The organism is Rathayibacter festucae DSM 15932 (genome assembly GCF_004011135.1).
Taxonomy (GTDB): domain Bacteria; phylum Actinomycetota; class Actinomycetes; order Actinomycetales; family Microbacteriaceae; genus Rathayibacter; species Rathayibacter festucae.
The window spans coordinates 1,805,840-1,920,364 of record NZ_CP028137.1 but is presented as its reverse complement, the minus strand read 5'-3'; the positions used below and the strand labels follow the sequence as shown (position 1 = coordinate 1,920,364).

The window sequence follows — 114,525 nt, the reverse complement described above, 5'->3', positions numbered from 1 at the left end:
GCGGCCCAGGCCGTGCGGGTGAGGGCGTTGAGCGAGGGCGCGCAGTCGATCAGGACGAGGTCGTAGTCGGCCTCGACGCTCGCGAGCGCCTCCTCGAGCTTCCAGATGTCGCGGATGCTGGGGTGCGGACCGTCGAAGTTGATCGCGGACGGGCTGCCGATCAGGACGTCGATCGTGCCCTGGCGCTCCTTCGTCCAGCCGGAGGGCGCGATCGCCGAGCGGACGATCTTCTCCTTGGGCGACGTGAGGACGTCGGCGATGTTGAGGTGACCGGCGACGTTGATGTCCATGCCGGTGGAGACGTCGGACTGCGGGTCGAGGTCGACGACCAGCGTTCGCAGGCCCTTCGAGAACGCCGCGGATGCAAGGCCGAGCGTCACGGTGGTCTTGCCGACGCCGCCCTTGAGGGAGCTCACGCTGAGTACATGCATGGCTGAGTACTTTACTTTCCTCCGGGTGGGAGAACCTAACCGTTCCCTGCACACGGTTCCACTCGGCACCTAGCAGGCGCGAGGACGGGAGCCGAGCCCCCGTGCACCGCCGGGCCCGTCGGTACACTGGCGGCAAGCGGAAGGAGGCTCGTTCGCATGGATGAGCGCAACGACGACCAGCCCGATCTCGACACCGGCCCGACTCCGCGGACGGCGCTCGACGCGGCGCGGGACTCCGAGCAGTACGCCCCGCGTGCGAGCGACACCGCTCCGACCCGCATCCCCGACGGCATCCGGCTGGAGTCCCCGGCTCCTGCGCGCCGTCGGTCGAGCGCTCCGGCACCCGTGGAGGACCCGACGATCGACGTCGGACGCCTCGGCATCCCGGACGCACCGGGCGCCGTCCGTCCCGTCTCGGCCGGCATCGCCTCGCGCGACGAGGTGTCGGTGCTCCCCGAGGACGCGGGCGAGCGGCCGCGCGGTCGCGGCGAGCAGCGTCCTGCCGCCCCCGTCCCGGAGATCGAGCACGAGCCCGACGCTGCTGTCGCTGCTGATCCGGCTCCCGGCGTCACCCGGCGCGACCGCCTCCGCGCCGAGTCCGGCACCGGCGGGTCGTCCTCCGCGCCCGAGTCCGCGTCGATGCTGACGCCCGACCGGCTCCTCGAGGTCAACCGCAAGACCCGGCCCGCGCCGACCGGCGGCTGGAACCGCTTCGTCTACGGCCTCACCTTCCACACCGTCAACCTCGGCGACTCCGCGAAGGTCCAGGCGTGGAAGGCGATGGACGAGCGGATCGGCCGCCAGTTCGAGGGCGGCACCCGCTTCGTCCCGGTGATGACCCGCAAGGGCGGCGTCGGCAAGACGACCGTCACGACCCTGCTCGGGATGGCTCTCGCCGACTCGCGCGAGGACCGCATCATCGCGGTCGACGCCAACCCCGACCGCGGCACCCTGGCCGAGCGCGTCCCCAAGCAGACCCGCTCGACCGTCCGCGACGTCGTCAACCGTGCCTCCGGTGTGACCGGGTTCACCGAGTTCTCGACGATGGTCTCGCGCGACGAGACCCGGCTCGACGTGCTCGCCTCGGACACCGACCCGCAGCTCTCCGAGGCCTTCGACGAGGACGACTACAACGTCGTCGCCGACCTCGTCGAGCGCTTCTACTCGATCATGCTCACCGACTGCGGCACCGGCATCGTGCACTCCGTGATGCGCGCGACGCTGCAGCGCGCGGACAGCGTCGTGATCGTCTCCGGCGGCAGCGTCGACGAGGCGCGCCTGGCCTCCGAGACCCTGACCTGGCTCGACGCCAACGGCTACGGCGATCTCGTCCGGAACGCCGTCGTCGCGCTGAACACCGCGACGCAGGGCACCAGCCTGGTGAAGCTCGAGGAGATCGAGTCGCACTTCCGCTCGCGCGTGCGCGACATCGTCCGCATCCCGTACGACCCGGTGCTCGCCGCCGGCTCGGTCGTCAAGTGGGAGCAGCTGCGTCCGGCGACCCAGGAGGCGGCGCGCCTGCTCGCCGCGCTCGTCGTCGAGGGCATCCCGGTCCGTCGTGCCTGACGCGGTTCTGCAGGGCGCCGTGGCGGTCGACTCCACGGAGACCCTCGCATTCGATCTGATCGTGCTCGGCGCCGGCTCCGGCAACTCGATCGTCGGCCCCGAGTGGGCCGGCTCCCGCGTCGCGATCCTCGACGACGGCGAGTGGTTCGGCGGCACCTGCCTCAACGCCGGCTGCATCCCGACCAAGATGTTCGTGCACGTCGCCGACATCGTGACCGACGTCGACCAGGGCGACCGGGTCGGCGTGCACAGCCGCGTCGCCCGACCCGAGTGGGCCGAGGTGCGCGACCGCGTGTTCGGTCGCACCGACGCCATCAGCGCCGGCGGCCTCGACTACCGGGCGAACCGCTCCGAGAACGTCACCGTGCTGCGCGAGAGCTTCGGCTTCGAGTCGCTCGGCGACGGCGACCGGCCGCACGTGCTGGTCAGCGCGAGCGGGGTCCGGATCAGCGCACCGCAGGTGGTCGTCGCCGCGGGCTCGCGTCCGCGTCCGCTCCTCGCGGCCTACGAGCCCGATCCGCGGATCCACGACTCCGACTCGATCATGCGGATCGACGAGCTCCCCGCACGGATGCTCGTCCTCGGCGGCGGTGCGGTGGCCGTCGAGTTCGCCCACATCTTCTCGGCCTTCGGCACCGCGGTGACGGTGGCCGTCCGCGGTGACCGTCTGCTCCGCTCGCTCGACGAGGGCATCGCCCGCGGCTTCACAGCGCTGGCACGCGAGCGCTGGGACGTCCGCACCGGCGTCTCCGCCGAGAGCGTCGAGGCGACTCCGACCGGACTCGTCACGACCTTCGACGACGGCTCCCGCGTCGAGACCGACACGATCCTCGTCGCCACCGGGCGCGACCCGAACAGCGACACCATCGCCGCGGCCTCCGTCGGGATCGACCTGCACCCGGACGGCCGTGTCGTCGTCGACGACGAGCAGCGGGTCCTCTCCGGCGGACGCGTCGTGCCCGGGCTCTTCGCCCTCGGCGACGTCTCCTCGGAGTGGCAGCTCAAGCACGTCGCCAACCACGAGGCGCGGCTCGTCGCGCACAACCTCCTGCACCCGGGCGAGATGCTCTCGAACACCCTCGCCCCCGTGCCCGGCGCGATCTTCGCGCACCCGCAGATCGCGCACTTCGGCCTCACCGAGAAGGAGGCGGGGGAGCGCGGCATCGACGTCGTCGCCGTCACCCAGGAGTTCGGCTCCACCGCCTACGGCTGGGCGATGGAGGACGACTCGAGCATCTGCACCCTCGTCGTCGGACTCGACGGCGAGCTGCTCGGCGCGCACCTGATGGGCCCGCAGGCGAGTATCCTCATTCAGCCGCTCGTCCAGGCCGCCAGCGCGGGGGTCGGGATCCGCGGTCTCGCCCGCAGCCAGTACTGGCCGCACCCCGCGGCGAGCGAAGTCGTCGAGAACGCCCTCCTCTCCGCCGAGGAGGCACTGAGGGAGCGCACCGCATGACCGAACGCCAGATCCGGATCTTCGGCGATCCCGTCCTGAAGACGGTGTCCGCCCCGATCGAGACCGTCGACGACGGGATCCGCGGTCTGGTCGAGGACCTCGTCGACAGCGTGCGCACCCCCGGCCGCGCCGGCGTCGCCGCCCCGCAGATCGGCGTCAACCTCCGCGCCTTCAGCTACAACGTCGACGGCGTCGTCGGCTACATCCTCAACCCCGAGATCGTCGAGCTCAGCGGCGAGCCGGAGCCCGTCGACGAGGGCTGCCTCTCCGTCCCCAACCTCTGGTACCCCGCGATCCGCTACCCGCACGCCAAGGTCCGCGGCACCGACCTCGACGGCAACGAGGTCGTCCTCGAGGGCGACGGCCTGATGGCCCAGGCCCTCCAGCACGAGTGCGACCACCTCGACGGCCGCCTCTACCTCGACCGCCTCTCCAAGGACGACCGCCGAGCCGCCATGAAGGAAGTCCGCGAGAGCTCCTGGTTCTGAGTTCGTTTCCGAGCCGGTCCCTGCCCGGCTCGGCGCGGTCGGCCTCCTGAGGTGGGCGCGTTCCGCAGAGCGTCGTGCGTCCGCCGACGGCGAAGCGCTGTAACGCGCTTCGCCGGATACGGCTCGGCCTTCGGCCGTCGGCCTTCGGCCGGCTTGCGCAGCATGCTGATCGAGTAGGCCGCGGAGCGGGCGTATCGAGATCCACGTGGTCAGGAGGGCGGGTCTCGGTACGCCCTGCGGGCTACTCGACCGGCGGAGGACCTGCGGTCTCCGCGGTCGGACGTCATGCTGGTCGAGTAGCCCGCGGAGCGGGCGTATCGAGATCCACCCGCGTCAGAACGAGAGTCTGCAGACCCGCCCTGCTGGCGACGGTGGGTCTCGATACGCCCCTGCGGGGCTACTCGACCATCCTGCTGATCGAGTAGGCCAGCGTGGGCCTGCCCATGCTGATCGAGTAGGCCGCGGAGCGGGCGTATCGAGATCCACCGTGGTGCAGACGTGGACCCGTCAGCGGAGGCTGATGCCCTCCGTGGCCGGGGCGGCGCTGTAGACGCTGCTGATGGTCGCGGCGAAGTCGTCGAGGATGACGTTCCGCTTGATGCTCATCTTCGGGGTGAGGTGGCCGCTCGCCTCGGTGAACTCGGTGGGCAGGATCACGAACTTGCGGATGGACTCGGCGCGCGAGACGCGGGCGTTCGCGGCGTCGACGGCGCGCTGCACCTCGGCGAGGACGGCCGGGTTCACGGCCGCCTGATCGAGCGAGAGCTTCGCGTCCTGGCCGTTGTTCGCGAGCCAGGTCGGCAGCATCTCGGAGTCGAGGGTCACCAGCGCCGCGATGAACGGGCGCTGGTCGCCGACGACGACGACCTGGCCGACGAGCGGGTTGGCGCGGATCGGGTCCTCGAGCGCGGCCGGCGCGACGTTCTTGCCGCCCGCGGTGACGATGATCTCCTTCTTGCGCCCGGTAACGCGGAGGTAGCCCTCCTCGTCGAGCGAGCCCAGGTCGCCGGTCTTGAACCACTCGCCGTCGAAGGCCTCGGCCGTCGCCTTCTCGTCGTTCCAGTAGCCGCCGAAGACGTCGATGCCGCGCACCTGGATCTCGCCGTCCGCGGCGATCCGGATGGAGCAGCCGGGCATCGCCGGGCCGACGGAGCCGATCTTGAACCGCTCGGTCCGGTTCACCGTCGCGGGCGCCGTCGTCTCGGTGAGCCCGTAGCCCTCGAGGATCTTGATGCCGAGGCTGTGGAAGAAGTGGCCCAGCCTGTCGCCGAGCGGCGCCGACCCGGACACGGCGAAGCGGACGTTGCCGCCCATCGCCGTGCGCAGCTTCGAGTAGACGAGCCGGTCGAAGAGCAGGAACTGCAGCTTCAGCGCGAGCGGCACCGAGCCGGCCTCGACGGCGATCGAGTGGGCGACGGCGACGTCGGCCGCGCGCCGGAAGATCTTGCCCTTGCCGCCGGCCTCGGCCTTCTGCTCGGCCGAGTTGTAGACCTTCTCGAACACCCGCGGCACGGCCAGCAGGAACGTCGGCTTGAAGGAGCCGAGGGAGGGGAGCAGCTGCTTCGTGTCGGCCTGGTGGCCGACCTTGACCCCGCCGTGGACGCAGAGGATCGCGATGAAGCGGGCGAACACGTGCGCGGTCGTGATGAAGAGGAGCGTCGAGGCGCCCGGCTGGTGGATCAGCTCCGTGAGCGCGACCGCGGAGTTGCGGCTGAGCTCGACGAAGTTGGAGTGCCGGATGATGCAGCCCTTGGGTCGGCCGGTCGAGCCGGAGGTGTAGATGATCGTCGCGATGTCGGCGCCGGTGGCGATCGAGCGGCGGCGCTCGATCTCGGCGTCCGGCACGTCGACCCCGCGCGCGGCCAGCTTGTCGAGGTCGCCCAGGCCGATCTGCCAGGCGAGCCGGACGTCCGGGAGATCCGGGCGGACCTCGTCGAAGCGGGCGAAGTGGTCCGCCGTCTCGACGATGACGGCCCGCGCTCCGGAGTCGAAGAGGTTCCACTGGACCTGGGCGGGGGAGGAGGTCTCGTAGACCGGCACGAGCACGCCGCCCGCGAACCACACGGCGAAGTCGATCAGCGTCCACTCGTAGCGGGTCTTGCAGATCAGGCCGACCTTGTCGCCGGGCTCGATGCCCGCCGCGACGAGTCCCTTCGCGAGCGCGGTCACCTGGTCGAGGAACTCGCGGGCGGTGACGTCGCGCCAGCCGCCGGACTCGGGGAGGGCGAAGAGCGCCCGGTCGGGCGTCTCCCGCACGCGGTCGAGCAGCAGCGCCGTCGTGTTGGCCTGCGGATCCGGCGCGACCACGAGGGGGGAATCGAACTGCTCCACGGCAACTCCTTCGGTACCTGAATGATTGTCGGGTCCAGCCTACCGGCGCATCCCGACTGTGTATCCACTCAGGATAACGATCCGCACGTCGGTTCTCGGCGGGTCACTACACTCGATGTGGCCGCCGCTCCAGGGCGGACCCGCGGCGCAGCGGCGTCGGAGGCTAGCGGAAGGCGGTTCGCGTGCACGCGATCGGTATCGACATCGGCGGCACGAAGATCGCGGGAGCGCTGGTCGACGAGTTCGGCGGCATCGTCCGCGAGGACCGCCAGCCGACGCCCGCCGGTCACCCCGAGCTCATCGTCGACGTCGTCGTGGAGATGGTGGCGCGCCTGCGCGAGGGCCTCCCCGCCGGCGACGTCTCCGCCGTCGGCGTCGCCGCGGCCGGCTTCATCGACGCCTCGCAGTCGATCGTCTACTACGCCCCCAACATCAACTGGCGCAACGAGCCCTTCCGCGAGAAGCTCTCGGCGCGGATCGATCTGCCGATCATCATCGAGAACGACGCCAACGCGGCCGGCTGGGCCGAGTTCCGCTACGGCGCCGGCCGACTGGTGAGCGACATGCTGATGCTCACGATCGGCACCGGCGTCGGCGGCGCGATCGTCATCAATGACCGGCTCCTGCGCGGCGGCTTCGGCGCGGCCGCCGAGATCGGCCACATGCGGGTCGTCCCCGGCGGCCTGCCCTGCGGCTGCGGTGCTCGCGGCTGCATCGAGCAGTACGGCTCCGGCCGCGCACTGCAGCGCTTCGCCGCCGAGCTCGCCGACGCCGGCGGGATCGGCCAGGGCATCGCCGACGCGCGTGCGAGGAACGGCGGCGAGCTCGACGGCGGCGTCATCGCCGAGCTGATCAGCGCCGGAGACCTGGGCGCCCTCGCGGCCCTCCGCCAGCTCGGCCACTGGCTCGGCGAGGCGGCGGCGAGCCTGAGCGCGGTCCTCGACCCGCAGATGTTCGTGATCGGCGGGGGAGTGGCGCAGGCCGGCGACCTCCTGCTCGACCCGATCCGCCAGGCCTACCTCGACAACCTGCCCGCCCGGGGGTACCACCCCGAGCCCGAGTTCCGCATCGCGGAGCTCGTCAACGACGCGGGGGTCGTCGGCGCCGCCGACCTCGCCCGCCTGCACGCGAGCTCGCTGTGACCCCGGTCGCGGACCGCTGAGGAGCGCCCCTTGTTCTACTGGTTCATGAAGCACATCGTCGCGGGGCCCCTGCTCAAGACGATCTTCCGGCCCTGGGTGGTCGGCGCCGACCGCGTCCCGGCCACCGGCGGCGTCATCCTGGCGAGCAACCACCTCTCCTTCATCGACTCGGTGTTCCTCCCGCTGGTGATCGAGCGCAACATGGTCTTCCTCGCCAAGAGCGACTACTTCACCGGGAAGGGCCTGAAGGGCTGGGCGACGAAGCTCTTCTTCACCGCCACCGGCATGCTGCCGATCGACCGCTCCGGCGGCAAGGCGTCCGAGGCCTCGCTGAACACGGGGCTCCGCGTCCTGGCCGGCGGTGAGGCGCTCGGCATCTATCCCGAGGGCACCCGCAGCCCCGACGGACGGATGTACCGCGGCCGCACCGGCGTCGCGCGGATGGTCCTCGAGGCGCGGGTGCCCGTCGTCCCGGTGGCGATGATCGACACCGCACGGATCATGCCGATCGGCAGCCGGCTCCCGAAGCTCGGGCGCATCGGCATCGTCTTCGGCGAGCCGCTCGACTTCAGCCGCTTCGAGGGCATGGAGGGCGACCGCTTCATCCTCCGCTCGATCACCGACGAGATCATGTACGAGCTGCTGGCACTGAGCGGCCAGGAGTACCTCGACGTCTACGCGACCTCGGTCAAGGAGAAGCGCGCGGCCCTGCTGCGCTGAACCCGACGCGCCGAGCCACCTGCTCTGCGCCGGGCAGGTGGGCCGACTGCGCGCACCTCCGGAGAACCCTCCGCCGAGCCGATAAGCTCGTCAACCGTCGCCGTCCGACCGGGCGGCGATCACTGCGCGCGCCGCGCGCCCGTCAGAACCAGGAACCCTCGTGGTCATCGATCCGAACGAACCGTACGTCCTCGCCGCCCCCTCCGTGGTCGCCGGCCTGGACTACTGGCGTGAGCTCGAGGTCAAGCAGCAGCCGAACTGGCCGGACGCCGCCGCGGTCGCCGCCGCGTCCGCCGAGGTCGCCGCGCTGCCGCCGCTCGTCTTCGCCGGCGAGGTCGACCAGCTGCGCGAGCGCCTGGGTGCCGCGGCCCGCGGCGAGGCCTTCCTGCTGCAAGGCGGCGACTGCGCCGAGACCTTCGCCGGAGCGACGGCCGACCAGATCCGCAACCGGGTGAAGACCGTGCTGCAGATGGCCGTCGTGCTCACCTACGGCGCGAGCATGCCCGTCATCAAGATGGGCCGCATGGCGGGCCAGTTCGCCAAGCCCCGCTCGAGCGACCTCGAGACCCGCGGCGACGTGACGCTGCCCGCCTACCGCGGCGACATCGTCAACGGCTACGACTTCACTCCGGAGTCGCGGACCGCCGACCCGCGCCGCATCGTGCAGGGCTACCACACGGCCGCCTCGACGCTGAACCTCATCCGCGCCTTCACCCAGGGCGGCTTCGCCGACCTTCGCCTCGTGCACTACTGGAACAAGGGCTTCACCGAGAACCCGCAGAACCAGCGCTACGAGCAGCTCGCCCGCGAGATCGACCGCGCGGTGAAGTTCATGGTGGCCTGCGGCGCGGACTTCGAGGGCATGAAGCGCACGGAGTTCTACACCGGCCACGAGGGCCTGCTGATGGACTACGAGCGCCCGATGACGCGGATCGACTCGCGCACCGGCACGCCGTACAACACCTCCAGCCACTTCATCTGGATCGGCGAGCGCACCCGCGAGCTCGACGGCGCGCACGTCGACTTCCTCTCGCGCGTCCGCAACCCGATCGGCGTCAAGCTCGGCCCGTCGACGACGCCCGAGACGATGCTCGAGCTGATCGACAAGCTCGACCCGGACCGCGAGCCCGGCCGCCTCACCTTCATCACGCGGATGGGTGCCGGCAGGATCCGCGACGCCCTGCCGCCGCTGCTCGAGGCGGTCAAGGCGAGCGACGCGCTGCCGCTGTGGGTCACCGACCCGATGCACGGCAACGGACTGACGACGCCCACCGGCTACAAGACCCGTCGCTTCGACGACGTGGTCGACGAGGTCAAGGGCTTCTTCGAGGCGCACCGCGCCGCGGGGACGCACCCGGGCGGCATCCACGTCGAGCTCACCGGCGACGACGTCACCGAGTGCCTCGGCGGCTCGGAGCACATCGACGAGGCGACCCTCGCGACGCGCTACGAGTCGGTCTGCGACCCGCGCCTCAACCACATGCAGTCCCTCGAGCTGGCCTTCCTCGTCGCCGAGGAGCTGCGCGAGCGCTGAGCCGGCTGCTGCCCGCCGGCGGGCCCTCTCTGCCGATCGAGGAGCCCGCTGGGCGGGCCCGTCCTGCTGATCGAGTAGCCCGCGAAGCGGGCGCCCTCATGCTGATCGAGTAGCCCGCGGAGCGGGCCTATCGAGATCCACCGTCGTCAGATGGGGGGGTCTCGATACGCCCCTGCGGGGCTACTCGACCAGCATGCACGCGTAACTGAATCGCGTGCCTGCGGCAGTCTTCGTCGATCGAGGAGCCCGCGGAGTGGGTGCCGCCATGCTGATCGAGTAGCCCGCGGAGCGGGCGTAACAGATCCACCGTCGTCAGACGGGTGGGTCTCGATACGCCCCTGCGGGGCTACTCGACCAGCATGCCGACGCAGCATGCCGACTCGGCATGCCGACGCAGCATGCCGACTCGGCATGCCGACGCAGCATGCCGACGCGGCGTGCTGACGCGGCGTGCTGACGCGGCGTGCCGCGCTCGGCCGCCGTGCTCCGCGGTCAGATCGTGATCGTGATCGAGAGCTGGACCGTGGTGCCTCGCTGCACGAGGGCGCCCTCCTTGTCGGACTGGTTGGTCACCTTCGTCACCTCGTCCGGCACCTGGTCGATCAGCGGGGTCGTCAGGCCGTAGCTCCACTTCAGATCGACGGCGCTGAGCGCGGCCTTGGCCTGGTCGCGGGACATGCCGACGACGTTGGGGACGGCGACCGGCTGCGGGCCCTTGGAGACGACGACGGAGACGGTGTCGCCGGTGGTCGCGGGCGCCTCCGGGTTGATCTGGGTGAGGACGACGCCGGCGGCGACCGTGTCGCTCCAGTCCTCGCGCTCGCGGTCGAGGGCGAGCCCGGCGTCCTTCGCCGCGGCGGTCGCCTCGTCGACGGTCAGGCCGACGACGTTGGGGATCGCCCCGAGGCTGACCGTCATCGCGATCGTGCTCGTCTCGGACATCGTCGCGGGCAGCTCGCCGCCGTCGGGCAGCGACGCCGAGACGACGACGCCCGCGGGGACGTCGGCGTCGAAGACCCGCGTCACCTCGCCCACGGTGAACGGCGCGGCCTGGATCGCGGCCGTCGCCTCCTCCTCGGAGACACCGGCCAGAGCGGGCACCTCGATCTGACGAGGGCCGCTGGAGACGACCAGCGTCACGACCTCGCCCTTGTGCAGCCCCTGGCCGCCGGGCGGGTCGGTGCTGAGCACCGTGCCGGCGGGCACGGTCAGGTCGTTCGCCTGCTGCGGTGACACCTCGAAGCCCTGGCTCACGAGCGCGGCCGTCGCCTCGTCCTGCGACCGGCTCACCACGTCCGGCACGTTCACGATCGCGCCCGGGCCCTCGCCGTACCACCACGCGGTGCCCCCGCCGATCAGCGCGAGCAGCAGCACGATCACCGTCAGCAGCACGCCGCGGCGGCGCCGGGTGCGGCGCTTCGTCGCGAGCCGGGCCACCGCGTCGTCGTCGTCGCGCTGCTCGAGCTCCGCCGGCGAGCCCTCGATCACCGAGGTGTGCCCGGTCACCGCCTCGTCGAACAGCAGCGCGGTGGCGGGCTCCGCCACCGGAAGGGGGTGACGGCCTGGGTGTCCGCGCCGCGGCGGTCGGTCGGCGTGATGCCCATCAGGCGCTCGGCCTCGAGCAGCTGTGCCAGCATCACGCCGGCGTCGCGCGGGCGCATGTCCGGGTCGCGCTCCGTCGCCCAGAGCACGAGCTCGTCGAGCGAGGTCGGCACCGAGGGCACCTTCGCGCTGGGGTAGGGGACCGAGTCGTTCGCGTGCTGGTAGGCGATCTGCATCGGCTGCTCGCCCGTGAAGGGCTGCTCGCCGGTGAGCATCTCGTAGATCATGATGCCGATGGCGTAGATGTCGCTGCGGGTGTCGGCGGTGCCGCGGGTGACCAGCTCGGGGGAGAGGTACGCGATCGTGCCGAGCAGCGCCTGACCCGACGCGGTGTTCGCGCTCGCCGCCCGGGCGAGGCCGAAGTCGCCGATCTTGATCCGGCCGTCGTCGGCGAGCAGCACGTTCTCGGGCTTGAGGTCGCGGTGCAGGATCCCGGCCCGGTGCGCGGCCGCGAGGCCGGACAGCACCGAGTGCATGATGTCGACGACCTGCTGGGCCGTCAGCCGCCCGCGCTCCTTGAGCAGGTCGCGCAGCGTGATGCCGGGCAGGTACTCCATCACCAGGTAGGCCATGTCGGAGTCCTGGCCCTGGTCGAAGACGCTGACCACGTTCGGGTGGGCCAGGCGGGCGGCGGAGCGCGCCTCCTGGACGAAGCGGTTCTTGAACGTCGCGTCGTCGGAGAGGTGCCCGTGCATCACCTTGATGGCGACCCGGCGCTCGAGGCGCTGGTCGTGCGCCAGGTAGACGGTGGCCATGCCGCCCCGCGCGATGCGGGAGCGCACCTCGTACCGGCCGTCGACGAGACGGCCGAGGAGAGGGTCGAGCTGGCTGGTGGTCACGCGACGAGTCTAGGCAAGACCCTCCGGACAACCGGCGTGCAACGCGGAGGCGGCTCGTGGCACTCTTGACGGGTGACCGACTCGTCCGCTGCCTCCGCCTCCCCGCCCACTCCCGAGATCGAGTGGCTGACCGTCCCCGACCTGGTCGAGGTCACCGGTCTCGGCGTCAGCCGGGTGCGCCGCCTCCTGGAGGAGCGCCACCTGCTCGGCACCCGCCGCGACGGCAAGCTCGTCGTCCCCTCCGTCTTCCTCCGCGACGGCGAGCCGCTCAGCGAGATCCGCGGCACCGCGATCCTGCTGTCGGACCAGGGCTTCTCGGACGACGAGGCGATCGACTGGCTGCTCTCGGACGAGGACAGCCTCGGCACCAGCCCGGTGCAGGCGCTGCTCGCCGGCCGCAAGGCCGAGGTGCGCCGCGTCGCCCAGGCGCTCGCCTGAGCCGAGCCGGCACCGGACCGAGCCGGTCCGGCTGATCCGCTCTACGCCGTCCGGGCGGTGACCCGGTCGGCGAGCTCGCGGAGCTCCGCGACGCCCTCCTCGCGCAGCGGCGCGTCCGGCAGCACGGCCAGCGCGGCCTCGACGTCGCGGGCGATGCGCTCCTCGAGCCGGTCGAGCGCCCCGGAGCCCGCCACGATCTCCTGAGCGCGGGCGATGTCGTCGGCGCTCGCGTCCGCACGGCCCACCACGGCGTCGAGCTCGTCGCGCTCGCCCGCCGAGGCGGCCGCGCGGGCGAGGCCGAGCAGCACGGTCCGCTTGCCCTCGCGGAGGTCGTCGCCGGCGGGCTTCCCGGTCACGGCCGGATCGCCGAAGACCCCCAGCACGTCGTCGCGCAGCTGGAAGGCGATGCCGAGCGGCAGGCCGAAGCGGCGCAGGGCGTCGATCTGGGCGTCGTCGCCGCCGCCGAGCGAGCCGCCGATGGTCAGCGGCGCCTCGATGCTGTACTTCGCGCTCTTGAAGACGACCACGCGCTCCGAGCGCTCGAGGTGCTCGTGCTCGGGGTGCCGCACCCAGGCGCTCTCCTCGAGGATGTCGAGGTACTGGCCCAGGGTCACCTCCGTGCGCATCAGGTTGAACTCCGCCCGGGCCCGCGCCGCGGCGGTGCGGTCCTCGAGCGCCCACTCGGCGTCCGCGAAGATCTCGTCGGACCAGACCAGCAGCAGATCGCCGAGGAGGATCGCCGAGGAGCGGCCGAACTCGTCCGCGTCGCCCGACCAGCCGCCGCCCGCGTGCAGCGACGCGAAGCGGCGGTGCGCCGAGGGGGCGCCCCGGCGGGTGTCGGAGTTGTCGATCACGTCGTCGTGGACCAGGGCCGCGGCGTGGAACAGCTCCAGGCTCGCGCCGACCCGGGCGATCGGATCCGAGGCGCTCCGGTGTGCGTCGCTCGGGACCGCGGAGACCGCCGTCCAGCCCGCCTCGCAGAAGCGCGCCCGGAAGCGCTTGCCCCCGCTGAGAAAGTCCCGCGAAAGGTCGCCGAGGGCGGAGACGTCCTCTCCGATGGAGCGCAGAATTGGCGTGCGCCCGGTGAGGAATTCATCGATTCGGAACTGGACGCGATCGACCAGACGAGTGCTGTGGTTCACCCGACCAGCCTATGCACCGATGGCGCCTGGCGCCTCGGCGGGCCGCGGTCTACACTGAAGCGCCACCAGCCCGGTCGAGCAGACCGCCCGCCCACCCTCGGTGCCGTCCCCGCCGGGTCGACGCCACACCCTGAAGGGGTCCCGATGCCGCTTTCGGAACACGAGCAACGGCTCCTCGACGAGATGGAGCGCAATCTCTATCAGAACGACGCCGACTTCGTCGCGGCGGTCAGCAAGGGCCGGGGCGGCACCAACTACCGCGCGCTCGTTCTCGGCATCCTCCTCGCCATCGTCGGCCTGGGAGTCCTCGTCGCCGGCGTGATCGTCCGTCAGCCCCTCGTGGGCGTCGCCGGCTTCGCGCTGATGCTGGCCGGCGTGGTCGTCGCGATGCGCCCCGCGCCCGGCGGCTCCACCACCTCCGGAATCCCCGAGGCGGGTCGGCCCTCGAAGCCGCGCTCCGCAAGCGGACGCCAGGGGTCCAACTTCATGGACCGTCTGAACGACCGGTGGGACAACCGCGGCGACGGCCGCTCCTAGCGCTCCACGGCGCGGGTCCTCCACCCCGCACCACCCACAGGGTCGATCCTCACGGATCGGCCCTTTTTTCGTGCCCGGACGCTCCCCGGGAGTGCGATTCCCCTCCACTGCGCTCCACCGCTGCGGATCCGCGGAACGACGCGGATCGACGGGGTGACTGCGGCGCGCCGCGGCGGTTCGGAGGGTTGTGGGTGGGGGGAAGTGGAGTACTGTGGGGCCCACACCAACCTTGGCCGGAGAGAAGTGGGGGCAGTCCGTTGTTCCTCGGCACTCATTCCCCCAAGCTCGACGAGAAGGGCCGCGTCATCCTTCCCGCCAAGTTCCGCGACGAGCTCTCCTCCGGAGTCGTCGTCACGCGCGGCCAGGAGCGGTGCCTCTACGTCTTCAGCCAGCGCGAGTTCGAGGCGATGCACGAGAAGATCCGCCAGGCGCCGGTCACCAGCAAGCAGGCCCGCGACTTCCTCCGCGTCTTCCTCTCCGGCGCCAGCGCCGAGACGCCGGACAAGCAGAACCGCATCACCCTCCCGGCGCCGCTGCGCGCCTACGCCGGTCTCGACCGCGACCTCACCGTCATCGGTGCGGGCAATCGCGCCGAGATCTGGGCCCAGGACGCCTGGGACAGCTACCTCACCGAGCAGGAGTCCGTGTTCTCCGACACCGAGGAGGAGGTGATCCCCGGACTGTTCTAGCTCCTGCCGCGCGACTCCCAGCCACTCGGCGCCCGGACGCACCTTCCCCGGTGTCCGGTCGTGAGCTGGATGGGGATCGGACGGCAGGAACAGGACGGCGGGACCGCCATGACAGAGAGCACCGAGAGCACCCCTGCACACCGCGCGGACGTGAGCGCGGACGACGCGACCAGCGCCGACGCCGCTCGCGCCGGCGTGCGCCCGACCGAGGAGCGGCACCTGCCCGTGCTCCTCGAGCGCTGCGTCGAGCTGCTCGCTCCGGCGCTCGCGCGCGACGGCGCCGTGCTCGTCGACGCGACGCTCGGCATGGGCGGCCACTCGCTCGCGCTGCTCGAGCGCTTCCCGCGCCTCCACCTCGTCGGCCTCGACCGCGACCGGGAGGCCCTCGAGCTGGCGGGTGCCCGGCTCGCCGCGCACTCCGCTCGGATCGACCTCGTGCACGCCGTCTACGACGAGCTGCCCGACGTCCTCGACGAGCTCGGCATCGACACGATCGACGGCGCCCTCTTCGACCTCGGCGTCTCCTCGCTGCAGCTCGACGAGACCGAGCGCGGCTTCTCCTACTCCAAGGACGCTCCGCTGGACATGCGGATGGACGCGTCGGCGCCGCTCACCGCGGCGAGCATCCTCGCGGACTACGACGAGATCGCGCTCCAGCGGATCTTCCACGAGTACGGCGAGGAGCGGCTCGCGGCGCGCTACGCCAAGAAGATCGTCGAGGCCCGCGCGTCGGCGCCGATCGTGCGCTCCGGCCGGCTCGTCGAGATCATCCAGGCGGCGACCCCGGTCGCGATCCAGCGCAACGGGCACCCGGCCAAGCGCGTCTTCCAGGCGCTGCGCATCGAGGTCAACCAGGAGCTCTCCGTGCTCGAGCGGGCGATCCCCGCCGCACTCGGCCGGATCGCCGTCGGCGGGCGCCTCGTCGTCGAGGCGTACCAGTCGCTCGAGGACCGCATCGTCAAGCGCGCCCTGCAGGCCGCCTCCTCCTCCACGGCGCCGGTCGGCCTGCCGATGGAGCTGCCCGAGCACCGACCCGAGTTCCGGCTCGTCATCCGCGGCGCCGAGCTCGCCTCGGACGACGAGAAGGCCGCCAACCCCCGAGCAACACCCGTGCGACTGCGCGCGGCCGAGAGGATCAGGAGCACCGCATGAGCGCGACCGCCGTCATCGACCCCGTCATCGACCGCAGCACCGCACGACCGGCGCAGCCCGCCGAGCCGGCCCAGCGACCCCGCATCGAGGCGGTCCCCGCTCCGGCGCGCCAGGCCCGGCCGAAGCTCGTCTACGGGATCGTCGCCGTCGCGGGGCTGTTCGCGATCATCGTGATCCAGCTCCTGGTCAGCGTCGGCCTCTCCGAGGGCGCGTACCAGATCGCCACGCTGCAGGGCGAGCAGAAGACGCTCACCCGCGGCAACGCGGAGAAGCAGGACGCGGTCGACACCCTCAGCTCGCCGCAGAACCTCGCGACCGCCGCGCAGGGCCTGGGCATGGTCGCGAACACCGCGCCCGTCTACCTCCGCCTCTCCGACGGTGCCGTGCTGGGCGATCCCGCCACCGCCGCCGCGAGCGAGGTCGGCACCGCCGCGACCGCCTCCGCCGTGCCGAACGCGCTGATCGCACCGCCGGCCGCCGCGGCCGCACCGGGCTCCGCCACGGCGGTCGCACCGCTGCAGGGCGAGCTGCCCGCCCCGATCACGCACTGACTCCGCCCGAGCACGCACTGAGCCGCTCCGACCACGCACCGAAGGGCCCCTAGCGCCGTGAGACACCACCGTTCGAGCAGGCGACGCACCGCCGTCACCTTCCTCGTCATCGCCGCCGTCGTCGGACTGTTCATCGGCAAGCTGGTCGACATCCAGGTCGTCCGCGCCAACGAGCTGACCGACGAGGCGGCGCAGAACCAGTCGAACAGCGTCATCACCTACGGCACGCGCGGCTCGATCGTCGACCGCTCCGGCACGGTGCTCGCCGACGCCACGACCCGGTACCGGCTGACGACCTCGCCGAAGAACGTCGCGGAGTTCCTGCGCGAGATGCCCGACGGCCAGGAGGTGATGGTCAGCGTCGAGCAGGCCGCCTCCGAGATCGGCGCCATCACCGGGCAGACGGTCCCGCAGATCGTCACGGCCGTGAGCGACGCGGTCGCGAAGGACCCGAAGGCGAACTACCTGATCCTCTCCGAGGGCCTCGACCTCGAGGCGTACCAGAAGCTCGTCGCCCTCGACATCCCGTGGACCTACTTCGAGACGCAGCAGGGCCGGACGTACCCGAACGGCGCGGTCGCCGGCAACCTGGTCGGCTACGTGGGCGGCGACGGCGCCGCGCAGGAGGGCATGGAGTACGCCGAGAACGCCTGCCTCGCCGGGGCCAACGGCTCCGAGAGCTACGAGCGCAGCGCCGACTACGTCCGCATCCCCGGCAGCACCGTGGCGGAGACCCCCGCGGTCGACGGCGGGACGCTCGAGCTCACGATCGACGCCGACCTGCAGTACTACTCCCAGCAGGTGCTCGCGCAGCGGGTCGCCGAGGTCGGCGGCAGCTACGGCATCGTCGTGGTGCAGGAGGTCAAGACCGGCAAACTCCTGACCGTCGCCGAGACGCCGACCGTCGACCCCAACAACGTCGCCGCCAGCGCGCCCGACGACCGCAGCTCGCGGGCGTTCCGCGCTCCGTTCGAGCCTGGATCGACCTTCAAGCCGATGACCGCGGCGATGCTGATCGATCAGGGCCTCGCGAGCCCGACGAGCCAGGTCGTCGTCCCCGACACCTTCGAGAAGGACGGCGCCTCCTTCAGCGACGACTTCGCGCACACGCCCACGAACTACACGCTGACCGGGATCCTCAAGGACTCCTCGAACGTCGGCATCGCGATGATGGGCTCCAAGCTCTCCGCCTCGCAGCGCTACGACTACCTGACGAAGTTCGGCCTCGGCGCCTCGACCGCCGTGGGCTTCCCCGGCGAGTCCGGCGGCCTCCTCGCCGACTCCGACGACTGGGACAACCAGACCAACTACACGACCATGTTCGGCCAGGGCGTCTCGGCGACCGCGGTCCAGGTGGCGAGCATCTACCAGACCCTCGGCAACGGCGGGGTGCGCCTGCCCGCGCAGCTGGTCGAGGGCTGCACCACGCCCGACGGCTCCGTGATCGACGTGCCCGACAGCACCGGGACCCCGGTGGTCTCCGCCGGTGCCGCGAAGGACGTCGTGGACATGCTGCAGACCCACTACAACGAGGGCTGGCTGGCGAACGACATCCACGTCGACGGCTACAACATCGCCACCAAGACCGGCACGGCGCAGCAGCCGGACGGAAACGGCGGCTACTCGAAGAGCTACACCGTCTCGCTGGCCGGCCTCGCCCCCGCGGAGGACCCGGAGTACGTCGTGACGGTCACCATCGCCGATCCGGTTAAGATGAACACGTCCCAGGCGACGGCCCCCGTGTTCCAGCAGGTCATGACCCAGGTGCTCAAGACCAACCGGGTGGAGCCGTCCACGGTCCCGCCGGTCGAGTACCCCACCACGTGGTGACCGCCCTCCCCGGGACCAGACGCAGCAGACCAGAGACAGCACCGGCGCGAGAGACAGCACGGGCACGAGAGACAGCACCAGCAGGAGAGAGAGGGCGGGCATTGCACGACACTCGCCCGCAGTCCTCCCTCCGGCCCGAGCACCCGGCACCGCGCGCGCTCGCGCAGCTCGTCGCCGAGTTCTCGCTCGGGCCCGTCCGCGGGATCGACGGCGTCGAGGTCAGCGGGGTCACCCTCGACTCGCGCTGCGTCCAGCCGGGCGACCTCTACGTCGGCGTCGCCGGCCGAGCCGCGCACGGCGCCGCCTTCGCGACCGGTGCCGCCGCCGCGGGAGCGGTCGCGGTGCTGACCGATCCCGAGGGCGCCGAGCTGGCCGCCGGCAGCGGCCTCCCCGTGCTCGTCACGCCCGACCCCCGCGCCGCCCTCGGCGACGTCGCGGCCTGGATCCACCGCACCCGCGAGGACGCGCCGACGCTGTTCGGCGTGACCGGGACCAACGGCAAGACGAGCGTGGTCTACCTGCTCGACGCGCTGCTGCGCCGTCTCGGCGTCGTCTCCGGTCTCAGCTCGACCGCCGAGCGCCGCATCGGCGACGTGGCGGTCGTCAGCTCGCTGACCACTCCGGAGGCGAGCGAGCTGCACGCGCTGCTCGCCCGGATGCGCGAGTCCGCGGTGCGCGCGGTCTCCATCGAGGTCTCCGCGCAGGCGCTCACCCGCCACCGGATCGACGGCCTCGTCTTCGACGTCGTCGGCTTCACCAACCTGACGCACGACCACCTCGACGACTACACCGACATGGCGCACTACTTCGAGGCGAAGGCCGATCTGTTCGGTCCGGACCGGGCGCGCCGCGGCGTGGTGACCGTCGACAGCAGCTGGGGCCGCGAGCTCGTCGAGCGCAGCCGCATCCCCGTGACGACGCTCGCCAGCTCGCCCGACGTCGGAGTCGCTCCGAGCACGCCGGCCGACTGGTCGATGACCGTCGTCGAGGGCACCGCCGACGGCACGACCTTCCGCCTCGAAGGGCCCGAGAACCGCTCGGTCGTCGTGAGCATCCCGCTGATCGGCTGGTACATGGCGGCCAACGCGGCACTCGCGATCGTCATGCTCGTCGAGTCCGGCTTCGACCTCGAGGCGATCGCGCACACCCTCGAGGAGGGCGTGCTCGACGTCTACATCCCGGGGCGGGCCGAGCGCGTCTCCGGCGACCGCGGCCCCCGCGTCTACGTCGACTACGGCCACACCCCGGACGCGTTCTCGAACGCGCTCGAGGCGCTGCGGGCGCTGACGCCCGGCCGGCTGATCATGGTCTTCGGCGCCGACGGCGACCGCGACACCACGAAGCGCGCCGACATGGGGCGCATCGCCGCCGAGCTGTCCGACGTCGTGATCGTGACCGACTTCCATCCGCGCTGGGAGGACCCGGCGGCGATCCGCGCCGTCCTCCTCGCCGCGGCGACCGAGGCCGCGCCCGGCCGGGAGATCCACGAGATCCCCGACCCGCGGGCCGCCGTGCGGGCGGCCGTCGCCCTCGCGGACGAGGGCGATGCGATCCTCTACGCCGGACCCGGCCACGAGGACTATCAGGAGATTGCAGGAGTGCACATGCCGTATTCGGCCAGAGACGACGTCCGGCAGGCCCTGCGCGAGGCGGGCTGGCTCTAGATGATCGCCCTGACCCTCACCGAGATCGCCGCGGCCGTCTCCGGCCGGCTGCACCTCGCCGGCTCCTCCGCGAACGCGAGCACCGTCGTCGACGGCGCGACCGAGACCGATTCCCGCGAGATCGCGCCCGGCGGCATCTTCGTCGCCAAGCGCGGCGAGCACACCGACGGCCACCTCTTCGCTCCCGTCGCCGTCGAGCGCGGCGCCGCCCTGCTGATCGTCGAGCGGCCGCTCGACCTCGACGTGCCGCAGGTGCTCGTCGACGACTCCGTCGAGGCGCTGGGCGCCCTGGCGACCGAGGTCGTCCGCCGCGTGCGCGCGCTCGGGAACCTCACCGTCCTCGCGGTCACCGGCTCCAACGGCAAGACGACCACCAAGAACCTCCTCCGCACGATCCTCGAGCGCGAGGGCGAGACCGTCGCCCCGCAGGGCTCGTTCAACAACGAGGTCGGCGCGCCGATCACGATGCTGAAGGTGTCGCCCTCGACGCGCTTCCTGGTGGCCGAGATGGGCGCGAGCGCGGTCGGCGAGATCCGCCGCCTCGTCCGGATGGCGAAGCCCGACGTCGGGATCGTCCTCGCGGTGGGCCTCGCTCACGCCGGCGAGTTCGGCGGCATCGAGCGCACCCTCGAGGCGAAGACCGAGATGGTCGCCGACCTGACGGCCGACGACGTCGCGGTGCTCAACGCCGACGACGGCCGCGTCGCCTCGATGCAGGCGAGGACCGCCGCCCGGGTGCTGTGGTTCGGCCACGGCGAGCAGGCCGACGTCCGCGCCGTGGACATCGAGCCGACGGCCGAGGGCACGCGCTTCACGGTCGAGATCAGCGCAGGGGAGGGCCGCGAGGCCGCCCGCGCCGAGCTCTTCCTCCGCGTCCTCGGCGAGCACCACGTGATGAACGCGCTGGCGGCCACCGCGGCCGCGCTCTCCGTCGGCGTCCCGCTCGACGTGATCGTCGCCGCGCTCGGCACCGTCACGCTCGCCGAGCGCTGGCGCATGCAGGTGCTCGGCGGTGCCGACGTCACGGTCGTCAACGACGCGTACAACGCCAGCCCCGACTCCACCGCCGCCGCCCTGCGGACCCTCGCCCAGATCGCGAAGCCGGAGGGGCGCACCGTCGCGGTCCTCGGCGAGATGAGCGAGCTGGGGGAGTGGGCCGACGAGGAGCACGACCGCGTGGGCCTGCTCGCCGTCCGGCTCAACATCGCGCAGATCGTGGTGGTCGGCGCGAAGGCGCGACGGATCCACGTCGCCGCCGAGCGCGAGGGCTCCTGGAGCGGCGAGTCCGTCTTCGTCGAGACCGCCGACGAGGCCTACGACCTGCTCGACGGCTATCTTCGGAGCGGCGACACCGTCCTGGTGAAGTCGTCCAACTCCGCCGGGCTGCGATTCCTGGGCGACCGACTGGGAGAGCGCCACCGATGAGAGCACTCCTTCTGGCCGGAGCCTTCTCCGGCGCCTTCACGCTGCTGCTGACGCCCCTGTTCATCCGGCTGTTCCACCGCCTGCAGTGGGGCCAGTTCATCCGCGAGGACGGACCGAAGTCGCACCACGTCAAGCACGGCACGGCGACGATGGGCGGCATCGTCATCATCATCGCCACCGTGGCGGGCTACTTCCTCGGCTCGCTCTTCGGCAACCGGGCGCTCGCGCCGTCGGCGCTGCTGGTGCTGTTCATGATGGTCGGGCTCGGCTTCGTCGGCTTCATCGACGACTTCCTGAAGACCCGCAACCAGCGCAGCCTCGGGCTCGGCGGCTGGGCCAAGATCGCCGGGCAGATCATCGTCGCGGCGGCCTTCGCGGTCATCGCGATCATGGTGCGCGACTCCAACGGACTGACGCCGGCCTCGACGTCGATCTCGTTCATCCGCGACCTGCCCTTCGACTTCGCCGCGCTCGGCTGGATCGGCATCGGGCTGTTCGTGCTCTGGATCTGCGTGATCGTGACCAGCACGTCCAACGGCGTCAACGTCGCGGACGGCCTCGACGGCCTCGCGACCGGCTCGTCGATCCTCGCGATCGGCTCCTACGTCATCATCGGCTTCTGGCAGTCCAACCAGTGGTGCTTCGACGCGCAGCTCAACCCCGAGGTGGCCGACAAGTGCTACCAGGTGAGCGATCCGTTCGACCTCGCGATCATCGCCGCGGCGATCTCCGGCGCGCTCGTGGGCTTCCTCTGGTGGAACACCTCGCCCGCGCAGATCTTCATGGGCGACACCGGCTCGCTGGGCCTCGGCGGCGCCCTCGCGGCTCTCGCGATCCTCACCCGCACCGAGCTGCTCGTCATCCTGATCGGCGGACTGTTCGTCATCGTCACCGGCTCGGTGATCGTGCAGCGGATCTACTTCAAGCTCACCCGGGGCAAGCGCATCTTCCTGATGAGCCCGCTCCATCACCACTTCGAGCTCAAGGGCTGGGCCGAGATCACGGTGGTGGTCCGCTTCTGGATCATCGCCGGAATCTTCGTCGCGGCCGGCGTCGGGCTCTTCTACCTCGAATGGCTCTCCCTGGCATGACCGATCCCGCCTCGTCCGCCCGCCCCGAGTCGCTGACCAGCTGGCACGCCGACTGGCGCGGTCTCCGCGTCGCCGTGCTCGGCCTCGGGGTCACCGGCTTCTCCGTCGCCGACACGCTGACCGAGCTGGGCGCCGAGGTGCTCGTCCTGGCCGACCGCGCCGACGAGGAGCGCGAGCGCCTGCTCGAGGTGATCGGGGCGCGCCTGCATCGGGCCGAGCGGCTCGACCGCGTCCCGGAGGAGCTGGCGTCGTTCGACCCCGAGCTCGTCGTCGTCTCGCCCGGCTTCGCGCCGACGCATCCGATCGTCGCGTGGGCGGGGGAGTCGGGCATCGCACTCTGGGGCGACGTCGAGCTCGCCTGGCGTGTGCGCGACAAGGTCGTCCGCGCCGACGGCAGCCCGGCCGACTGGGTGCTGGTCACCGGCACGAACGGCAAGACGACGACCGTGCAGCTCACCGCGACGATGCTCGTCGCCGGCGGGCTGCGCGCGGCCCCCTGCGGCAACATCGGCATCCCGGTGCTCGACGCGGTCCGTGACCCGCAGGGCTTCGACGTGCTGGTCGTCGAGCTCTCCAGCTACCAGCTGCACTACCTCGGTCGGATCGAGCCGCTCGCGAGCACCTGCCTGAACATCGCCGACGACCACCTCGACTGGCACGGCACCTTCGAGGCCTATCGCGCCGCGAAGGCGAAGGTCTACGCGAACACCCGGGTCGCCTGCGTCTACAACCGCGCCGACGCCGCCACCGAGCAGATGGTGGTCGACGCCGAGGTGATCGAGGGCGCGCGCGCGATCGGCTTCGGCCTCGGGGTCCCCGGGCCGAGCGACTTCGGCGTCGTCGACGGCATCCTCTGCGACCGCGCCTTCCTCGAGGACCGCGCGACGAGCGCGATCGAGATCGCGACCGTCGACGAGCTCGCCGCCCGCGGACTCGCCGCCCCGCACATCGTGCAGAACGTGCTGGCGGCCGCCGCGCTCTCGCGGGCCTGCGGCATCGAGCCCGCCGCCGTCCGCCGCGCCCTCGCGACCTTCGAGCTCGACGCGCACCGCATCCAGGTGGTCGCGGAGAGCTCCGGCGTGGTCTGGGTGAACGACTCCAAGGCCACCAATCCGCACGCCGCCGACGCCTCGCTCCGGGCCTACCCGTCCGTCGTCTGGCTCGTCGGCGGGCTGCTGAAGGGCGTCGACATCGACGCTCTCGTGGGCGCCCACGTCGGCCGCCTGCGCGGCGCCGTGGTCATCGGCGCGGACCGCGCGGAGGTCCTCGAGGCATTCCGGCGACACGCGCCCGCCCTCCCCGTGACCGAGGTGGTCCCGGATGACACTGGGGCGGTGATGCAGGCGGCCGTCGAGGCCGCCGCGGTGCTCGCCCGCACGGGTGACGTCGTCCTGCTCGCACCTGCTGCGGCGTCGATGGACCAGTTCCGCGACTACGCGGAGCGGGGCCGCTTCTTCGCGGCCGCCGTGGCGACGTATCTGGGAGGGGGAGCCGATGACCGCTCCGACGACGAACCGCAGCCCGGGCCGCTCGCGCACTGACCGCTCGCGCGCCGAGGCGACCGAGGGCGAACAGCACAGGGAGCGCGGCGGACTGCGCACCGCGCGGATCGTGCTCGCCCGCGTCCTCGCCTCGGGATCGCCGAACTTCTTCCTGCTCTTCGGCACGACGCTCTTCCTCGTGCTCTTCGGGCTGACGATGGTGCTCTCCTCCTCGTCGGTCACCTCCTACGTCCGGAGCGACGACTCCTTCGGCGGCTTCTTCCGCCAGGGCGGCTTCGCGCTGCTCGGCGTGCCGCTGATGCTCGTGGTGTCGCGCGTGCCGATCCGCTTCTGGAAGAAGGCCACACCGCTCCTGCTCGGGGCCGGCTGCGTCCTGCAGCTGCTCGTGCTGTTCTCGCCGCTCGGCTGGGAGGTCGGCGGCAACCGCAACTGGCTGCGGATCGGCGGCTTCACCATGCAGCCGTCCGAGATCATCAAGCTCGCGCTCGCGCTCTGGCTCGGCCTGCTGCTCGCCCGCCGCTACCGCGGCCCGAAGGACTGGAAGGACGCGCTGATGCCCGTCCTGATCGTCGCGGGCGGCTCGATCGGCCTCGTCCTCGGCGGCGGCGACCTCGGCACCGTCCTGATCCTCGCCGGCATCGTCCTGGCCGCGCTCTTCTACGCGAACGTGCAGATGAAGGTGCTGATCCCGATCGTGCTCGTCGGCGCGGTCGGCGCCGTGCTCTTCGCCGTCTCGAGCGAGAACCGGCTGACCCGGATCATGTCCTTCCTCGGCGACTGCTCGGGCTCGGAGCAGTACGAGACCTCCTGCTGGCAGCCCGTGCACGGCACCTGGGCGATGGCCTCCGGCGGCATCTTCGGCGTCGGCCTCGGCAACTCCAAGGCCAAGTGGTCCTGGCTGCCCGCGGCCGACAACGACTACATCTTCGCGATCATCGGCGAGGAGCTCGGCCTGATCGGGGCGATCGTCGTCCTCGCGCTCTTCGTCGTCCTCGCGATCGCGTTCTTCCGCATCATCCACGCGTCCACCGACCCGTTCGTCCGCATCACCACGGGCGCGGTCATGGTCTGGCTGATCGGCCAGGCGTTCGTCAACATCGGGGTGGTGCTCGGGGTGCTCCCGGTGCTCGGAGTGCCGCTGCCGCTGATCTCCTCCGGAGGCACCGCCCTGCTCAGCTCGCTCCTCGCCATCGGCGTCGTGCTCTCCTTCGCACGCCACCAGACCTCGCCGAGCGACGGCGCCGCCGCGCGCGCCGCCAAGAAGGCCGCCGCCCGATGACCCGCTTCCTGCTCGCCGGCGGCGGCACCGCCGGCCACGTCAATCCGCTGCTCGCGACCGCGGACGAGATCCGCGCGCGGAACGCGGACGACGAGGTCCTCGTCCTCGGAACGGCCGAGGGACTCGAGGCCCGACTGGTCCCGCTCCGCGGCTACGAGCTGTCGGTGATCCCGCGCCTGCCGTTCCCGCGCCGCCCGAACGGCGCCGCCCTGCGCTTCCCGTCGGCCTTCCGCGCGACGATCGACGGCATCGTCCGCACCCTCCGCGAGCGCCGGATCGACGCGGTCGTCGGCTTCGGCGGCTACGCGGCCGCACCCGCCTACCTCGCCGCCCGGCGCGCCGGGATCCCGTTCGTGGTGCACGAGGCCAACGCCCGGCCGGGGCTCGCCAATCGGCTCGGCGCCCGCTTCACGCCGTACGTCGGCGTCGCCTTCGAGGGGACGCCGCTGCGGAACGCCCAGGTCGTCGGCATGCCGCTGCGCCGCGAGATCGCGCAGCTGGACCGCGCGGCCGTGCGCGACGAGGCGATGGCCGCCTTCGGTCTCGATCCCGCGCGCCGCACCCTTCTCGTCACCGGCGGCTCGCTCGGCGCCCGGCGGATCAACGCGACCGTGCACGCGAGTGCCGCCGCGCTCGTCGCGACCGGGTTCCAGGTGCTGCACATCACCGGCGACCGCGCCGAGATCACCGACCCCGGCGTCCCCGGCTACCACCTCCTCGCCTACTGCGACCGGATGGACCTCGCTCTCGCCGCCGCGGACGTCGCGGTCTCCCGCGCGGGAGCGGCCACCGTGAGCGAGCTCAGCGCGCTCGGCCTGCCCGCGGTGTACGTGCCCTACCCGGTCGGCAACGGCGAGCAGCGCTTCAACGCCCGCGGTGTCGTCGACGCGGGCGGCGCGCTCCTCGTCGAGGACGCGGCGTTCACCCCGGCGTGGGTCGCGAGTGACCTGGTGCCGCTCCTGCACGACGCTCCGCGCCTCGCCGAGACGGGCCGCCGTGCCGCGTCCGTCGGCGTGCGCGACGGCTCCGGCCGGCTGGTCGACCTCATCGGGTCCGGTCTCCGTCCGCACTGATCGCTCCGCGGTTAAACTGATCCCTTCGCCCGGCCTGCGGCACCCCGCACGCCGAGCCGACCACCCGAAAGCGAGAGCCCCGTGATCAAGCCCGACCTCGGCATCACCGTCCCCGACGAGCTCGGCTCGGTCCACTTCATCGGCATCGGCGGCTCGGGGATGAGCGGGATCGCGCGGCTGTTCCACCGCGCCGGTCACCGCGTCACCGGCTCCGACGTGCGCGAGTCGCACCCGATCGAGCAGCTCCGCGAGCTCGGCATCCCGGTCGCCATCGGGCACGACGCGGCGCACCTCGGCGACGCCGAGGCCGTCGTCGTGACGTCGGCCCTGTGGCCGGACAACCCCGAGTACCTGCTGGCCAAGGAGCGCGGCCTGCCCGTCCTGCACCGCTCGCAGGCGCTCGCCTGGCTCGTCCGCGGCAAGCGCCTGGTCGCCGTCGCCGGCGCACACGGGAAGACCACCTCGACCGGCATGATCGTCACCGGTCTGCTCGGCCTCGACGCCGACCCCAGCTTCGTCAACGGCGGCATCATCGAGGGCCTCGGCACCTCCTCCGCGGCCGGCTCCGGCGAGGTCTTCGTCGTCGAGGCGGACGAGTCGGACGGCAGCTTCCTGCTCTACGACACCGCGGTGTCGCTCGTCACCAACGTCGACCCCGACCACCTCGACCACTACGGCTCGCTCGAGGCGTTCGAGGAGGCGTTCGTCACCTTCACCTCGAGCGCGCGGGAGCTGGTGGTCATCTCCTCCGACGACGCCGGCGCCGTCAGCGTCACCCGCCGCATCGACGGACCGAAGGTCCTGACCTTCGGCGAGGCGGAGGGCTCGGACGTCCGCGTCGTCGACCTCGAGCTGGTCGGCCCGGTCGGCTTCACCGTCGAGTACGAGGGCCGCCGCTACACGACGCGGCTGCGCATCCCGGGCCGCCACAACGCGATCAACGCGGCCGGCGCCTTCGCCGTGCTCGTCGGTCTCGGCTTCGAACCGGCTCGGGCCCTCGCCGCGATCTCCGGGTTCGGCGGCACCGAGCGCCGCTTCGAGCTGCACGGCGCCGTGCGCGGCGTGAGCGTCTACGACGACTACGCGCACCACCCCACCGAGGTCGCCGCCGCCCTGTCGGCCGCGAGGACCGTCGTCGGCTCCGGCCGGATCATCGCCGTGCACCAGCCGCACCTCTACAGCCGCACCCGGCTCTTCGCCCGCGAGTTCGCCGAGGCGCTGGAGACCTACGCCGACGAGACGATCGTCCTCGACGTCTACGGCGCGCGCGAGGACCCCGAGCCCGGCGTCACCGGCGCGCTGGTGAGCGAGAAGTTCGGCGACCCCTCGCACGTCTCGTTCCTCGCCGACTGGCAGGAGGCGTCCCGCCGCACCGCGGAGATCGCGCGCGAGGGCGACTTCGTGATCACCCTCGGCTGCGGCGACGTCTACCGGATCATCCCGCAGCTGCTCGAGTCGCTCGGCGCGAGCGAGGTCGCGCCGGTCGCGCGATGAAGCGGCCGGACGGCGTGCGGCCGCCGAGCGGAGTGCGCTCAGCACCCGCTCGTCCGGCGGGCCCTCCGCCGGCGCAGTCGCGTCCGTCCAGTGACGACGAGCACCCCACCGAGCCGATCCGGCTGACGACGCCGGCGTCGCTGCGGGTGCCGTCCGCTCCCCGGAGTGCGGCGGGGAAGCTGCAGGCCGAGCGGCTGAAGGCGGAGAAGGCGGCGGAGGCCGGGAGATCGGCGAAGGCGGCGATCGCCGCGCCCACGAAGTTCGCACCCACGGAGTCCGCACCCACGAAGTCCGCTTCCGCGGAGGCGAAGCCGGAGAAGGCGGGACCCGCGAAGGCGGAGCCCACCACGGCCGAGTCGGAGAGGACTCCGCCCGACACGGCGGCCGAGTCGCGGAGGACGCCGCTGTCCCGGCTCCGGGGTCTCCCACTGCCCGGCTCGGAGGGCCGCGCGCTCGCGAAGGCGGCTCGGGAGCGCCGGCGCTTCGAGCGCGGCGAGGTCCGCCGCTTCACCAAGCGCGCGCGCCGCCGCCGCACCATCGCGCTGGTCACGGCCGGCTCGCTGGTCCTCCTCGCGCTGGTCGTCGCCGCGGCGGCCTACTCGCCGCTGATGGCTGTGAAGACGATCGAGATCACCGGCACCCAGCGCGTCAGCGCCCAGGACATCCAGGACTCGCTCGCCGACCAGGTCGGGGTGCCGCTCACGCTGGTGGACCGCGCCGCCGTCGGGCGGGTGCTCGGCAGCTACCCCCTGGTGCGCAGCTACTCCGTGCAGACGCGACCGCCGAGCACGCTGATCGTCAGCGTCGTCGAGCGGACCCCGGTCGGCGTGATCGCCGACGGTGCCGAGTTCGACCTCGTCGACCCGGCGGGCGTGGTGATCGAGACGGCGCCCGCCGCGCAGGAGGGCTACCCGCTGCTCAGCACGCCGACCGGCTCCGCCTCGGGAGCGGCGTTCCGCGCGACCGCACGGGTGCTGCTCACCCTGCCTGAGTCGCTCGAGAGCCAGGTCGCCTCGGCGGCCGCGACCACGGGGGACGACGTCTCCCTGACCCTCGCGGACGGCGCCGTCGTCTTCTGGGGCGGGTCGGACGACTCCGCGCTCAAGGCCGTCGTCCTGGAGAAGCTGATGGCGGCGACGGATCCCGCGGCGGTCGCCTCCTACGACGTCTCCTCGCCCGAGGCCGCCGTCGTCGCCCGGCGGTGAGCGGCGCGCCGGACGGATCCGCACGGCTCTTTTCCGATTGCGGGCGTGTCTGTCGCAGCGCGGCGCGCACTCCGCCTACCGTCGAGCCCACACCCCAAATGCATACTCAGCATAACTTTAAGCCTCAACTACAGGTTTAAGGTTCAGCCCGGAGGCCGGACACGTGACTTCAAACCAGAACTACCTCGCCGTGATCAAGGTCGTCGGCATCGGCGGTGGCGGCGTCAACGCCGTCAACCGCATGATCGAGCTCGGCCTCCGCGGCGTCGAGTTCATCGCGATCAACACCGACGCGCAGGCGCTGCTGCTCAGCGACGCGGACGTCAAGCTCGACGTCGGCCGCGAGCTGACCCGCGGACTCGGCGCCGGCGCCGACCCCGAGGTCGGCCGCCGCGCCGCCGAGGATCACGCGGAGGAGATCGAGGAGGTGCTCGCGGGCGCCGACATGGTCTTCGTCACCGCGGGCGAGGGCGGCGGCACCGGCACCGGCGGCGCGCCCGTCGTGGCGCGCATCGCGAAGTCGATCGGCGCGCTCACCATCGGTGTCGTCACGAAGCCCTTCGGCTTCGAGGGCCGCCGCCGCCAGACCCAGGCCGAGGCGGGTGTCGCGACCCTGAAGAACGAGGTCGACACCCTCATCGTCGTCCCGAACGACCGCCTGCTCGAGATCAGCGACCGCGGCATCTCGATGCTCGAGGCGTTCGCCACGGCCGACCAGGTGCTGCTCGCCGGTGTCCAGGGCATCACCGACCTGATCACCACCCCGGGCCTGATCAACCTCGACTTCGCCGACGTCAAGTCGGTCATGCAGGGCGCCGGCTCCGCGCTGATGGGCATCGGCTCGTCGCGCGGGGCGGACAGGGCGATCAAGGCGGCCGAGCTCGCCGTCGCGTCCCCGCTGCTCGAGGCGAGCATCGACGGCGCGCACGGCGTGCTGCTCTCCATCCAGGGCGGATCGAACCTCGGCATCTTCGAGATCAACGACGCGGCGCGCCTGGTCCAGGAGGCCGTGCACCCCGAGGCGAACATCATCTTCGGCGCCGTGATCGACGACACCCTCGGCGACGAGGTGCGCGTCACCGTGATCGCGGCCGGCTTCGACGGCGGTGAGCCCGGCGCGACCGGTCCCGCGGCCGTCGCCGCGCCGCGCCCGCAGCAGAGCCTGCCCGCGGAGGCGTCGTCCGAGCCCGCCTCGGCCCCCGCCGCCGCTCCGTCGGCCGGGTCGATCTGGTCGAGCACCCCCGTCGCCGCGCCGGCTCCCGTCGCCGACCCGTCGTTCGACGACGACGAGAGCGACCTCGACATCCCCGACTTCCTCAAGTAGTCGCCGCCGTGGTGGATCGCGAGCTGGCCGAGCGCTGGGCCTCGGTGACCGAGCAGGTCGCCGACGCCGCCCGCTCGGCCGGTCGCGACCCGTCGGAGCTGACCACGATCGTGGTCACCAAGTACCACCCCGTCTCCCTCCTGCGCGACCTCCTCGAGCTCGGCGTCGCCGACTTCGGTGAGAACCGCCACCAGGAGGCGCAGGAGAAGGCGGCCGAGCTCGCCGGCACGCCCGCGCGCTGGCACTACATCGGCCAGCTGCAGAGCAAGAAGGCGCGGCAGGTGAAGCGCTACGCGAGCTCGATCCACTCGGTAGACCGGCTCGCCCTGGTGCCGCTGCTCGACGCCGGCCCGCCCGAGCCCGGGCGGGCTCCGCTCGACGTGTTCCTGCAGGTGAACCTGACCGACGACCCCGACCGCGGGGGAGCGGCACCCGACGAGGTCGAGCCGCTCGCGGAGGCCCTCGCGGCCGCCCCGGGGCTGGCCCTGCGCGGCGTGATGGCCGTCGCTCCGCTGGGCGAGGATCCCCGGTCGGCCTTCGCGCGGCTGCGCGCGATCTCAGAGCGCGTGCGGTCGATCGACCCCGGAGCGACCGACATCTCCGCCGGCATGTCGAACGACTTCGCCGAGGCGATCGCCGAGGGTGCGACACACCTGCGAATCGGGTCGGCAATCACCGGCAATCGGCCCGCCCGCCCGTAGCCTCGTCGTGACCCAGCTGTGGGTGCGACGACAACACGGAGGACACTGATGGCCAACCCGCTGAAGAAGACGATGGTGTACCTCGGACTCGCCGACGAAGAGGTCGAGTACGAGCGTGCCGAGACCGTCGAGGCGGCCCCCGCGACAGCGCACCGCGCCCCGGTCTCCCCGGTCCAGCCGGTCCCGCCGGTCCCGCCGGTCGAGCCGACCCCGCAGCAGCCCCGCGCGACGGTCACCCCGCTCCGCAAGCCCACCCCCCAGACCCCGAAGGCGACGGCACACGCTGAGATGAACGAGATCCTCACCGTCCACCCCAAGCAGTACCGCGACGCTCAGGTGATCGCGGAGAACTTCCGCGACGGCATCCCCGTCATCATCAACCTCTCGCAGATGAGCGACGCCGACGCGCGCCGCCTGATCGACTTCGCCAGCGGCCTCTCGCAGGGCCTCTACGGCCGCATCGAGCGCGTCACGAGCAAGGTGTTCCTCCTCTCCCCGTCGCACATCACGGTCGCGGGCGATTCGGCCTCCGCCGAGAGCGACGCCGACGCGTCGTTCTTCGCGAAGTCCTGATCCCGGGAGCCCTGTCGTTCGGTGAGCTCCGTCATCTCGCTCTTCGCGAGCGTCCTCTACTTCGCGCTCCTGCTGTACTTCTTCGCCATGTGGGCGCGGTTCGTCCTGGATCTCGTCCGGGTGATCCGCCGCGAATGGCGCCCCCGCGGCGTGGGACTCGTGGCGGCCGAGACCGTCTACACGGTCACGGATCCGCCGATCTCCTTCTTCCGCCGCGTGATCAAGCCGGTCTCGATCGGCCCGATCGCCCTCGACTTCGGCTGGAGCCTCACCATGCTCTGCGTCATCGTGGGCATGTACATCGCCACCTGGCTCCAGCGCGTCTGAGGCCCGGCGGTGCACGGGTCGCCCGCGTCCCCTGTATCGTTGGCGTCGATCGGACGTGCTCCGCTGTGCCCGCACTGCGCCGCGCGCTCCCAGTTGCTAGCTTTAGTCGTTGCTAGCTCCAGCCGAACGTTCTTGAACGTGTACCTACTTGAAATCGAAGGTGGAAAGCCATGGCGCTCACTCCCGAAGATGTTGTCAACAAGCGGTTCCAGCCGACGAAGTTCCGCGAGGGATACGACCAGGACGAGGTCGACGACTTCCTCGACGAGGTCGTCGTGGAGCTCCGCCGCCTGAACCAGGAGAACGAGGAGCTGCGCCAGCGCCTCTCCTCCGGTGACTCGCGGCCGATGGACGCCCCCGTCGCGTCCACGCCGGCCCCCGCTCCCGTGGTCGACGAGACCCCGGCTCCCGAGCCGGAGCCCGAGCCCGAGCCGGAGCCCACCCCGGCTCCCGCCCAGGCCGCTCCCGCCGCCTCGCAGTCGGCTCCGGTCGACGAGGCCGAGAGCTCCAGCGGACTCCTGCAGCTCGCGCGCCGTCTCCACGAGGAGCACGTCCGCGAGGGTGCCGACAAGCGCGACGCTCTCGTCGCCGAGGGCCGTGCCACCGCCGCGCGCATCGTCGCCGAGGCCGAGGCCAAGCAGCGTGCCCAGGTCGCGAAGCTCGAGGAGGAGCGCGCGACGGTCGAGCACCGCATCGACGAGCTCCGCACCTTCGAGCGCGAGTACCGCCAGAAGCTGAAGAGCTACATCGAGGGCCAGCTCCGCGACCTCGACACCCAGCCGGTGTCGGCCGAGTCGTCCTCGTTCCCCGGCTTTGGGGCGTAGCACCACCGCAGCGAACGTCAGGCCGAGGGTGCTCGTCACCCTCGGCCTCGTTGCGCTCGCGGTGTTCGCGATCGACCAGACCGCGAAGCACCTCGTCAGCACCGGGCTCACGCTCGGTGAGGACGTGCACGTCCTCGGCGACGTGCTGATCCTGCACTACGTGAAGAACCCCGGAGCCGCGTTCTCGCTCGCGAGCGGCTCCACCTGGATCTTCTCGATCATCGCCGCGTGCGTGGTCGTCGCCGTGATCTGGTTCTCCCGGCGCATCCGCTCGACGGCGTGGGCGCTGTTCTTCGGGCTGCTGCTCGGCGGCACGCTCGGCAACCTGTTCGACCGGCTCTTCCGCGAGCCGTCGTTCGGTCTCGGCCACGTGGTCGACTTCCTCTACACGCCGTGGCTGCTGCCGGCGATCTACAACGTCGCCGACATCGCGATCTGCACGGCGATGGGGCTCTTCGTGATCCTCAGCCTGCGCGGCGTGAACCTCGACGGGACGCGCACCTCGCGCAAGGCCGAGCAGGCCGCCGCGGAGGACGGTGCGGACACCGACAGCACCGCGGCGATCGACTCCGAGCCGCGCGGCGGCGCCTGATGGTGCAGTCCCGCGCGCTGCCCGTCCCCGACGGGCTGGCCGGCCTCCGCGCCGACGCGGCCGTCGGCAAGCTGCTCGGCTTCTCGCGCACCTTCGCCGCCGAGGTCATCGACGCCGGCGGCGTCACCGCCGACGGCCGGGTCCTCGACAAGAGCGACCGCGTCGCCGCGGGTGCCTGGCTGAGCGTCGAGTGGAGTCCCCGCGAGGAGCCGCGCATCGTCCCGATCGCGGTCCCCGACCTGGGGATTGTCCACGACGACGATGACATCGTGGTGATCGACAAGCCCGTCGGGGTCGCGGCGCACCCGGCCGTCGGCTGGGAGGGCCCGACCGTGCTCGGCGCCCTCGCCGCGGCCGGCTTCACGATCTCGACCTCCGGCGCCGCTGAGCGGGCGGGCATCGTGCACCGGCTCGACGCCGGCACGAGCGGCCTGATGGTCGTCGCGAAGTCCGAGCGCGCGTACACCCACCTCAAGCGCGCCTTCCACGACCGGCTGGTCGAGAAGATCTACCACGCCGTCGTGCAGGGGCACCCCGATCCGCTGACCGGCACGATCGACGCGCCGCTCGGGCGTCACCCCTCCTCGGACTGGAAGTTCGCGATCCGCGCCGACGGCAAGCCCTCGGTCACGCACTACGAGACGATCGAGGCGTTCCCCTTCGCCTCGCTCCTCGAGATCCGGCTCGAGACCGGACGGACGCACCAGATCCGGGTGCACATGGCGGCCCAGCGCCACCCCTGCGTGGGCGACGCGATGTACGGCGCCGACCCCACGCTCTCCAAGCGCCTCGGCCTCACCCGGCAGTGGCTGGACGCCGTGCGGCTGGCCTTCACCCACCCGGGCACGGGGGAGTGGGTGCAGTTCGAGGCGACCTACCCGGACGACCTCGCGCACGCGCTGGACGTCCTCCGCGGGGAGTGACGCGGGTAGACTTTCGGTCTCCCTGCCCGCAGTCCGTCGGAGGCGCATCCTTTGCCGAGTAACGATTCCTTCGTCCACCTGCACGTGCACAGCGAGTACTCGATGCTCGACGGTGCCGCCCGGGTCAAGCCGCTGATCGACGCGGCGGTGGAGGAGGGCATGCCGGCGATCGCCGTCACCGACCATGGCAACGTGTTCGGCGCCTTCGACTTCTGGCGCACCGCGACCGCGGCGGGGATCAAGCCGATCATCGGCACCGAGGCGTACATCACCCCCGGCACGCACCGCTCGGACAAGACCCGGATCCGCTGGGGAGATGGCGGCGGCGACGACGTCTCCGGCTCGGGCGCCTACACGCACATGACGCTGCTGAGCTCGACGACGACCGGCATGCACAACCTCTTCCGGCTGTCCTCGCGCGCCTCGATCGAGGGCTACTACTTCAAGCCCCGGATGGACCGCGAGATCCTCGCCGAGCACTCCGAGGGCCTCATCGCGACCACCGGCTGCCCGAGCGGCGAGGTGCAGACGCGCCTGCGCCTCGGGCAGTACAAGGAGGCGCGCCAGGCGGCCGCCGACTACCGCGACATCTTCGGCAAGGAGAACTACTTCGCCGAGATCATGGACCACGGCCTCGAGATCGAGCGCCGCGTCATCGGCGACGTCATCCGGCTGGCGAAGGACCTCGATCTGCCGCTGGTGGCCACGAACGACCTGCACTACACCCACGCGCACGACGCCACCTCGCACGCGGCGCTGCTTTGCGTGCAGTCGGGCACCACGCTCGACGACCCCAAGCGCTTCAAGTTCGACGCGGACGAGTTCTACCTCAAGTCCCCGCGCGAGATGCGCCAGGTCTTCCGCGACCACCCCGAGGCCTGCGACAACACCCTGCTGATCGCCGAGCGCTGCGACGTGCAGTTCGACACCTCCGCGAACTACATGCCGCGCTTCCCCGTCCCCGAGGGCGAGACCGAGGACACCTGGTTCGTGAAGGAGGTCGAGGCCGGCCTGAACGAGCGCTACCCGGACGGGATCTCCCAGGAGGTGCGCGATCGCGCCGACTACGAGACCCGCGTCATCCTGCAGATGGGCTTCCCCGGCTACTTCCTCGTCGTCGCCGACTTCATCAACTGGTCCAAGCGCAACGGCATCCGCGTCGGCCCGGGCCGCGGCTCCGGAGCCGGCTCGATGGCCGCTTACGCGATGAAGATCACCGACCTCGACCCGCTGAAGCACGGCCTGATCTTCGAGCGCTTCCTCAACCCCGACCGCGTCTCGATGCCCGACTTCGACGTCGACTTCGACGACCGTCGCCGCGGCGAGGTCATCCGCTACGTCACCGACAAGTACGGCGACGAGCGCGTCGCGCAGATCGTCACCTACGGCACCATCAAGGCGAAGCAGGCGCTCAAGGACGCCTCGCGCGTGCTCGGCTTCCCGTTCGGGATGGGCGAGAAGCTCACCAAGGCGATGCCGCCCGCGATCATGGGCAAGGACATCCCGCTGACCGGGATCAACGACCCCGAGCACCCGCGCTACAAGGAGGCGCTCGACGTCCGCAACGTCATCGCCGAGGACCCGCAGGCCAAGCTCGTCTTCGAGACGGCCCTGGGCCTGGAGAATCTCAAGCGGCAGTGGGGCGTGCACGCGGCCGGTGTGATCATGTCGAGCGACCCGCTCAAGGACATCATCCCGATCATGAAGCGGGAGCAGGACGGCCAGATCGTCACGCAGTTCGACTACCCCGCGTGCGAGTCGCTCGGCCTGATCAAGATGGACTTCCTGGGGCTGCGGAACCTCACGATCATCGACGACGCCCTCGACAACATCCGCGCCAACCGCGGTCAGGACCTCGTCCTCGAGGACCTCGCGCTCGACGACCCGGCAGCCTACGAGCTGCTGGCCCGCGGCGACACGCTCGGCGTCTTCCAGCTCGACGGCGGGCCGATGCGCGGGCTCCTGCGCCTGATGAAGCCCGACAACTTCGAGGACATCTCCGCGGTCCTCGCGCTCTACCGGCCGGGCCCGATGGGTGCCGACTCGCACACCAACTACGCGCTGCGGAAGAACGGCGTCCAGGAGATCACCCCGATCCACCCGGAGCTCGAGGAGCCGCTCGCCGAGGTGCTCGGCGGCACCTACGGGCTGATCGTCTACCAGGAGCAGGTGATGTCGATCGCGCAGAAGCTCGCGGGCTTCACGCTGGCGCAGGCCGACCTGCTCCGCCGCGCGATGGGCAAGAAGAAGAAGTCCGAGCTGGACAAGCAGTTCGAGGGCTTCTCCGGCGGCATGGCCGACAACGGCTACTCGATGGCCGCGGTGAAGACCCTCTGGGACATCCTGCTGCCCTTCTCCGACTACGCGTTCAACAAGGCGCACTCGGCCGCGTACGGCGTCATCTCCTACTGGACCGCCTACCTCAAGGCGCACTTCCCCGCGGAGTACATGGCCGCGCTGCTCACCAGCGTCGGCGACTCCAAGGACAAGATGGCCGCCTACCTCAACGAGTGCCGGCGGATGGGCATCAAGGTGCTGCCGCCGGACGTCAACGAGTCGATCGGCTTCTTCACCGCCGTGGGGCCCGACATCCGCTTCGGCCTCGGTGCCGTCCGCAACGTCGGGACCAACGTCGTCGAGGGCATCCGGGTCGCCCGGGAGGAGAAGGGGCGCTTCGAGTCGTTCCACGACTTCCTCCGCAAGGTGCCGCTCCCGGTCGCGAACAAGCGCACCATCGAGTCGCTGATCAAGGCGGGCGCGTTCGACTCGCTCGGCTCGACGCGGCGCGCGCTCGTCGAGGTGCACGAGGACGCGGTCGAGGCCGCCGTCGGCGAGAAGCGCAACGAGGCCAACGGCCAGGTCGGCTTCGACTTCGACAGCCTCTGGGACGAGCCGCAGGCCGCGATCCAGGTGCCGACCCGGCCGGAGTGGGCCAAGCGAGACAAGCTCGCCTTCGAGCGCGACATGCTCGGCCTCTACGTCTCCGACCACCCGCTCGCCGGGCTCGAGACGGAGCTGGCCAAGCACTACAGCACGACGATCGCCGACCTCCTGGTCTCGGAGTCGATCGGGGACGGCGAGACGGTGGTCGTCGCCGGACTCGTCACGAGCGTGCAGCACCGGATGGCGAAGGCCTCCGGCAACCAGTACGGGATGATCCAGGTCGAGGACTTCGGCGGCGAGATCACCTGCATGTTCATGGGCAAGGCGTACCAGGAGTTCGCTCCGGCGCTGACGAACGACTCCATCGTCGTCGTGCGCGGCCGCGTCAGCATGCGCGACGACGGGATGAACCTGCACGCGTTCAGCCTCTTCGCCCCCGAGATGAGCCAGGACGGCGACTCCGGCTCGCTGACCGTCTCGATGCCGGAGTCGCGCGCGACGACCGACACCGTCTCGCAGCTCAGCGACGTGCTCATCCGCCACTCCGGCCGCACCGAGGTCCGCCTCAAGCTGATCAAGGGCGACACGGCCCGCGTCTTCGAGGTCCCGTTCCCGGTCCGGATCACCCCGGACCTGTTCGGCGAGCTGAAGTCGCTGCTCGGTCCGAACTGCCTGTACTAGGCCGCGCCGCACATGCTGGTCGAGCAGCCGCGGAGCGGCGTATCGAGACCCGGTGACCGGCGTGCGGGCGGTGGTGGATGTCGATACGCCCGCTGCGCGGGCTACTCGATCAGCATGAGCGCCATGCTGGTCGAGTAGCCGCGCAGCGGCGTATCGAGACCCGGCGTCGGCGGCGCGGGAGGCGCCCGCGGGGGAGTGGCGCGGGCGCGGCCGGTAGGCTGGGGCGGCCATGATTCAGACTCTCGATCTGCGGGGGCGGCGTCCGTCCGCCGCCGAGCTCCTCGCCCTCGTTCCGCGCAATCCGGGCACCTCCGCCGCCGTCGGGCCCGTCGTCGCCGAGCTGATCGCCGACGTCCGCGCGCGCGGCGCCGAGGCGCTGCTCGAGCAGGCGGAGCGCCTCGACGGCGTCCGCCCGCCGCACCTGCGCGTGCCCGCCGAGGAGATCGCCGCGGCGGTCCGCGACCTCGACCCCGCGATCCGCGCGGCCCTCGAGGAGGCGATCGTCCGCGTCCGCAAGGCCAGCGCCGCGCAGATCCCGCCGGCCCGCACCACGGTGCTCGACGACGGCGCCACGGTCACCCAGCGCTGGCAGCCCGTCGGTCGCGCCGGCCTCTACGTCCCCGGCGGCAAGGCCGTCTACCCCTCCAGCGTGATCATGAACGCCGTGCCCGCCCAGGCCGCCGGCGTCAGCTCCGTCGCGATCGCCTCGCCGCCGCAGAAGGCGTTCGGCGGCTCCGTGCACCCGACGATCCTCGCCGCCGCCGGCCTCCTCGGCGTCGACGAGGTGTACGCGATGGGCGGCGCGGGAGCGGTCGCCGCCCTCGCCTACGGCGTCGACTCCCTCGGCCTCGACCCGGTCAGCATCATCACGGGCCCCGGCAACGTCTGGGTCACCACCGCCAAGCGCCAGGTGCTCGGCCAGGTCGGCATCGACTCCGAGGCCGGACCCACCGAGATCCTCGTCATCGCCGACTCCAGCGCCGACCCGCGCCTGATCGCCGCCGATCTGGTCAGCCAGGCCGAGCACGACGAGGCCGCCTCCGCCGTGCTCGTCACCGACGACCCGGCCCTCGCCGAGGCCGTCGGCCGCGAGATCGTCGAGCAGGCCGCGCGCACCCACCACTCCGAGCGCGTCGGCATCGCGCTCTCCGGTCCGCAGTCGGCCCTCGTGATCGTCGACGACCTCGAGATCGCCTGCGCCTTCAGCGACGCCTACGGCCCCGAGCACCTCGAGCTGCACACCGTCGACCCCGAGGCGACCGCCGAGCGGATCCACGACGCCGGCGCCGTCTTCCTCGGCCCGACCACCCCGGTCAGCCTCGGCGACTACCTGGCCGGCTCCAATCACGTGCTGCCGACCCTCGGGCAGGCGCGCTTCTCCTCCGGGCTCGGCGCGCACACCTTCCTCCGCCCGCAGCAGCTCGTCTCCTACGACCGCGCCGCCCTGCAGCGGGTCGCCCCGCACATCCGCGCGCTGAGCGACGCCGAGGCGCTCCCCGCGCACGGCGACGCCGTCGACGCCCGCTTCGCCTGACCTCGAGAGGCACCCGATGTTCTGCCCCTTCTGCCGGCACCCCGACTCCCGCGTGATCGACTCGCGCACCAGCGACGACGGCCTCTCCATCCGCCGCCGCCGCCAGTGCCCGTCCTGCGGCCGCCGCTTCTCCACCACCGAGACGGCGAGCCTCGTCGTGATCAAGCGCAGCGGAGTCGTGGAGCCGTTCAGCCGCGAGAAGATCGTCAGCGGCGTCCGGAAGGCCTGCCAGGGCCGCCCCGTGACGGACACCGACCTCGCCGTGCTCGCCCAGCGGGTCGAGGAGAACCTCCGCTCCACCGGCGCCTCGCAGATCGACGCGAACGACATCGGGCTCGCCATCCTCGTCCCCCTCCGCGAGCTGGACGAGGTCGCCTACCTGCGCTTCGCGAGCGTCTACCAGGCGTTCGACTCCCTCGACGACTTCGAGTCGGCGATCGCCCTGCTGCGCGCCGAGCGCCCCGCCGCCCTGCACACCGCCGACGAGCTGTGAGGGCCGCCGTGTACCCGCTGCTGTTCTCCACCGTGCTCAAGCGCCTCGATCCCGAGCGGGCGCACCACCTCGCCTTCCCGGTGATCCAGGCGCTCGGCCCGGTCGCCCCGCTCGTCCGTCGGCTCACCGTGCCGCGCGCCGACCTCTCGGTCGAGGCGCTCGGCCTCCGCTTCCGGACGCCGTTCGGCGTGGCCGCCGGCTTCGACAAGGACGCGACCGCCGTGCTCGGTCTCGGCGCGCTCGGCTTCGGCCACGTCGAGGTGGGCACGCTGACCGCCCGCGCCCAGCCCGGCAACGACCGCCCGCGGCTCTTCCGGCTGATCGCCGACCGCGCGCTGATCAACCGGATGGGCTTCAACAACCACGGCGCCCGCGCGGCGGCCGGTCGCCTCGCCCGCCTGCGCAGTGCTCGAGGCCGCCCCGTGATCGGCGTCAACATCGGCAAGAGCCGGGTGGTCGACGTCGACGACGCGGTCGAGGACTACCTGGTCAGCGCCCGGATGCTCGCGCCGCTCGCCGACTACCTGGTCGTCAACGTCAGCTCGCCGAACACCCCGGGTCTGCGCGGCCTGCAGGAGATCGACAAGCTCGAGCCGCTGCTCGCCGCGGTCGCCGAGGCGGCGGACACGACGCCGCTGCTGGTCAAGATCGCGCCGGACCTCTCGGACGAGGAAGTCGTCCGCGTCGCCGAGCTCGCGGTGCGCCTCGGCCTCGCCGGTGTCATCGCCACGAACACCACCCTGTCCCGCGAGGGACTGCGCACCGACCGCTCCGTCGTCGAGCGCGCGGGAGCGGGCGGGCTCTCCGGCGCTCCGCTCGCCGCGCGCGCACTCGAGGTGCTGCGGGTCATCCGGGGCGTCGTCCCCGCGGAGTTCTGTGTGATCTCCGTCGGGGGAGTGGACACCGCGGAGGACGTGCAGGAGCGGCTCGACGTCGGCGCGACGCTGGTGCAGGGCTACTCGGCGTTCGTCTTCCGCGGCCCGCTCTGGGGCCGCCAGATCAACCGCGGGCTCGCCAGGCTGCGCGCCGCGTAGTCCGGCGCCGCTGGGTCCGGCCTCCGGCGGCCCGGTTCGTGCCGCCGGGTCAGGCCGGGAACGCTCCGCGCTTGACCTGCGGCTTGGGCAGGCGCATCACGCGCAGCTGCAGGGCGCGCATCGCGGCGTACCACGGGATGCCCTTCTCGACCTTGTCGGCGCCGCCGAAGCGCTCGGCGAGCTTCTTCTTCAGGCGGCGGCCCAGCAGGATGCAGTCGAGGACGGCGAGCAGGAAGAACGCCCACAGGATGATCAGCGTGAGCGAGGCGAGCTCGGGCTGCGGGAAGAAGCTGATCAGCAGCACGACGACCATCACCGGGATGAGGAACTCGCCGAAGCTGAAGCGCGCGTCGACGTAGTCGCGGACGTACTTGCGCTGCGGGCCCTTGTCGCGCACCGGCAGGTAGCGCTGGTCGCCGGCGGCCATGCCGACGCGGGCCTGCTCGCGCAGCTCCGCGGTCTTCACGCGGGCGTCCCGCGCGGCCTGCTTGCGGTCGGTCACGACCAGCGGACGCTTGCGGGCGAGCTCCTGCTCGCGGCGCGTCGGGGTCGGCCGGCCCTTCCCGATGGCCGTCACGTCGGCGTCGTCGGGGGTGTCGGGTGCGATCGGGTGCTTGGCCACAGGGGAACGTCCTTGGAATCGAGGGTCTCTTAAGATTACCTCCATGGCTCACGACGCTCCGACTCCGTCCTCCACCCTGTCCGCCGCCGAGGAGGAGGTGCTCGCCGCCGTGCGCGACGACCTGCCCCGCTCGCTCGGCGAGCTGGGCCGGCTCGTCCGGATCCCCTCCGTCTCCTGGGACGGATTCGACCCCACCCGCGTCGCCGCCAGCGCCGAGGCGATCGCCGAGCTCGCCCGGGAGACGGGTGTCTTCGACGAGGTCTCGATCCGCAGCTCCACCATCGGCGACTCCGACCTCCTCGGTCAGCCCGCCGTCCTCGCGACGCGGGCCGCCCGCAACGGCGCACCCACCGTCCTGCTCTACGCCCACCACGACGTCCAGCCGCAGGGGGCGGAGGAGGCGTGGGAGACGCCGCCGTTCGAGCCGACCGTGCGCGGCGACCGCCTCTACGGCCGCGGTGCTGCGGACGACAAGGCGGGCGTGGTCTCGCACCTCGCCGCGGTCCGGGCCCTGCGCCGGGTGGCGGGCGACGACCACGACCTCGGCCTCGTGCTCTTCATCGAGGGCGAGGAGGAGTTCGGCTCCCGCTCGTTCCCGACCTTCCTCCGCGAGCACCACGACGCGCTGCGGGCCGACGTGATCGTCGTCGCCGACAGCGACAACTGGGACATCGACACCCCCTCGCTCACCGTGGGCCTGCGCGGCAACGTCACGCTGACCCTCACCGTCCGCACCCTCGACCACGCCTCGCACTCGGGCATGCTCGGCGGCGCGGTGCCCGACGCGATGCTCGCGACGATCCGCCTCCTCGACACGCTCTGGAACGAGGACGGCTCGGTCGCGGTCGCCGGGCTCACCGAGCACGACGGCGTGGTGCCGGAGACCACCGAGGAGGACCTGCGCCGCGACTCCGGCCTGCTCGACGGCGTCTCGCCGATCGGCTCCGGACCGCTCCTCTCCCGGATCTGGTCGAAGCCGTCGATCACGGTCACCGGCATCGACGCACCCAGCGTGGTGGACGCCTCCAACACCCTCAGCCCGTCCGTGCGGGTCAAGATCAGCGCCCGCATCGCTCCCGGCCAGGAGGCGCAGGAGGGCTTCACCGCCCTCGAGCGGCACCTGCGGGCGCACGCCCCGTTCGGCGCCCACCTCGAGATCGCCGACGTCGACACGGGGGAGCCCTTCCTGGTCGACACCTCGGGCTGGGCCGTCGGCCTGGTCGAGCAGGCGATGGCCGACGCCTGGGGCCGCGCGCCGCTGGAGACCAGCGTCGGCGGCAGCATCCCCTTCATCGCGGACCTCGTGCGCGAGTTCCCGGACGCGCAGATCCTGGTCACCGGTGTCGAGGACCCGGACTCGCGCGCGCACAGCCCGAACGAGTCCCTCCACCTCGGCGTCTTCCAGCGCGCGGCGCAGACGGAGGCGCTGTTCCTGCTGCGCGCCGCCGAGCACCGGGCCTGAGCGATTCGGAATAGCCCGGCCCGCGCCCGGGTTGCCACCGTAGAATCGTCGGCAGCACGCCGTCCGATCCCGCCAGCTCTGTTCCCGCTCGGCTCCGTTCCGACCGATCCCACCGAGGAGTGACATGTCCGACACGACACTGACCGCCAGCACCACCACCGCGGCGCACGGCGTCTCGATGACCCCCGTCGCCGCCGCGAAGGTGAAGAGCCTCCTCGAGCAGGAGGGCCGCGACGACCTGCGCCTGCGCGTCGCCGTCCAGCCCGGCGGCTGCTCCGGCCTGATCTACCAGCTCTACTTCGACGAGCGCACGCTCGACGGCGACGCGGCGGTCGAGTTCGAGGGCGTCGGCCTCGTCGTCGACAAGATGAGCGTCCCCTACCTCGACGGCGCCTCGATCGACTTCGAGGACACCATCCAGAAGCAGGGCTTCACCATCGACAACCCCAACGCCGGCGGCAGCTGCGCCTGCGGCGACAGCTTCCACTGATCGACCGCGGCGACACGCCGCACGGCCCGCTCGAACGGCGCCCGACTCCCCGCTCCGGCGGGCGGCCGGGCGCCGTTCGCCGTTGCAGCACCACTTCGGCGAGAGGTCAAGAGCGGGTGCCGGTGCACTCCCTGCCGACGACGGCGGGTAGGCTAGGGCCGGTCTAATACAGTTTCGTGTGAACTGGTCCCCAGTCTTCCGAAAGGTCACCGGTGCGCTTCAATCGCCGTCTCCGCCGATGGGTCGCAGTACCCGTCGCAGGAGCTCTCGCCCTCGTCCTCGCGGGCTGCACGCAGGAGCAGCTGCAGGGCTGGCTCCCCACTGAACCCGGCACGACGAACCACGTCGATCGGGTCATCGGACTCTGGGTCACCTCCTGGATCGTCCTGCTCGCCGTGGGTGTCATCACCTGGGGCCTGACGATCTGGGCGGTCGTCGTCTACCGCCGCCGGAAGGGCCAGACCGGCCTCCCGGTGCAGCTGCGCTACAACATGCCGATCGAGATCTTCTACACGATCGTGCCGCTGATCCTCGTGATCGGATTCTTCGCCTTCACCGCGCGCGACCAGGCCGCCATCGAGCAGGCCTACGACGACCCGGACGAGACCATCCAGGTGTACGGCAAGCAGTGGGCGTGGGACTTCAACTACGTCGACGAGGACGTCTACTCCGCGGGCATCCAAGGCCAGTACGAGGACAGCGCCGACGGCGCCGGCTCGCTGGTCGAGTCCGAGGTCCCGACGCTCTACCTGCCGGTGAACCAGAAGATCAAGATCCAGCTCGACGCCCGCGACGTCATCCACTCCTTCTGGGTCGTCGACTTCCTCTACAAGAAGGACATGATCCCCGGCAAGACGAACTACATGTACGTCACGCCGCTCAAGGAGGGGACCTACGCCGGCAAGTGCGCCGAGCTCTGCGGCGAGTACCACTCCGCGATGCTCTTCAACGTGAAGGTCGTCTCGCAGGGCGAGTACGACGACTACATCCAGTCGCTGCGCGACGCGGGCCAGACCGGCCAGCTCGGCGCCGAGTACGACCGCAACAGCAACCTGCCCGGCACCGGCGCGCCGGCCCGCACCGAGAACGAGGAGTAGAGGGAGCATGAGCACCGCCACAGCACCCGCCCCGTCCCGCTCATTCGGCACACCGCCGGTCGAGCGCAAGGCGAACGTCCTCGTTCGCTGGATGACGTCCACCGATCACAAGGTCATCGGGTACATGTACCTGATCACCTCGTTCATCTACTTCTGCATCGCGGGCGTGATGGCCCTGGTCATCCGCGCCCAGCTCTTCGAGCCCGGCCTTGCCGTGGTCGAGACCCGCGAGCAGTACAACCAGCTCTTCACCATGCACGGCACGATCATGCTGCTGATGTTCGCGACGCCGCTCTTCGCGGGCTTCGCCAACGTCCTCATGCCGCTGCAGATCGGCGCTCCGGACGTCGCGTTCCCGCGACTCAACGCGTTCGCCTACTGGCTCTACAGCTTCGGCTCGCTGATCGCGGTCGCCGGCTTCATCACCCCGCAGGGCGCCGCGTCCTTCGGCTGGTTCGCCTACGCGCCACTCTCGAGCACGACGTTCTCGCCAGGGCTCGGCGGTAATCTCTGGGTCTTCGGCCTGGCGCTGTCCGGCTTCGGCACGATCCTCGGTGCGGTGAACTTCATCACCACGATCATCACGATGCGCGCCCCCGGCATGACGATGTTCCGCATGCCGATCTTCACCTGGAACATCCTGGTGACGTCGATCCTCGTGCTGCTGGCCTTCCCGGTCCTCGCCGCCGCGATGTTCGCCCTCGGCGCCGACCGCGTGTTCGACGCGCACATCTACGATGCGGCCAACGGCGGCGTGCTGCTCTGGCAGCACCTGTTCTGGTTCTTCGGCCACCCCGAGGTGTACATCATCGCGCTGCCGTTCTTCGGCATCGTCTCCGAGGTCTTCCCGGTCTTCAGCCGGAAGCCGATCTTCGGCTACAAGACGCTGATCTACGCGACCATCGCGATCGCCGCCCTGTCCGTGACCGTGTGGGCGCACCACATGTACGTCACCGGCTCGGTCCTGCTGCCGTTCTTCTCGCTGATGACGATGCTCATCGCGGTCCCGACCGGCGTGAAGATCTTCAACTGGATCGGCACCATGTGGCGCGGATCGGTGACGTTCGAGACCCCGATGATCTGGGCGATCGGCTTCCTGATCACCTTCACCTTCGGTGGCCTGACCGGCGTCATCCTCGCGTCGCCGCCGCTGGACTTCCACGTGTCCGACTCGTACTTCGTCGTGGCGCACTTCCACTACGTGGTGTTCGGCACTGTCGTGTTCGCGATGTTCTCGGGCTTCTACTTCTGGTGGCCCAAGTGGACCGGCAAGATGCTGAACGAGACCCTGGGCAAGTGGCACTTCTGGCTGCTGTTCATCGGCTTCCACACCACCTTCCTCATCCAGCACTGGCTCGGAGTCGTGGGCATGCCCCGCCGCTACGCGAGCTACCTGCCCGAGGACGGCTTCACCTGGATGAACCAGCTGTCGACGATCGGCGCGATGATCCTCGCGGTCTCGCTCATCCCGTTCTTCCTCAACGTGTACATCACGGCCCGCAAGGCGCCGAAGGTCACCGTGAACGACCCGTGGGGCTTCTCGCGCTCGCTCGAGTGGGCGACCTCCTGCCCGCCGCCCCGGCACAACTTCACCTCCATCCCGCGCATCCGCAGCGAGGCTCCGGCCTTCGACCTCAACCACCCCGAGGCCGGCATCCCCGTCGGCATCGGTCCGGCGAAGGACGCTCCGGACGCCCCCACGTACGACAAGTCCGAAGGCACGGTGAAGTAGGGCCATGCGCGCCAACGTCAATCTGTTCTGGCTGCTCGCCGGGTTCTTCCTCCTCGCGGACGTCACCTACATCCTCTGGTCGCTGATCGACACCGGCCAGGTCGAGTGGGTCGGCACCGTGGGCATCGCGCTCTCGTCGGTGCTGGGCGGCTTCATCGCCTTCTACGTCGGCCGGGTGCACAAGGCCCAGGGCGCGGAGCTGCCCGAGGACCGCCTCGACGCCGACATCGACGACGGCGACCCCGAGCTGGGCTTCTTCAGCCCGTGGAGCTGGTGGCCGCTGATCCTGGGCGGCTCCGCCGCGCTGGCCTTCCTCGGCCTCGCGGTCGGCTTCTGGATCACCTACATCGCGGTCGGCCTCTTCCTGGTCGCCATCGCCGGCTGGGTGTACGAGTACTACCGCGGGTACTTCGCCCGCTAGGCGGACTGCACGGCTCCGAGGGCCGGGTGCAGGAGGTTTCGACCTCCGGCACCCGGCCCTTTCGCGTGGGGCGAGTGAGCCCGCAGGGCTGGCGCGGGCGTCTGGGATCTGACTCGGAGCGTCCGACTACTGCGAACGGGCGTGAAACTGGCTCTGATGGGCCTCCTGAGGCCGCTCCGAGTCCAGTCGCGCTATCGCGGGGCCGCGAGCGGACCCGTCACGGGCCTCAGCCGACTGCCTGCGTCCGTTCCGGGGAGTCTGGAAGGGCGCGGAGCACGCGTCATGCTGGTCGAGTAGCCCCGCGGGGGCGTATCGAGACCTGGCTTCCTCAGCAGGGCGGGTCTGCAGGCTTGTGCTCTGAGCGTGGTGGATCTCGATACGCCCGCTTCGCGGGCTACTCGATCAGCATCATCGACTCCACGCGACAAGGGCGTTCGACAGAGGCACGCCGACGCGGTGGTCCAGTAGCCCCGCAGCGGCGGATCGAGACCCGTCTCTTTCCGCAGTGCGGGTCTGCGGACTGCGTCTTCTGGCGTGGGTTGATCTCGATACACGACCTGCGGTCGCTACTCGATCAGCATGAGGGCGGCTGTGCTGTCCATGCTGGTCGAGTAGCCCCAGAGGGGCGTATCGAGACCCGGCGTCCTCAGGAGGGCGGGTCTGCAGAGTCGTGTTCTGATGGTGGTGGATCTCGATACGCCCGCTGTGCGGGCTACTCGATCGGCACGAGCGTGGCGGTGCTGTTCTTGCTGGTCGAGTAGCCCCGCAGAGGCGTATCGAGATCCGGGGTCCTCAGCAGGGCGGGTCTGCAGACTCGCGTTCTGACGGTGGTGGATCTCGATACGCCCGCCGCAAGGGCTACTCGATCAGCATGAGGGCGGCCGTGTTGTCCATGCTGGTCGAGTAGCCCCGTAGGGGTGTATCGAGACCCGGGGTCCTCAGCAGGTCGGGCCTGCAGAGTCGTGTTCTGACGGTGGTGGATCTCGATACGCCCGCTGTGTGGGCTACTCGATCAGCATGAGGGCGGCCGTGCTGCCCATGCTGGTCGAGTAGCCCCAGAGGGGCGTATCGAGACCCGGCGGCCTCAGGAGGGCGGGTCTGCAGACTCGTGTTCTGACGGTGGTGGATCTCGATACGCCCGCTGCACGGGCTACTCGATCAGCAGGAGGGGGCGGACTCTGCTGTCCGGGGGTGCCGCTCGATGAGTGGCGTTCTGCGCTCTGTGAGGGATGGTCGAACAGGGGACGACGAAGGGCCCGGACGCTGTGCGTCCGGGCCCTTCGGGGAGGAGTCAGTGCTCGCTGTGCGAGCTCTCGAGCTCCTTCTGGGTGACGGGGGTGATCCGGTCCTCGAAGAACCAGCGGGAGAGGCCGGCGCGCACGCGCTCCGGGGCGGTGATGCGGCCGCGGGAGTCCGGGCGGATCATGAGGGGCTCGTACTCCTCCTGGCCGACCAGCTTCCAGCGCTCGTACGCGTCGAGCTGCTGGTGCACCTCGATGAACTCGCCGCCGGGGAGGCGGACGATGCGGCCGGACTCGAAGCCGTGCAGAGCGATCTCGCGGTCCTTCTTCTGCAGGGCGAGGCAGATGCGCTTCGTGACGAAGTACGCGATGACCGGACCAGCGAAGAGGAGGAACTGCAGGGCGTGGATGACGCCCTCCATCGTGAGGTGGAAGTGCGTCGCGATGATGTCGGAGGACGCCGCAGCCCAGAGGACGGCGTAGAACGTGACTCCGGCGGCACCGATCGCGGTGCGGGTGGCGGCGTTGCGCGGGCGGTCGAGCAGGTGGTGCTCGCGCTTGTCACCGGTGATCCAGGCCTCGAGGAACGGGTAGAGCAGGACGACGACGATGAACAGACCGACCACGGAGAGCGGCAGGAGGATGTTGAACGAGATCGTGCCCAGGCCCGGGATCGCCCACTCGAGTCCCGGCGGGACCAGACGCAGGGCACCGTCGGCGAAGCCGATGTACCAGTCGGGCTGGGTGCCGGCGGAGACGGGGGAGGGGTCGTACGGGCCGTAGTTCCAGATCGGATTGATCGTGAACAGCGAGGCGATGAGGACGACGACACCGAAGACGATGAAGAAGAATCCACCGGCCTTGGCCGCGTAGACCGGGAGCACCGGGTAGCCGACGACGTTCTGCTCGGTCTTGCCCGCACCGGGGAACTGGGTGTGCTTGTGGACGACCACGAACACGAGGTGCAGGGCGATGAACGCGAGCACCAGCGCCGGCAGCAGCAGGATGTGCAGCGTGTAGAGGCGGCCGACGATGTCGGTGCCGGGGAACTCGCCGCCGAAGAGGAGGAACGAGACCCAGGTGCCGACGATCGGGATGCCCTTGACCATGCCGTCGATGATGCGGAGGCCGTTGCCCGAGAGCAGGTCGTCCGGGAGGGAGTAGCCGGTGAAGCCCTCGGCCATCGCGAGGATGAAGAGGACGAAGCCGATGACCCAGTTGATCTCGCGCGGCTTGCGGAACGCACCGGTGAAGAAGATGCGGAGCATGTGCAGGCCGATCGAGGCCACGAACAGCAGGGCCGCCCAGTGGTGGATCTGGCGCATCAGCAGGCCGCCGCGGATGTCGAACGAGATGTCGAGCGACGAGGCCATCGCCGCGGACATCTCGATGCCCTTGAGCGGCAGGTAGCTGCCCTCGTAGTGCGTCTCGACCATGGAGGCCTGATAGAAGAAGGTGAGGAAGGTGCCCGAGAGCAGGATGATCACGAAGCTGTAGAGCGCGACCTCGCCGAGGAGGAACGACCAGTGGTCCGGGAAGATCTTGCGGCCGAACTCCTTGACGACCGCCGAGATGCTCGTGCGCTCGTCGATGTAGTTGGAGGCCTTGCCGACGTATCCCTTCTGCAGCTTGCCGCTGCCGAGGATGACGCCGTCGCCGGGCTCCGCGGGCGATGCCGCGGGGCGGGAAGGTGTGGTGGTGGACATGTGTGTCATCGCTCCCAGAAGGATGGTCCGACCGGCTCCGTGAAGTCGCTGCGAGCGACCAGGTATCCGTCGGCGTCGATGGTGATGGGGAGCTGCGGAAGCGGGCGCTTCGCAGGACCGAAGATGACCTCGGCCTCGCGCTTGATGTCGAACTGCGACTGGTGGCACGGGCACAGGAGGTGGTGGGTCTGCTGCTCGTACAGCGCCACGGGGCAGCCGACGTGCGTGCAGATCTTGGAGTAGGCGACGATGCCGTCGTAGTTCCAGGTCTCGCGACCCTCGCTGACGGTCAGGTCCTCGGGCTTCAGGCGCATCAGGAGGACGGCGGCCTTGGCCTTCTCCTCCAGCTTGCCCTCGACCTCGTCGAGTCCCTCGGGGATGACGTGGAAGGCGGAGCCCAGCGTGACGTCCGATGCGAGGATCGGCGCTCCGGAGGGGTCCAGGGTGAGCCGCGTGCCCTCGCGCCACATCGTGGTCTTGAGGAGGGCGACGGGGTTCTGGTCCTGCGGTCCGAGGCCTCGGAACAGGATCACGGCGGGCAGGGGGAAGACGATCAGCGAGCCGATGAGGCTGTTGCGGATCAGCGAGCGCCGGCCGAAGCCGGACTCCTTGTCGGACTGGTCGAAGATCTCGAGCGCGCGGGCACGGGTGTCCTCCGCGCTGCGGACGGGGTGGCGGATGTCGATGCCCTCGTGGTCGGACATCAGCTGCTTGCCCCAGTGGACGGCGGCGATGCCGATGCCCAGGAGCGCCAGCGACATGCCGAGGCCGATGAACAGCGTGTTCAGCCGGACCGACTCGATGCTCTCCGTGATCGGGAACGCCATGTAGGCGGCCACCGCGAAGATCGAGCCCGCGAAGGAGAGGTAGAAGAGCGTGTAGACCGTGCGCTCGGCCCGCTTCGCGACCTTGGGGTCGACGTCGGTCATCCGGGGGCGGTGCGGCGGGAGGCCCGGGTCCTGGACGCGGCCCCGCGTCACGACCGCGGTGCCGGCCGGAGCACTCCCGTGCCCGGTGGCCGACGAGGTGGCGAGGTCGGTGCCACCCTCATCGTGCTCTGCCATGGTTCTCCTTTTCACGCCGTGTCGACGCCGCTCGGCGTCGTGGGGGTCGAGCGCCCGCCAGGGCGCCGGTGTCTGCTAGTTGGATCGTGCGGTGATCCACACCGTCAGGGCGACGATGGAACCGAGTCCGAAGATCCAGAGGAAGAGGCCTTCGGCGACGGGGCCGAGGGAGCCCAGGGCGAATCCGCCCGGGGAGGGGTTGGCCTCGATGTACTTGAGGTAGGAGATGATGTCGCGCTTGTCTTCCGGCGAGATGTTGAGGTCGTTGAAGACCGGCATGTTCTGCGGGCCGGTGACCATCGCCTCGTAGATGTGCGCCTCGGTGACGCCGCCCAGCGGGGGAGCGAACTTGCCCTCGGTCAGCGCGCCGCCGGCGCCGGCGACGTTGTGGCACATCGCGCAGTTGATCCGGAAGAGCTCGGCGCCGTTGGCCGAGTCGCCCTGGGCGTCGAGGACCTCGCCGGTGGGGATGGCGGGGCCGGGCGCCAGCGAGGCGACGTAGGCCGCCAGCTCGGCGACCTGGTCGTCGGTGAACTGCACCGGCTTCTCGAGGGCCTGCGGGCCGTGCATCTGCATCGGCATGCGGCCGGTGCCGACCTGGAAGTCGACCGAGGCGGCGCCGACGCCGATCAGCGACGGGGCGTTGTCGGTGCCCGCGGCGTCGAGGCCGTGGCAGGTGGCGCAGTTGGCGGCGAAGAGCTTCGAGCCCTCGTCGATCGTCTGCTGGCTGATGGCCGAGGTCTCCGCGGAGGCGGAGGTCGCGACGCCGACGGCCGCGTAGGTGCCGCCGGTGAGGCCGAGGCCGATCGCGATCAGGGCCAGCGTGGCCAGCGGGTGACGGCGACCCTTCTTGGCGCGGCTCTTCGTCTTCGGGGAGGCCATCGAGGCAACCTTCCTGCGGGGTTCGGGAGTGTGGTGGGGCATGGAGGCGGCTGGCCTCACTTCAGGAAGTAGATGACGACGAAGAGGCCGACCCAGACGACGTCGACGAAGTGCCAGTAGTAGGACACGACGATCGCGCTGGTCGCCTCCTTGTGGCCGAAGTTCTTGACGGCGAAGGCACGGCCGATGACGAGCAGGAAGGCGATGAGCCCGCCGGTCACGTGCAGGGCGTGGAAGCCGGTGGTGAGGTAGAACGCGGAGCCGTAGGCGTTGCTCGAGAGCGTGACGCCCTCCGAGACGAGGGTCGCGTACTCGAGGACCTGGCCGCAGACGAAGACCGCGCCGAGGGCGTAGGTGAGGAAGAACCACTCGACCATGCCCCACTTGAACGGGCTGAGCCCGGTGGACCGGGGCTGCAGGCGCTCGGCGGCGAAGACGCCGAACTGGCAGGTGAACGACGAGGCGACCAGGATCACCGTGTTGACGCTCGCGTAGGGGACGTTCAGGATGCTGGTCTCGGCCGACCACAGCTCCGGTGAGGTGCTGCGGAGGGTGAAGTAGATCGCGAACAGGCCCGCGAAGAACATGACCTCGCTGCCCAGCCAGACGATCGTTCCGACCGCGACCGGGTTGGGTCGGTTCACTGCGGGCACGGTGGCCGTGGGGGAGAGAGAGGTGCTCGTCACACAGACCATTATGGACGATCGCAAGGGGGGGAACTCGCACTTCCCGTGGGGCCTTCGTAGTCGCATAATCTGAGAGCCATGTCGGAAACCCTGTCCTGGCCGCTCATTCTCGGCTCCCTCCTCGACTCCTCCGATCTCTCGGTGTCGGAGGCGACCTGGGCCATGGAGCGGGTGATGCAGGGCGAGGCCACGCCGGCGCAGCTCGCGGGTCTGCTGATCGCGCTGCGCGCCAAGGGCGAGACGGTCGACGAGATCGTCGGCTTCCGCGACGCGATCCTCGAGCACGCGGTGCCGCTGGACGTGGATCCGATGGCCCTCGACATCGTCGGGACCGGCGGGGACCGCTTCGGCACGGTCAACATCTCCTCCACCGCGTCGATCATCGCGGCGGCCGCGGGCACGCCGGTCGTCAAGCACGGGAACCGGGCGGCGTCCTCGTCGTCGGGCTCCTCGGACGTGCTCGCGGCGCTCGGCGTCGATCTGACGCTCTCGGCCGACCGGGTGGCCGAGGTGTTCCGCCGGACGGGGATCGCCTTCGTCTTCGCCGCGATGTTCCACCCCGGCTTCCGCCACGCGGGGCCCGTGCGGGCCGAGCTCGGCGTGCCGACCGTCTTCAACTTCCTCGGGCCGCTCTGCAACCCGGCGCGGCCGGAGGCGTCCGCGGTCGGGGTCGCGCACCTGGACCGGGTCCCGCTCTTCGTCGGGGTGTTCCAGACCCGCGGCGCGACCGCGCTGGTCTTCCGCGGCGACGACGGGCTCGACGAGCTGACGACCACGGGGCACAGCCACATCTGGGAGGTCTCGCGCGGCTCGGTCGTCGAGCACGACCTCGACCCGCGCGACCTCGGCCTGCGCCGCGCGAGCATCGACCAGCTCCGCGGGCGCGACGCCGCCTACAACGCGCAGGTCGTCCGCTCGGTCCTGGCCGGCGAGGAGGGGCCGGTGCGGGACATCGTGCTGCTGAACGCGGCGGCGGGACTGATCGCGTTCGATCTGGCGCGCGACCCGGGGCTGATCCGGACGGCGATCCTCGACCGCCTCCGTTCGGCGCTCGACCGCGCCGCGCAGGCGGTCGACTCGGGTGCCGCGACGGCGAAGCTGGACCAGTGGGTCGAGGAGACCCGGCGCGGCGCCTGAGCCGCGCGGCCGGGCCTGCGCGAGCCGGGACGGCGGGCGTAACGTGGAGCCGCTGTCCGCGACGGAGCGGAGCGCCCTGGAGGAGACCTCGATGAAGAAGCTCATCAACGACCCGAAGAACGTCGTCGCGGAGTCCGTGGCCGGATTCGGCCTCGCGCACGCCGACCTGGTGCGGGTCGAGCCCGATCCGCTGTTCGTGGTTCGCGTCGACGCTCCGCGGCAGGGGAAGGTGGGCATCGTCAGCGGCGGCGGCAGCGGGCACGAGCCCCTGCACGCCGGCTTCGTCGGCGTCGGCATGCTCGACGCCGCGGTGCCCGGGCCGGTGTTCACCTCGCCCACTCCCGATCCGATCGTCGCCGCCACGAAGGCGGTCGACGGCGGTGCGGGCGTCCTGCACATCGTGAAGAACTACACCGGCGACGTGCTCAACTTCGAGACGGCGGCCGACCTGGCCCTCGCCGACGACGTGGAGGTCCGCTCGGTGATCGTGGACGACGACGTGGCCGTCAAGGACTCCCTCTACACGGCGGGGCGCCGCGGCGTGGCCGGGACCGTGATGGTGGAGAAGATCGCCGGAGCGGCGGCCGAGCGCGGCGACTCGCTGGACGAGGTGGCGGCGATCGCCGAGACGGTCGTCGCGAACGTCCGCTCGATGGGCGTCGCGCTGCGGCCCTGCACGGTGCCGCACGCGGGGGAGCCGAGCTTCGAGCTGGCCGAGGACGAGATCGAGATCGGCATCGGCATCCACGGCGAGCCCGGCCGCGAGCGGATCCCGCTCGAGCCGGCCGACCGGATCGTCGACCGCCTGCTCGCGCCGATCCTCGAGGACCTGCCCTTCTCCTCCGGCGACGACGTGCTCCTCTTCGTGAACGGACTGGGCGGCACCCCGCAGGTCGAGCTCTACCTCGTCTACCGGCGTGCCGCGGAGGTGCTGGCCGAGAAGGGCGTGACGGTGCGGCGCAGCCTGGTCGGCAGCTACGTCACCTCGCTGGAGATGCAGGGGGTCTCGATCACGCTGCTGAAGCTGGACGACGCGCTGACGGAGCTCTGGGACGCACCGGTGCAGACCGCGGCGCTGCGCTGGGGACGCTGAGCGGCCCCGAGCAGAGGGCAGGCGCCCGGCCCGGACAGCGGCGCGCACACGACGACACGACCGCACGACGACACGACGGTCGCAGAGGCGACACAGGAAAGAGGACGGATCGATGCAGGACGGACAGGGAGCACTGGGGCTCGACGCGGCATGGGCTGTGGCGTGGATCCGGGCCGCGGCGCAGGCGGTCTCGGAGCACCGGGTGGAGCTGATCACGCTCGACCGCGCGATCGGCGACGGCGACCACGGCGAGAACATGGACCGCGGCTTCCAGGCCGTTGTCGCGAAGCTCGACGCGGCTGCCGAGCTCGCGACTCCGGCCGAGGTGCTCAAGCTGGTGGCGACCACGCTGATCTCGACGGTAGGCGGAGCCTCCGGGCCGCTGTTCGGCACCGCGTTCCTCAAGGCGTCCGGCGCGGTCACCGGGCAGGAGTCGCTCGACGGTGCCGCGATCGCCGCACTGCTCGCGGCGGCGCGCGACGGGATCGTGCTGCGCGGCAAGGCCGAGGTCGGCGACAAGACGATGGTGGACGCCTGGACGCCGGCGGTCGAGGCCGCGCAGGCCGCCTCGGCCGACGGCTCCCCGGCGGCCGCCGTGCTCGCCGCGGCGGCGGACGCGGCACAGGGCGGAGCGGAGTCGACCGACCCGCTCGTCGCACGGAAGGGCCGAGCGAGCTACCTGGGCGAGCGAGCCGTCGGGCACCGCGATCCGGGCAGCGTGTCGAGCGTCCTGCTGCTGCGCGCCGCGGCCGAGGCGGCGGCGTGAGCGTCGGGCTCGTCCTCGTCTCGCACAGCGCGCGACTGGCCGAGGGACTCGTGGAGCTGGCGGCGCAGATGGCGCCCGACGTCGCGCTGGTCGCCGCGGGCGGCACGGACGACGGCGGGATCGGGACGAGCTTCGAGCGGATCACCGCGGCGCTGGCCGAGGCCGACTCCGGCGAGGGCGCCGTGGTGCTCTGCGACCTCGGCTCGGCGATCATGACCGCGGAGACCGCGGTGGAGTTCCTGGACGACGAGGCGCGGGAGCGGGTGCGGATCGCGGACGCGCCGCTCGTGGAGGGCGCCGTGGCGGCGGCCGTGGCGGCGGGCACCGGTGCCGCGCTGGCGGACGTGCTCGCGGCGGCGGAGTCGGCGCGGGGCGCACTCCTCGCCGAGTCGCCCGCGGCGCCCGCCGAGTCGGCGAGCGTGCGGCGGACGGTGCGGCTGATCAACCCGAACGGGCTGCACGCCCGGCCGGCGGCCGACTTCGTCACCCTCGCCACCCGCTTCGACGCGCGGATCGACGTGAACGGCAAGGACGCGACGAGCCTGCTCGGCGTGATGTCGCTCGGGCTCGACCGCGGCGACGAGGTCGCGATCTCGGCGACCGGCGCCGAGGCGGAGGAGGCCGTGGGGCGGCTGGCCGACCTGGTCGAGTCGGGGTTCGGCGAGGTCTAGCCGCCCGAAACTCAGGGAGTCGCGGAAGGCGCCTCCTACCCTGGAGGCATGCCTCTGCGCGGAACCCGACCCCCGTCCGTCCTGCTCCGGCGCGTCCTCGCCGTGCCGCGCGCCGTGCGCCGGGCCGATGCCCGCGCCGCCCGGAAGCTCAACGCGCGCCGTGCGGTGCCGCTCGTGGACGGAGCGCTGGTCGGGCTCTCGCGCGCCGCTGACCACGGGGTGCTCTGGTTCGGGCTCGGGGCGCTGCTGCTCCTGGCCGGCCGGCCCCGCGAGGCGGCGCGCGGCGCGGCGTCGCTGGCTGTGGCGAGTGCCGCGGCGAACCTCGTCGGCAAGCAGCTCTTCGGCGGCGTCCGGCCGCTCGTGGTGGACGTGCCGGTGGGGCGGCGGCTCGCCCGCGTGCCCACCTCGCCGAGCTTCCCCTCCGGCCACGCGGCGAGTGCCACCGCCTTCGCCGCCGGGGTCGCGCTCGAGAACCCGCGGGTGGGACTGGCCGTCGCGCCGCTCGCCGCCGCCGTGGCCTTCTCGCGCCTGCACGTCGGGGTGCACTGGCTCTCCGACGTGGTCGGCGGAGCGGCGATCGGCGCGGCCGTCGCGGGCCTCGGGAAGGTGCTGGTGCCGGCGCGCCCGCGGCACGTCCCCGTCTCGGAGCGGACGAGCCGGCCGCCGGTCGACGTGCGTCCGCTCGGCGACGGAGCCGGGCTGCTGGTGGTGCTCAACCCGAGCGCCGGACGCGACTCGCACCGGCCGGATCCGGAGCCGCTGATCCTGCAGCGCTTCCCCGCGGCGCGGGTGCACCGGCTGAGCGAGGGCGAGGATCTGGGCGACGTGGTGCGTGCGGCGCGCACCGGCGACGCTCCGCCCGAGGTGCTGGGCGTCTACGGCGGCGACGGGACGATGGCGGTCGGCGCGGGGCTCGCGCGGGCCGAGGGGATGACGCTCCTGGTGCTGCCGGGCGGGACGATGAACCACTTCGCCAAGGCGCTGGGCCTGGTGACGATCCAGGACGCGCTCGACGCGGCGGCGCACGGCGAGCGCCGCGACGTCGACGTGGCCGAGGTGACGGCCGGGGACGCCGAGCCGGTCACGGTGCTGAACACCGTCTCGATCGGGCTGTACCCGGAGTTCGTGGCCGCGCGGGAGAAGCGCGAGAAGGTGATCGGCAAGCCGCTCGCCGCGGTCCTCGCCGCCTTCGAGGTGGTGCGCTCGACCGACCCGTTCGAGCTGCGGCGCGACGGGCGGACGGAGCTGGTCTGGTCGTACTTCGTCGGAGTGAACCGGGAGCACCCGCGCACCGCGACGCCGCTCGCCCGCCGGCGCCTGGACGACGGGCAGCTCGACATCCGCGTGCTGCACTCGGGACGGACGCCCCGGACCCGCGGCGCGGTGTCGCTGGCGCTCGGGCGGGGCGCGACGCCGGTGGTCGGGCGGGTGCCCGGCTGGCGCGCGCCGGTGGTCGAGTCGGCCAGCACTTCGGGCGTCGTGGTGGGAGCGCGGCGACCGGCCGGCGTGGACCCGGAGTGGGCGCACGACGGCGAGAGCGAGGTGTTCGACGGCGAGCCGGAGGGCTTCCACGAGGCGAGGGTCCGGATCGTGCCGCTGGCGCTGCGGGTCTACTCGGCGGCCGACGACCGCGGGCGCGGCGGGGGCGGGGCCGGGAAGTAAAGCCCCCGGCGGATGTCCGCTGATCCGCCTGCGCGCCGGGGAGCGCGTGCCACCCTGGGGAGGGAGCCGGCCGGGCTCTCCTGCAGCCGGCCGCTCCGCCGATTGAAGGAGTACGCCGTGCGACGCATCCACTACGCCGAGGGGAGCGTCCTCACCGGGGACGACATCGCGGACGCGGTGCTCGAGTACGCCCGGATGCTCGCCTCGACGGCGACCGCGGCCACGGTGGAGATCCCCGTCCGGCGCGGTGGTGGCGTGCTGACGGCCCGGCTGCTGCTCGGACCGTCGAGCCAGATGCTCGTCGAGGACGAGCCCGAGGACGCCGCGGAGATCGTCGACGAGGCGCTGGTCGCGGAGCTGGGCGACCGCGCCCGCCGGCTCGGCCGGCCCGTGCCGATGGCGACCGACGACGACCTGGCGATGCCGCTGGACGTCCTCGACTACTGAGCCGAGTCCTGCGCGTCCGGGCGCTGGGCCGCCGGTCGGTCCGTCGCGGACAGGGTCCGCTCGAGATCGTCGAGCGCGGACACCTGCCCGGCGGTGATCTCCTCGCGGGCGCGCTCGAGCGGCAGCCACTCCGCGCGCTCGATCTCCGGGTAGGCGCGGACCACTCCGGAGCCGCGCGGCCACTCGAGCTCGAAGGTGTTGCTGGCGACGAACGCGACCTCGTCGGCGGACTCCGCGGCGAAGACGGTGACGGTCTTCCCGGAGCGCTGGCGGTAGGCGCCGAGGAGCGCGTAATCGAGGTCCGGGGCGGCGACGCCGATCTCCTCCTCGAACTCGCGCCGAGCGGCGTCGAGCGGCTTCTCCTCGGGCGTGTGCAGGCCCTTGGGGATCGACCAGGCCCGCGGGCGGCGCGTCCACAGCGGGCCGCCCATCCGGCCGAGGAACACCTCGCGCTCGCCGCCGCGCAGCCGGTGCAGGAGGATGCCCGCGCTGGTGGGGCCGGTCATCGCCGCGATCCGCTCATCCGCCCATCCTGCCGCGTCGCCGGGCTGCCGTGGAAGGATCGAGAGGCCCACCCGCGATCCGCCCGGAGTGACCCCCATGAGCAGCACCGAGACCAGCAGCACACAGACCGTCGGCACGCAGACCGTCGGCACCGAGACCCGCGGTGCCGAGACCGACGGCAGTGCGCTCGTCCTCCGGAGGCTGCGCGAGGAGCTCGGCGACGCGGTGACGACCGAGGGGCTGGACTTCGAGTCCGCGCACACCGACAAGTCGGGGTGGACCGCCGGCGGGCGCGCGCTCGCGCTGGTCCGCGCGCGCTCGGTTGCCGACGTGCAGGCGACGCTCCGGCTCGCCACTGAGCACCGGGTGCCGGTCGTTCCGCGCGGCGCGGGGACGGGACTCGCCGCGGGGGCCGTCGGGCGCGACGGCGCGATCGTGCTCTCGACGGCGGCCATGGACCGCATCCTGGAGATCTCGCTCGAGGACGAGCTCGCGGTGGTCGAGCCGGGCGTGCTCAATCAGGCGCTGTCGGACGCGGTCGCCGCCGACGGGCTGATCTTCTCGCCCGACCCGGCGAGCAAGGCGATCTCGAGCATCGGCGGCAACATCGCCACCAACGCGGGCGGGCTGCTCTGCGCGAAGTACGGGGTCACCCGCGAGGCGGTGCTCGGGCTCGCCGTCGTGCTGGCAGACGGGCGCCTGGTGCGGACCGGGCGGCGCAGCGTCAAGGGCGTCGCCGGCTACGACCTCACGGCGCTGCTGACCGGCTCGGAGGGGACGCTCGGGGTGATCGTCGAGGCGACGGTGAAGCTGCGGCCGATCCCCGCGGGCCGCGTCGTGACCGTCGGCGCGTACTTCCCGAGCGTCGTCGCCGCGGCGGCCGCCTCCGCCGCCATCACTGCCGCCCGCCTCCGACCGGCGGTGATGGAGCTGATGGACGAGGGGGCGCTCGCCGCGATCGGCCGCTACACGGGCGCGCAGCTCGACCGCGGCGCCGCCTACCTGCTCGTGCAGACGGACGGCGGGGGAGCGGAGGAGGAGGCGCACCGGATCCTCGCGATCGTGGCCGAGGCCGGCGGGGACGCCGAGTCGACGGACGACCCAGTGGCGGGCGAGGCGCTGCTCGCGGTGCGGCGGGCGTTCCATCCCGCGCTCGAGGCCGAGGGCGAGGTGCTGATCGAGGACGTGTGCGTGCCGCGCTCGGCGCTGCCCGCGATGTTCGCCGCCATCCGCGGGATCGAGGAGCGCACCGGGTTGAGCATCCCGACCGTGGCCCACGCGGGCGACGGCAACCTGCACCCGAACTTCGTCGTGCCTGCCGGGTCCGACGGGGTCGGCGAGGAGGTCTGGGCGGCGGCGGGCGAGCTGTTCCGCACGGCGCTGGCGCTCGGCGGCACCCTCACCGGGGAGCACGGGGTGGGGCTGCTGAAGCGCCGCTGGCTCGCGGAGGAGCTCGGCGAGGACTCCATGGTGCTGCAGCGCGGGATCAAGGCGGTGTTCGATCCGCTGGGGATCATGAACCCGGGGGCGGTGTACTGAGGGCTCCCGCCCGGGGTCAGAGGAGCTCCTCGGCGAGCAGCCAGGCCGTGAGCACGATCGTGGCGGCCGACATCAGCCAGTAGAGGATCGTCTCGCGCCAGGAGCCGGCCGAGCCGAGGACGGGGATCGCGGCGTAGCCGCCGGACGTCCAGAGCCGCCGCAGCACGGGCGTGCGGCGCACCCAGCGCGGGGAGCGGATCCGCAGCGGCCAGAGCCAGTTGATCCCCTCGGTGGTGAGGGCGTCACCGGCGACGTGCACGAGGTAGCCGAGGGTCGCGGCGACCTGCAGCCAGGCCCAGGTGCCGTCGGCGAGGGTGACCAGGAGCACGGTCACGACGAGCGCGCCGGCCCAGGCGATCGGCCAGGAGGGCGCAGCCCTGACCGCCTTCGCGGCGAAGGCGATCGCCGGCAGGGTGAGCACGGCGGCCAGCGAGACCGGGCCGACGAGCGGCACGGGGAAGCGCAGGGCGACAAGGAGCGGGATCAGGTACCAGACGACGGCGACCGCGAGCAGTGAGTGCATCCCGTGCCGGTGGCCGCCGCTGATGCGGCCGGCGGTCGCGGTGAGGAGGGACGCGCCGGGTGCCGAGCGCGAGATCGTCGCCCGGGCGTGGTCGGCGTCCGGGACGAGCGCCCAGCCGGCGGCGACGCCGAGGCCGACCAGCCGCAGGTCCAGAGGCAGGCCAGCGAGACCGAGCGGTGCGGCGAGGGCCGGGACGGTCGTGACGACGGACCAGGCGAGCGCGCCGGAGACGGCGTGGGAGCGACCCATCACGAGAGTGCCTCCGATGCGGGCGAGTGCTCGGTCTCCGGCCGACACAGCTGGGGCCTCACGCGGCGGATGCCGCGAGCGCCGCCGATCACAGGGTGAAGCCGATGGGACCCAGGTCGCCGCTCTCACGCCGGAAGTCGCGCAGCATCTCGGCAGTGCCTGCGATGCCGATGTCGGAGAAGAGGCAGCGCTCGAAGACGCTGTTCTCGAAGACCGTGACCCCGACGATCGACGTGCCGGGCGGACGTTCGTAGAGCATCGATTCCCGCTGCTCTCCGTACTCCCAGAACGGATTGAAGAGCGCGGTCCGGCCGAGGAAGGTGACGACGGCCGGCCCGAGGAACCGAACGTCCGTCGCGTGGACGTTGCGAAGAACACTCGCGCCGTGCGCGAACTCCGTCAGATGGAGCGTCCCGCCGACGATGGTCGTCCTGTCCTCGTCGAGGAAGACGCGGCTGTCCGCCGCAAGTGCGTGCACCTCCAACCACTCCGCGACCTGCTCGACGCTGAGCAGGCTCACCGCGGCCCCGAGGACCAGCACCTCCCTCGCGATCACTTCCATCGGCTTCAGCGGCGCACCGTTGAGCTCGAGCAGCAGTGTCGCCGCGACGAACGCCGTCCGCTTGTTGCCGTCAGCGAAGTACTGCGTGCTCGCGATTCCGTGCAGGAGCGAGGCGGCCTTGAGCCAGAGCGTCGGGAGGAGATCGAGCCCGCCGAAGGTGGACGACGCACGTCCGACGGCGGCGTCGACTCCGGCCGGGTCGTCGCACCTGGCCTGGCTGCCCTTGATCGCCGCATTGATCGCGACGACCTGCTCGCTGGTGAGGTAGACGGTCACTCGCCGGCGAGACGCTCGAGGAGCTCGCTCTCTCGTGCGATGATCCGGGCGGCCAGTGCTGCAGCGACCTCGTCGGGCACGACAGTCTTGCCGTCCGCTTCGACGGTCGGAAGGTCCCGCAGGACCAGGGGCTGCTTCACTTCTTCCGCCGCACGCATGAGCGACAGTCTAGATCGGCGCTCCGCGACGGTGGTGGGACGGCGCGTCCTGGGTCACACAGTGTCTCCGGCACGGCAGCAGCATCGCGATCGACGTCGCCGGAGATGCGAGAACCCCCGGCGGACCGGGGGTTCTGGTGGTGGGCGATACCGGACTCGAACCGATGACCTCTTCCGTGTGAAGGAAGCGCGCTACCAACTGCGCCAATCGCCCTGACGGCCGTCTTGTGGACGACCCGAGAAACGATCGTAGCGGATCCGCGGCGCTCCGCTGCACCGGGAACGGCGCGCCACGCCCGGGTGAACAGCGGGTTGCGGGCCGGTTTCGCGCGGAACGACGCGGGTCCGGCGTCGCGGCGCGCGAATCGGGGCGCCGTCGATTTGGAAGTTCGCGCGGCGTTCGGATACAGTCTTCTAGGTCGAGCCGGGCAGCGAAAGCGCCGGGGAGACAGGCAAGACCAGCAATCGGCAGCAAGACAGCAATCCAACACATCATGCGGATGTGGCGCAGTGGTAGCGCATCACCTTGCCAAGGTGAGGGTCGCGAGTTCGAATCTCGTCATCCGCTCGAAGAACCGGCCCCCGGGTCGGTGTTTCACCTGGTCGGCCCGTGGAGATCACTCTCCGAGGGGCCGCCGACACCGAATCCCGTACACGGTGGATTGGCCGAGAGGCGAGGCAGCGGCCTGCAAAGCCGTATACACGGGTTCGAATCCCGTATCCACCTCGATCGTTCACCGAGCGAGGCGCTTCTTAGGGAGCAGCGGGCGATTGGCGCAGCGGTAGCGCGCTTCCCTGACACGGAAGAGGTCACTGGTTCGATCCCAGTATCGCCCACCACGACGACACCCCCGGCCCCGGCCGGGGGTTCGTGCGTTAACGGACCGGATCGGTCTAGCCTCGCAGGGTGTCAGCCTCGATCGCCGTCGGCCACGGCACCGTCCTCCGCCTGATCGTCCGCGAAGACGGTCCCGCGCTCGCCGAGGCGTACCGCCGCAACCGGCGCCGCCTCGCGCCGTGGGAGCCGCTGCGGTCGGCGCGGTTCTTCGAGTCCGGCGGGCAGACCGACGCGATCACCGACGCGCTGCACGGGCACCGGTCCGGGGCGCTGCTCCCGCTGGTGCTCGAGCGCGGCGACCAGCTCGTCGGGCGGGTGACGCTCTCGAACGTGGTGCGCGGCGCCTTCGACAGCGCGGACCTCGGCTACTGGGTCGACGGCGAGCTCGAGGGCCGCGGGGTGATGACCCGCGCGGTCGGCGCGACCCTCGGCCTCGCCCGCGACGAGCTGCGGCTGCACCGGGTGCAGGCGGGCACGCTGCTGCACAATGTCGGCTCGCAGACGGTGCTCGAGCGCAACGGCTTCGAGCGGATCGGAGTGGCCCGGCGCTACCTGCGGATCGCGGGGGAGTGGCAGGACCACCTGCTCTTCCAGGTGCTGCTCGAGGACGCCGCGACGACGCCGCTGCTGCCGCCGCAGCCGTCGCCGATGCGGCTCGTCTAGGGTAAGCGCGCCGACGCTCGCTCGGCGCGGGCAGCCGGAGGGACGACGGACGATGAGGCGCACGATCGGCGGACGCGGGTTCGACTTCGAGCGGGAGGTCGCGGTGATGGCGGTCGTGAACCGCACACCCGACTCCTTCTACGACAAGGGCTCCACCTTCGCGCTCGACCGGGCCGTCGAGGCCGCGGTGCGGGCCGCCGAGCAGGGCGCCGACTGGGTCGACATCGGCGGAGTGCCGTTCGGCCGCGGGCCCGCCGTCTCGCTCCAGGAGGAGCTGGACCGGGTGGTGCCGGTGGTCGCGGCCATCCACGGGCGCAGCGACGTGGTGATCTCCGTCGACACGACCCGCGCCGAGGTGGCCCGGGCGAGCATCGCCGAGGGCGCCTCCGTCGTCAACGACACCAGCGGGCTGCACGATCCGGGGATGCTCGCGGTGCTCGCGGGCTCCTCCGCCCAGCTCGTCGTGACCCACAGTGTCGGTGCGCCGCGCAGCGAGCCGGCGGCGCCGCAGTACGAGGACGTCGTGGCGGAGGTGATCGAGCACCTGCGCGTCCGGGTGGAGCGCGCGCGGGCGGCGGGGATCCCCGACGACCGGCTGATCGTCGATCCCGGGCACGACCTCAATAAGAACACGCTGCACACGCTGGAGCTGACGCGACGGCTGGGGGAGCTGTCGGTCCTCGGGCTGCCGGTGCTCGCGGCGGTGTCGAACAAGGACTTCATCGGCGAGACCCTCGACCGGCCGCAGGGCGAGCGGCTCGAGGGATCGCTGGCCGCGGCGGTGATCTGCATCCTGAACGGCGCGCGGATCGTGCGGATGCACGACGTGCGGCAGGCGGTGGACGCGGTGCGGCTGACCGAGGCGGTGCTCGGCTGGCGGCAGCCGGCGTATCTGCGGCACAACGTCGCGGCCGACGAGACGGCGGACCGCGCGTGAGCGCGGCGATCGACCGGCTCCGGCCGGCGCCCGCCCAGGACCTCGACGACGAGCAGCTGCTCGCGGCCTACGCGGACGGCGCCGGTGACGCGTGGCTGCGGGTGAACTTCGTCTCGAGCATCGACGGCGCGGTGACCCGCGAGGGCGTCTCCGGGGCGCTGGGCGGCGAGGCGGATCTGCGGGTCTTCGACCTGCTGCGGCGCCTGGCCGACGTGGTGCTGGTCGCGGCCGGCACGGTGCGGACCGAGGGCTACGGGCCGATGGTGCTCGGCGACGAGGCCGCGGCGGCGCGGACGGCGGCGGGGCTGCCTCCGCACCCGGTGCTCGCGATCGTGTCGGGGTCGCTGGACCTCGATCCCGGGTCGCGGATCTTCACGGAGGCGCCGGTGCGGCCGATCGTGGTGACGACCGGGACGTCGCCGGAGCGGCGGCGCGCGGAGCTGGCCGAGGTCGCGGACGTGCTGGTCTGCGGCGAGGACGCGCTGGATGCGGGACGGATGCGCGCGGCGCTCGTCGAGCGCGGGCTCGGCCGGATCCACTGCGAGGGCGGTCCGGGCCTCCTCGGCACACTGCTGGCCGCGGACGCCGTCGACGAGCTGTGCCTGACGATCAGCCCGTCGCTCGAGTCGGGCGACGCCGGCCGCATCGCCCGCGGCGCTGCGACTCCGCGGGAGGTGCGCCTGGCTCACGTGCTCGCTGCTGGCGACACCCTCCTCCTCCGCTACCTGCGCTGACGGTCCGCGAGATGCCACTTGTGCACGCGACACGCCGAGGATTGCGTGCACAAGTGGCATCTCGCGGGAGGGTGGAGGGATGAGCGGGCCGGATCTGAGCAGGCAGACGTCGATGGCGGGGGTGCGGGTGCCCGAGGTGGCGATCGCGCTCAACGGGGGAGTCGCGCCGGAGCTGGTGTGGCGGAACCAGCTGGACGGGCTGACCTTCCGGGTGCGGGACGGGTACCTCAAGTGGAATTTGCGGGCGCGCGGTGTCGACCTCGGGCGGGAGGCGGCGCGGCTCGAGTGGCTCGCCGGACGGCATCCGGTGCCGCGGATCCTCGAGCGCGGCGAGGACGCCGAGGCGCAGTGGCTGCTGACGGCGCCGATCGACGGCGCGAGCGCTGTCGCTCCGGAGTGGATCGCGCGGCCGGAGGAGGCGGTGCGGGCGATCGCGGCGGCACTGCGGGCGGTGCACGCACTGTCGGTGGCCGAGGTGCCCGCGGCGCTGCGCGGCGACTCGTGGTTCGATCGGCGCCCCGCGGCGCTCGGCGCGGCTCCGGCGCTGGACGAGCCCGTCGTCGTGCACGGGGACGCCTGCGCGCCGAACACCCTGATCGGTGTCGACGGCCGCTGGTGCGCCTCCGTCGACGTCGGCGATCTCGGCGTGGGCGACCGCTGGGCGGATCTCGCGGTCGCGGTGGTCAGCCTCGGCTGGAACTACGGCGAGGGCTGGGGGCCGCTGCTGCTCCGCGAGTACGGGATCGAGTCGGACGAGGAGCGGGCGCAGTACTACCGGGAGCTGTGGGGGCTCGAGTCCTGAACCGAGTGCGACTCGGGAGCTCGGCCGTGCTGATCGAGCAGCCCGCGGAGCGGGCGGATCGAGATCCGCCGGCGTCGGAGGATGAGTCTGCAGACTTGCCCCGCTGACGGTGGTGGGTCTCGATACGCCCCTGCGGGGCTACTCGACCAGCATGAGCTCCAGACGTCCCTGCGGGGCTACTCGACCAGCATGAGCTCCAGACGTACCTGCGGGGCTACTCGACCAGCATGAGCGGGACACGACGCCTGCTGCGGCTGCGCGACCAGCGAGGCTGCAGGCGGTCAGTCCTTCTCGGAGTCCTTGGCGGCCGCCTTCTCGGAGTCCTTCGCGGCCTCGTCGTCCTGCGAGGGGCCCTTCTGGCCGCGGTTCTCGCTGGAGAGGCGCAGCCAGCGGCCGTCGCGGACGTCCTTCTCGTGGACGGCGGCCTTCTTGTCGCTCGCGGCGGTGTCGCGCGGAGGCAGCTTGATGGTCTCCTCCGCCTCGATGCCGGCCTGGAGCTCGCGGCCGCGCTCGAGCTCGGCGTCGAACTCGGCGCCGAAGAGCAGGGCGATGTTGGTGATCCAGATCCAGAGCAGGAAGACGATCACGCCACCGAGCGAGCCGTAGGTCTTGTTGTAGTTGGAGAAGTTGGCGACGTAGAACGCGAAGCCGACCGAGGCGAGCAGCCAGATAGCGAGGGCGAGGATCGAGCCGACGCTGATCCAGCGGAACTTCGGCTGGCGGATGTTCGGCGCCCAGTAGTAGAGGATCGCGATGGTCAGCACCGCGATGATCACCAGCACCGGCCACTTGGCGATGTTCCAGACCGACAGCGCGGCGGGGCCGAGACCGACGACGTCGCCGACGGCGGTGGCGACCGGGCCGCTCAGCACCAGGATGAGCGCGGCGACGACGATGAGGATCACGGTGACAACCGTGACGCCGAGCATGGTCGGGCGCAGCTTCCAGAACGGGCGGCCCTCGTCGATCTCGTAGACGCGGTTCATCGCGCGGCCGAAGGCGCCGACGTAGCCGGAGGCGGACCAGAGCGCACCGACGAGACCGGTGACGAAGGCGACGCCGGCGGCCGGCGAGTTGACCAGCGACTGGATCGGATCGCGCAGCAGGTCGACGACCTCGGCGGAGGCGAGGTTGCCGACCAGGTCGAGCACGGTCTGCGTGGTCGCCTGCGCCTGGCCGAAGAGGCCGAGGACGGAGACGATGGCGAGCAGCGCCGGGAACAGCGCCAGCACGGCGTAGTAGGTGAGGGCGGCGGCGAGGTCGGTGCACTGGTCGGCGCCGAACTCGCGTCCGGTCTTCTTCAGGACGTAGAACCAGGAGCGCTTGGTGATGTCGGTGACGTCGTCGGGCTTGCGCGCGTCGTCGGGCTCGGGCGCGGTCTTCTCGCGGGTCGTGCTCTTCTCGGCCATGCCGCCACGCTATTGCCCCGCGCGGGAGAACGGTGGCCCCTTGACGCCGCGCCGTCCGATCCGGGAGGGGAGCGCTCTCAGACAGCGCCCTCGACCGGGTGCCGGCGAACCGTGCTCCCGCGACGGCGCCTCAGACGGTGCGGCCCTGACGGCTCGCGGCGACGATCCCGAAGGCGAGGAAGGAGCAGGTGGCGGTGAGCACGATCAGCAGCGGGGCGTCCCAGCCGCCGCTGGCGTCGTGTGCGAGGCCGACCACGGTCGGGGCGGTGGCCGCGACGGCATAGCCGAGGCCCTGCACGGTGGCGGAGAGCCGGGAGGCGTGCCGGTCGGAGCGGGAGAGGCGCACGAGCAGGACGAACACGACGGTGATGCCGCCGCCCTGCGCCGCGCCGCCGAGCAGGCACCACAGCGCCCAGAGCTGCGGGGCGAGCAGCAGGCCGAGCGGGACGGTGCACCAGAGCAGGCCGATCAGGACGATGCTGCCGAGCGGCCGGAGCCGGCGCACTACCAGCGGGACGCCGATCGCGCCGATGATCGCGGCGATCTGGAAGACGGAGGAGCTCGCTCCGGCCGCCTCGATCGAGAAGCCGTTGCGGTCGACCAGGAGCGAGGGCAGCCAGGCGGTGACGCCGTAGTAGGAGAAGGCCTGGCTGGCGAAGCAGACCGCGAGCGCGAGCACGGTGGCGCTGCGCCAGATCCGGGGCGCCGGCTCCTGCGGTCCGCGCGCGGCCGGCGGGCGCGGGGCGGGGCGGAGGGCCCGGGCGGGTCCGCGGGCGAGCAGCCAGCCGGCGACGGCCAGGACGTTGAGCACCAGCCAGGCGAGCAGTGCGCCGCGCCAGCCGAGGACGAGGGCGAGCGGCGCGGTGCCGAGCGAGGTGATGGTCGAGCCGATGTTGAGCGCGGCGGTGTAGACGCCGGTCGTGAGGTCGACGCGCTCGGGTGCGACGTCGCGGCGGATGACGACGGGGACCACGACGTTGCCGATGGTGATGAAGACGCCGATGAGGATCGTGCCGGCGACCACGGAGACCACGTCGCCGGCCGAGCGCAGGATGGTGCCGAGGGCGACGCCGAGCACGGTGACGGTCACCGCGGCGTCCGGCCCGACCCGGCGGATCACGAGCAGGGCCAGCGGCGTGGCCAGGGCGAAGCAGAGCACCGGGATGCTGGTGAGGACGCCCGCCTGGCCGGAGGAGAGCGCGAGGTCGCCGCGGATCGCGTCGATGACGGGAGCCACGGCCACGATCGGGCCGCGGAGGACCAGCGCGACCAGGGCGACGGCGACGACGAAGAGCCAGGGGGCGCTCCGCCGCGTCACGCCGGTCAGCTGGAGAGCCCGGCGGCGCGTGCCAGGAAGGACAGCACTCCGAAGACGACGCCGATGACACCGGTGATCAGGCCCGCGGTGGCGAAGCCGCGGCCGCCCAGCTGCGCGGAGGCGGCCCGGCCGCGGACGCCGAAGACGATCGCGAGGATCGACGGGACGAGCAGCGGATTGATCAGGATGCTGGCGATGCCGAGGACGAGGCTCGCGATCGCGAGGGAGTTGCGGCGTGCGGGGGCGGCGCCGTAGCCGGCGGCCGGGCCGTAGCCGGGGGCCGGTCCGGAGCCCGGGGCGACCGGGTACTGCGGGGCGGCCCCGTAGCCGGGAGCGGCTCCGTACCCGGGCGCGGCTCCGTAGCCGGGGGTGGCGGGCTGCTCGGGTTCGGGCGTCCCGTAGGCGGGAGCGGGCGGCACGGCGGGGCGCGAGCGATCCGTCCAGGCCGCTCCGTCCCAGTAGAGCTCGGCGCCGAGGTCTGCGGGGTGCGGGTACCAGCCGGGCGCGGGAAGAGGGGCGGAGTCGTCGGGCATGCGCTGATTCTAGGACGGCGGCGCGGAGCAGTGCGGCCGGGCGGCGGGACCGGGAGCGCCGTCCCGCCGGGTCGCCGCCGGGTGCGGGACCGCGGCGCAGGGCAGGATGGACCCGTCGAGCGGGCTCGCCGCGCGGTCGCCGGAGGAGGAGCCATGGGCTGGAGCATCGTCGAGGTCGAGTGGGCGGACCCCCGGGCCGAGAGCCTGCGGTCGGCGCAGCGGGTCGAGCTGGACGAGCGCTACGGCTCGGACGACCACGAGCCGGGGACGCCGCCGTCCGCCGACGACGTCCCCGTGTTCCTCGTCGCCGTCGACGAGGGCGGCGCGGCCGTGGCCTGCGGCGGGCTGCGCCCGCTGCCGGACTCGGTGCTCGGGCCGGACGTCGTCGAGGTGAAGCGGATGTTCGTCGATCGGTCCGCCCGCGGCTCCGGAGTCGCCGCGGCCGTGCTCGCCGCGCTGGAGGAGAAGGCCCGCGAGCGCGGGGCGGTGCGGCTGGTGCTCGAGACGGGGACGCTGCAGCCGGACGCGATCCGCTTCTACACGCGGCAGGGCTACGCGCCGATCCCGCTGTTCGGCTCCTACCTCGGCTCGGAGCACTCGGTCTGCTTCGGGCGCTCGCTGCGGCCGGCGCGCATCGAGGCGTCGGCGGACGTCGATCCGCGCGCCGAGGTCGGCGACGGGACGCTGGTCTGGCACCTGGCCCAGGTGCGCGAGCAGGCCCGGGTGGGCCGTGACTGCGTGATCGGCCGGGGCGCGTACCTCGGCCCGGGCGTCGTGGTGGGCGACCGCTGCAAGATCCAGAACCACGCGCTCGTCTACGAGCCGGCCGTGCTCGGCGACGGGGTGTTCGTCGGCCCCGCCGTGGTGTTCACGAACGACCTGCGGCCCCGCGCCGTCACTCCGGACGGGGCGCTGAAGTCGGCGGACGACTGGCACGCCGTCGGGGTCGTGGTGGAGGAGGGCGCGGCGATCGGCGCCCGGGCCGTCTGCGTCGCTCCGGTGCGGATCGGTGCCTGGGCGATGGTCGCGGCCGGCGCCGTGGTGGCCGCCGACGTGCCGCCCTTCGCCCTCGTGGTCGGTGTGCCCGCCCGGCGGGTCGGCTGGGTCGGGCGGGCCGGTGCGCGACTCGAGGCGGCCGGCGACGGTGCGGACGGCGCTCTCTGGCGCTGCCCGGAGACCGGCGAGGAGTACGTCGAGCGCGACGGCGTGCTGAGCCGGGTCTGAGGCCCGGGCCTGCCCGGCACCGGGCCCGTCCCGCACCGCGTCCGGCGCCGCGGCTCGCTCAGCTGCGGTGCGGGGTGAGCCCGCTCCGCTCGGGGACGGGGTCGCGGTGCCGGACCAGGGCGGGCGGGGTGCCGTGCCCGGAGTGCGGGGCGGCGCGGAAGGCGGGCGGGGCGTCGTGCGCGGAGGTCACCGCGCTCGGCGCGGCGATCGGGAGGCGCGGAGACGGTGCCGCCGCCGTCGAGGTGCCGGCCGGTGCGCCCCGTCGTCCGGCGCGCCGGCCGTCGACGGCGCGGGCGATCGAGATCGCGCCGAAGAGCAGCACCACGCCGCCGACGGCGACCATGATCACCGCGCGGAGCCGGTCCGAGATCTGCTCGACGGCCTTGCCGGGCGTCTGCACCTCGAGCGCGGTGAAGAGGTAGCGGTCGTCCGCGCCGTTGATCGTCTGCATGCTGCGCAGCGTGTCGACGAGCCGGTCGCCGAGCGCCGTCGTCGTGGCGAGCGAGCCGTCGGCCGTCGGGGCGTCGGCGGTCACGCTCAGCAGCAGCCCCTGGCCGGCCCAGGCCGAGCGCTCGACCGCGAACTGGGTGCTGAGACCCTGCGCGGCGAGCGCGTCCGCGGTGTCGTCGCTGTTCATCACGGTGACGAGCACCTGGGCGGCCAGCGAGTTGTCCGAGGAGCGCAGGTACGGGTTGTCGGAGTTCAGCGCGGCGAGGGCCGGGTCGGCCTCCAGCTCCGCGGTGGAGGGCAGCTTCGGATTGACCAGCGCGTAGGTCGCGGTCGAGGCGTAGGTGCGCGGTGAGAGCACGAGGACGTACGCCATCGCGGCGACGGTGAGCACGAGGACGACGCCGGCGAGGAGCCGGTGGCGCCAGAGGGTGCGGAGAACGGAGACGGGGTCCATCAGGACAGCCTTTCTGGGACGTGATCGATCGCGCCGTGGGCGGGGACGGAGGCGTCCGTGCTCAGGGCGGAGGGGAGTCCGAGCTCGGCGCGGACCAGGAGCCAGCAGCTCCCGGACAGGCCGAGCACGAACGGGTACAGCAGGGCGAACACCGGGAAGCCCAGTGAGTCGAAGGTGGCGGAGGCGACCGCGGCGACCGTCGCGGAGGCGGCGACGCTCCCGGTCAGGGCGCGCAGGCGCGGATCCCGGGCGAACTGGGCGGCGATCAGCCCGAAGAGGGCCGGGACGCCGAAGTAGGCGAGCACCGCGACGGCGCCGAGGAGGCCGAGCGTGATGGCGGCGCCGAGGTACTGGTTGTCGAGGATGAGCAGGGCGCTGTCCGGGAGGTAGGTGCCCGGGCCGGTGCCGAGCAGCGGCTGGTGCGCGACGAGGGCCGCCACGCGCGGGTAGTTGTCGAGGCGGTTGGTGATCGAGGAGTCGCTGGTGCCCGCGCCGATCGAGCCGGTGAGAGTGCCGAGCAGGCCCGGCGTGGTGACGAAGAACGCCGCGACGGCGACGGGCGCGATCACGTAGCCCCACCTCCGGGCGTAGGCGGGGAGGAAGACCGCGCAGACCACCGCGCCCACCACCAGGGAGAGCACCCCCGACCGCGAGACCGTCAGCGCCAGGGCGACGACCAGCAGCACGCAGGAGGCGGCGCGGAGGAACCGCGGAGACGTCCGGTCGTACAGCAGCCGCCAGACGGCGAGCGGCAGGAGCATCGCCGAGACGACCGCGAGCTCGATCGGGTGGAAGGTGGTGCCCGCCACCCGGGTGAGCCCGTCCCTGTCCTGGAACGGCGTGCTGCCGCCGTTGTCGACGAAGCCGACCATGACGCTCCGGATCCACTCGACCGGGTCGACGTGGGCGGTGAACTGGATGATCGCCACGATCGCGCAGAGCGACGCCGCGTTCACGAGCGAGCCGAGCAGCACCCGGGCGTCCTCGAGGGTGCGCACGCTCTGGGTGGTGACCAGGGCGATCCCGGCGGAGGCGAGCAACAGTAGCAGCCAGCGGTCGGCGCTGAGCTGCCCCTCGCCGGTGCGCGGGATGGTGTCGTTCACGGCGTAGCGGACGTAGGACGCGATGCTCACGAGCAGCAGCAGGGTGAGCGCGGCCCGCCCCGGGTGGCGCATCGGGATCGGGTCGTGCAGCCCCAGCAGGGCCGACGCCGCCCACGCGCCGGTGAGCAGCAGCGCGAGGACCATCGCGACCGAGCCGGACGCGCCCAGGGGAGCGAGCACCTGATCCGCGGGGAAGAGGAACAGCGCGTAGGCGACCAGGCGCAGCAGCGTCGGGGGCCCGGTCCGCTCGATCATCACGGCCACGGGTCAGGCCCCCGACTGCGCGGAGGAGGCCCGGCGGGTGGTCTCGTCGCGGGTCCAGCCCGCCGCCTGACGCTCCGGCAGCCGGCTGGCGAGGGCGAAGCAGAGGTAGACGGCGGCGTCGGCGAGCTCGAGCGGACCCCGGGCGGCCCGCAGCACCTGAATGGCCGTGCGGGACGAGCGGCGCTCGCCGCCGGGGGTCGCCGCCGCCAGCTGCGCGCTGCCGCGCTGGGTGCGGCGCAGGACGCCGAGCAGGCTGGTCGCGCTCCGGGGCACCTGCACCACGGCGGGGGCGGTGGCGACGACGGCGCGCTCGGCGACGGAGAACCGGCCGTCGACGAACTCGTCGTCGGCGATCAGCGCGGGGAAGGTCCCGATCCGCTCGTGTCCCGGGCCGCTGACGGCGTAGCCGCCGGCCCCCCAGAGCGCGGTGTGCAGCGAGGCCGTGCGCGAGCGGGCGCGGTAGTAGGCGCGGACCAAGGGGTCGGCTCCGGTCGCGTCGTAGACCGCCGTCGGCCGGGCGGCGAGCAGCCCGCCGCGGGTGACGGCGTCGAAGACGTTCCAGACCGCGTCCGCCGTGACACCGACGTCCGCGTCGAGGTACAGGCGCGGCCAGGTGGCGGCCACCGCGTCGCCCGCGTTCAGGGCCGCGGTCTTGGACGCCTCGGCGATCTCGACCACGGTGACGCCGGCGAAGCTGCGCGCGATCTCGGCGGTGGCGTCGGTGCAGGCGTTGCAGACGACGATCACCTCGAGGGCGCCGCTCGCCGCGGCGGCGGCAAGCGGCGCCAGGGTGCGGGCGATCACCGCCTCCTCGTCGTGCGCGGGGACGACGACCGAGCCGCTCGGGTGCGGTGCGGCGAGCGGGCGGGCGAGCGCGCCGGAGGGGAGCGAGGCGAGCCGGGCGCCGACCGCGAGCGCGAGGGCCGCGTGCCGGTGCTCGCGGCCTCGGGCGCCGGGGAGGGCGCTGCGGGCCGACTCCGCCGCCAGCACGACGAGACGGAAGGTGCTCGAGTACAGCGCGCCGTGGAACTTCTGCACGTAGCGCACCCGGTTCACGGCGAGCAGCGCGGCGAGGGCGGTGGAGGAGCCGGAGCCGCCGCCGTCGTGCACGACCTGCGCGGCGGGCTCGAACCAGGCCTCGGCGCCGAGGTCGCGGGCGCGGCGGAAGTAGTCCGTCTCCTCGGAGTAGAGGAAGAACCGCTCGTCCCAGTCGCCGAGGCGGGCGGCGACCAGCGCGTCGATCAGCATCGCGGCGCCGGTGGCCCAGTCGATCCGGTGGGCATGCCGGTAGCTCTCCGGGTCGCTGTCGGTCTCGCTGGAGAACGCGGGGCGGTCGAGGACCTTGTCGCCGAGCAGTGCGTCGCCGAGGGCGCGCAGCCGGGTCGGCTCGCGGCGGAGCGAGCGCGACGGGGCGCCCGCGGCGTCGAGCAGGAGCGGCACGACGATGCCCGCGGAGGAGGAGTCCATCCGCGCCAGCAGCGTCGAGACGGCGCCGGGCAGCACGACCAGATCGGGGTTCAGCACGAGCAGCGCACCCGCGTCGCCCGCGTGCCGCCGGGCGATGTTGATCGCGGCGGCGTAGCCGACGTTGGCCCCCGCATCGACGGCGACGACGTCGGAGTGCGCCGCCGCGAGGGCGAGCGAGCCGTCGTCGGAGGCGTTGTCGACGACGACCACGCGGATCCGGACGCCGGTCGCGGCCTCCGCGCGCAGGCTCGTCAGCAGGCGCTCCATCGTCGCGGCCGAGCGGTAGCTGACGACGAGGGCGGCGACGTCGGCGCGCTCGCCGGCTCCGACGAAGCGGGCGCTCCCGCCGGGCAGGACCACGGGCAGCACGGGGGACGGAGCGGCGGGCTGCGCGGCCCTGCCGAGCACGGGGCCGCGCTGCGGGGTGGTCGAGCTGTGCCGGCGCAGGCTCGCGTAGGCGAGCGGGCCCTCGACGAGGTAGCGGCGCGCGAGGCGGCGCGGCTCGAGGGCGAGGCGCCAGAGCCACTCCACGCCGCGGTCGGCGACCCACTGCGGCGCCCGGCGGACGGAGCCGCCGAGGAAGTCGACGGCCGCGCCGAAGGCCAGCAGCACGTGCGCGCCGGTGCGCGGGCCGTGCTCGTCGATCCAGAGCTCCTGGCGGGGCTTGCCGAGTCCGACGATGAGGAGGTCGACCCGCGCGCCGCGGATCGACTCGACCAGCGCGGCGTTGGCGGCGGGGTCGGCGAGCTCGGCCCGGGACGGCGACCAGAGCCCGGCCATCACCAGGTCGGGCCGCTCCTCGGACAGGCGGGCGCGCAGCCGGGACTGCGCGGCCTCGGAGCCGCCGAGCACGCCGACGCGCACGCCGTCGGTCGCGGCGCGGTCCAGCAGCGGACCGATCAGGTCGCTGCCGGCCAGGCGCGGCCAGGAGACGCCGGTGAGGCGCTCGGCCTGCTTGGCGATCGGGCTGCCGTCGATGAGGGAGAGCCACTCGACCGGGCGGGCCGGGACGTCCAGCGGCGCGTCGGTCCACTCGGTCTCGCCCTCGGCCACGGGGACCAGGACGAGGGTCGGCGCCTCGGCGACCGGCAGGGCGCGGCGCTCGAGCACGTGCTGCCAGCGTCCGCCGTGACCGAAGTGGTTGACGTGGTCGACGTTCACGGAGAGGACGCCCAGCGGCGCGTCGTGCAGGGCGGCGGCGCGGTCCGCGATGGTGCGGACCGCCTCCTCGTGCCGGGCGAGATCGACGGGGCTGCCGCCGAGGACGACCCGGCGGTGGGTTTCGAGGGTCATGGGTCAGCTCTCCGATCGAGCGGGGGCGAGTGAGGGGACGAGTGCGGGGCCCGGGACCGGGGCCGCGGTGCGTGCCGGGCCGGTGAGGGTCGTCCGGGCGAGCTCGTCGAGGACGACGCGCTCGACGACCTCCTGGGCGACGCCCCAGCCGTGCCGGACGCCGGCGGCGACCTCGCGGCCGGGCCGGGCGGCGTCGACCGCGCGGCCGAGCGCCTCCGCGATGCCCGCCGGAGTCGGGCGGGCCCAGCTCGCGCCGGGGTGCGGCAGGTCCGCGCGGGCGTCGACGGCGTCGTTCACCACGGCGACGGCGCCGCAGGCGAGCAGCTCCTCCGCCACCAGCGAGATGTTGGTGAAGGAGAGGGCGATGCCGGCCGAGCAGCGGTTGTAGAGGGCGGCGAGCTCGCTCGGCGCGAGGGTGCCGTGCTCGATCACCGGCACGTCCCACGCTCCGGGCGCCGTGCCGTAGACGTGGATCGGCACCTCGGGGTGCTCGGCGTGGAAGAGCGCGAGCGCCCGCCGGCCGAGCAGGTAGCCGCGCCGGTCGGCGGCGGGCTTGGCGTAGAACACCACGCCGGAGCGCTCGCCGTCGGGGTTGTCCAGCGTGTAGGTGGTGGTGTCGCAGCCGAACGGCGCGAGATCGCTCGCGACGCCGAGCGCGTCGAGGTGCGAGCGCACCATCTCGCCGAGGGCGATGGTGCGGAAGCCGAACCGGTAGCTGTCCTCCGCCAGGGCCGCGAGTGTCCCGCGCGGGTGGAAGAACGGCTCGTAGTCCTGCACGAAGTACAGCCGGGCCATCGGCGCCGTCCCGCGAGTGGCGAGCACGTGGGCGGTCTCCCAGGAGGTCGCCACGGCCGCATCGACGCCGGTGACGCCGTCTTCGGCGCTGCGGATGTCCACGTCGAGCCACGGCCAGCCGGCGCGGATGATCGCGGCGCGGGTCTCGAAGTCGGCCCCGTGCCGGTCGTAGAGGAAGAGGGTGCAGCGGTGGCCGCGCTCGACCATGCCCTGCACCATCCGGAACAGGGTGGTGTGGCCGCCGGAGCCGCGGTCGGGCGGGGTGCAGATCCAGCCGATCGACGCGGGGCCCTCGGCGCGGACCGGGGCGCCGGGCAGGTGGAGGAGACCGGAGTCGGCGATGTCGCCGGGGAGCAGCGGCATGTCGAGCTCGCGGACGCCGACGCGGTCGCCGAGCGAGCGGACGGCGCGCTGCAGCAGATCGCGGCCGCCGGTGCTCCGCAGGCGCCGGACGAGCTCGCGGGGGACGTGGGAGGCGCGCATCAGAAGCTCCCCTCGCGGTGCCAGCGGCGCCAGGACCGGTCGGTGCGCAGGCGCCGCAGCACCCGCTCCAGCAGGAAGCGCGGGGAGAAGCGGTCGCTCGGCGCGCTCAGCAGCCGCGACTGCAGGCGCTCCCACTCGGGCAGCCGGGCCGCGTCGCCGTAGACCTGGTGCGCGAAGCCGAGGTGCTCCTCGAGGTCCGCCGCGGTGGCGCCGCCGCTGTCGAAGCGCTGCGCGCCCTTGACGAGGGCGTCGCGGGCGAGGGCCCGCCGGGCGAGGTGCTCGAGCTCGTCGCGCCGCTCGAGCGGTCCGCCGGGATCGGCGAAGAAGGTCTCGAAGGCGAGCAGGCGCTCGCGCAGGTCGTGCAGCGGCGTCACGGTGTCCGAGCGGCTGCCCGCGTGCTCGCGGTGCCAGGCCTGGTCGACGCCCTGGATGTAGGCGACGTCGGACGCGGCCGAGAGGCGCAGCCAGAGCTCCATGTCGTAGGTGTGCGGCAGCGGCCGGGGCCAGCCGACGCGGTCGAGGACCGAGCGGCGCACGAGCACCTCGGGCGAGGTGATCACGTTGAGCCCGGTGCGGCAGCGCTCGTGCAGCCAGTCGCCGCCGGACCAGAGCAGCCACGACGTCGGAGTCGTCCGCGCGGTCGGCAGCACCGAGCCGTCCGGGAAGTGCACGGGGTGGCCGTAGACCAGCCCGACCGACGGGTGCGCGCGGGCGACGGCGACCGCGCGGGCCAGGGCGCCCGGGGCGATCACGTCGTCGGCGTCGAGGTACCAGGAGAACTCGCCGGTCGCCACGGCCAGCGCGGCGAGCACGCTGCCGACGGGGCCGAGGTTCCGCGGGTTCGCCAGCACCAGGACGCGGTCGTCGCCGGCCGCGATCGAGCGGGCCACCGCGAGCGAGTCGTCGGTGGAGCGGTCGTCGACGATCACCAGCTGCACGCGGACGCCCGTCTGGCCGAGGGCGCTCGCCGCGGCGGCGGGGAGGAACTGCGCGTAGTCGTGCAGCGGGATGAGGACCGAGACGGTGGCGTCGGAGGTGTCGATCTCCTCGACCGGCACCGTGCGACCGCGCCGGGTCCCCGCGGCGACGGCGGTCGTCACGACAGCACCCCCGCCGGGCTCGGGGCCGCGGAGGTGGTGCTCCGCAGCGCGGCGATCAGCGACTCCGCCACGTACTCCTGCTGCGCCGCGGTGATGCCGGGGAACAGCGGCAGCGTCAGCAGCTGCCCGGCGAACGCCTCGGCGCGCGGCAGCGAGCGCGGGCGGCCGGAGGCGGGGAGGAACGGGGCCAGCAGGTGCACCGGGGTCGGGTAGTGCACGCCGGTCGCGACGCCCGCCTCCGCGAGCGCCGCGCGCAGGCGCTCCCGCTCCGGGGTGCGCACGACGTAGAGGTGGTGCACGTGCTCGTTGCCCGGCGCGGTGCGGGGGAGGACCAGCCCATCGACGCCGTCCAGGAGCTCGGCGTAGCGCGCGGCGGCGTCGCGGCGCTGCTGGTTCCACTCATCCAGGTGCGCGAGCTTCGCGCTCAGCACGACCGCCTGCAGCGAGTCTAGCCGGGAGTTCGTGCCGACGACGTCGTGCCGGTAGGCGCTGAGGCCGCCGTGGTTGCCGAGCCGGCGCACGGCCGCGGCGAGCTCGTCGTCGTCGGTCATCACTCCGCCCGCGTCGCCGTAGGCGCCGAGGTTCTTGCCCGGGTAGAAGCTGGTGCCGGCGATGGCGCCGAGCGAGCCCGCGCGAGCGCCGAAGCGCCGGGCGCCCTGGGCCTGCGCCGCGTCCTCGACGATCCGCACCTCCTCGCCGAGAGCGGCGGAGAGCCGCTCCACCGGGGCGCACTGCCCGTAGAGGTGCACGGCCATCACCGCGCGGGTGCGGGGAGTGACGGCCTCCGCGGCCGAGTCGACGTCGATCAGGTAGTCGTCGTCGCAGTCGACGAACACCGGCCGGGCGCCGGCACGGACGACGGCCTCGGCGGTCGCCACGAAGGTGTTCGCGGGGACGAGCACCTCGTCGCCGGGCGCGAGGTCGAGCGCGAGGAGGGCGAGCTCGAGCGCGTCCGTCCCGTTGCCGACCCCGATGGTGTGCCGCACGTCGCAGTACGCGGCGAACTCCTCCTCGAAGCGGGACACGTCCGGACCGCGGACGAACGACGAGTCCGCGAGCACGCGGTCGAAGCCCTCCCGGATCACGTCGGCGACGACGAGGTGCTGGAGGTGCAGATCGGCGAGCGGGACGATCGGCTCGGTGGTCATGACGGGTTCCTTCGGTCGGAGGTGAGCTCGCGGACCCGGCGCAGCAGCCAGGTCCGCAGGAGGAGGAGGTAGAGGACGCCGCCGGTCGCGCCGCCCCCGAGGAGGGCGAGCCAGTCGGCGTCGAGGCCGACGGCGGCGAGTCCGATCGGGACGAGCAGCGCGGCACCGGCCGCGGCCGCCGCGGCGAGCGCCGGCGGCACCAGGGAGCGGCCGACGGCGCGCAGGTCGACGTCGATCGAGCGCAGCAGCCAGGCGAAGACGGGACCGACCACGAGCGCGGCCACCCCGATCTGCGCCCAGGCCGCACCGACGAAGCCGCCGCCCAGCACCGCCGGGACGAGCGCGAGCGTGAGCGCCGCGAACCAGACGCCCTGCACGATCGCGACGCGACCGGAGCCGCCCTTCGCGAGCGCCGCCGAGCTGAAGAGATCGGCGACCACCCGCAGCGCGCCGACGACGCCGAGCAGCCCCAGCGCCGCCGCGGCGGGAGCCCAGCGCTCGCCGTAGACGACGTGCACGAGCGGGGCGGCCAGGGCGGCGAGCAGCGCGCCGAGCGGAGCGGCGAGCGCCCAGGTCAGCCCGGTCGCCGCGGCGACGGGCAGGGGACGGCCGTCCTCGTGCGCTCGGGAGAACGCGGGCAGAGCGACGGAGCGGACCACCTGGCCCACCGCGGTCATCGGCCAGGTCGAGATGTTGAACGCGAGGACGTAGTAGCCCAGCGCCACCGGATCGATCAGCCCGGCGATCACCACCTTGTCGGTGCCGAGCACGCCCCAGGAGATCAGGTTGGCGATCGCCACCGGCAGGCCGAAGCGCAGCGCGGAGGGGGCGATCGAGCGGTCCCAGCCCAGGCGCGGCCGCTCGCGGGCGGCGACGAAGAGCAGCACCATCGTGCAGGTCTGCGCCACGACGCGGGCGACGGCGAGCGCCAGCACCCCGGTCCCGGCGGCGAGCAGCGCGAGGGTGATCGCGGTGGAGACGACGAAGTCGACGGCGGCGATCAGGAAGAGCGGCCGCTGGGCGAAGCGGCGCTGCAGCGCGGCGTAGGGGACCACTCCGGCCCCGGCCAGCGGCAGGGTGATCGCGAGGACCGCCAGCACGCCGGCCGTCTCGGGCGAGCCCGTCGCCGCGGCGATCGTCGGCGCCGAGGCCGCCATCGCCGCGCCGAGAGTCCCGCCGAGGACCAGGCCGAGCACGGCCACGGTCGGCGCGCGCCGCTCGGGCTCGCTCGAGCGGATCAGATCGGTGCTGAGTCCGAAGTCGGACAGCGCCATCAGCACCGACTGCACGGTGAGCGCGAGCGCGTAGACGCCGAACGCCTCGGGAGCGAGCAGCCGGGCCAGCACGACGCCCAGGGCCAGGCTGCCGAGCCGGAGCGCGATCGTGCTGAGCGCGCTCCAGCCCAGGGCCGACGCGATGCGGCTCCGGCCCGCGGAGACCGGAGGGGACTCGACGGCGGTCACGAGAGCGGCCTCCGCGCGCGCTCGCCGGCGCGGACGAAGCGCCGCCACTCGGCCGTGTCGACGACCGCCGGCCAGCACTCGGCGGCGATCGAGGCGAAGCGGGCGCCCTCGGCCTGATCCTCGGGGCGCGCCGAGGCACGGCTGCGCAGCGCCCGCCCCATCGCCTCGTGGGCGAGGGCGCGGCCGGCGTTCGCGCGGCGGTCCCCGCCCTGCGCCCGGCGGCCGGACGAGTCGTGCCCGGCGCTGGCGAAGAAGTGCTCGATCGTGCCCCGGCGCTCGCGCAGCTCCGCCAGCGGGTCGCTGCTCGGCTGCGGGTGGCAGCGGGTCTGGACGACGCCGCTGATCCGGCCGATCCCGCCGAGCGCCGCGAGCCGCAGCCCGTAGTCGAGATCGGCGGTGCGGGGGAGGTCCTCGGCGTAGCCGCCGAGAGCGTCGGCGATCGAGCGGCGGACCAGCACGGCGTGGTCGACCAGGAGGTCGGAGCCCTGGCGGCTCGTGCGCTCGATCCAGTCGGCCCCGCTCCACAGCGTCCACTCCACGCGCCCGATGGCCGCGGTCGCGGGCCGGACCGAGATCTCGGCGTCGCCGTGCACGGCGCCCACCCACGGGTGCGCGGCCAGCAGGGCCGCCGCCCGCTCGAGCGCCCCGGCGGTGAGCGCGTCGGTGCTCGGCAGCACCAGCACGGACTCGCCGCGGACGAGCGCGAGCCCGGCGTTCCGGGCGGCGATCGTGCCGAGGCCGGCGGGCACCTCGAGCACGCGCACGCGCTCGTCCTCGACGACCGGATCCGCGTCCGTCACGACGACGACGTCCAGCCGGACGCCGCGCTGCGCGAGGACGCTCGCCAGCGCGGCGGTCGGCGACGCGCCGTCGACGGCCGCGATCACGACCGAGACGAGCGGCGCCGGGCCGGAGAGGGGGAGCACCGGCGACCGGTGCCCGCGGACGGCGCTCATGCGGACGCTCCTTCGAGAGTGCTGTCCGCACGCCGGACGGCGTCGGGCTCGATCCGCGGAGCCGCGGGCACGCCCAGCCAGGTCTCGCCGGCCGGCTGATCGCGCAGCAGCACCGCGCCCATGCCGAGCGTCGCCCGGCGGCCGATCCGCGAGCGCTCGCGGACGGAGGCGCCCATGCCCAGGTACGCCTCCTCGCCCACCCGCACTCCGCCGCCGAGGGTGACCCCGGCGCAGAGCGTGGCGAACGAGCCGATCCGGTCGCCGTGGGTGAGGGTCACGTTCGGCATCGCCACCACGTGCCGGCCGATCGCCACATCGGCGGTCAGCACGACGCCGGCGAGCAGGATGCTCCCCGCGCCGATCCGGCAGTCGTCCGGCACGTGGATGGCCGGGTGCACGATCCGCGCGTAGCGGTGGTCGTGCACGCCGAGCGCGCGGAGGCGGTCGACGATGCGCGCCCGGCCGCTGCCGTGGCCGACGCAGACGGCGATCTCGGCGCGGGGGTGCTCGGCGATCGCGTCGAGGCCGCCGATCACGGGGACTCCCGAGATCTCGGTGCCCCAGCGCGCGGCGCCGTCGTCGACCACGCCGATCACGCGGTGGCTGCCGCTCACGGAGAGGAGGGCGAGGGTCTCCCGCGCCAGTCCGCTCGCGCCGACCAGGATCAGCTCACGCACGGAGGACCGCCGTCTCGTGCTCGCGGGCCAGGCGCGACGGGGCCAGAACGGCCTCGATCACCCGGTCCTGGTCCTGCTCGGTGAGGGCGTGGAAGAGCGGCAGGATCAGCGTCCGGTCGGTCAGTCGCTCGGTGACGGGCAGTCGGTCCGCGTTCGGGTGGGCGCGGTACGGCGGCTGGCGGTGGGCCGCCATGATGCCGCGGCGGGCGGAGACGTCGCGGGAGGCGAGCTCGGCCATCAGGCCGTCGCGCTCGAGCGGGTAGTCGTCGCCGACCTCGATCCAGAACGACTGGAAGTTGCTCGTGCCGTGCTCCGGGTCGGTCACCGTGCGCAGACCCGGGACGTCGGCGAAGGCCGCCGCGTAGCGGGCCGCGAGCGCCCGGCGGCGCTCGATCAGCGCCGGCAGCCGGCCGAGCTGCACGAGGCCGAGGGCGGCCTGCAGATCGGTCATCCGGAAGTTGAAGCCGACCTCGTCGTAGTGCTCCGCCGCGGCGAGCACGCTGCCGTGCCGGTCCGCCGCGGAGACGGACATCGAGTGCTCGCGCAGGCGGCGGGCGCGGGCCGCGAGGTCCGCGTCGTCCGTCGTGAGCATCCCGCCCTCACCCGTGGTGAGCAGCTTGCGCGGGTGGAACGACCAGGCCGTCAGCGCCGCGCCGGCCCCGACGGAGCGGCCGCGGTAGCGCGAGCCCGCGCCGCAGGCGGCGTCCTCGAGGACGAGGACACCGAGCGGGTCGCAGAGCGCGCGGATCGGCTCGAGGTCGACGGGTACCCCGCCCTGGTCGACCGCGATCACCGCGCGGGTGGCCGGGGTCAGCGCCGCGGCGATCGTCTCCGCGGTGACGTTGCCCGTGACCGGGTCGACGTCGGCGAAGACCGGCCGGCCGCCGGCGTGCACGACCGCGTTGGCGGTCGCGATGAAGGAGAAGGAGGGGACCACGACGTCGTCCCCGGCGCTCACGCCGCCGACCACGAGCCCGAGGTGCAGGGCCGTGGTGCAGCTGGACAGCGCGACCGCGTGGCCGACGCCCATCGCCTCGGCGAAAGCCGCCTCGAAGCGCGCGACCCGGGGGCCCTGCGCGATCCAGCCGGAGGCGATCACCTCGGCGAGCGCGTCGCTCTCCTCGGTGCCCAGCCAGGGGCGCATCACGTCGATGCGCCCGGTGCTCGCCGCGCCGGTGCTCGCCGCGCTCATCGGGTCGCTCCGCTCAGGACGGCGGCGTCCAGCCGCTCGGCGCGCCACCACTCGACCAGCGAGCGCAGACCGCTCTCCAGGTCGTACGCGGTGACGAAGCCCAGCTCGTCGCGCGCCGCCCGGGTGTCGGCCAGGCGGCGGGTGACGCCGTTGACCGAGCGCGCCGGTGCGAAGACGACGTCGAGGTCGGACTCCATGACGTGCAGCAGCGTGCGGGCGAGCTCCAGCAGGCTGGTCTCGACCCCCGTGCCGATGTTGAACGCGCCGTCGCGGCCCGCCGTCGCCGCGACCACGTTGGCCCGCGCGACGTCGTCCACGTGCACGAAGTCCATCGTCTGCGCGCCGTCTCCCATGATCAGCGGCGGGACGCCCGCCTCGATCCGCTCCATCCAGCGCACGAGCACCTCGGTGTAGAGGCCGTGCACGTCCATCCGCGGTCCGTAGACGTTGAAGTAGCGCAGCGCCGTCGAGCGCAGGCCGTTCATCGCGCCGAAGCTGGTGAGCATGCCCTCCGAGAAGGCCTTCGCCGCGCCGTAGATCGTGTCGTTGGCGTACGGGTTGTTGCTCTCGGGAGTGGGGAACTGCGTCGCGAGTCCGTAGACCGAGGCGCTGGACGCGGCCACCACCCGGCCGACGCCGTGCGCCGCCGCCGCCTCGAAGACGGAGAAGGAGCCCTGGGCGAGGACGTCGAAGGCCAGGCGCGGGTCCTCCGCGCACTGGGTGATCCGGATCGCCGCCTGGTGGAAGACGACGTCCTTGCCGCGGACGACCGAGTCGACCGTCGCGCGGTCGCGGATGTCGCCCTCGATCAGCCGGACCCGGCCGTCCGCGAGCGCGTGCTCGAGGTTCTGCCGGCGCCCGCGGACGAGGTTGTCGAGGACGTCGACCCGGCTGACGCCGGTGTCGAGGAGGCGGTCGACGATCGTCGAGCCGATGGTGCCGGCACCGCCGGTCACCAGGACCTCGGCGCCCTCGAGCGAGACGGGGGAGGGGGTCAGCTCAGCCACGACGCCTCCTCCAGGCGGACCGCCGGAGCGGTGGTGCGGCTGACCTGGCCGGCGTCGAGCAGCCGGTCGCTGACCTGCTCCAGGACGCTGAGGACGCGCAGGGCGGCGCGGCCGTCGGTGCGGGGCGCGCGGCGCTCCGAGATCGAGGTCGCGAACTCCGTGACCATGTCGGCGAGCGGCTCGCGCTCGGGCAGGGCCGGCGACCAGGTGTCGCCGAGGCGGTAGGAGATCGCCGCGTCGTGGCGGGAGGTCCCGCCGCGGAGCGAGGTGCCGAGGTCGACGCCGCGGTCGAAGACGCTGAGGCGCTGCTGCGGGTTCACGTCGTCCCAGACCAGCGTGCGCTTCGAGCCGCCGATCACCATCCGGCGGATCTTGGTCGGGCTGAGCCAGTTCACGTGCACGTTGGCGATGGCGCCCTGGCCGAGCGGGACGGTCAGGTAGCCGACGCAGGCGCGGCCGGAGCCGAGCGGGTCGGAGCCCTGGGCGGCGACGTTCCCGGGGCGCAGGCCCCCGGGGATGATGAAGTCGAGGATCGACAGGTCGTGCGGGGCGAGGTCCCAGAACACGTCGACGTCGGGCTGGATCAGACCGAGGTTGATCCGCACCGCGTCGACGAAGAGCACGTCGCCGAGCGAGCCTGCGGCGATCAGCTCCTTCATCTTCAGCACGGCCGGCGTGTAGCAGTACGTGTGGTCGGCCATCAGCACGACACCGGCGCGCTCGGCGGCGTTCACCATGTCGATCCCGAGCACACTCGAGTCGGCGAGCGGCTTCTCCACCAGCACGTGCAGCCCCGCGGCGATCGCCGCCATGGCGATCGCGTGGTGGGTGCGCGCCGGCGTGGCGATCGCGATCGCGTCGAGCCCGGGCAGGTCGAGGACGTCCGAGAGGGAGCGCAGCACCGGCACGGAGCCGTTGGCGCGGGAGACGGCCTCCGCGCGGACCGGGTCGAGGTCGCAGATCGCGACCAGGTCCCAGTCGGCGCTGGCGGAGAAGTTCCGAGCGAGGTTCGGGCCCCAGTAGCCGGCGCCGACGAGCGCGACGCGGAGCCTCCGGGAGGGGATGGTGGTGGTCATGGCGGGTTCCTTCGGGTGAGGAGGGCGGCATGCGGGCACGCCGAGGGGACCGGGCGCTCCCACCAGGGAGAAGGAGCGCGCGGACGAGGGGGACGGCGCGTCAGGGCGCACCGGGGGAGGGGACGGCGGGGAGAGCGCCGGAGGAGGAGAGAGAGGAGAGGAGAGGAGAGGAGCGGCGGCGCGTCAGTACGCGCCGACCGGGCGCAGCATCACGCGCAGGGTCCGCCAGAGGATGAGCAGGTCGCCGGCCAGCGACCAGTTCTCGACGTAGTAGAGGTCGAGTCGGATCCCGTCCTCCCAGTCGAGCTCGGAGCGGCCGCCGGTCTGCCAGAGCCCGGTGATGCCGGGCTTGATGTAGAGGCGGCGGTTCACGACGTCGTCGTAGCGCTCCACCTCGCTCAGCAGCGGCGGGCGCGGGCCGACCAGGCTCATGCTGCCGCGCAGCACGTTCCAGAACTGGGGCAGCTCGTCGAGCGAGTACCGCCGCAGCACGCGGCCGAGCGGGGTCACGCGCGGATCGTCGCGCAGCTTGAACAGCAGGCCGGAGCCCTCGTTCGCCGCGCTCAGCTCCGCCAGCCGCGACTCCGCGTCGATGCTCATCGAGCGGAACTTCAGCATGGTGAAGAGGTGCCCGGCGCGGCCGACCCGCTGCTGCCGGAAGAGCGCGGGCCCGGTGCTGTCGCGGCGGATCATCACCGCGAGCACGGCCAGCAGCGGCGAGAGCACCAGCAGCGCGAGGGCCGAGACGCTCACGTCGAGCACGCGCTTGAGCGCGTGGCGCGGACCGGAGTAGCGCGGCGGCTCGACCCGCATCAGCGGGAGACCGTCCACCGGGCGCCAGTGGATGCGCGGTCCGGCGACACTGCTGAGCCCCGGTGCGAGCACCAGCTCGACCGCGAACGGCTCGAGCGCCCAGCAGAGCCGGCGGAGGTAGGCGTCACCGCCGTCCACCTGACCGGCCACGACGACCGCGTCGGCGCGCTGCTCGACGACCGCCTGGGCGATCGTGTCGATCGCTCCGACGACCGGGATCGAGCGGCCCCGCACGGTGATCGAGCGCCGCGGGTCGGCGAGGAGCGTGCGCTCACCGCCGGTCGAGAGCGCGACGCCGACGACGTCGTACTCGACGCGGCCGCGCCGGCGGTCGATCTGCGTGACGATGTGCGTCACGTCACCGGCGCTGCCGACGACGATCACCCGGGACAGGGCACGACCGGCCCGTCGCTCCCGGGCCAGGTGGCCGCGGCTGAGGGCGTGCGCCGCCAGCATCCCGCCGAGCCCGACGGGCAGGGCGATCAGCACGTGCACCCGCGGCAGGTCGACGTGGGTGAGGACCGAGGCGACGGAGGCGAGGCCGAACGTCGCGACCGTCGCCGAGAACAGACGGCGGAACTCGTCCGCTCCCGCTCCGATGCGGTGCGCGAGACGCCGCTGGGCGAGGAGGACGGAGCAGACCCAGAGGGCGCCGAGGACGCCGGCGACCACGAGGTCGGCCGAGCGCGCCTCGGCGGATCGCGCCTCGGCGGTCGAGCGCAGGCCGGCGGCCAGCGACACGGCCCCGAGCACGACCAAGACGTCCGCGGCCAGGACCCTCCGCGAGAAACGGCGTCGCCAGCTCGAGGCCTCCGCCGGCGGTGCCGGAACGAGGACGAGGGCGCGCGGATCGCGCTGAGGAGTCGGGGCCGCGGTGGAGACGGCGGTCACCGCGGTCTCCTGCTCTCACCGCCGCTCGTATGCCGGGTCGCCGGGGGGAGGCGACGGGGTCTCGAGGAGGGAGGGAGCCGTGTGGGCGCGCTGAAAGCACGCACCAGTGGTGCATACAAAGGATCAACCTGCATTTCGGGTTTACAGGGAAGGGGGGTACTGCAGGGCGGGCTCGGAGGACGTCGCGGTTTCGGGGCCGCGATGCATCGTCGCCACGTCGGCACCGCTGTGACCGTCGTGCTCCCAGGATGAGCAGATCGGTCGAGGCGGGGCCTCGCGTCGGGGCGGCGCGACACGACAGGGTTCGTGCGCTCCGGTCCCGGTGGTCGGGTGGTTCTCAGCCGAACATAGCGCTCCTGGCAACCCGGTGTGTGGCCCCAGTAAGGGGGTCGTAGAAGGAGTGACATCCTCGACCGTCTCCCGGGCGTTCCTCAGCGATCCTCCTAGAATCGTCCCGGTGCCGGGAGCGCGATCGGGTCGCGCCCCGGTGCCAGGGGAGCACTGCCGCCCCTGATCGCCAGGAATCGAGACGGGGCGCGGGAATCCCTGCGCGGCCCGGGAGGTCACCTCCCGGGCCGCGTCGCCGCGTCGAGCCGGCCGCGCCGGAGACTAAAGTCGAGGGGTCCCCCAGCCCCAGAGGAGCACCCGCGCGTGTCGAACGCATCGTCGAACGTCCCCGAATCGTCCCGTCCCACCGCCGACGCCGCCGTCGTCACCGAGGCCGGCACGGGGTTCACGCACTTCACCGACCGGGCGGTCGTCGCGATCCGCGTCAACGGCGAGCTGAAGGACCTGGCCGCCGACGTCGTCCCCGGCGACAGCATCGAGCCCGTCCTGATCTCCTCGCCCGACGGCCTGAGCATCCTCCGCCACTCCGCCGCGCACGTGCTCGCGCAGGCCGTTCAGCAGAGCAACCCGGAGGCGAAGCTCGGCATCGGCCCGCCCGTCACCGACGGCTTCTACTACGACTTCGACGTCACCGAGCCCTTCACGCCCGAGGCGATGAAGGCGCTCGAGAAGGCGATGGACCGCATCATCCGCCAGGGCCAGCGCTTCGTGCGCCGCGTCGTCACCGAGGACGAGGCGCGCGCCGAGCTGTCCGCCGAGCCGTACAAGCTCGAGCTGATCGGCCTCAAGGGCGCGGGCGCCGACGGCGAGTCGGTCGAGGTCGGCGGCGCCGAGCTCACCATCTACGACAACGTCGACCCCCGCACCGGCGAGACGGTGTGGAAGGACCTCTGCCGCGGCCCGCACCTGCCCAACACCCGGATGATCGGCAACGGCTACGCGCTGACCCGCAACGCCGCGGCCTACTGGCGAGGCTCGGAGAAGAACCCGCAGCTGCAGCGCGTCTACGGCACCGCGTGGCCCACGAAGGACGAGCTGCGCGCGCACCAGGCCCGCCTCGAGGAGGCCGCCCGCCGCGACCACCGCAAGCTCGGCCACGAGCTCGACCTCTTCTCCTTCCCGGACGAGATCGGCTCCGGTCTCGCGGTCTTCCACCCCAAGGGCGGCATCATCCGCTACGAGATCGAGCAGTACATGCGCGAGCAGCTGCTCGCCCACGACTACGAGCTCGTCTACACGCCGCACATCACCAAGGGCGACCTCTTCATGACCAGCGGCCACCTGCAGTGGTACGCCGAGGGCATGTTCCCCCCGATGCACCTCGACGAGCTGCAGGACGAGGACGGCACCGTCACCCGCCAGGGCCAGGACTACTACCTGAAGCCCATGAACTGCCCGTTCCACAACCTGATCTTCCGCTCGCGCGGGCGCAGCTACCGCGAGCTGCCGCTGCGCCTGGCCGAGTTCGGCACCGTCTACCGCTACGAGAAGAGCGGCACCCTGCAGGGCCTGACCCGCGTCCGCGGGCTGACCCAGGACGACGCGCACATCTACGTCACGCAGGAGGACGTGTCGGCGGAGCTGACCCGCAACCTCGAGTTCGTGCTCCAGGTGCTGCGCGACTACGGCCTCGACGACTTCTACCTCGAGCTCTCCACCAACGAGGAGGGCAACCCGAAGTTCGTCGGCGACCCCGAGCAGTGGGAGTCGGCGATCGAGTCGCTGCGCGCCGTCGCCGTCGAATCCGGCCTCGAGCTGGTCCCCGACCCGGGTGGAGCCGCGTTCTACGGCCCGAAGATCTCGGTCCAGGCGCGCGACGCCATCGGCCGCACCTGGCAGATGTCGACGATCCAGCTCGACTTCAACCAGCCCGAGCGCTTCGAGCTCGAGTACACCGCCTCCGACGGCTCGAAGAAGCGCCCGGTGATGATCCACCGCGCTCTCTTCGGCTCGATCGAGCGCTTCTTCGCCATCCTCACCGAGCATTACGCCGGGGCGTTCCCGGTCTGGCTCTCGCCGGTGCAGGTCGTCGGCATCCCGATCGCCGACGAGTACCTGCCCTACCTCGAGGACGTCGTCGGTCAGCTGAAGAAGGCGGGCGTCCGCGCCGAGATCGACTACTCCAGCGACCGGATGCAGAAGAAGATCCGCAACGCGACGCTGCAGAAGGTCCCGTTCCAGCTGATCGTCGGCGAGAAGGACCGCGACGCGGGGGCGGTCAGCTTCCGCTTCCGCGACGGCACCCAGGAGAACGGCATCCCCGTCGCCGACGCCGTCGCCCGCATCCGCGAGGCCATCGCGACCAAGGCCCAGGTCTAGCGGTGGGGGAGCCGTTCGACGCCGCCGTCCCCGAGGGCGCCGAGTCCTCCGCGCACCTCGCCGGCGTCCCCGACGAGTTCCAGCGCCTCTGGACTCCGCACCGGATGGTCTACATCCAGAAGGGCCAGCCCGGCGACGACGACTGCCCGTTCTGCGTGGCGCCGACGCTGAGCGACGAGGAGGCGCTGATCGTCGCCCGTGGCGAGCACGCCTTCGTCCTGCTGAACCTGTTCCCGTACAACTCCGGCCACCTCCTGGTCTGCCCGTACCGGCACATCCCGCTCTACGACGATGCCACTCCCGAGGAAGTGGCCGAGATCGGCGCGCTCACCCAGACGGCCATGCGCGTCCTCCGCGAGGTCTCCAACAACGACGGCTTCAACCTCGGCATGAACCAGGGCGCCGTCGCCGGCGCCGGCATCGCCGCCCACCTGCACCAGCACGTGGTGCCGCGCTGGGCGACCGACGCCAACTTCTTCCCGATCATCGCCCGCACCAAGGCCCTGCCACAGCTCCTCGGCGACGTCCGCGCGAGCCTCGCGGCCGCCTGGCCCCGGCCCTAGCCCCACCCCCGCCGGTCGAGCAGTCTCAGTGAGCAGCCGCGCGGCGGCTGCGCATCCTTCTCGGGCAGCCGCGCTGCTGCTGCCCATGTCGGTCGAGCAGCCGCGCAGCGGCTGCCCATGCTGGTCGAGCAGCCGCGCATCGGCTGCCCATGCTGGTCGAGCAGCCGCGCATCGGCTGCCCATGCTGGTCGAGCAGCCGCGCATCGGCTGCCCATGCTGGTCGAGTAGCCCCGCAGGGGCGTATCGAGACCCACCGTGGTCAGCAGGCCGACTCTGCGGACTCCAGTCCCGGTGTCGGTGGATCTCGATACGCCCGCTCCGCGGGCTACTCGATCAGCATGGACCGCCCCACGTCCGCCTCCTTGCCGGCCGAGCACCCCCGCAGCGGCCCTCCATGCTGGTCGAGTAGCCGCGGAACCGCGTCTCGAGACCCGCCCCGCCCGCCTTGTCCAGCGCCGATGTCGAGCAGCCCCGTCTCGTAGACTGGACGCTGCCGTCGGCGGAAGTCGCCGCACAGAACAGGACTCGCGAACATGACCGACACCACCCCCACGTCCTCCTCCGCCTCGGAGCAGTTCGGCTCGAGCCGCGTCAAGCGCGGGCTCGCCGAGATGCTCAAGGGCGGCGTCATCATGGACGTCGTCAACGCCGAGCAGGCGCGCATCGCCGAGGACGCCGGAGCCGTCGCCGTGATGGCGCTCGAGCGCGTCCCCGCCGACATCCGCTCGCAGGGCGGCGTCGCGCGGATGAGCGACCCCGACCTCATCGACGGGATCGTCGCCGCCGTCTCCATCCCCGTGATGGCCAAGGCCCGCATCGGCCACTTCGTCGAGGCGCAGATCCTCCAGGAGCTCGGCGTCGACTACATCGACGAGTCCGAGGTCCTCTCGCCCGCCGACTATGTGAACCACATCGACAAGTGGAAGTTCACCGTCCCCTTCGTCTGCGGTGCCACCAACCTCGGCGAGGCCCTGCGCCGCATCACCGAGGGCGCGGCGATGATCCGCTCGAAGGGCGAGGCCGGCACCGGCGACGTCTCCGAGGCCACCAAGCACATCCGCACCATCTCGGCCGAGGTGAACCGCCTGAAGTCGCTGACCAAGGACGAGCTCTACGTCGCCGCGAAGGAGCTGCAGGCGCCCTACGAGCTGGTCGCCGAGATCGCGCAGACCGGCAAGCTCCCCGTCGTGCTCTTCACCGCCGGCGGCGTCGCCACCCCGGCCGACGCCGCGCTGATGATGCAGCTCGGCGCGGACGGCGTCTTCGTCGGCTCCGGCGTCTTCAAGTCGGGCGAGCCCGCGAAGCGCGCCGCCGCGATCGTCAAGGCGACGACGTTCTTCGACGACGCCAAGGTGGTCGCCGAGGCGTCCCGCGGTCTCGGCGAGGCGATGGTCGGCATCAACGTGGCCGACGTGCCCGCGCCGCACCGCCTCTCCGAGCGTGGCTGGTAGCGAGAGCGCGCCCGTCGCGGGCGAGGACGAGACCCGGGGGTCCCTCGCAGGGCTCCGGGTCGGCGTCCTCGCCCTGCAGGGCGACTTCCGCGAGCACGCGCACGTGCTGCGCGAGCTCGGCGCCGAGGTGGTGCTGGTGCGCCGTCCATCCGAGCTCGCCTCCGTCGCGGGTCTCGTGATCCCCGGCGGCGAGTCCACGGTGATGGACAAGCTCTCGCGCCTGTTCGGCCTCGCCGAGCCGGTGAAGGAGGCGATCGCCGCGGGTCTGCCGGTCTACGGCACCTGCGCCGGGCTGATCATGCTCGCCGACCGCGTGCTCGACCGCATCGACGGCCAGAGCAGCTTCGGCGGCCTGGACGTGACCGTCCGCCGGAACGCCTTCGGCAACCAGCTGGACTCCTTCGAGACCGACCTCGACATCGACGGCATCGGCGACCCGCCGATGCACGCGGTCTTCATCCGCGCCCCCGTCGTCGAGGAACTGGGGGAGCGGGCGCACGCCCTCGCCGCCCTCGCCGACGGCCGGGTCGTCGCCGTCGAGCAGGGCGCCCTGCTGGGCACCTCGTTCCACCCCGAGATCACCGGCGACTACCGCTTCCACGAGCTGTTCCTGCGCAAGGTCGCGGCGACCCGTTTCGGCGCCGACGCTTAGGGGCCGCGCCGGTCTCTTCGGCCGCTCACCCGCTTGCGCGGAGAGCGGGCCCGCGGGGACTGCTCAGACCTCGACGGTCGTGCTCCTCGCCGTGAGGTCGAAGCCTCTGGTATCCGCGACGTCCCCGGAGGAAGCTCCCCGCGTCGCTGCCCGGGCCGAGCCGGCGCCCGACGAAGGACTCGACGGCCGGGCGGTCGGCGGGACGGGCGCGGGGGCGCCGGGTGCGGAGGCGGCGGTCACCCGTGTCCTCCCGGCGACCGCCGCTGCGGAGCGCCGCGCGACTCCGGGCGACGCCTCGCGGTCGACGACGCCCTCGCAGCCGTCCGGATCGGACGTCCCTCGGCAGACGTGGTCGGGGTGGTCGTGGTGGCGGCCGATCATCGTGGTGCTCCTCGTCGTGGGTCGTCTGCAGCGCGGTGCGAGCGCTCCGGGCCACCGAGAGCCTGACGGCTGAGCGCCTGCACCGACGAACCCGTGGCGTGGACGGCGCGCTCTGGCGGGATCCGACACACGGATGTGGGCCATGCTCCTCCGTCGCCGCAGTCCTCGGCTCCTCCGGCCGGTCCCGGCCGTCGCTCAGACGTGGACGACGGTGCTCGCCGTCGGAGCGGCGAACCACGGGACGACGCGCCCCTGGTAGACGTGTCGCCGCACGGTGGCCGTCACGCGGTAAGTGCCCGTGGGGGACAGAGCCAGCCTCGTGAGGTAGCGGTTCACGCCGGTCACCTCCACGAAGGCGCCGTCGAGCGTGTAGGTGTTCCCGCCGCCGTAGGCGCCGGGCGGGAAGACGATGTAGCCGCTCCGAGGACCCGTGACCACGATCCCGGAGGCCCACGCCGTGACGTCCTGCTCGGTCGTGATGTCGATCTGCACCTCCTCGTCCAGCACGATCCTCGTCCCCGCGGGTCCGAAGCCGACCAGCGACAGGCTCGTCACGAAGCCGCCGGGGACACCGCGCTCCTCGTCGACCTGCACGCCGACCAGCGTCCTGCTGGCGACCGTCGGGACGCCCGGCGGGGTCGCGCCGGGGATGCTCCCTGAGCCTGGTCGCGCCAGGGAGGCGGCCGCGCCGGGTGCGGCGACCGCGGCGGCGATCACCGGACTCGCCCAGGCGAGTGCCAGGGTGGTCCTGCGGTCGATCCCGGGCCGGCGCGCGGGCCGGCCGACTCCTCCGTCGCTGTGCTGCTGATCGGCGGTCATGGTCTCTCCTGAGGTTCTTCGCGGGTTCGAGGGCGCGGACGGCGCCGACGGATCAGGTTGCCCGTGCGGGCGCAGAGGCGACGCATCGGTGGCGTGATCCGTGCTGGGTGGCGCTGATCGTGCCGCGGGCGCCCGCTCGCTCTCCGAACGGTGGCCGCCGATCACCTCGGCACGGCACAGTAGGGGGATGCCCGAACTCCCCGAAGTGCACGCGCTCGCCCGCGACCTCGACGAGCGCCTCGGCGGCCGCGTGCTGGAGCGCCTCGACGTGTTCGCGATCTCCGCGCTGAAGACCGTCGCGATCTCGCCGTCCTCGCTCGCGGGGGAGACGGTGCACGGGGTGAGCCGGCACGGCAAGTTCCTCGATCTCGCGATCGGCGACGTGCACGTGCTGCTGCACCTGGCCCGCGCGGGCTGGGTGCGCTGGCGCCCCGAGCGGCCGACCGCGCCGGTGAAGCCGGGCCGTGGCCCGCTCGCCGCGCGACTGATCCTCGACGACGGCTCCGGCTTCGACATCACCGAGGCCGGCACGAAGAAGAGCCTGGCGATCTCGATCGTGGCGGATCCGCGGGACGTGCCGGGTGTCGAGCGGCTCGGGCCGGACCCGCTCGACCCGGAGTTCACCCGCGAGATCCTCGGCGCGATCCTGGCGACCGCCGGCCGCGCCCAGCTCAAGGGCGTGCTGCGCGACCAGTCGCGGATCGCCGGGATCGGCAACGCCTACTCCGACGAGATCCTGCACGTCGCGAAGATGTCGCCGTTCAAGCCGGCCACGCTCACGCCGGAGGAGCTCGACCGCCTCTACACCGCGCTGCACTACACCCTCGAGGAGGCGCTCGCCCGGGCCGAGGGCCTGCACGCCGCCGATCTCAAGCGCGAGAAGAAGCTCGGGATGCGCGTGCACGGCCGCACCGGCGAGGCCTGCCCGGTCTGCGGCGACACGATCCGCCAGGTGATCTACTCCGACTCGACGCTGCAGTACTGCCCGACCTGCCAGACCGGCGGCAAGCCGCTGGCCGACCGCGTCCTCTCGCGCCTGCTCAAGTAGTGCGCCCGCCCGGATGCGCTCTCGACATCCCTCGGCCGTCGGAGACTCGGCCGGCTGTCAGAACTCCAGGACGGCGACCGCGGAGGGGCGGCCGTGGATGCCGGTCGCGTACGGGTCGGGACCCCGGTAGGTGGGCCCGCGGGTCACCCTCGCCTCCACCTCGTAGCGTCCCCTCGGCTCGGCGGCGAGCTCGCACACCGTGCCCGGCCCCGGATACGGGGCGGTGACCACCACGCTCCTGGTGCGGACCGTGTAGCTCGCGACCGTGGGGTAGACGCCGGCGGGGATCGTGATCGTGCCGGCCCGCGGACTCTCCGGAACGATCCCGTCCGGCCAGACCGCGACGTCGTGGTTGGAGCAGCTGACGCGCACCACCGCGTCCTGGGGGAGGACGACCGGTGTGCCCGGGGTCCCGGTCCCGTTGAGGTACACCTCGACCCGGAAGGCGCGCGGGGACTCCAGGCCGTCGGAGACGAGCCAGACGCCGAGGAAGGTGCCGTCCTCCTTCGGCGGCGTGGAGGCGGAGGCCGCGGGGGCCGCCACGGCGCCTGCGATCACCGGGACCGTCCAGACGACCGCGAGCGCCGACCGGCGCCCGATCCCCGGCGGACTCGCCCCGTCCTGTCCGGTCGTGTCGTCCCTCTGCGGGTCGTTCGTCATCGCGGTCCTCGTTCTCGTCTCGGCGGCGCGGCCCTGCGCCTGGATCACCTTCGCGAGAGGAGGGGGTGAGGGGCGAATCTGTGGCATCGAACGTGCCGCCTGGCGGGATCAGCCGCGAGGCGCGGTCTCGGCGGCGACTCCGGCCGTCCGCCGACAGCCTCCCCGCGGAGGACGGGATCTCCTCCGATCGACGCCGCAGGGCCGCCCGTTTTGCCCGACCTGCCGGACCGGCGAGAAGCCCGGGGCCGACCGCGTCCCTACCGCCTGCTGCGCCGACCGCCGGCGATCGTCAGATCGTGATCATGATGGTCTGCGACGGAAGTCCGTTTCCCTGCGTGACGGACGGGTCGGGACCGGGGTAGACCGGTCCGCTCGCCACCGCAACGGTCACGGGGAACGAGCCGGTCGGAGAGGCAGTGAACCCGGAGATCTGCTGTCCGAGCGGGTTCGCGAGGGAGAGGGGTCGACCGGCGATCTCGTAGGTGGTGATGATCGAGTACGGGCCCGCGGGGACGAGCAGGCGGCCCGCTCGGGGACTCTCGGCCACGATCCCGTCTCCCCAGTACGCGACGTCGCGCCCCGCCGTGATCCTGATCTCCGCAGCGCGCTCGAGCACGATCGACGATGCGGACGTCTCAGGGGCGTTGAGGAGGACCTCCGTCGCGAAGACACCGGAGCCGAGGTCTCGGACCCTCACACCCAGGAACGTTCCGATCATGGCCGGGGCGGGGGACGCCGAGGCTCCGGGAGCCGCGACCGCGGCGGCGACCACCGGTGTCGTCCACGCGGCCGCGACCGCGGTCCGCCGCGCGATACCCGGCGGAGGGGGCGATCGGAGCTCGTCGTCGTGCGGGTGGCGCTCATCGGGTGTCATCGGTGTCCTCGTTCTCGCTCGCGTCGACTGGTTCGGCAGGGTGCGACCCGGCTCGCCGGCCACTCTGTCGACGAGGAGCGGCCGGCGCCGAATCGCTGGCGCAGATCGTGCCGCTGGCTCGATCGGGCGATCTCGAGCGCACGGGTCCTGCCGTCAGATCGTGACCGTCCCTCTGAAGGACGGGCTCCCGTACACGGACTTCACGATCGGGTCCGACCCGCCGTACAGGGGCCCGCGGGTGACGGCGGCCGAGACGGCGAAGCTGCCGGTGGGGGACGCCGTGAGTCGGCAGAAGAAGGCCCTCCTGGCGACCGCGGCGAGTCTCCCCTCGGTCTGGTAGGTGCTGGTGATCGGGTGCGAGCCGGCCGGGATCGAGACGTGCCCGGCCCGCGGACCGTCCACCACGACGCCCTCGCCCCAGGAGGCGACGTCGTGCTCCGCGGTGATGTCCACGCGGACGTCCTCGCCGAAGACCAGGTCCGTCGCGGTCGTGGTCGCCGTCGTCGTGAGGAGGACGAGGACGACGAACCGGCCGTCGCCGGCACCGACGCCGATCGACACTCCGGCGAAGGCGCCGGCCGCGACCGGGGAGGCGGAGGCGCCGGGTGCGGCGACTGCCGCGGCGATCACCGGGGCGGACCAGGCGGCCGCGACCGCTGCGCGGCGTGCGACTCCCGAGGGGTGGATCGGCGGGCGAGGGTCGTCCTGCGGGTGCTGGCGGGCGGTCACACCGTGACCGTGGCCGTCGCGGACGACCGCCCGTAGATGCCGAGCAGAGCGGCCGATCCGGTGTCGATCGGGCCGCGTGCCACCTTGCCCGACACCGGGAAGGTTCCGGTCGGTGAGTCGGTCAGGCGCACGGTGAAGGGACTCTGCACAAGCGCGACCGACACGTCGTGGCCGTCACGCTGGTATCCGGTGTAGTTCGCGTACCGGCCGCCCGGGACGGCGATCCGGTGCGTGCCGGGCCAGGCCAGGCGGGCGTAGTCCGGCCACGCGACGGTGTCGTGCTCCAGGGTGATCTCCACCTCCCCGTCCTCCAGGAGCACGACGTCGGAGAGCAGGGGCGGGTTGCCCGGTCCGCTGGTCTGGAAGCGCGTCACGTACAGATTGACCACCACCTCCCGCGGGTTGTAGGAGCCGACGAGCAGTCCGAGGACGACTCTCGCGTCGGCGACAGGGCTCGGGGTCGACGCGGCGGCCCCCGGTGCTGCGACGGCAGCGGCGACCACGGGCGTGGTCCACGCGACCTGGATCAGCGATCTCCGTCCGACGCCGGCAGCGGTGGTCGCGGGACCGGGCCCGTGGGTGCGGTTCTGAGCTGTCATCGTCTCTCCTCGGGTCGTCGACCACCGTGAGGCCGCAGCGGGCCCGCGGCGGCCGCGGGGTCGTCCCGGTGAGCGTTCCGGGTGCCGGCCGGATCCGGCGAGTCCGTGGCACGGATCGCCCGATCTGTCCGATTCGCACCCGTTGTGCGCAGTCGCAGCGGTGCTCCTCCCTCGGGCGCGGCTCGGGCCGCCCCGCCCGGCGCTCGATTACACTGGACCAGCCATCAGCGGCGCCCGAGGGAGTCGCACGAACGAGATTTCCGAGGGAGCACCGTGTCCGGGCATTCCAAGTGGGCCACGACCAAGCACCAGAAGGCGATCAAGGACTCGCGCCGCGCGAAGTCCTTCGCCAAGCTGATCAAGAACATCGAGGTGGCCGCCAAGATCGGCGGCGCCGACATGTCCGGCAATCCGACGCTCGTCGACGCCGTGCAGAAGGCGAAGAAGACCTCGGTGCCGAACGACAACATCGACCGCGCGATCAAGCGCGGCGCGGGCCTCACCGGCGAGGTCATCGACTACACGACGATCATGTACGAGGCCTACGGCCCGAACGGCATCGCGCTGCTCGTCGAGTGCCTCACCGACAACAAGAACCGCGCCGCGGCGGACGTCCGCACCGCGATGACCCGCAACGGCGGCACCATGGCCGACCCGGGCAGCGTCGCCTACAACTTCGCGCGCAAGGGCGTCATCACCGTCCCGCACGGCGACGGCGTGACCGAGGACGACGTGCTCGGCGCGGTCCTCGACTTCGGCGTCGACGACGTCATCGACCACGGCGAGTCCTTCGAGGTCCGCACCGAGGCCGCCGAGCTCGTCCCGGCGCGCACGGCGCTCCAGGAGGCCGGCATCGACTACGACGCCGCCGACGTCGAGTTCGTCGCCTCGCTGCAGGTCGAGGCCGACGCCGAGACGGCGCGCAAGGTCTTCCGCCTGATCGACGCCCTCGAGGACTCGGACGACGTGCAGAACGTCTACACGAACCTCGACATCACGCCCGAGGTGCGGGCCGAGCTCGAGAACGACGAGGAGTGACCCGGTGACCCCGGCTCGTCCCGGGCGGGCGCGCTGATGCGCGTCCTCGGGATCGACCCGGGGCTCACCCGGTGCGGCGTCGGCATCGTCGACGTCGGCCGCGACCGGCGCGCGACGCTCGTGCACGTGAGCGTCCTCCGGACCCCCGCCGACGCGCCGCTGGAGCGCCGGCTGCTCGCCCTCGGCGACGGGATCGAGGCGCTGCTCGACGAGCACCGTCCCGAGGCCGTCGCGATCGAGCGCGTCTTCGCGCAGAACAACGTCAGCACCGTGATGGGCATCGCCCAGATCAGCGGCGTCGCCCTGGTCGCGGCCGCCCGCCGCGACCTCGTCGTCGGCATGCACACACCCAGCGAGGTCAAGGCCGCGGTCACCGGCTACGGATCGGCCGACAAGCGCCAGGTCACCACGATGATCCAGCGCATCCTCCGGCTCGACGCCCCGCCGAAGCCGGCCGACGCGGCCGACGCCCTCGCCCTCGCCGTCTGCCACGCCTGGCGCGGTCCCCTCGCCGCAGGCCCCGCCGCCGCCGAGGGGGAGACCGCGGCCCAGCGGGCCTGGCGCGCCGCGGAGGCCGCCACTCGAACGCCTGTTCGAGCCTCTAGACTGACGCGGTGATCTCCTCCCTCCGCGGCACCGTCCTCTCCGCTCGCGGGAGCCTCGCCGTCGTCGACGTTCACGGCGTCGGCTACGCGGTCAACGTCACGCCGCAGCACGCGCTCGAGCTGCGGGTCGGCGACGAGACCGTGCTGACGACGACGCTGATCGTCCGCGAGGACTCGCTGACCCTCTACGGCTTCCCGGACGAGGAGCAGCTCGAGATCTTCGAGCTGCTGATCGGCGTCACCGGCGTCGGCCCCAAGTCCGCGCTCGGCGTGCTCGGCGCGGTCGAGCCCGAGCGCATCGCCCAGGCCGTCGCCGACGAGGACGACGCCGTCTTCCGCAAGGTCTCCGGCATCGGCCCCAAGACCGCGAAGCTCATCATCCTGTCGCTCGCGGGCAAGCTCGCCGTCCGCCCGCGCGCCGCCCGCGGCTCCGGGCCGGGTGCGACGGCCGCGCAGAGCGTGCTCTCGGCACTCGTCGGCCTCGGCTGGCCCGAGCGCGTCGCCGCCGAGGTCGTCGACGAGATCCTGCTCGACGCCCAGGCCTCCGACGCCGCGAGCGTGCAGTCCCTGCTCCGCCTCGCCCTGGCCCGGCTCGGTCCGGCGGCGCGCTCGTGAGCGGCGACGACGTGATGGGCCCGGAGGTCGCCTCCGAGGCCGAGATCGCCTTCGAGGGCGCGCTCCGCCCGAAGAACCTCGGCGAGTTCGTCGGCCAGCGCAAGGTCCGCGGCCAGCTCGAGCTGCTGCTCAAGGCGGCGGCGATGCAGGGCCGCACGCCCGACCACATCCTGCTGGCCGGCCCGCCCGGCCTCGGCAAGACCACCCTCGCGATGATCGTGGCGGAGGAGAGCTCCTCGCCGCTGCGGATGTCCAGCGGCCCCGCGATCCAGCACGCCGGCGACCTGGCCGCCGTGCTCTCCTCGCTGCTGCCCGGCGAGATCCTCTTCATCGACGAGATCCACCGGATGGCGCGCTCCGCGGAGGAGATGCTCTACCTCGCGATGGAGGACTTCCGGATCGACATCATGGTCGGCAAGGGCGCCGGCGCGACCTCCGTCCCCCTGGATCTCGCGCCGTTCACCCTCGTCGGCGCGACCACGCGCTCGGGCCTCCTGCCGAATCCGCTGCGCGACCGCTTCGGCTTCACCGCCCACCTCGAGTTCTACGCCGAGGACGAGCTGCGCCAGGTGCTCACCCGCGCCGCGCGGCTGCTCGACCTCGACATCGACGGCGAGGCGGTCGCCGAGATCGCGGGCCGCTGCCGGGGCACCCCGCGCATCGCGAACCGCCTGCTGCGCCGGGTCCGCGACTTCGCGCTCGTCCACGGCGGCCGTGCCGACGTCACCGCGGTCCGCGCCGCACTCGACCTCTACGACGTCGACGAGCTCGGCCTCGACCGCCTCGACCGCGCCGTGATGGACATCGTGCTCACCCGCTTCGACGGCGGACCGGTCGGCCTCAACACGCTCGCGGTCTCCGTCGGCGAGGAGGCGGAGACGGTCGAGGCGGTCGTCGAGCCGTTCCTCGTCCGGATCGGGCTGCTCACCCGCACGCCGCGCGGCCGCGTCGCGACCCCGGCCGCGTACCGGCACTTCGGCGTGGATCCGCGCGGGGGAGCCGCCTCGGCCTCCCAGCGGCCCCTGTTCGGAGATGACCTATAATCTTCAAGGCCCGACGGGCCGCTCGATCCGCATGCGCCACCCCTTGTGTGCGCGGCGGATCACCCTCAACTCCGGAAGGCTCACCCATGGATCCGACGATCATCCTGCTCGTCCTGCTTCTCGCCGTGATGATCATCTTCATGTTCCGCAACAACAAGAAGCGGCAGCGCGACGCGGAGAAGATGAAGTCCGGGCTGGTCCCCGGTGTCGAGCTGATGACCGGCTCCGGCCTGTTCGGCACCGTCGTCTCGATCGACGACGACGAGAACAAGATCGTCATCGAGTCGACCCCCGGGACGCTCCTGACGATCCACCGTCAGGCCATCGCCCGCCTCATCGACCCGACCGAGAACGCGGTCGTCGCCGACGAGGACGAGGCCGAGTCCGTGGCAGCCGTCGAGTCGCCCGCGTTCGGCGAGCGCGACGCCGCGCACACGTCCGACCCGCTGGTCGACCCGGTCGAGCGCGACCGCAGGCCCGACGCGCAGTAGTCTCCAGGGCGGGCAGGGTGCATCGGCGCCCCGCCCGCCCTTCCACGTCCGGGGTGCGCCCCGGACCGAAGACCGTCGATCGGACGACAGGCGCGGCCCCCGGGGTCGGCGCCTGCGCGAGGATCGACGTCGACCGCAGAGCCAGCGTCGGCCGGAGAGCCGGCGCCGACCGAAGAAGAAGGTGAGCCCTGGGTGGCCGCATCAACCCCCGTCCGGAAGGCTCGGCGCTCGCTGAGCTGGCTCGGCGTCCTGATCCTCGCGCTCGTCGGCCTCAACGCCGCCGCCGTCGCCTTCGGCGGCGGCTCCTGGACGCCGAAGCTCGCGCTCGACCTCGAGGGCGGCACCCAGATCGTGCTCCAGCCCCAGCTCTCGGACGGCCAGACCGTCTCGTCCGAGCAGCTGACGCAGGCCGTCTCGATCATCCGCCAGCGGATCGACGCCGCGGGCGTCTCCGAGTCCGAGATCACGACCCAGGGCTCGAGCAACATCGTCGTCTCGATCCCGGGGACGCCGGACGACGCGACGCTGCAGCGCATCGAGGCCTCGGCGAAGCTCGACTTCCGCCCGGTGCTCGTCGCCAGCCAGGCGACCAACAGCTCGGTCGGCGGCGATTCGACCGCCTCGCCCACGCCGACCCCGGTCGACCCCTCGCTCGCCACCGAGCCGACGGCCGCGCCGACCAGCGCGAGCGACCTCGCCTACATCACGCCGGCGCTCGAGGCGCAGTACACCTCTTTCGACTGCGCGTTCCTGAACGACCAGGACCCGAATCTCGCGCCGGCCGATCAGCCCCTGATCACCTGCGACGACAACGACACGGCGAAGTACATCCTCGGGCCCGTCGAGATCACCGGCGAGGACATCTCCGATGCCTCGAACGGCCTGATGACGACGTCCTCCGGCGCCAGCACCGGCACCTGGGCCGTCAACCTCTCCTTCGACGACCAGGGCACCCAGGCCTTCGGCGACGTCACCTCGCGCCTCGTCGGCCTGCAGGGGGCGCAGAACCAGTTCGCGATCGTCCTCGACGGCCGCGTCATCTCGGCGCCCTCCACCAACGCGGCGATCACCGACGGCAACGCTCAGATCTCCGGCTCCTTCACCCAGGAGTCGTCGAAGACCCTCGCCGATCAGCTGAAGTACGGCGCCCTGCCGATCGGCTTCCAGGTGCAGAGCTCCGACAGCATCTCCGCGACGCTCGGCTCGACCCAGCTCGCCAGCGGCCTGCTCGCGGGCCTGATCGGCCTCATCCTCGTCGTCGTCTACTCGATCGCGCAGTACCGCGTGCTCGGCGCGGTGACCATCGCGTCGCTGATGGTGGCGGCGATCGTCACCTACCTCGTCGTCACCCTGCTCTCCTGGCGGGAGGGACTCCGCCTCTCGCTCGCGGGAGTCGCGGGTCTGATCGTGGCGATCGGCATCACGGCGGACTCGTTCATCGTCTACTTCGAGCGGATCCGCGACGAGCTGCGCGACGGCCGCGGACTCGAGTCCTCGGTCGAGGCCGGCTGGCGGCGCGCGCTGCGCACGATCTTCGCCTCCGACATGGTGAACCTGCTCGCCGCCGTCGTGCTCTTCGCCCTCGCGGTCGGCAGCGTCCGCGGCTTCGCGCTCACGCTCGGCATCACGACGCTGATCGACCTCGTGGTGGTGATCCTCTTCACCCACCCGATGCTGCAGCTGCTCGCGACGACCAGGTTCTTCTCCGAGGGGCACAAGGCCTCCGGACTGGATCCGCGCGCACTCGGCGCGGTCTACCGCGGCCGAGCGGCGTTCCGTCCGCAGGACGCCGTGCTCGCCGGCAAGGGCGCCTCGGGCAAGGGCTCCTCCGCCGCCCGCGAGGCCGCCCGCCGCCAGACCATCGCCGAGCGCAAGGCCGCCGAGGCGGCCGCCGCGCGCAGCTCCTCGAACGACTCGAACGGGAAGGACGCGTGATGGCCAGCTTCTCGCAGTTCGGAAACGACCTCTACACCGGCAAGCGCTCGGTCGACTTCGTCGGTCGCCGGCGCACCTGGTACCTCATCTCGATCGCGATCATCCTGCTCACCGTGCTCGGCACGGCGGCGCGCGGTGGCTTCAACTTCAGCATCGAGTTCACCGGCGGCTCGGAGTTCACGGTCACCTCACCGGAGAACCTGGACCAGACCGCCGCGACGGACGCCGTCACCTCGGTCTCGCCCGACGCCGTCCCGCGCGTCTCGATCGTCGGCGACGACTCGATCCGGGTGCAGACCAGCCAGCTGTCGACCGACGAGTCGACCCAGGTCCGCAACGCGCTGTCCGAGGCGTACTCCGTCCCGACGGAGCAGGTCGCGTCGTCCTTCATCGGCGCCGCCTGGGGCTCGGACGTCACGCAGCAGGCCGTCCGCGGCCTGATCATCTTCGTGATCCTCGCCGCCCTGGCGATGTGGGCCTACTTCCGGACCTGGAAGATGTCCCTCGCCGCGATCGTCGCGCTCCTGCACGACCTCGTGATCGTGGCCGGCGTCTACGGCATCACCGGGACGGAGGTCTCGCCGGCGGCGGTCATCGGACTGCTCACCATCCTCGGCTACTCGCTCTACGACACGGTCGTCGTCTTCGACAAGATCCGCGAGAACACCGCGGAGGCGCTCGGCAGCACCACCAAGACCTTCTCCGAGACGGTCAACCTCGCCGAGAACCAGACGCTGGTGCGCTCGATCAACACCTCGATCGTCGCGGCCCTGCCGGTCGCCGCGATCCTCGTGATCGGCGCCTTCGTCCTCGGTGCCGGCACGCTGCGCGACATCTCGCTCGCGCTGCTGATCGGCATCATCGTCGGCACCTACTCGACGATCTTCGTCGCCGCCCCGCTCTACGCCCAGCTGCGCAGCGGCGAGGCCGAGATCGGCAAGCACGACAAGCGGGTCGTCTCGGCCCGCGAGCGCGCCGCGACCCCCGTCGTCCAGGGCTGATCGTGGCCGACTACGCACAGGTCACCGCCGCGGACGCGATCGGCCTCGTCGAGCGCGACGAGGTCTGGCTGCTCGACGTGCGCGAGCCGCACGAGTGGGCGCTCGGGCACGCCGCAGCGGCGCACCACATCCCGATGGGCAGCATCGGCGAGCGGCAGGACGAGCTCCCGCGCGACGCGGCGATCCTCGTCGTCTGCCACTCCGGCGTCCGCTCGGCCATGGTCGTCCAGGCGCTCGACGGCGCCGGCTACGAGACGGCGAATATCGAGGCCGGGATGACCGCCTGGGCGGCCGCTGGTGGCGAGGTCGTCGACGATGAGGGACGTCCGGGCCGGATCGACTGACCGCGGGCCTGTCCGCTCCCGGCGGACCGGTCACGAGGCGCCCCGCGACGGGCGATAATGAGGCGATGGAGATCTCCGCGTGAGCGACACCACGACCACGTCCTCGACCGCCGCCCTGCGCCGGCTGGTCCCGCGGATCTTCTCGCGCGCACAGCCCTCCGGGGCGGTCGACACGCTCGTCCGGACGGTGCGGACGCACCACCCCAAGAGCGACATCGCGCTGATCGAGCGGGCCTACTCGGTCGCCGAGCGTGCGCACGCGAACCAGAAGCGCCGCAGCGGCGAGCCGTACATCACGCATCCGCTCGCCGTCGCGCAGATCCTCGCCGACCTCGGCATCGGCTCGAAGACCATCGCCGCCGCGCTGCTGCACGACACCGTCGAGGACACCGACTACAAGCTCGACGAGCTCCGAGCCGACTTCGGCGACGAGGTCGCGATGCTGGTGGACGGCGTCACCAAGCTCGACAAGGTCAAGTACGGCGACAGCGCGCAGGCCGAGACCGTCCGCAAGATGATCGTGGCGATGTCGAAGGACATCCGCGTGCTCATCATCAAGCTGGCCGACCGCCTGCACAACGCGCGCACCTGGGGCTTCGTCCCCGCCGAGTCCGCGGCCCGCAAGGCGACCGAGACCCTCGAGATCTACGCGCCGCTCGCGAACCGCCTCGGCATCCAGGCGATCAAGTGGGAGCTCGAGGACCTGTCCTTCGCGGTGCTCTACCCCAAGATCTACAACGAGATCGAGAGCCTCGTGAAGGTGCGGACCCCGCAGCGCGAGGAGTTTGTCCAGAGCATCATCGACCTCATCGGCGAGGACCTGCGGGCGGGCAAGATCCGCGGCCGCGTCGTCGGCCGGCCGAAGCAGTACTACTCGATCTACCAGAAGATGGTGGTCCGTGGCCGCGACTTCGACGAGATCTACGACCTGGTCGGCATCCGCGTCCTCGTCAACTCGGTGCGCGACTGCTACGCCGTGCTCGGCTCGATCCACGCGCGCTGGAGCCCGATGCCCGGCCGCTTCAAGGACTACATCGCGACGCCGAAGTTCAACCTGTACCAGTCGCTGCACACCACGGTGATCGGGCCGAAGGGCCGCGCGGTCGAGATCCAGATCCGCACCAACGAGATGCACCAGCACGCCGAGTTCGGCATCGCGGCGCACTGGAAGTACAAGGAGCAGATGGCGACGGGCAAGGTCGCCTCCGGTTCGAACGACACCGACCTCGCCTGGCTCGCGCACCTCTCCGACTGGCAGTCCGAGACGACCGACCCGAACGAGTTCCTCGACTCCCTCCGCTTCGAGATCGGTGCGAAGGAGGTCTACGTCTTCACGCCCAAGGGGCGCGTCATCGGCCTGCCGACCGGCGCGACCCCGGTCGACTTCGCCTACGCCGTGCACACCGAGGTCGGCCACCGCACCATGGGTGCCAAGGTCAACGGGCGGCTCGTGCCGCTCGAGTCCTCGCTGACCACGGGCGACGTCGTCGAGGTCTTCACCTCGAAGAACCCGGACTCCGGCCCCAGCCAGGACTGGCTGAACTTCGTGCAGAGCCCGCGGGCCCGCAACAAGATCCGCCAGTGGTTCACCAAGGAGCGCCGCGACGAGGCGATCGAGCAGGGCAAGGACTCCATCGCGCGGGCCATGCGCAAGCAGAACCTGCCGCTGCAGAAGCTGATGAGCCAGGACACCTTCACCGAGGTGGCCAGCCAGCTGCGCTACAACGACGTCGAGGCGCTCTACGCCGCGGTCGGCGAGGGGCACGTCTCCACGCAGTCGGTGCTGGAGAAGGTCGTCGCGACCATCCAGGGCGACCCGGAGTCGGACGAGCACGAGGTCACCCTCCCGCGCTCTCCGCGTCCGCGCAGCCGCAGCAGCGAGTCCGGGGTCCTGGTCAAGGGCGCGCCGGACATCCTGGTCAAGCTCGCGAAGTGCTGCACCCCGGTGCCGGGCGATCAGATCGTCGGCTTCGTCACCCGCGGTGCCGGCGTCTCGGTGCACCAGGCCAACTGCCACAACGTGCAGGAGCTGCTCAAGGAGCCGGAGCGGATCGTCGACGTCGAGTGGGCGCCGTCCTCGAAGAGCATCTTCCTGGTGCAGATCCAGGTCGAGGCGCTCGACCGGTCCGGCCTGCTCAGCGACGTCACGCGCGTGCTCTCCGAGCACCACGTGAACATCCTGTCGGCCACGGTCTCCACCTCCAGCGACCGACTGGCGATCAGCCGGTTCGTGTTCGAGATGGGCGACACGACGCACCTCGACCGGGTGCTCAACGCCGTCCGCAGGATCGACGCGGTCTACGACGTCTACCGGGTGAACGCGGGCTGATCGCCCGGCGCCGCCGGCGCAGTACCCGGGCTCAGGGCCGGGTCAGCCGAGCGCCGCGGTCAGGCGGAGCAGGGCGATCCGGCGGCTCGAGACGGGAGGGCCGCTGTCCAATCGCTCGAGCACCCGCTCGAGCGAGACACCGGTGACGGCCGCCAGACTGCGCAGGAGATCGTCGTCGCAGGTGCTGCGGGTGCGCGCCAGATCGATCAGGGTCCGCTCGGGGGTCGTGACGGAGCAGCCGCCGAGGAGCACGACGTCCTCGTCGGTGAGCCGGACCTCGTGGAAGCGCACCCGCGCGAGCATCGGCGGGTGCAGCCGGTTCCGTCGGTCGATGGAGGCGCTGTGTACCGGGGGAGCGGCGGGCATCGCGCCGTGCACCCAGGCCGCCGACAGCCGGTCCGCCACCGCCTTCGACGGGACGACCGCCCGCAGCGCCGCGCCGCGCTCGGCCGGGCCGACCGGCAGATCGGCGAGGAGGAAGCCCTCGTCGAGCGCGACGACCTCGCCGTCGAGACGGGCGGCGCAGAGCTCCGCGAGCGGCAGCTGCCCCGGGAGCAGCACGGAGGGGAGAAGGCGCGTCATCCGCCCATGCTGGCCGAGCCGCCGTCCCCGCGGGACAGCCGCGGCACATCTGTGGACGGACCCGCCCGAGCCGGCGTCGTGCGGTTCCCGCCGGCGAGCGGTGGGTCTCGATACGCCGCCTCCGGCGGCTACTCGATCAGCATGACGGTCACGGACGCTCGTTCATGCTGATCGAGTAGCCCGCGCCGCGGGCGTCTCGAGATCCACCTCGCTCGAGGAGTGGTTCTCGGTACACCCGAGATCAGCCCAGGGCGTCCAGCCACACCTTGCGGGCGTCGAGGGCCTCCTGCGCCTGGGCGATGGCGGCGCGGTCACCGCGGGCCTTCGCCTCGTCGAGCTCGTCCTGCAGCTTCTGGATCGCGGCGGTCAGCTGCGAGGCCAGGCCCTCCGAGCGCGCCTTGCGCTCGGGGTTGCTGCGGTTCCAGTGCTCCTCGTCGAGCTTGCGCACGTGCGCCTCGACCTTGCGGAGGCGGTCCTCGACGGTGCGCACCTGCTCGCGCGGCACGCGGCCTACCGCGTCCCAGCGCTCCTGGACGGAGAGCAGTACGCGCTTGGCCTTCTCGCGGTCCTGCTCCTGCAGGAGCGGCTCCGCCTCCTCGAGGAGGGCGAGCTTGAGGTCGAGGTTCTCGGTGTACTCGACGCTCTCCTGCGCGACGACCTCGGCCTTCGCGCCGTAGATCGCGTCGCCGGCGGCCTTGAAGCGCGCCCAGAGGGCGTCGTCGAACCGCTTGCCGGCGCGACCGGCGACCCGCCAGCGCTCGAGGAGGGCCCGGTACTCCGGGATCGCCTCGGCACCGCGCGAGACCAGGGCGTCGGCCTGATCGATCAGCGACTGCTTGGCCTGCTTGGCCTCGCGGTGCGCCGAGTCGAGGTCGGCGAAGAACGCCTTGCGGTTCTGCTCGATGGTCGTGCGCGCCCCGCGGAAGCGGCGCCACAGCTCGTTGGCGTCGTTCTTGGGGAGGCGCGGACCCTGCTGCTGGTGGCTCTGCCAGCGGGCGAAGAGGTCGTCGATCGCGGCGCTGGCCTGCTTCCACTGCGTCTTCGCCGGGTCGACGGCGGCCAGCGCCTCGGCCTCGGCGACGATCGCCTCACGGTGCGCGATGGCGTCGCTGAGGGCTGCCTTCGTCTCGGCGGCCTGCTGCTCGGTCAGATCCTCGACGGATCCGCTGAGCGCGCTGACGCGGGCCTGCAGGGCGTTGAGGTCGCCGACGGCGTGCGCCTGCGAGATGGCCGCGGTGAGCGTCTGCACTCCACGCGACACGTCGTTCGCCGGAGCGCCGCGCTTGGCCCGCTGCTCGAGCAGGGAGACCTGCCCGGCGAGCTCGGTGTACTTGCGCTCGTAGTAGGCGAGGGCCTCCTCGGGAGTCGCGTCGGGGTACTGGCCCACCTCGCGCTCCTCGTCGCCGACGCGGACGTAGACCGTGCCGTCGTCGCCCACGCGGCCCCACGGCTGCCGGGAGCCCGCCTGCGGGCGGGGAGCCGTGGGGACGACGGGAGGCGCCGCGTCCTCGGGAGTCGTCGCCTCGTCGGAGGTCGCTGCCTCATCGGAGGTCGCCGTCTCGTCCGAGGTCGCCGTCTCGACGTCGGAGGTCGCCGTCTCGTCCGAGGCCGCTGCCTCCTCGGGGGCCGCCACCTCGTCCGGCGTCGCCGTCTCGGATCCGGACGTCGCCGCCTCGGGGGAGTCCACTCCCGTCTCGGGAGCGTCCGTCTCGGCCGGGGCGTCGGCGCCCTCGGGGGCGCCGGTGCTCTCGGGAGCGTCGGTCGTCTCGGAGGACGCGCTGTCGTCGGGTGACACGGTGCCGGGGGTGGACACGGTGTCGATGTCGCCGTCTGGAGTCAGCATCGGGTGCCGCCTTTCGCTGTCGTCCCGCCCCTCGGCCTCGGTGCTCGACAGCCGGAGGCCGACGACCGCGCTCAGCCGCGAACGGGCAGTGACGACAAGCCTATTGCACTCCCCGCGCCCCCGTTCGTCCGCGGTCCCGCGGGTCGTGCGCGCCGCTCGCCGGCGGCGCGCGCGAGGGCTACTGCAGCGATATGCCGCCGATCGTGACCGGCTCGGCGGGAGCGCCGTCGCCGGAGCCGTCCGCCGTGCCCTTCTCGACCACGTCGGCGATCAGCGCATCGAGACCCGAGGTGACCTGCCCGACCACCGTGTAGCCGCCCGCCGCGTCCTCGGGGAGCTGGGTGTCCTGGTAGACGACGAAGAACTGGCTGCCCTGGCTGTAGCCGTTGCCGCCCTGGCGTGCCATCGCGATCGTGCCGGCCGGGTAGACGCCGTCCGCGGGCGCGTTCTCGACGGGTCCGTAGCTGTAGCCGGGGCCGCCGGTGCCGTCGCCGTTCGGGTCGCCGCACTGCAGGACGTAGAGGCCCTCGGTGGTGAGCCGGTGGCAGGAGACGCCGTCGTAGAAGCCCGACTGCGACAGGGAGAGGAAGGACGAGACGGCCTGCGGTGCTGCGGCCCCGGCCAGGGTGATGCCGAGCTCGTCGCTGTTGATCGACATCGTGCCGGTCCAGTCGCGGCCCTCGGCGATGTCGGCGGAGGGGACGTCACCGGTGTTCTGGCCGGTCGCCTCGGGGGTCGGCGTGGACGTCGCGCTCTCGGAGGACGTCGGCTCGGCGACCGGGGTGCCCGGGCCGCCGGAGAAGTAGAGGAGCTGCGCGACGACCGCGAGGGCGATCACGACGACGCCCGCGACGGCCGCGATCACGTTGTCGCGGACCCGGCGCTTGGCGCGCGTGCGGTGCAGGGTCTGCCGCGCCTGGTAGGCCCTCAATCGGGTGCGCGCCTCGCGATCGTTCGTCCTGCCCTGGGCCACGTGTTCCTCCGCCGTCGTGCGTCGCGCCTGCGTCCGGCGCGGCCCCGCGCGAGCGCGGAGCGCGTCGAGCCTACGAGAATCGCCGCGCCCTCGCCGGACGCCGCGGCGCCGGGTGCCGGGTGGGCGCCGGGGCCGACTGTCGGAGGCCGTCGTTACGCTGGTGCGATGACGATGCAGCAGGCCGGACTCCGCTCCGGGGCGACCCCGCTCGCCGTGCGCATGCGTCCCCGGAGCCTCGAGGAGGTCGCGGGACAGCGGCACCTGCTGACGCCCGGTTCGCCGCTGGTGGCCCTCGCGGCCGACACCACGGGGGAGCGCGGCGCCGTCTCCGTCATCCTCTGGGGCCCGCCGGGCACCGGCAAGACGACGCTCGCCCAGGCCGTCGCGCACTCCAGCGGCCGGCGCTTCGTCGAGCTCTCCGCCGTCACGGCCGGCGTGAAGGACGTCCGCCAGGTGATGGAGGAGGCGCTCTCCACCCGCGACCTCTACGGCACGTCGACCGTCCTCTTCCTCGACGAGATCCACCGCTTCACCAAAGCGCAGCAGGACGCGCTGCTGCCCGGCGTCGAGAACGGCTGGGTGATCCTCATCGCGGCGACGACCGAGAACCCGTCCTTCTCGGTGATCGCCCCGCTGCTCTCGCGCTCCCTGCTGCTCACGCTGAACACCCTCGACGACGAGGACCTCGGGCTGCTCGTCGACCGGGCCCTGCACGACGAGCGCGGGCTCCGCGACTCGGTGCGGCTCGACGACGAGGCCCGCGCGAGCATCGTCCGGCTGGCCTCCGGAGACGCCCGACGCGCGCTCACGGCGCTCGAGGCCGCCGCCACCTCCGCGAGATCGGAGGCGCGGGAGGCGGACCGCGTCGCGCGGGCGACTGCGGGCGAGAGCGACGAGGAGGACGACGACGAGGGCGACGACGAGGGCGACCCCGCCGAGGCCGCCGTCGTCGAGGAGCCCGAGCTCCCGCTGATCACGGTCGAGGTGGTCGCCCGGGCCGTCGACCGCGCGCTGCTGCGCTACGACCGCAACGGCGACGAGCACTACGACGTCATCAGCGCGTTCATCAAGTCGATCCGCGGCTCGGACGTGGACGCGGCGCTGCACTACCTGGCCCGGATGATCGAGGCGGGGGAGGACCCGCGCTTCATCGCCCGCCGGATCATCGTCTCGGCCTCCGAGGACATCGGGATGGCCGACCCGCAGGCGCTCGTCGTCGCGATCGCCGCGGCCGACGCCGTCCAGTTCATCGGCATGCCGGAGGGGCGCATCCCGCTCGCGCAGGCCGTCGTCCACCTGGCCACCGCGCCCAAGTCGAACGCCTCCTACACGGCCATCGACAGGGCGATCGCCGACGTCCGTGCGGGCAAGGCGGGCCGCGTGCCGCCGCACCTGCGCGACGCGCACTACCCCGGTGCCAAGCGGCTCGGCCACGGCAAGGGCTACCGCTACCCGCACGACGCCGAGCTCGGCGTCCTCGAGCAGCAGTACCTGCCGGACGAGCTCCGCGGCGCGCGCTACTACGCGCCGACCGAGCACGGCAACGAGCGCGACGTGTCGGCCCGGCTGGCGAAGCTGCTCCGGATCATCCGAGGCCGCGGCTGACGGTCCGGGACGGCGGACCCGGAACCGCGCGTGACGCGGGCTCCCGCGCCTGGTAGTCTTGCGAGGTTGCCCACCGCTCTGTAGCCGAGCGGAGCAGCGCATCCCTCTGAATCGCGCAGTCCGCCACCGCGGTCACCCTGCCTCCCGCACCCGCGGGGGGACACGACCTCGGCGCCCGCCCTCCTCCCGGAGCCGGCGGACGAGGACTGCGACCGAACCTCTCAGACCATGGAAGGACCACAGTGTCGACCACCTCACGTACCCGTTCGAAGACGCGCCTCTCGCGCGCCCTCGGCATCCCCCTGACCCCGAAGGCCGCCCGCTACCTCGAGAAGCGTCCCTACGCTCCCGGTGAGCACGGCCGCTCGAAGCGCAAGGCCGACTCCGACTACGCGGTCCGCCTGCGGGAGAAGCAGCGTCTGCGAGCCCAGTACGGCATCCGCGAGAAGCAGCTGCGCATCGCCTTCCAGGAGGCGCGCCGCACCCAGGGCCTGACCGGTGAGAACCTGGTCGAGCTCCTCGAGATGCGTCTCGACGCCCTGGTCCTGCGCTCGGGCTTCGCCCGCACCACGGCGCAGGCCCGCCAGTTCGTCACCCACCGCCACATCATGGTGGACGGCCAGACGGTCGACCGTCCCTCCTTCCGCGTGAAGCCGGGCCAGGTCATCCACGTCAAGACCCGCTCCGAGGGCACCGAGCCCTTCCAGGTCGCGGCCGCCGGCGGACACGTCGACGTCCTCCCCAAGACCCCGGGCTACCTCGAGGTCGAGATCGACAAGCTCCAGGCGACGCTCCTGCGCCGCCCGAAGCGCGCCGAGGTCCCCGTGACCTGCGAAGTCCAGCTCGTCGTCGAGTACTACGCGGCCCGCTAGTCAGCGCACCCCCTTGGAAAGGCCCCGGCTCCTGCCGGGGCCTTTCCTCGTTCCCGGACCCGTTCGGCGCATGGCCGCCGCCGTGCGGCCGCGCCGGTCCGGCTCGCGATCCGAGCTCCGGCTCGCGGATTCCGGGTGTTCCGGCGTGCCGGGGGTGGTTTCGCGTGCCGGAGGTGTCGCCGAGCCGGGGAAGCCGGGGCGGCTCCGCGCCGTCGGTAGGCTGGGGTGCCGCATCCGGCGGCGCCGAAACGGAGGTCATCGTGTCCGGTGGAGACATCGCAGGGCTCATCGCCGCGGGGGTGTTCGCGATCCTGGTCGCGGTCGCCGCGATCCCGCTCTGGAAGCTCGGTCGGGTCTTCGACAGCACGAGCGAGGCCATCAAGCAGGCCAGCGACGGCCTGACCCCGATCCTCGACGAGTCGGCGTCGACGCTGCGCGAGGCGAACCAGCAGCTGGCCCGCGTCGACACCATCACGAAGGACGTGGCCGAGGTCACCGGCAACGTCAACGCGCTCGTCGCCCTGACCGCCGCGACGATCGGCGGACCGCTGATCAAGCTCGCCGGCTTCACCGCCGGAGTCCGCGCCGTCCTCGTCGCCGGCCGCACCGCCGACAAGGCGGGTGCCGCGGTCGGACGCGGCGCCGCGCGCCGCTCTCGGCGCACCCGCAGGTCGTCCTCCAGGTAGCCCCCTGCCCGCGCCCTACAATCGAGGGGGTCGTCGCGCCCTCAGGCCGGCTGCCGTGAGCAGGAAACGCTGTGGGAGGAATCGCTGTGAAGAACATCGTGCTGATCGTCATCGGGATCGGTCTCGGATTCGCGGTCGCGCACCAGGTCGCGCGCACCGAGGCGGGTGCCCGTCTCTTCGAGGACCTCAACCGCACGGCGAAGGAGCTCGGCGACGCCGTCTCCGAGGGCTACCACCAGCGCGAGGCCGAGCTCAAGGCCGCCATCGGCGAGGGCTGAGGCCCTGCCCGTCCCGGCGCACCCGACAGACCCGCACCACCCGCTGGAACCGCACCACCCGACAGACACCCGCGTCGACCCGGTCGACCGAAACGTAACGGAACCCATGCAGACCGCAGACATCCGCAACCGCTGGCTCGACTTCTTCGGAAGCCGCGGGCACACCGTGGTCCCCTCCGCCTCCCTCGTCAGCGACGACCCGAGCCTCCTCTTCACCGTCGCCGGCATGGTGCCCTTCGTGCCCTACCTCACCGGGGTCGTCCCCGCGCCGTTCGACCGCGCGACGAGCGTGCAGAAGTGCATCCGCACGAACGACATCGAGGAGGTCGGCAAGACCCCTCGCCACGGCACGTTCTTCCAGATGAACGGCAACTTCTCCTTCGGCGACTACTTCAAGGAGGGGGCCATCGGCTACGCCTGGGAGCTCCTCACCGGCAGTGAGAGCGACGGCAACCTCGGCTTCGACGAGAAGGACCTCTGGGTCACCGTCTACAAGGACGACGACGAGGCCATCGCGCTCTGGAAGAAGATCGCCGGCCTGCCCGACGAGCGGATCCAGCGCCTCGACAAGGACACCAACTACTGGTCCACCGGCCAGCCCGGCCCCGCCGGGCCCTGCTCCGAGATCTTCTTCGACCGCGGTCCCGCCTACGGCGTCGACGGCGGCCCCGCCACCGACGACGACCGCTACG

At 72.3% G+C, this 114,525-nt stretch carries 105 protein-coding genes, 4 tRNA genes and 1 pseudogene (2 of these 110 only partly in view); 71 read left to right on the top strand and 39 right to left on the bottom strand.

Going from position 1 to position 114,525, the window contains the following annotated elements; genetic code table 11:
- Positions 1-431 carry the 5' portion of a ParA family protein gene (locus tag C1I64_RS08960; protein WP_123446122.1) on the bottom strand. 385 nt of this gene lie to the left of the window's left edge, so 431 of the gene's 816 nt are visible here — the first part of the coding sequence; the start codon lies at positions 429-431; its stop codon lies beyond the left edge, outside the window.
- A gap of 156 nt (positions 432-587) precedes the next feature.
- Between C1I64_RS08960 and C1I64_RS08955 the strand changes: the two genes are divergently transcribed.
- From C1I64_RS08955 to def, 3 genes are read left to right on the top strand one after another with little or no spacing between them, the layout of a single operon-like run.
- The gene (locus tag C1I64_RS08955) at positions 588-1,997 is read left to right on the top strand and encodes a MinD/ParA family ATP-binding protein (RefSeq protein WP_244209433.1); all 1,410 of its coding nucleotides are present in this window, start codon (positions 588-590) and stop codon (positions 1,995-1,997) included.
- Positions 1,990-3,453, top strand: coding sequence for a mycothione reductase (locus C1I64_RS08950; protein WP_244209432.1), 1,464 nt, complete (start codon positions 1,990-1,992; stop codon positions 3,451-3,453). Before C1I64_RS08955 ends, C1I64_RS08950 begins: the two co-directional genes overlap by 8 nt.
- Complete coding sequence (def, locus tag C1I64_RS08945) at positions 3,450-3,941, top strand: peptide deformylase (protein ID WP_123446123.1); 492 nt, start codon at positions 3,450-3,452, stop codon at positions 3,939-3,941. The genes C1I64_RS08950 and def overlap by 4 nt, the downstream gene beginning before the upstream one ends.
- Positions 3,942-4,448: 507 nt before the next feature.
- Here def and C1I64_RS08940 read toward each other — a convergent pair.
- Complete coding sequence (locus C1I64_RS08940; protein WP_127886959.1) at positions 4,449-6,272, bottom strand: AMP-dependent synthetase/ligase; 1,824 nt, start codon at positions 6,270-6,272, stop codon at positions 4,449-4,451.
- Between the two features lie 182 nt (positions 6,273-6,454).
- On the opposite strand from C1I64_RS08940, the gene C1I64_RS08935 reads away from it, so the two are divergent.
- The 3 genes from C1I64_RS08935 to C1I64_RS08925 all read left to right on the top strand — a co-directional run bounded on the left by C1I64_RS08935 (position 6,455) and on the right by C1I64_RS08925 (position 9,668).
- Positions 6,455-7,414, top strand: a complete 960-nt coding sequence (locus tag C1I64_RS08935) for an ROK family glucokinase (protein ID WP_123446125.1) — start codon at positions 6,455-6,457, stop codon at positions 7,412-7,414.
- 30 nt (positions 7,415-7,444) lie between these two features.
- Complete coding sequence (locus C1I64_RS08930) at positions 7,445-8,134, top strand: lysophospholipid acyltransferase family protein (protein WP_123446126.1); 690 nt, start codon at positions 7,445-7,447, stop codon at positions 8,132-8,134.
- Positions 8,135-8,339: 205 nt separating this feature from the next.
- Complete coding sequence (locus C1I64_RS08925) at positions 8,340-9,668, top strand: class II 3-deoxy-7-phosphoheptulonate synthase (protein ID WP_123446548.1); 1,329 nt, start codon at positions 8,340-8,342, stop codon at positions 9,666-9,668.
- 492 nt (positions 9,669-10,160) lie between these two features.
- Here C1I64_RS08925 and C1I64_RS20830 read toward each other — a convergent pair whose 3' ends face one another.
- Both C1I64_RS20830 and C1I64_RS20825 read right to left on the bottom strand, forming a co-directional pair.
- Positions 10,161-11,213 carry a PASTA domain-containing protein gene (locus C1I64_RS20830; RefSeq protein WP_208645106.1) on the bottom strand — a complete coding sequence of 351 codons (1,053 nt, stop codon included), beginning with the start codon at positions 11,211-11,213 and terminating at the stop codon, positions 10,161-10,163.
- Complete coding sequence (locus C1I64_RS20825) at positions 11,171-12,109, bottom strand: protein kinase domain-containing protein (protein ID WP_341867824.1); 939 nt, start codon at positions 12,107-12,109, stop codon at positions 11,171-11,173. The genes C1I64_RS20830 and C1I64_RS20825 overlap by 43 nt, the downstream gene beginning before the upstream one ends.
- Before the next feature lie 72 nt (positions 12,110-12,181).
- Here C1I64_RS20825 and C1I64_RS08915 point away from each other — a divergent pair, with 72 nt between their 5' ends.
- On the top strand, positions 12,182-12,547 hold the full coding sequence (locus C1I64_RS08915) for an Rv2175c family DNA-binding protein (protein WP_243732877.1): 366 nt from the start codon (positions 12,182-12,184) through the stop codon (positions 12,545-12,547).
- Positions 12,548-12,588: 41 nt separating this feature from the next.
- Here the strand turns inward: C1I64_RS08915 and C1I64_RS08910 are convergent, their stop codons facing one another.
- Entirely contained in the window at positions 12,589-13,689 is a 1,101-nt protein-coding gene (locus C1I64_RS08910) for a polyprenyl synthetase family protein (RefSeq protein ID WP_123446128.1), read from the bottom strand.
- A 144-nt stretch (positions 13,690-13,833) separates the two neighbouring features.
- On the opposite strand from C1I64_RS08910, the gene C1I64_RS08905 reads away from it, so the two are divergent.
- The 24 genes from C1I64_RS08905 (at position 13,834) to C1I64_RS08790 (ending at position 41,070) form a co-directional block, all read left to right on the top strand.
- Positions 13,834-14,226 (top strand): DUF3040 domain-containing protein, encoded by a 393-nt coding sequence (locus C1I64_RS08905; RefSeq protein WP_123704544.1) that lies wholly within the window; start codon positions 13,834-13,836, stop codon positions 14,224-14,226.
- 257 nt (positions 14,227-14,483) lie between these two features.
- Positions 14,484-14,915: a division/cell wall cluster transcriptional repressor MraZ gene (mraZ, locus tag C1I64_RS08900; RefSeq protein WP_123446130.1), complete on the top strand. Its 432-nt coding sequence runs from the start codon at positions 14,484-14,486 to the stop codon at positions 14,913-14,915.
- Positions 14,916-15,023: 108 nt separating this feature from the next.
- On the top strand, positions 15,024-16,067 hold the full coding sequence (gene rsmH, locus C1I64_RS08895) for a 16S rRNA (cytosine(1402)-N(4))-methyltransferase RsmH (protein WP_127886958.1): 1,044 nt from the start codon (positions 15,024-15,026) through the stop codon (positions 16,065-16,067).
- Entirely contained in the window at positions 16,064-16,618 is a 555-nt protein-coding gene (gene ftsL, locus C1I64_RS08890) for a cell division protein FtsL (protein ID WP_123704540.1), read from the top strand. Before rsmH ends, ftsL begins: the two co-directional genes overlap by 4 nt.
- Positions 16,619-16,675: 57 nt before the next feature.
- Positions 16,676-18,448, top strand: a complete 1,773-nt coding sequence (locus C1I64_RS08885) for a peptidoglycan D,D-transpeptidase FtsI family protein (RefSeq protein WP_244209431.1) — start codon at positions 16,676-16,678, stop codon at positions 18,446-18,448.
- Between the two features lie 101 nt (positions 18,449-18,549).
- The gene (locus C1I64_RS08880; protein WP_127886957.1) at positions 18,550-20,112 is read left to right on the top strand and encodes a Mur ligase family protein; all 1,563 of its coding nucleotides are present in this window, start codon (positions 18,550-18,552) and stop codon (positions 20,110-20,112) included.
- Positions 20,113-21,537, top strand: a complete 1,425-nt coding sequence (locus tag C1I64_RS08875; protein ID WP_127886956.1) for a UDP-N-acetylmuramoyl-tripeptide--D-alanyl-D-alanine ligase — start codon at positions 20,113-20,115, stop codon at positions 21,535-21,537.
- Complete coding sequence (gene mraY / locus C1I64_RS08870) at positions 21,534-22,628, top strand: phospho-N-acetylmuramoyl-pentapeptide-transferase (protein WP_123446135.1); 1,095 nt, start codon at positions 21,534-21,536, stop codon at positions 22,626-22,628. The genes C1I64_RS08875 and mraY overlap by 4 nt, the downstream gene beginning before the upstream one ends.
- The gene (murD, locus tag C1I64_RS08865; protein WP_127886955.1) at positions 22,625-24,169 is read left to right on the top strand and encodes a UDP-N-acetylmuramoyl-L-alanine--D-glutamate ligase; all 1,545 of its coding nucleotides are present in this window, start codon (positions 22,625-22,627) and stop codon (positions 24,167-24,169) included. Before mraY ends, murD begins: the two co-directional genes overlap by 4 nt.
- Positions 24,123-25,409 (top strand): putative lipid II flippase FtsW, encoded by a 1,287-nt coding sequence (gene ftsW / locus C1I64_RS08860; RefSeq protein WP_123446137.1) that lies wholly within the window; start codon positions 24,123-24,125, stop codon positions 25,407-25,409. The genes murD and ftsW overlap by 47 nt, the downstream gene beginning before the upstream one ends.
- Positions 25,406-26,482, top strand: coding sequence for a UDP-N-acetylglucosamine--N-acetylmuramyl-(pentapeptide) pyrophosphoryl-undecaprenol N-acetylglucosamine transferase (locus C1I64_RS08855; protein ID WP_127886954.1), 1,077 nt, complete (start codon positions 25,406-25,408; stop codon positions 26,480-26,482). Before ftsW ends, C1I64_RS08855 begins: the two co-directional genes overlap by 4 nt.
- Positions 26,483-26,563: 81 nt before the next feature.
- Positions 26,564-27,976 (top strand): UDP-N-acetylmuramate--L-alanine ligase, encoded by a 1,413-nt coding sequence (gene murC / locus C1I64_RS08850; protein ID WP_127886953.1) that lies wholly within the window; start codon positions 26,564-26,566, stop codon positions 27,974-27,976.
- A complete protein-coding gene (locus C1I64_RS08845) occupies positions 27,973-29,181 on the top strand; it encodes a cell division protein FtsQ/DivIB (protein WP_127886952.1) in 1,209 nt (402 codons plus the stop codon). Before murC ends, C1I64_RS08845 begins: the two co-directional genes overlap by 4 nt.
- A gap of 163 nt (positions 29,182-29,344) precedes the next feature.
- Positions 29,345-30,505, top strand: a complete 1,161-nt coding sequence (ftsZ, locus tag C1I64_RS08840) for a cell division protein FtsZ (RefSeq protein WP_127886951.1) — start codon at positions 29,345-29,347, stop codon at positions 30,503-30,505.
- An 8-nt stretch (positions 30,506-30,513) separates the two neighbouring features.
- The gene (locus C1I64_RS08835) at positions 30,514-31,206 is read left to right on the top strand and encodes a YggS family pyridoxal phosphate-dependent enzyme (protein ID WP_244209430.1); all 693 of its coding nucleotides are present in this window, start codon (positions 30,514-30,516) and stop codon (positions 31,204-31,206) included.
- A 48-nt stretch (positions 31,207-31,254) separates the two neighbouring features.
- On the top strand, positions 31,255-31,779 hold the full coding sequence (locus tag C1I64_RS08830) for a cell division protein SepF (RefSeq protein ID WP_127886950.1): 525 nt from the start codon (positions 31,255-31,257) through the stop codon (positions 31,777-31,779).
- Positions 31,780-31,800: 21 nt separating this feature from the next.
- Positions 31,801-32,106, top strand: a complete 306-nt coding sequence (locus C1I64_RS08825) for a YggT family protein (RefSeq protein WP_260300677.1) — start codon at positions 31,801-31,803, stop codon at positions 32,104-32,106.
- Between the two features lie 170 nt (positions 32,107-32,276).
- The gene (locus tag C1I64_RS08820; protein ID WP_123446143.1) at positions 32,277-32,930 is read left to right on the top strand and encodes a DivIVA domain-containing protein; all 654 of its coding nucleotides are present in this window, start codon (positions 32,277-32,279) and stop codon (positions 32,928-32,930) included.
- Positions 32,931-32,958: 28 nt separating this feature from the next.
- Positions 32,959-33,522, top strand: a complete 564-nt coding sequence (gene lspA / locus C1I64_RS08815) for a signal peptidase II (protein WP_123446144.1) — start codon at positions 32,959-32,961, stop codon at positions 33,520-33,522.
- 2 nt (positions 33,523-33,524) lie between these two features.
- Positions 33,525-34,445: an RluA family pseudouridine synthase gene (locus C1I64_RS08810; protein ID WP_123733325.1), complete on the top strand. Its 921-nt coding sequence runs from the start codon at positions 33,525-33,527 to the stop codon at positions 34,443-34,445.
- Positions 34,446-34,547: 102 nt separating this feature from the next.
- A complete protein-coding gene (gene dnaE, locus C1I64_RS08805) occupies positions 34,548-38,009 on the top strand; it encodes a DNA polymerase III subunit alpha (protein WP_244209573.1) in 3,462 nt (1,153 codons plus the stop codon).
- Between the two features lie 229 nt (positions 38,010-38,238).
- Positions 38,239-39,543 carry a histidinol dehydrogenase gene (hisD, locus tag C1I64_RS08800; RefSeq protein WP_127886948.1) on the top strand — a complete coding sequence of 435 codons (1,305 nt, stop codon included), beginning with the start codon at positions 38,239-38,241 and terminating at the stop codon, positions 39,541-39,543.
- A gap of 16 nt (positions 39,544-39,559) precedes the next feature.
- On the top strand, positions 39,560-40,036 hold the full coding sequence (nrdR, locus tag C1I64_RS08795) for a transcriptional regulator NrdR (protein WP_123446147.1): 477 nt from the start codon (positions 39,560-39,562) through the stop codon (positions 40,034-40,036).
- A gap of 8 nt (positions 40,037-40,044) precedes the next feature.
- Positions 40,045-41,070, top strand: a complete 1,026-nt coding sequence (locus C1I64_RS08790) for a quinone-dependent dihydroorotate dehydrogenase (protein ID WP_127888505.1) — start codon at positions 40,045-40,047, stop codon at positions 41,068-41,070.
- A gap of 49 nt (positions 41,071-41,119) precedes the next feature.
- Here the strand turns inward: C1I64_RS08790 and C1I64_RS08785 are convergent, their stop codons facing one another.
- Positions 41,120-41,692 carry a DUF3043 domain-containing protein gene (locus C1I64_RS08785; RefSeq protein ID WP_243587142.1) on the bottom strand — a complete coding sequence of 191 codons (573 nt, stop codon included), beginning with the start codon at positions 41,690-41,692 and terminating at the stop codon, positions 41,120-41,122.
- Positions 41,693-41,735: 43 nt separating this feature from the next.
- Between C1I64_RS08785 and C1I64_RS08780 the strand changes: the two genes are divergently transcribed.
- The 5 genes from C1I64_RS08780 (at position 41,736) to C1I64_RS08760 (ending at position 46,894) form a co-directional block, all read left to right on the top strand.
- Positions 41,736-43,154 carry a dipeptidase gene (locus tag C1I64_RS08780; protein WP_127886947.1) on the top strand — a complete coding sequence of 473 codons (1,419 nt, stop codon included), beginning with the start codon at positions 41,736-41,738 and terminating at the stop codon, positions 43,152-43,154.
- Positions 43,155-43,278: 124 nt separating this feature from the next.
- On the top strand, positions 43,279-43,644 hold the full coding sequence (gene erpA / locus C1I64_RS08775) for an iron-sulfur cluster insertion protein ErpA (RefSeq protein WP_123446151.1): 366 nt from the start codon (positions 43,279-43,281) through the stop codon (positions 43,642-43,644).
- Between the two features lie 212 nt (positions 43,645-43,856).
- Positions 43,857-44,741 carry an aa3-type cytochrome oxidase subunit II gene (gene ctaC / locus C1I64_RS08770; protein ID WP_123446152.1) on the top strand — a complete coding sequence of 295 codons (885 nt, stop codon included), beginning with the start codon at positions 43,857-43,859 and terminating at the stop codon, positions 44,739-44,741.
- 7 nt (positions 44,742-44,748) lie between these two features.
- A complete protein-coding gene (gene ctaD, locus C1I64_RS08765; RefSeq protein ID WP_123446153.1) occupies positions 44,749-46,473 on the top strand; it encodes an aa3-type cytochrome oxidase subunit I in 1,725 nt (574 codons plus the stop codon).
- 4 nt (positions 46,474-46,477) lie between these two features.
- Positions 46,478-46,894 carry a cytochrome c oxidase subunit 4 gene (locus C1I64_RS08760; RefSeq protein ID WP_123446154.1) on the top strand — a complete coding sequence of 139 codons (417 nt, stop codon included), beginning with the start codon at positions 46,478-46,480 and terminating at the stop codon, positions 46,892-46,894.
- A 1,291-nt stretch (positions 46,895-48,185) separates the two neighbouring features.
- Here C1I64_RS08760 and qcrB read toward each other — a convergent pair.
- The 4 genes from qcrB to ctaE all read right to left on the bottom strand — a co-directional run bounded on the left by qcrB (position 48,186) and on the right by ctaE (position 52,482).
- Complete coding sequence (qcrB, locus tag C1I64_RS08755; protein ID WP_123446155.1) at positions 48,186-49,841, bottom strand: cytochrome bc1 complex cytochrome b subunit; 1,656 nt, start codon at positions 49,839-49,841, stop codon at positions 48,186-48,188.
- 5 nt (positions 49,842-49,846) lie between these two features.
- Positions 49,847-50,905 carry a cytochrome bc1 complex Rieske iron-sulfur subunit gene (gene qcrA / locus C1I64_RS08750; protein WP_127886946.1) on the bottom strand — a complete coding sequence of 353 codons (1,059 nt, stop codon included), beginning with the start codon at positions 50,903-50,905 and terminating at the stop codon, positions 49,847-49,849.
- A 75-nt stretch (positions 50,906-50,980) separates the two neighbouring features.
- Positions 50,981-51,787 carry a cytochrome bc1 complex diheme cytochrome c subunit gene (qcrC, locus tag C1I64_RS08745; RefSeq protein ID WP_127886945.1) on the bottom strand — a complete coding sequence of 269 codons (807 nt, stop codon included), beginning with the start codon at positions 51,785-51,787 and terminating at the stop codon, positions 50,981-50,983.
- Positions 51,788-51,843: 56 nt separating this feature from the next.
- Positions 51,844-52,482: an aa3-type cytochrome oxidase subunit III gene (ctaE, locus tag C1I64_RS08740; protein WP_123446158.1), complete on the bottom strand. Its 639-nt coding sequence runs from the start codon at positions 52,480-52,482 to the stop codon at positions 51,844-51,846.
- A gap of 69 nt (positions 52,483-52,551) precedes the next feature.
- On the opposite strand from ctaE, the gene trpD reads away from it, so the two are divergent.
- The 6 genes from trpD (at position 52,552) to C1I64_RS08710 (ending at position 58,249) form a co-directional block, all read left to right on the top strand.
- Entirely contained in the window at positions 52,552-53,610 is a 1,059-nt protein-coding gene (gene trpD, locus C1I64_RS08735) for an anthranilate phosphoribosyltransferase (protein WP_123446159.1), read from the top strand.
- Between the two features lie 91 nt (positions 53,611-53,701).
- Entirely contained in the window at positions 53,702-54,703 is a 1,002-nt protein-coding gene (gene dhaK / locus C1I64_RS08730) for a dihydroxyacetone kinase subunit DhaK (protein ID WP_123704887.1), read from the top strand.
- Positions 54,704-54,815: 112 nt separating this feature from the next.
- Positions 54,816-55,469: a dihydroxyacetone kinase subunit DhaL gene (gene dhaL, locus C1I64_RS08725; RefSeq protein ID WP_208645105.1), complete on the top strand. Its 654-nt coding sequence runs from the start codon at positions 54,816-54,818 to the stop codon at positions 55,467-55,469.
- Positions 55,466-56,140, top strand: a complete 675-nt coding sequence (dhaM, locus tag C1I64_RS08720; protein WP_127886944.1) for a dihydroxyacetone kinase phosphoryl donor subunit DhaM — start codon at positions 55,466-55,468, stop codon at positions 56,138-56,140. Before dhaL ends, dhaM begins: the two co-directional genes overlap by 4 nt.
- 48 nt (positions 56,141-56,188) lie before the next feature.
- Positions 56,189-57,802 carry a bifunctional phosphatase PAP2/diacylglycerol kinase family protein gene (locus C1I64_RS08715; RefSeq protein WP_127886943.1) on the top strand — a complete coding sequence of 538 codons (1,614 nt, stop codon included), beginning with the start codon at positions 56,189-56,191 and terminating at the stop codon, positions 57,800-57,802.
- A gap of 117 nt (positions 57,803-57,919) precedes the next feature.
- The gene (locus C1I64_RS08710; protein ID WP_127886942.1) at positions 57,920-58,249 is read left to right on the top strand and encodes a hypothetical protein; all 330 of its coding nucleotides are present in this window, start codon (positions 57,920-57,922) and stop codon (positions 58,247-58,249) included.
- On the opposite strand, the gene C1I64_RS08705 is transcribed toward C1I64_RS08710, so the two are convergent.
- The gene (locus tag C1I64_RS08705; protein ID WP_127886941.1) at positions 58,243-58,755 is read right to left on the bottom strand and encodes an NUDIX hydrolase; all 513 of its coding nucleotides are present in this window, start codon (positions 58,753-58,755) and stop codon (positions 58,243-58,245) included. The genes C1I64_RS08710 and C1I64_RS08705 overlap by 7 nt on opposite strands.
- 94 nt (positions 58,756-58,849) lie before the next feature.
- On the opposite strand from C1I64_RS08705, the gene C1I64_RS08700 reads away from it, so the two are divergent.
- Positions 58,850-60,292: an FAD-binding oxidoreductase gene (locus tag C1I64_RS08700; RefSeq protein WP_127886940.1), complete on the top strand. Its 1,443-nt coding sequence runs from the start codon at positions 58,850-58,852 to the stop codon at positions 60,290-60,292.
- Positions 60,293-60,308: 16 nt separating this feature from the next.
- Here the strand turns inward: C1I64_RS08700 and C1I64_RS08695 are convergent, their stop codons facing one another.
- The 4 genes from C1I64_RS08695 to C1I64_RS08685 all read right to left on the bottom strand — a co-directional run bounded on the left by C1I64_RS08695 (position 60,309) and on the right by C1I64_RS08685 (position 62,274).
- The gene (locus C1I64_RS08695; RefSeq protein WP_127886939.1) at positions 60,309-61,064 is read right to left on the bottom strand and encodes a metal-dependent hydrolase; all 756 of its coding nucleotides are present in this window, start codon (positions 61,062-61,064) and stop codon (positions 60,309-60,311) included.
- A gap of 88 nt (positions 61,065-61,152) precedes the next feature.
- A complete protein-coding gene (locus C1I64_RS08690; RefSeq protein ID WP_127886938.1) occupies positions 61,153-61,902 on the bottom strand; it encodes a type II toxin-antitoxin system death-on-curing family toxin in 750 nt (249 codons plus the stop codon).
- Complete coding sequence (locus C1I64_RS20020) at positions 61,899-62,060, bottom strand: hypothetical protein (RefSeq protein ID WP_164874492.1); 162 nt, start codon at positions 62,058-62,060, stop codon at positions 61,899-61,901. The genes C1I64_RS08690 and C1I64_RS20020 overlap by 4 nt, the downstream gene beginning before the upstream one ends.
- Before the next feature lie 138 nt (positions 62,061-62,198).
- A tRNA-Val gene (locus tag C1I64_RS08685) sits at positions 62,199-62,274 on the bottom strand.
- A 282-nt stretch (positions 62,275-62,556) separates the two neighbouring features.
- Between C1I64_RS08685 and C1I64_RS08680 the strand changes: the two genes are divergently transcribed.
- The 7 genes from C1I64_RS08680 (at position 62,557) to C1I64_RS08650 (ending at position 66,034) form a co-directional block, all read left to right on the top strand.
- Positions 62,557-62,628, top strand: a tRNA-Gly gene (locus C1I64_RS08680).
- An 88-nt stretch (positions 62,629-62,716) separates the two neighbouring features.
- A tRNA-Cys gene (locus C1I64_RS08675) sits at positions 62,717-62,787 on the top strand.
- 38 nt (positions 62,788-62,825) lie between these two features.
- Positions 62,826-62,900, top strand: a tRNA-Val gene (locus tag C1I64_RS08670).
- Between the two features lie 67 nt (positions 62,901-62,967).
- Positions 62,968-63,561 (top strand): GNAT family N-acetyltransferase, encoded by a 594-nt coding sequence (locus tag C1I64_RS08665; RefSeq protein WP_127886937.1) that lies wholly within the window; start codon positions 62,968-62,970, stop codon positions 63,559-63,561.
- 52 nt (positions 63,562-63,613) lie between these two features.
- On the top strand, positions 63,614-64,498 hold the full coding sequence (gene folP / locus C1I64_RS08660; protein WP_127886936.1) for a dihydropteroate synthase: 885 nt from the start codon (positions 63,614-63,616) through the stop codon (positions 64,496-64,498).
- On the top strand, positions 64,495-65,232 hold the full coding sequence (locus tag C1I64_RS08655) for a pyrimidine reductase family protein (RefSeq protein ID WP_127886935.1): 738 nt from the start codon (positions 64,495-64,497) through the stop codon (positions 65,230-65,232). Before folP ends, C1I64_RS08655 begins: the two co-directional genes overlap by 4 nt.
- Positions 65,233-65,311: 79 nt before the next feature.
- The gene (locus C1I64_RS08650; RefSeq protein ID WP_208645104.1) at positions 65,312-66,034 is read left to right on the top strand and encodes a phosphotransferase; all 723 of its coding nucleotides are present in this window, start codon (positions 65,312-65,314) and stop codon (positions 66,032-66,034) included.
- A gap of 281 nt (positions 66,035-66,315) precedes the next feature.
- On the opposite strand, the gene C1I64_RS08645 is transcribed toward C1I64_RS08650, so the two are convergent.
- The 3 genes from C1I64_RS08645 to C1I64_RS08635 all read right to left on the bottom strand — a co-directional run bounded on the left by C1I64_RS08645 (position 66,316) and on the right by C1I64_RS08635 (position 69,294).
- Positions 66,316-67,443, bottom strand: coding sequence for a YihY/virulence factor BrkB family protein (locus C1I64_RS08645; protein ID WP_127886934.1), 1,128 nt, complete (start codon positions 67,441-67,443; stop codon positions 66,316-66,318).
- A 130-nt stretch (positions 67,444-67,573) separates the two neighbouring features.
- Positions 67,574-68,761 (bottom strand): MFS transporter, encoded by a 1,188-nt coding sequence (locus C1I64_RS08640; protein ID WP_244209429.1) that lies wholly within the window; start codon positions 68,759-68,761, stop codon positions 67,574-67,576.
- Between the two features lie 5 nt (positions 68,762-68,766).
- Positions 68,767-69,294 (bottom strand): DUF4190 domain-containing protein, encoded by a 528-nt coding sequence (locus C1I64_RS08635; RefSeq protein ID WP_127886932.1) that lies wholly within the window; start codon positions 69,292-69,294, stop codon positions 68,767-68,769.
- Positions 69,295-69,447: 153 nt separating this feature from the next.
- On the opposite strand from C1I64_RS08635, the pseudogene C1I64_RS20335 reads away from it, so the two are divergent.
- Positions 69,448-69,843: pseudogene (locus C1I64_RS20335) on the top strand (GNAT family N-acetyltransferase); the annotation flags it as partial.
- 69 nt (positions 69,844-69,912) lie between these two features.
- Complete coding sequence (locus C1I64_RS20275) at positions 69,913-70,518, top strand: acyltransferase (RefSeq protein WP_167492513.1); 606 nt, start codon at positions 69,913-69,915, stop codon at positions 70,516-70,518.
- A gap of 58 nt (positions 70,519-70,576) precedes the next feature.
- Here the strand turns inward: C1I64_RS20275 and C1I64_RS20015 are convergent, their stop codons facing one another.
- The 13 genes from C1I64_RS20015 to C1I64_RS08570 form a co-directional block, all read right to left on the bottom strand.
- Positions 70,577-71,422 carry a chain-length determining protein gene (locus C1I64_RS20015; protein ID WP_164874491.1) on the bottom strand — a complete coding sequence of 282 codons (846 nt, stop codon included), beginning with the start codon at positions 71,420-71,422 and terminating at the stop codon, positions 70,577-70,579.
- On the bottom strand, positions 71,422-72,780 hold the full coding sequence (locus C1I64_RS08620) for an O-antigen ligase family protein (RefSeq protein WP_164874490.1): 1,359 nt from the start codon (positions 72,778-72,780) through the stop codon (positions 71,422-71,424). Before C1I64_RS08620 ends, C1I64_RS20015 begins: the two co-directional genes overlap by 1 nt.
- 12 nt (positions 72,781-72,792) lie before the next feature.
- Positions 72,793-75,549, bottom strand: a complete 2,757-nt coding sequence (locus tag C1I64_RS08615) for a WecB/TagA/CpsF family glycosyltransferase (RefSeq protein ID WP_127886928.1) — start codon at positions 75,547-75,549, stop codon at positions 72,793-72,795.
- 3 nt (positions 75,550-75,552) lie between these two features.
- Positions 75,553-76,827: a rhamnosyltransferase WsaF family glycosyltransferase gene (locus C1I64_RS08610; RefSeq protein WP_208645103.1), complete on the bottom strand. Its 1,275-nt coding sequence runs from the start codon at positions 76,825-76,827 to the stop codon at positions 75,553-75,555.
- Complete coding sequence (locus tag C1I64_RS08605) at positions 76,827-77,927, bottom strand: glycosyltransferase family 2 protein (RefSeq protein WP_127886927.1); 1,101 nt, start codon at positions 77,925-77,927, stop codon at positions 76,827-76,829. The genes C1I64_RS08610 and C1I64_RS08605 overlap by 1 nt, the downstream gene beginning before the upstream one ends.
- Complete coding sequence (locus C1I64_RS08600; protein ID WP_123733024.1) at positions 77,924-79,075, bottom strand: DegT/DnrJ/EryC1/StrS family aminotransferase; 1,152 nt, start codon at positions 79,073-79,075, stop codon at positions 77,924-77,926. The genes C1I64_RS08605 and C1I64_RS08600 overlap by 4 nt, the downstream gene beginning before the upstream one ends.
- A complete protein-coding gene (locus C1I64_RS08595) occupies positions 79,072-80,538 on the bottom strand; it encodes an oligosaccharide flippase family protein (protein ID WP_164874489.1) in 1,467 nt (488 codons plus the stop codon). The genes C1I64_RS08600 and C1I64_RS08595 overlap by 4 nt, the downstream gene beginning before the upstream one ends.
- Positions 80,535-81,494, bottom strand: coding sequence for a glycosyltransferase family 2 protein (locus C1I64_RS20010; protein WP_164874488.1), 960 nt, complete (start codon positions 81,492-81,494; stop codon positions 80,535-80,537). The genes C1I64_RS08595 and C1I64_RS20010 overlap by 4 nt, the downstream gene beginning before the upstream one ends.
- Positions 81,491-82,171 (bottom strand): NeuD/PglB/VioB family sugar acetyltransferase, encoded by a 681-nt coding sequence (locus tag C1I64_RS08590; protein ID WP_123446179.1) that lies wholly within the window; start codon positions 82,169-82,171, stop codon positions 81,491-81,493. Before C1I64_RS08590 ends, C1I64_RS20010 begins: the two co-directional genes overlap by 4 nt.
- Positions 82,164-83,363 carry a DegT/DnrJ/EryC1/StrS family aminotransferase gene (locus C1I64_RS08585; protein WP_127886925.1) on the bottom strand — a complete coding sequence of 400 codons (1,200 nt, stop codon included), beginning with the start codon at positions 83,361-83,363 and terminating at the stop codon, positions 82,164-82,166. Before C1I64_RS08585 ends, C1I64_RS08590 begins: the two co-directional genes overlap by 8 nt.
- On the bottom strand, positions 83,360-84,370 hold the full coding sequence (locus tag C1I64_RS08580) for an NAD-dependent epimerase/dehydratase family protein (RefSeq protein WP_244209428.1): 1,011 nt from the start codon (positions 84,368-84,370) through the stop codon (positions 83,360-83,362). Before C1I64_RS08580 ends, C1I64_RS08585 begins: the two co-directional genes overlap by 4 nt.
- Positions 84,358-85,446 carry a Gfo/Idh/MocA family protein gene (locus tag C1I64_RS08575; RefSeq protein WP_123446181.1) on the bottom strand — a complete coding sequence of 363 codons (1,089 nt, stop codon included), beginning with the start codon at positions 85,444-85,446 and terminating at the stop codon, positions 84,358-84,360. Before C1I64_RS08575 ends, C1I64_RS08580 begins: the two co-directional genes overlap by 13 nt.
- A gap of 183 nt (positions 85,447-85,629) precedes the next feature.
- Positions 85,630-87,150 (bottom strand): sugar transferase, encoded by a 1,521-nt coding sequence (locus C1I64_RS08570; RefSeq protein ID WP_127886924.1) that lies wholly within the window; start codon positions 87,148-87,150, stop codon positions 85,630-85,632.
- Positions 87,151-87,801: 651 nt separating this feature from the next.
- On the opposite strand from C1I64_RS08570, the gene thrS reads away from it, so the two are divergent.
- From thrS to pdxT, 4 genes are all read left to right on the top strand, one after another.
- Positions 87,802-89,817: a threonine--tRNA ligase gene (gene thrS / locus C1I64_RS08565; RefSeq protein ID WP_127886923.1), complete on the top strand. Its 2,016-nt coding sequence runs from the start codon at positions 87,802-87,804 to the stop codon at positions 89,815-89,817.
- 2 nt (positions 89,818-89,819) lie between these two features.
- Positions 89,820-90,380 (top strand): HIT family protein, encoded by a 561-nt coding sequence (locus tag C1I64_RS08560; RefSeq protein WP_127886922.1) that lies wholly within the window; start codon positions 89,820-89,822, stop codon positions 90,378-90,380.
- A 533-nt stretch (positions 90,381-90,913) separates the two neighbouring features.
- The gene (gene pdxS, locus C1I64_RS08555; RefSeq protein WP_123446185.1) at positions 90,914-91,831 is read left to right on the top strand and encodes a pyridoxal 5'-phosphate synthase lyase subunit PdxS; all 918 of its coding nucleotides are present in this window, start codon (positions 90,914-90,916) and stop codon (positions 91,829-91,831) included.
- The gene (pdxT, locus tag C1I64_RS08550; protein ID WP_127886921.1) at positions 91,821-92,483 is read left to right on the top strand and encodes a pyridoxal 5'-phosphate synthase glutaminase subunit PdxT; all 663 of its coding nucleotides are present in this window, start codon (positions 91,821-91,823) and stop codon (positions 92,481-92,483) included. Before pdxS ends, pdxT begins: the two co-directional genes overlap by 11 nt.
- A gap of 576 nt (positions 92,484-93,059) precedes the next feature.
- Here the strand turns inward: pdxT and C1I64_RS08545 are convergent.
- Positions 93,060-93,683 (bottom strand): hypothetical protein, encoded by a 624-nt coding sequence (locus C1I64_RS08545; protein WP_127886920.1) that lies wholly within the window; start codon positions 93,681-93,683, stop codon positions 93,060-93,062.
- A 187-nt stretch (positions 93,684-93,870) separates the two neighbouring features.
- Here C1I64_RS08545 and C1I64_RS08540 point away from each other — a divergent pair, with 187 nt between their 5' ends.
- Positions 93,871-94,731, top strand: coding sequence for an Fpg/Nei family DNA glycosylase (locus C1I64_RS08540; RefSeq protein WP_127886919.1), 861 nt, complete (start codon positions 93,871-93,873; stop codon positions 94,729-94,731).
- Positions 94,732-94,788: 57 nt separating this feature from the next.
- Here the strand turns inward: C1I64_RS08540 and C1I64_RS08535 are convergent, their stop codons facing one another.
- The 4 genes from C1I64_RS08535 to C1I64_RS08520 all read right to left on the bottom strand — a co-directional run bounded on the left by C1I64_RS08535 (position 94,789) and on the right by C1I64_RS08520 (position 97,593).
- The gene (locus tag C1I64_RS08535) at positions 94,789-95,391 is read right to left on the bottom strand and encodes a hypothetical protein (protein ID WP_127886918.1); all 603 of its coding nucleotides are present in this window, start codon (positions 95,389-95,391) and stop codon (positions 94,789-94,791) included.
- 289 nt (positions 95,392-95,680) lie between these two features.
- On the bottom strand, positions 95,681-96,265 hold the full coding sequence (locus C1I64_RS08530; RefSeq protein ID WP_127886917.1) for a hypothetical protein: 585 nt from the start codon (positions 96,263-96,265) through the stop codon (positions 95,681-95,683).
- A gap of 153 nt (positions 96,266-96,418) precedes the next feature.
- The gene (locus C1I64_RS08525; RefSeq protein WP_127886916.1) at positions 96,419-96,994 is read right to left on the bottom strand and encodes a hypothetical protein; all 576 of its coding nucleotides are present in this window, start codon (positions 96,992-96,994) and stop codon (positions 96,419-96,421) included.
- Positions 96,991-97,593, bottom strand: coding sequence for a hypothetical protein (locus tag C1I64_RS08520; RefSeq protein ID WP_127886915.1), 603 nt, complete (start codon positions 97,591-97,593; stop codon positions 96,991-96,993). Before C1I64_RS08520 ends, C1I64_RS08525 begins: the two co-directional genes overlap by 4 nt.
- Positions 97,594-97,866: 273 nt before the next feature.
- On the opposite strand from C1I64_RS08520, the gene C1I64_RS08515 reads away from it, so the two are divergent.
- The 9 genes from C1I64_RS08515 to C1I64_RS08475 all read left to right on the top strand — a co-directional run bounded on the left by C1I64_RS08515 (position 97,867) and on the right by C1I64_RS08475 (position 106,994).
- The gene (locus C1I64_RS08515; RefSeq protein WP_123446193.1) at positions 97,867-98,631 is read left to right on the top strand and encodes a YebC/PmpR family DNA-binding transcriptional regulator; all 765 of its coding nucleotides are present in this window, start codon (positions 97,867-97,869) and stop codon (positions 98,629-98,631) included.
- Between the two features lie 36 nt (positions 98,632-98,667).
- Positions 98,668-99,249, top strand: a complete 582-nt coding sequence (ruvC, locus tag C1I64_RS08510; RefSeq protein ID WP_123733041.1) for a crossover junction endodeoxyribonuclease RuvC — start codon at positions 98,668-98,670, stop codon at positions 99,247-99,249.
- Positions 99,246-99,851, top strand: a complete 606-nt coding sequence (gene ruvA, locus C1I64_RS08505; RefSeq protein WP_123704431.1) for a Holliday junction branch migration protein RuvA — start codon at positions 99,246-99,248, stop codon at positions 99,849-99,851. Before ruvC ends, ruvA begins: the two co-directional genes overlap by 4 nt.
- Positions 99,852-99,865: 14 nt before the next feature.
- Positions 99,866-100,894 (top strand): Holliday junction branch migration DNA helicase RuvB, encoded by a 1,029-nt coding sequence (gene ruvB / locus C1I64_RS08500; RefSeq protein ID WP_123446196.1) that lies wholly within the window; start codon positions 99,866-99,868, stop codon positions 100,892-100,894.
- An 86-nt stretch (positions 100,895-100,980) separates the two neighbouring features.
- Positions 100,981-101,385, top strand: coding sequence for a preprotein translocase subunit YajC (gene yajC, locus C1I64_RS08495; RefSeq protein WP_123704427.1), 405 nt, complete (start codon positions 100,981-100,983; stop codon positions 101,383-101,385).
- A gap of 192 nt (positions 101,386-101,577) precedes the next feature.
- Complete coding sequence (gene secD, locus C1I64_RS08490) at positions 101,578-103,320, top strand: protein translocase subunit SecD (protein WP_127886914.1); 1,743 nt, start codon at positions 101,578-101,580, stop codon at positions 103,318-103,320.
- Entirely contained in the window at positions 103,320-104,321 is a 1,002-nt protein-coding gene (gene secF / locus C1I64_RS08485) for a protein translocase subunit SecF (protein ID WP_123446199.1), read from the top strand. Before secD ends, secF begins: the two co-directional genes overlap by 1 nt.
- Before the next feature lie 2 nt (positions 104,322-104,323).
- On the top strand, positions 104,324-104,665 hold the full coding sequence (locus C1I64_RS08480) for a rhodanese-like domain-containing protein (RefSeq protein ID WP_123733043.1): 342 nt from the start codon (positions 104,324-104,326) through the stop codon (positions 104,663-104,665).
- A gap of 79 nt (positions 104,666-104,744) precedes the next feature.
- Complete coding sequence (locus C1I64_RS08475; protein WP_123446201.1) at positions 104,745-106,994, top strand: RelA/SpoT family protein; 2,250 nt, start codon at positions 104,745-104,747, stop codon at positions 106,992-106,994.
- 42 nt (positions 106,995-107,036) lie between these two features.
- Here the strand turns inward: C1I64_RS08475 and C1I64_RS08470 are convergent, their stop codons facing one another.
- From C1I64_RS08470 to C1I64_RS08460, 3 genes are all read right to left on the bottom strand, one after another.
- Positions 107,037-107,576: a type IV toxin-antitoxin system AbiEi family antitoxin gene (locus C1I64_RS08470; protein WP_127886913.1), complete on the bottom strand. Its 540-nt coding sequence runs from the start codon at positions 107,574-107,576 to the stop codon at positions 107,037-107,039.
- A gap of 241 nt (positions 107,577-107,817) precedes the next feature.
- Complete coding sequence (locus C1I64_RS08465; protein ID WP_208645102.1) at positions 107,818-109,419, bottom strand: DUF349 domain-containing protein; 1,602 nt, start codon at positions 109,417-109,419, stop codon at positions 107,818-107,820.
- A 178-nt stretch (positions 109,420-109,597) separates the two neighbouring features.
- Positions 109,598-110,392, bottom strand: a complete 795-nt coding sequence (locus C1I64_RS08460; protein ID WP_127886912.1) for a peptidylprolyl isomerase — start codon at positions 110,390-110,392, stop codon at positions 109,598-109,600.
- 165 nt (positions 110,393-110,557) lie between these two features.
- On the opposite strand from C1I64_RS08460, the gene C1I64_RS08455 reads away from it, so the two are divergent.
- The 5 genes from C1I64_RS08455 to alaS all read left to right on the top strand — a co-directional run.
- Positions 110,558-111,997, top strand: coding sequence for a replication-associated recombination protein A (locus C1I64_RS08455; protein WP_127886911.1), 1,440 nt, complete (start codon positions 110,558-110,560; stop codon positions 111,995-111,997).
- A gap of 242 nt (positions 111,998-112,239) precedes the next feature.
- Positions 112,240-112,869, top strand: a complete 630-nt coding sequence (gene rpsD / locus C1I64_RS08450) for a 30S ribosomal protein S4 (protein ID WP_123446206.1) — start codon at positions 112,240-112,242, stop codon at positions 112,867-112,869.
- A gap of 260 nt (positions 112,870-113,129) precedes the next feature.
- Complete coding sequence (locus C1I64_RS08445) at positions 113,130-113,555, top strand: DUF948 domain-containing protein (RefSeq protein WP_123446207.1); 426 nt, start codon at positions 113,130-113,132, stop codon at positions 113,553-113,555.
- Between the two features lie 86 nt (positions 113,556-113,641).
- Positions 113,642-113,833, top strand: a complete 192-nt coding sequence (locus tag C1I64_RS08440) for a hypothetical protein (protein WP_123446208.1) — start codon at positions 113,642-113,644, stop codon at positions 113,831-113,833.
- Positions 113,834-113,939: 106 nt separating this feature from the next.
- Positions 113,940-114,525, top strand: partial view of an alanine--tRNA ligase gene (alaS, locus tag C1I64_RS08435; RefSeq protein WP_127886910.1) — the 5' portion only. It continues 2,072 nt past the right edge of the window; only the first 586 of its 2,658 coding nucleotides appear in the window; it begins with the start codon at positions 113,940-113,942; its stop codon lies off the right edge, out of view.

Excerpts from the sequence above, each read along its gene's own strand:
- C1I64_RS08955 (WP_244209433.1), top strand. The coding sequence starts at position 588 with ATGGATGAGCGCAACGACGACCAGCCCGATCTCGACACCGGCCCGACT.
- def (WP_123446123.1), top strand. The coding sequence starts at position 3,450 with ATGACCGAACGCCAGATCCGGATCTTCGGCGATCCCGTCCTGAAGACG.
- C1I64_RS08905 (WP_123704544.1), top strand. The coding sequence starts at position 13,834 with ATGCCGCTTTCGGAACACGAGCAACGGCTCCTCGACGAGATGGAGCGC.
- rsmH (WP_127886958.1), top strand. The coding sequence starts at position 15,024 with ATGACAGAGAGCACCGAGAGCACCCCTGCACACCGCGCGGACGTGAGC.
- ftsL (WP_123704540.1), top strand. The coding sequence starts at position 16,064 with ATGAGCGCGACCGCCGTCATCGACCCCGTCATCGACCGCAGCACCGCA.
- C1I64_RS08875 (WP_127886956.1), top strand. The coding sequence starts at position 20,113 with ATGATCGCCCTGACCCTCACCGAGATCGCCGCGGCCGTCTCCGGCCGG.
- mraY (WP_123446135.1), top strand. The coding sequence starts at position 21,534 with ATGAGAGCACTCCTTCTGGCCGGAGCCTTCTCCGGCGCCTTCACGCTG.
- murD (WP_127886955.1), top strand. The coding sequence starts at position 22,625 with ATGACCGATCCCGCCTCGTCCGCCCGCCCCGAGTCGCTGACCAGCTGG.
- ftsW (WP_123446137.1), top strand. The coding sequence starts at position 24,123 with ATGACCGCTCCGACGACGAACCGCAGCCCGGGCCGCTCGCGCACTGAC.
- C1I64_RS08855 (WP_127886954.1), top strand. The coding sequence starts at position 25,406 with ATGACCCGCTTCCTGCTCGCCGGCGGCGGCACCGCCGGCCACGTCAAT.
- C1I64_RS08845 (WP_127886952.1), top strand. The coding sequence starts at position 27,973 with ATGAAGCGGCCGGACGGCGTGCGGCCGCCGAGCGGAGTGCGCTCAGCA.
- C1I64_RS08830 (WP_127886950.1), top strand. The coding sequence starts at position 31,255 with ATGGCCAACCCGCTGAAGAAGACGATGGTGTACCTCGGACTCGCCGAC.
- C1I64_RS08820 (WP_123446143.1), top strand. The coding sequence starts at position 32,277 with ATGGCGCTCACTCCCGAAGATGTTGTCAACAAGCGGTTCCAGCCGACG.
- dnaE (WP_244209573.1), top strand. The coding sequence starts at position 34,548 with ATGCTCGACGGTGCCGCCCGGGTCAAGCCGCTGATCGACGCGGCGGTG.
- hisD (WP_127886948.1), top strand. The coding sequence starts at position 38,239 with ATGATTCAGACTCTCGATCTGCGGGGGCGGCGTCCGTCCGCCGCCGAG.
- nrdR (WP_123446147.1), top strand. The coding sequence starts at position 39,560 with ATGTTCTGCCCCTTCTGCCGGCACCCCGACTCCCGCGTGATCGACTCG.
- C1I64_RS08780 (WP_127886947.1), top strand. The coding sequence starts at position 41,736 with ATGGCTCACGACGCTCCGACTCCGTCCTCCACCCTGTCCGCCGCCGAG.
- erpA (WP_123446151.1), top strand. The coding sequence starts at position 43,279 with ATGTCCGACACGACACTGACCGCCAGCACCACCACCGCGGCGCACGGC.
- ctaD (WP_123446153.1), top strand. The coding sequence starts at position 44,749 with ATGAGCACCGCCACAGCACCCGCCCCGTCCCGCTCATTCGGCACACCG.
- C1I64_RS08760 (WP_123446154.1), top strand. The coding sequence starts at position 46,478 with ATGCGCGCCAACGTCAATCTGTTCTGGCTGCTCGCCGGGTTCTTCCTC.
- qcrB (WP_123446155.1), bottom strand. The coding sequence starts at position 49,841 with ATGTCCACCACCACACCTTCCCGCCCCGCGGCATCGCCCGCGGAGCCC.
- qcrA (WP_127886946.1), bottom strand. The coding sequence starts at position 50,905 with ATGGCAGAGCACGATGAGGGTGGCACCGACCTCGCCACCTCGTCGGCC.
- qcrC (WP_127886945.1), bottom strand. The coding sequence starts at position 51,787 with ATGGCCTCCCCGAAGACGAAGAGCCGCGCCAAGAAGGGTCGCCGTCAC.
- ctaE (WP_123446158.1), bottom strand. The coding sequence starts at position 52,482 with ATGGTCTGTGTGACGAGCACCTCTCTCTCCCCCACGGCCACCGTGCCC.
- trpD (WP_123446159.1), top strand. The coding sequence starts at position 52,552 with ATGTCGGAAACCCTGTCCTGGCCGCTCATTCTCGGCTCCCTCCTCGAC.
- dhaK (WP_123704887.1), top strand. The coding sequence starts at position 53,702 with ATGAAGAAGCTCATCAACGACCCGAAGAACGTCGTCGCGGAGTCCGTG.
- dhaL (WP_208645105.1), top strand. The coding sequence starts at position 54,816 with ATGCAGGACGGACAGGGAGCACTGGGGCTCGACGCGGCATGGGCTGTG.
- C1I64_RS08715 (WP_127886943.1), top strand. The coding sequence starts at position 56,189 with ATGCCTCTGCGCGGAACCCGACCCCCGTCCGTCCTGCTCCGGCGCGTC.
- C1I64_RS08705 (WP_127886941.1), bottom strand. The coding sequence starts at position 58,755 with ATGACCGGCCCCACCAGCGCGGGCATCCTCCTGCACCGGCTGCGCGGC.
- C1I64_RS08700 (WP_127886940.1), top strand. The coding sequence starts at position 58,850 with ATGAGCAGCACCGAGACCAGCAGCACACAGACCGTCGGCACGCAGACC.
- C1I64_RS08695 (WP_127886939.1), bottom strand. The coding sequence starts at position 61,064 with ATGGGTCGCTCCCACGCCGTCTCCGGCGCGCTCGCCTGGTCCGTCGTC.
- C1I64_RS20020 (WP_164874492.1), bottom strand. The coding sequence starts at position 62,060 with ATGCGTGCGGCGGAAGAAGTGAAGCAGCCCCTGGTCCTGCGGGACCTT.
- folP (WP_127886936.1), top strand. The coding sequence starts at position 63,614 with ATGAGGCGCACGATCGGCGGACGCGGGTTCGACTTCGAGCGGGAGGTC.
- C1I64_RS08650 (WP_208645104.1), top strand. The coding sequence starts at position 65,312 with ATGAGCGGGCCGGATCTGAGCAGGCAGACGTCGATGGCGGGGGTGCGG.
- C1I64_RS08645 (WP_127886934.1), bottom strand. The coding sequence starts at position 67,443 with ATGGCCGAGAAGAGCACGACCCGCGAGAAGACCGCGCCCGAGCCCGAC.
- C1I64_RS08635 (WP_127886932.1), bottom strand. The coding sequence starts at position 69,294 with ATGCCCGACGACTCCGCCCCTCTTCCCGCGCCCGGCTGGTACCCGCAC.
- C1I64_RS20015 (WP_164874491.1), bottom strand. The coding sequence starts at position 71,422 with ATGGACCCCGTCTCCGTTCTCCGCACCCTCTGGCGCCACCGGCTCCTC.
- C1I64_RS08620 (WP_164874490.1), bottom strand. The coding sequence starts at position 72,780 with ATGATCGAGCGGACCGGGCCCCCGACGCTGCTGCGCCTGGTCGCCTAC.
- C1I64_RS08615 (WP_127886928.1), bottom strand. The coding sequence starts at position 75,549 with ATGACCCTCGAAACCCACCGCCGGGTCGTCCTCGGCGGCAGCCCCGTC.
- C1I64_RS08610 (WP_208645103.1), bottom strand. The coding sequence starts at position 76,827 with ATGCGCGCCTCCCACGTCCCCCGCGAGCTCGTCCGGCGCCTGCGGAGC.
- C1I64_RS08600 (WP_123733024.1), bottom strand. The coding sequence starts at position 79,075 with ATGACCACCGAGCCGATCGTCCCGCTCGCCGATCTGCACCTCCAGCAC.
- C1I64_RS20010 (WP_164874488.1), bottom strand. The coding sequence starts at position 81,494 with ATGAGCGCCGTCCGCGGGCACCGGTCGCCGGTGCTCCCCCTCTCCGGC.
- C1I64_RS08585 (WP_127886925.1), bottom strand. The coding sequence starts at position 83,363 with ATGAGCGCGGCGAGCACCGGCGCGGCGAGCACCGGGCGCATCGACGTG.
- C1I64_RS08575 (WP_123446181.1), bottom strand. The coding sequence starts at position 85,446 with ATGACCACCACCATCCCCTCCCGGAGGCTCCGCGTCGCGCTCGTCGGC.
- pdxS (WP_123446185.1), top strand. The coding sequence starts at position 90,914 with ATGACCGACACCACCCCCACGTCCTCCTCCGCCTCGGAGCAGTTCGGC.
- C1I64_RS08545 (WP_127886920.1), bottom strand. The coding sequence starts at position 93,683 with ATGACCGCCGATCAGCAGCACAGCGACGGAGGAGTCGGCCGGCCCGCG.
- C1I64_RS08540 (WP_127886919.1), top strand. The coding sequence starts at position 93,871 with ATGCCCGAACTCCCCGAAGTGCACGCGCTCGCCCGCGACCTCGACGAG.
- C1I64_RS08535 (WP_127886918.1), bottom strand. The coding sequence starts at position 95,391 with ATGACGAACGACCCGCAGAGGGACGACACGACCGGACAGGACGGGGCG.
- C1I64_RS08530 (WP_127886917.1), bottom strand. The coding sequence starts at position 96,265 with ATGACACCCGATGAGCGCCACCCGCACGACGACGAGCTCCGATCGCCC.
- C1I64_RS08520 (WP_127886915.1), bottom strand. The coding sequence starts at position 97,593 with ATGACAGCTCAGAACCGCACCCACGGGCCCGGTCCCGCGACCACCGCT.
- ruvC (WP_123733041.1), top strand. The coding sequence starts at position 98,668 with ATGCGCGTCCTCGGGATCGACCCGGGGCTCACCCGGTGCGGCGTCGGC.
- ruvB (WP_123446196.1), top strand. The coding sequence starts at position 99,866 with ATGGGCCCGGAGGTCGCCTCCGAGGCCGAGATCGCCTTCGAGGGCGCG.
- yajC (WP_123704427.1), top strand. The coding sequence starts at position 100,981 with ATGGATCCGACGATCATCCTGCTCGTCCTGCTTCTCGCCGTGATGATC.
- secF (WP_123446199.1), top strand. The coding sequence starts at position 103,320 with ATGGCCAGCTTCTCGCAGTTCGGAAACGACCTCTACACCGGCAAGCGC.
- C1I64_RS08470 (WP_127886913.1), bottom strand. The coding sequence starts at position 107,576 with ATGACGCGCCTTCTCCCCTCCGTGCTGCTCCCGGGGCAGCTGCCGCTC.
- C1I64_RS08465 (WP_208645102.1), bottom strand. The coding sequence starts at position 109,419 with ATGCTGACTCCAGACGGCGACATCGACACCGTGTCCACCCCCGGCACC.
- C1I64_RS08455 (WP_127886911.1), top strand. The coding sequence starts at position 110,558 with ATGACGATGCAGCAGGCCGGACTCCGCTCCGGGGCGACCCCGCTCGCC.